This window comes from Flavobacterium calami (assembly GCF_038290035.1).
GTDB classification, from domain to species: Bacteria; Bacteroidota; Bacteroidia; order Flavobacteriales; family Flavobacteriaceae; genus Flavobacterium; species Flavobacterium calami.
In genome coordinates this window covers 57,672-173,014 of record NZ_JBBYHS010000010.1, presented here as the reverse complement: position 1 = coordinate 173,014, position 115,343 = coordinate 57,672, and the positions used below count along the sequence as shown (strand labels likewise).

93 protein-coding genes (2 of these 93 cut by a window edge) are annotated in these 115,343 nt (G+C 34.8%); 39 read left to right on the top strand and 54 right to left on the bottom strand.

Going from position 1 to position 115,343, the window contains the following annotated elements; genetic code table 11:
* The 3 genes in view from rimO to AAEO57_RS11020 are tightly spaced (at most 33 nt apart) and all read left to right on the top strand, a layout consistent with a single transcriptional unit that may run on beyond the window.
* A protein-coding gene (gene rimO / locus AAEO57_RS11030) for a 30S ribosomal protein S12 methylthiotransferase RimO (RefSeq protein ID WP_341692520.1) crosses the window boundary here: on the top strand, nucleotides 1–1,237 show its 3' portion. The gene continues 77 nt to the left of window position 1, outside the view; the window shows 1,237 of its 1,314 coding nt (coding positions 78–1,314); its start codon lies beyond the left edge, outside the window; its stop codon occupies nucleotides 1,235–1,237.
* Between the two features lie 33 nt (nucleotides 1,238–1,270).
* Nucleotides 1,271–1,816: a hypothetical protein gene (locus AAEO57_RS11025; protein WP_341692518.1), complete on the top strand. Its 546-nt coding sequence runs from the start codon at nucleotides 1,271–1,273 to the stop codon at nucleotides 1,814–1,816.
* Between the two features lie 33 nt (nucleotides 1,817–1,849).
* Nucleotides 1,850–2,761 (top strand): N-acetylmuramoyl-L-alanine amidase, encoded by a 912-nt coding sequence (locus AAEO57_RS11020; protein ID WP_341692516.1) that lies wholly within the window; start codon nucleotides 1,850–1,852, stop codon nucleotides 2,759–2,761.
* 515 nt (nucleotides 2,762–3,276) lie between these two features.
* Here the strand turns inward: AAEO57_RS11020 and AAEO57_RS11015 are convergent.
* The 7 genes from AAEO57_RS11015 to AAEO57_RS10985 all read right to left on the bottom strand — a co-directional run bounded on the left by AAEO57_RS11015 (nucleotide 3,277) and on the right by AAEO57_RS10985 (nucleotide 14,248).
* Nucleotides 3,277–4,302 carry a porin gene (locus tag AAEO57_RS11015; protein ID WP_341692514.1) on the bottom strand — a complete coding sequence of 342 codons (1,026 nt, stop codon included), beginning with the start codon at nucleotides 4,300–4,302 and terminating at the stop codon, nucleotides 3,277–3,279.
* Between the two features lie 582 nt (nucleotides 4,303–4,884).
* A complete protein-coding gene (locus AAEO57_RS11010; RefSeq protein ID WP_341692512.1) occupies nucleotides 4,885–5,847 on the bottom strand; it encodes a glycoside hydrolase family 5 protein in 963 nt (320 codons plus the stop codon).
* A gap of 10 nt (nucleotides 5,848–5,857) precedes the next feature.
* Nucleotides 5,858–7,090 carry a glycoside hydrolase family 27 protein gene (locus AAEO57_RS11005; protein ID WP_341692511.1) on the bottom strand — a complete coding sequence of 411 codons (1,233 nt, stop codon included), beginning with the start codon at nucleotides 7,088–7,090 and terminating at the stop codon, nucleotides 5,858–5,860.
* Nucleotides 7,091–7,180: 90 nt separating this feature from the next.
* Nucleotides 7,181–8,230, bottom strand: coding sequence for an IPT/TIG domain-containing protein (locus tag AAEO57_RS11000; RefSeq protein WP_341692509.1), 1,050 nt, complete (start codon nucleotides 8,228–8,230; stop codon nucleotides 7,181–7,183).
* A 16-nt stretch (nucleotides 8,231–8,246) separates the two neighbouring features.
* Nucleotides 8,247–9,845 (bottom strand): RagB/SusD family nutrient uptake outer membrane protein, encoded by a 1,599-nt coding sequence (locus AAEO57_RS10995; protein ID WP_341692507.1) that lies wholly within the window; start codon nucleotides 9,843–9,845, stop codon nucleotides 8,247–8,249.
* 11 nt (nucleotides 9,846–9,856) lie between these two features.
* Nucleotides 9,857–13,054: a SusC/RagA family TonB-linked outer membrane protein gene (locus AAEO57_RS10990; RefSeq protein WP_341692505.1), complete on the bottom strand. Its 3,198-nt coding sequence runs from the start codon at nucleotides 13,052–13,054 to the stop codon at nucleotides 9,857–9,859.
* Between the two features lie 315 nt (nucleotides 13,055–13,369).
* Nucleotides 13,370–14,248 carry an AraC family transcriptional regulator gene (locus AAEO57_RS10985; protein WP_341692503.1) on the bottom strand — a complete coding sequence of 293 codons (879 nt, stop codon included), beginning with the start codon at nucleotides 14,246–14,248 and terminating at the stop codon, nucleotides 13,370–13,372.
* 304 nt (nucleotides 14,249–14,552) lie between these two features.
* Between AAEO57_RS10985 and AAEO57_RS10980 the strand changes: the two genes are divergently transcribed.
* From AAEO57_RS10980 to AAEO57_RS10945, 8 genes are all read left to right on the top strand, one after another.
* On the top strand, nucleotides 14,553–15,692 hold the full coding sequence (locus AAEO57_RS10980; RefSeq protein WP_341692501.1) for a glycoside hydrolase family 26 protein: 1,140 nt from the start codon (nucleotides 14,553–14,555) through the stop codon (nucleotides 15,690–15,692).
* 24 nt (nucleotides 15,693–15,716) lie between these two features.
* A complete protein-coding gene (locus AAEO57_RS10975) occupies nucleotides 15,717–17,108 on the top strand; it encodes an MFS transporter (protein ID WP_341692499.1) in 1,392 nt (463 codons plus the stop codon).
* Between the two features lie 26 nt (nucleotides 17,109–17,134).
* Nucleotides 17,135–18,322, top strand: a complete 1,188-nt coding sequence (locus tag AAEO57_RS10970) for a glycoside hydrolase family 130 protein (protein WP_341692498.1) — start codon at nucleotides 17,135–17,137, stop codon at nucleotides 18,320–18,322.
* Nucleotides 18,323–18,328: 6 nt separating this feature from the next.
* Nucleotides 18,329–19,510 (top strand): AGE family epimerase/isomerase, encoded by a 1,182-nt coding sequence (locus AAEO57_RS10965; protein ID WP_341692496.1) that lies wholly within the window; start codon nucleotides 18,329–18,331, stop codon nucleotides 19,508–19,510.
* A 25-nt stretch (nucleotides 19,511–19,535) separates the two neighbouring features.
* Nucleotides 19,536–20,558, top strand: a complete 1,023-nt coding sequence (locus AAEO57_RS10960) for a carbohydrate binding domain-containing protein (RefSeq protein WP_341692494.1) — start codon at nucleotides 19,536–19,538, stop codon at nucleotides 20,556–20,558.
* An 8-nt stretch (nucleotides 20,559–20,566) separates the two neighbouring features.
* Nucleotides 20,567–21,814, top strand: a complete 1,248-nt coding sequence (locus AAEO57_RS10955) for a glycoside hydrolase family 26 protein (RefSeq protein WP_341692492.1) — start codon at nucleotides 20,567–20,569, stop codon at nucleotides 21,812–21,814.
* Nucleotides 21,815–21,924: 110 nt separating this feature from the next.
* Nucleotides 21,925–23,214 (top strand): glycoside hydrolase 5 family protein, encoded by a 1,290-nt coding sequence (locus AAEO57_RS10950; protein ID WP_341692490.1) that lies wholly within the window; start codon nucleotides 21,925–21,927, stop codon nucleotides 23,212–23,214.
* A 97-nt stretch (nucleotides 23,215–23,311) separates the two neighbouring features.
* On the top strand, nucleotides 23,312–25,291 hold the full coding sequence (locus AAEO57_RS10945) for a retaining alpha-galactosidase (protein ID WP_341692488.1): 1,980 nt from the start codon (nucleotides 23,312–23,314) through the stop codon (nucleotides 25,289–25,291).
* A gap of 190 nt (nucleotides 25,292–25,481) precedes the next feature.
* Here the strand turns inward: AAEO57_RS10945 and bglX are convergent, their stop codons facing one another.
* The 3 genes from bglX to AAEO57_RS10930 form a co-directional block, all read right to left on the bottom strand.
* A complete protein-coding gene (gene bglX / locus AAEO57_RS10940) occupies nucleotides 25,482–27,776 on the bottom strand; it encodes a beta-glucosidase BglX (RefSeq protein ID WP_341692485.1) in 2,295 nt (764 codons plus the stop codon).
* A 251-nt stretch (nucleotides 27,777–28,027) separates the two neighbouring features.
* Nucleotides 28,028–29,404 (bottom strand): sialate O-acetylesterase, encoded by a 1,377-nt coding sequence (locus tag AAEO57_RS10935; protein ID WP_341692483.1) that lies wholly within the window; start codon nucleotides 29,402–29,404, stop codon nucleotides 28,028–28,030.
* Complete coding sequence (locus AAEO57_RS10930; RefSeq protein WP_341692481.1) at nucleotides 29,394–30,488, bottom strand: SGNH/GDSL hydrolase family protein; 1,095 nt, start codon at nucleotides 30,486–30,488, stop codon at nucleotides 29,394–29,396. The genes AAEO57_RS10935 and AAEO57_RS10930 overlap by 11 nt, the downstream gene beginning before the upstream one ends.
* Before the next feature lie 179 nt (nucleotides 30,489–30,667).
* Between AAEO57_RS10930 and AAEO57_RS10925 the strand changes: the two genes are divergently transcribed.
* Nucleotides 30,668–31,183 (top strand): C40 family peptidase, encoded by a 516-nt coding sequence (locus AAEO57_RS10925; protein ID WP_341692479.1) that lies wholly within the window; start codon nucleotides 30,668–30,670, stop codon nucleotides 31,181–31,183.
* Nucleotides 31,184–31,481: 298 nt separating this feature from the next.
* Here AAEO57_RS10925 and AAEO57_RS10920 read toward each other — a convergent pair whose 3' ends face one another.
* Nucleotides 31,482–33,059, bottom strand: coding sequence for a L,D-transpeptidase family protein (locus AAEO57_RS10920; RefSeq protein ID WP_341692477.1), 1,578 nt, complete (start codon nucleotides 33,057–33,059; stop codon nucleotides 31,482–31,484).
* Nucleotides 33,060–33,190: 131 nt separating this feature from the next.
* Nucleotides 33,191–33,604, bottom strand: a complete 414-nt coding sequence (locus tag AAEO57_RS10915) for a DUF1573 domain-containing protein (protein WP_341692475.1) — start codon at nucleotides 33,602–33,604, stop codon at nucleotides 33,191–33,193.
* A 166-nt stretch (nucleotides 33,605–33,770) separates the two neighbouring features.
* On the opposite strand from AAEO57_RS10915, the gene AAEO57_RS10910 reads away from it, so the two are divergent.
* From AAEO57_RS10910 to AAEO57_RS10895, 4 genes are all read left to right on the top strand, one after another.
* Nucleotides 33,771–35,036: a sensor histidine kinase gene (locus tag AAEO57_RS10910; protein ID WP_341692473.1), complete on the top strand. Its 1,266-nt coding sequence runs from the start codon at nucleotides 33,771–33,773 to the stop codon at nucleotides 35,034–35,036.
* Nucleotides 35,029–35,715: a response regulator transcription factor gene (locus AAEO57_RS10905; protein ID WP_341692471.1), complete on the top strand. Its 687-nt coding sequence runs from the start codon at nucleotides 35,029–35,031 to the stop codon at nucleotides 35,713–35,715. The genes AAEO57_RS10910 and AAEO57_RS10905 overlap by 8 nt, the downstream gene beginning before the upstream one ends.
* Nucleotides 35,716–35,829: 114 nt before the next feature.
* On the top strand, nucleotides 35,830–36,594 hold the full coding sequence (locus tag AAEO57_RS10900; protein WP_341692469.1) for an MBL fold metallo-hydrolase: 765 nt from the start codon (nucleotides 35,830–35,832) through the stop codon (nucleotides 36,592–36,594).
* 99 nt (nucleotides 36,595–36,693) lie between these two features.
* Complete coding sequence (locus AAEO57_RS10895; RefSeq protein WP_341692467.1) at nucleotides 36,694–37,224, top strand: hypothetical protein; 531 nt, start codon at nucleotides 36,694–36,696, stop codon at nucleotides 37,222–37,224.
* A 9-nt stretch (nucleotides 37,225–37,233) separates the two neighbouring features.
* Here AAEO57_RS10895 and AAEO57_RS10890 read toward each other — a convergent pair whose 3' ends face one another.
* The gene (locus AAEO57_RS10890; protein ID WP_341692465.1) at nucleotides 37,234–39,438 is read right to left on the bottom strand and encodes a B12-binding domain-containing radical SAM protein; all 2,205 of its coding nucleotides are present in this window, start codon (nucleotides 39,436–39,438) and stop codon (nucleotides 37,234–37,236) included.
* Between the two features lie 165 nt (nucleotides 39,439–39,603).
* Between AAEO57_RS10890 and AAEO57_RS10885 the strand changes: the two genes are divergently transcribed.
* Complete coding sequence (locus tag AAEO57_RS10885) at nucleotides 39,604–46,836, top strand: Ig-like domain-containing protein (protein WP_341692463.1); 7,233 nt, start codon at nucleotides 39,604–39,606, stop codon at nucleotides 46,834–46,836.
* Between the two features lie 46 nt (nucleotides 46,837–46,882).
* Here AAEO57_RS10885 and AAEO57_RS10880 read toward each other — a convergent pair whose 3' ends face one another.
* The 4 genes from AAEO57_RS10880 to AAEO57_RS10865 all read right to left on the bottom strand — a co-directional run bounded on the left by AAEO57_RS10880 (nucleotide 46,883) and on the right by AAEO57_RS10865 (nucleotide 51,394).
* Complete coding sequence (locus AAEO57_RS10880) at nucleotides 46,883–47,407, bottom strand: tetratricopeptide repeat protein (protein WP_341692460.1); 525 nt, start codon at nucleotides 47,405–47,407, stop codon at nucleotides 46,883–46,885.
* Nucleotides 47,408–47,440: 33 nt separating this feature from the next.
* On the bottom strand, nucleotides 47,441–48,130 hold the full coding sequence (gene prfH, locus AAEO57_RS10875; protein WP_341692458.1) for a peptide chain release factor H: 690 nt from the start codon (nucleotides 48,128–48,130) through the stop codon (nucleotides 47,441–47,443).
* A 2-nt stretch (nucleotides 48,131–48,132) separates the two neighbouring features.
* A complete protein-coding gene (locus AAEO57_RS10870; protein WP_341692456.1) occupies nucleotides 48,133–49,524 on the bottom strand; it encodes an RtcB family protein in 1,392 nt (463 codons plus the stop codon).
* A gap of 592 nt (nucleotides 49,525–50,116) precedes the next feature.
* Complete coding sequence (locus AAEO57_RS10865; RefSeq protein ID WP_341692454.1) at nucleotides 50,117–51,394, bottom strand: MFS transporter; 1,278 nt, start codon at nucleotides 51,392–51,394, stop codon at nucleotides 50,117–50,119.
* 264 nt (nucleotides 51,395–51,658) lie between these two features.
* On the opposite strand from AAEO57_RS10865, the gene bshC reads away from it, so the two are divergent.
* The 3 genes from bshC (at nucleotide 51,659) to AAEO57_RS10850 (ending at nucleotide 55,328) form a co-directional block, all read left to right on the top strand.
* Nucleotides 51,659–53,248, top strand: coding sequence for a bacillithiol biosynthesis cysteine-adding enzyme BshC (bshC, locus tag AAEO57_RS10860; protein ID WP_341692452.1), 1,590 nt, complete (start codon nucleotides 51,659–51,661; stop codon nucleotides 53,246–53,248).
* A gap of 169 nt (nucleotides 53,249–53,417) precedes the next feature.
* On the top strand, nucleotides 53,418–54,689 hold the full coding sequence (locus AAEO57_RS10855) for an acyltransferase family protein (protein ID WP_341692450.1): 1,272 nt from the start codon (nucleotides 53,418–53,420) through the stop codon (nucleotides 54,687–54,689).
* A 219-nt stretch (nucleotides 54,690–54,908) separates the two neighbouring features.
* Complete coding sequence (locus AAEO57_RS10850; protein ID WP_012026941.1) at nucleotides 54,909–55,328, top strand: nucleoside-diphosphate kinase; 420 nt, start codon at nucleotides 54,909–54,911, stop codon at nucleotides 55,326–55,328.
* A gap of 133 nt (nucleotides 55,329–55,461) precedes the next feature.
* Here the strand turns inward: AAEO57_RS10850 and AAEO57_RS10845 are convergent, their stop codons facing one another.
* A complete protein-coding gene (locus AAEO57_RS10845; RefSeq protein WP_341692448.1) occupies nucleotides 55,462–55,758 on the bottom strand; it encodes a DciA family protein in 297 nt (98 codons plus the stop codon).
* Complete coding sequence (locus AAEO57_RS10840; protein ID WP_341692445.1) at nucleotides 55,739–56,179, bottom strand: hypothetical protein; 441 nt, start codon at nucleotides 56,177–56,179, stop codon at nucleotides 55,739–55,741. Before AAEO57_RS10840 ends, AAEO57_RS10845 begins: the two co-directional genes overlap by 20 nt.
* 227 nt (nucleotides 56,180–56,406) lie before the next feature.
* Here AAEO57_RS10840 and AAEO57_RS10835 point away from each other — a divergent pair, with 227 nt between their 5' ends.
* Nucleotides 56,407–57,471, top strand: a complete 1,065-nt coding sequence (locus tag AAEO57_RS10835; RefSeq protein WP_341692443.1) for a serine hydrolase domain-containing protein — start codon at nucleotides 56,407–56,409, stop codon at nucleotides 57,469–57,471.
* A gap of 17 nt (nucleotides 57,472–57,488) precedes the next feature.
* Here the strand turns inward: AAEO57_RS10835 and AAEO57_RS10830 are convergent, their stop codons facing one another.
* From AAEO57_RS10830 to AAEO57_RS10775, 12 genes are all read right to left on the bottom strand, one after another.
* Nucleotides 57,489–58,100, bottom strand: a complete 612-nt coding sequence (locus tag AAEO57_RS10830) for a Zn-dependent protease (protein ID WP_341692441.1) — start codon at nucleotides 58,098–58,100, stop codon at nucleotides 57,489–57,491.
* Nucleotides 58,101–58,324: 224 nt separating this feature from the next.
* On the bottom strand, nucleotides 58,325–59,278 hold the full coding sequence (ftsY, locus tag AAEO57_RS10825) for a signal recognition particle-docking protein FtsY (protein ID WP_341692439.1): 954 nt from the start codon (nucleotides 59,276–59,278) through the stop codon (nucleotides 58,325–58,327).
* A gap of 315 nt (nucleotides 59,279–59,593) precedes the next feature.
* The gene (locus AAEO57_RS10820; RefSeq protein WP_070261881.1) at nucleotides 59,594–59,746 is read right to left on the bottom strand and encodes a DUF4295 domain-containing protein; all 153 of its coding nucleotides are present in this window, start codon (nucleotides 59,744–59,746) and stop codon (nucleotides 59,594–59,596) included.
* 63 nt (nucleotides 59,747–59,809) lie between these two features.
* On the bottom strand, nucleotides 59,810–59,992 hold the full coding sequence (rpmG, locus tag AAEO57_RS10815) for a 50S ribosomal protein L33 (protein ID WP_017495179.1): 183 nt from the start codon (nucleotides 59,990–59,992) through the stop codon (nucleotides 59,810–59,812).
* Between the two features lie 27 nt (nucleotides 59,993–60,019).
* Entirely contained in the window at nucleotides 60,020–60,256 is a 237-nt protein-coding gene (gene rpmB / locus AAEO57_RS10810; RefSeq protein WP_008468080.1) for a 50S ribosomal protein L28, read from the bottom strand.
* A 74-nt stretch (nucleotides 60,257–60,330) separates the two neighbouring features.
* The gene (locus AAEO57_RS10805; protein WP_341692433.1) at nucleotides 60,331–61,581 is read right to left on the bottom strand and encodes a competence/damage-inducible protein A; all 1,251 of its coding nucleotides are present in this window, start codon (nucleotides 61,579–61,581) and stop codon (nucleotides 60,331–60,333) included.
* A 143-nt stretch (nucleotides 61,582–61,724) separates the two neighbouring features.
* Entirely contained in the window at nucleotides 61,725–62,066 is a 342-nt protein-coding gene (locus AAEO57_RS10800; RefSeq protein WP_341692431.1) for an Hpt domain-containing protein, read from the bottom strand.
* Nucleotides 62,066–62,677 (bottom strand): fumarylacetoacetate hydrolase family protein, encoded by a 612-nt coding sequence (locus AAEO57_RS10795; RefSeq protein ID WP_341692429.1) that lies wholly within the window; start codon nucleotides 62,675–62,677, stop codon nucleotides 62,066–62,068. The genes AAEO57_RS10800 and AAEO57_RS10795 overlap by 1 nt, the downstream gene beginning before the upstream one ends.
* A gap of 79 nt (nucleotides 62,678–62,756) precedes the next feature.
* Nucleotides 62,757–63,527, bottom strand: a complete 771-nt coding sequence (locus AAEO57_RS10790; RefSeq protein WP_341692599.1) for an exonuclease domain-containing protein — start codon at nucleotides 63,525–63,527, stop codon at nucleotides 62,757–62,759.
* Between the two features lie 163 nt (nucleotides 63,528–63,690).
* The gene (locus AAEO57_RS10785; RefSeq protein ID WP_341692427.1) at nucleotides 63,691–65,013 is read right to left on the bottom strand and encodes a dihydrolipoamide acetyltransferase family protein; all 1,323 of its coding nucleotides are present in this window, start codon (nucleotides 65,011–65,013) and stop codon (nucleotides 63,691–63,693) included.
* 83 nt (nucleotides 65,014–65,096) lie between these two features.
* Nucleotides 65,097–66,260 carry a glycosyltransferase family 2 protein gene (locus AAEO57_RS10780; protein WP_341692425.1) on the bottom strand — a complete coding sequence of 388 codons (1,164 nt, stop codon included), beginning with the start codon at nucleotides 66,258–66,260 and terminating at the stop codon, nucleotides 65,097–65,099.
* Between the two features lie 30 nt (nucleotides 66,261–66,290).
* The gene (locus AAEO57_RS10775; protein WP_341692423.1) at nucleotides 66,291–67,475 is read right to left on the bottom strand and encodes a BamA/TamA family outer membrane protein; all 1,185 of its coding nucleotides are present in this window, start codon (nucleotides 67,473–67,475) and stop codon (nucleotides 66,291–66,293) included.
* 123 nt (nucleotides 67,476–67,598) lie between these two features.
* Here AAEO57_RS10775 and AAEO57_RS10770 point away from each other — a divergent pair, with 123 nt between their 5' ends.
* On the top strand, nucleotides 67,599–68,336 hold the full coding sequence (locus AAEO57_RS10770) for a tyrosine-protein phosphatase (protein ID WP_341692421.1): 738 nt from the start codon (nucleotides 67,599–67,601) through the stop codon (nucleotides 68,334–68,336).
* A gap of 75 nt (nucleotides 68,337–68,411) precedes the next feature.
* Here the strand turns inward: AAEO57_RS10770 and AAEO57_RS10765 are convergent, their stop codons facing one another.
* The 17 genes from AAEO57_RS10765 to AAEO57_RS10685 form a co-directional block, all read right to left on the bottom strand.
* Nucleotides 68,412–70,802, bottom strand: coding sequence for a GumC family protein (locus AAEO57_RS10765; protein WP_341692419.1), 2,391 nt, complete (start codon nucleotides 70,800–70,802; stop codon nucleotides 68,412–68,414).
* A 19-nt stretch (nucleotides 70,803–70,821) separates the two neighbouring features.
* Nucleotides 70,822–71,613, bottom strand: a complete 792-nt coding sequence (locus AAEO57_RS10760; protein WP_341692417.1) for a polysaccharide biosynthesis/export family protein — start codon at nucleotides 71,611–71,613, stop codon at nucleotides 70,822–70,824.
* Between the two features lie 129 nt (nucleotides 71,614–71,742).
* Entirely contained in the window at nucleotides 71,743–73,161 is a 1,419-nt protein-coding gene (locus AAEO57_RS10755; RefSeq protein ID WP_341692415.1) for an undecaprenyl-phosphate glucose phosphotransferase, read from the bottom strand.
* 41 nt (nucleotides 73,162–73,202) lie between these two features.
* Nucleotides 73,203–73,949: a glycosyltransferase family 2 protein gene (locus AAEO57_RS10750; protein WP_341692413.1), complete on the bottom strand. Its 747-nt coding sequence runs from the start codon at nucleotides 73,947–73,949 to the stop codon at nucleotides 73,203–73,205.
* A gap of 22 nt (nucleotides 73,950–73,971) precedes the next feature.
* Nucleotides 73,972–74,805, bottom strand: a complete 834-nt coding sequence (locus tag AAEO57_RS10745) for a glycosyltransferase family 2 protein (RefSeq protein ID WP_341692411.1) — start codon at nucleotides 74,803–74,805, stop codon at nucleotides 73,972–73,974.
* An 18-nt stretch (nucleotides 74,806–74,823) separates the two neighbouring features.
* Nucleotides 74,824–75,363 (bottom strand): LbetaH domain-containing protein, encoded by a 540-nt coding sequence (locus tag AAEO57_RS10740; RefSeq protein ID WP_341692409.1) that lies wholly within the window; start codon nucleotides 75,361–75,363, stop codon nucleotides 74,824–74,826.
* Nucleotides 75,363–76,532 carry a glycosyltransferase gene (locus AAEO57_RS10735; protein ID WP_341692407.1) on the bottom strand — a complete coding sequence of 390 codons (1,170 nt, stop codon included), beginning with the start codon at nucleotides 76,530–76,532 and terminating at the stop codon, nucleotides 75,363–75,365. Before AAEO57_RS10735 ends, AAEO57_RS10740 begins: the two co-directional genes overlap by 1 nt.
* Nucleotides 76,529–77,731 (bottom strand): glycosyltransferase, encoded by a 1,203-nt coding sequence (locus AAEO57_RS10730; RefSeq protein ID WP_341692405.1) that lies wholly within the window; start codon nucleotides 77,729–77,731, stop codon nucleotides 76,529–76,531. The genes AAEO57_RS10735 and AAEO57_RS10730 overlap by 4 nt, the downstream gene beginning before the upstream one ends.
* 1 nt (nucleotide 77,732) lies before the next feature.
* The gene (locus tag AAEO57_RS10725; RefSeq protein WP_341692403.1) at nucleotides 77,733–78,908 is read right to left on the bottom strand and encodes a glycosyltransferase; all 1,176 of its coding nucleotides are present in this window, start codon (nucleotides 78,906–78,908) and stop codon (nucleotides 77,733–77,735) included.
* Complete coding sequence (gene wzy / locus AAEO57_RS10720; RefSeq protein ID WP_341692401.1) at nucleotides 78,908–80,161, bottom strand: O-antigen polysaccharide polymerase Wzy; 1,254 nt, start codon at nucleotides 80,159–80,161, stop codon at nucleotides 78,908–78,910. Before wzy ends, AAEO57_RS10725 begins: the two co-directional genes overlap by 1 nt.
* 5 nt (nucleotides 80,162–80,166) lie before the next feature.
* Nucleotides 80,167–80,760 carry an acyltransferase gene (locus AAEO57_RS10715; protein WP_341692398.1) on the bottom strand — a complete coding sequence of 198 codons (594 nt, stop codon included), beginning with the start codon at nucleotides 80,758–80,760 and terminating at the stop codon, nucleotides 80,167–80,169.
* Nucleotides 80,753–81,373 carry a xenobiotic acyltransferase family protein gene (locus tag AAEO57_RS10710; protein ID WP_341692396.1) on the bottom strand — a complete coding sequence of 207 codons (621 nt, stop codon included), beginning with the start codon at nucleotides 81,371–81,373 and terminating at the stop codon, nucleotides 80,753–80,755. Before AAEO57_RS10710 ends, AAEO57_RS10715 begins: the two co-directional genes overlap by 8 nt.
* A 49-nt stretch (nucleotides 81,374–81,422) precedes the next feature.
* Nucleotides 81,423–82,787 (bottom strand): lipopolysaccharide biosynthesis protein, encoded by a 1,365-nt coding sequence (locus AAEO57_RS10705; protein ID WP_341692394.1) that lies wholly within the window; start codon nucleotides 82,785–82,787, stop codon nucleotides 81,423–81,425.
* Nucleotides 82,788–82,887: 100 nt separating this feature from the next.
* Nucleotides 82,888–83,970, bottom strand: a complete 1,083-nt coding sequence (gene gmd / locus AAEO57_RS10700) for a GDP-mannose 4,6-dehydratase (RefSeq protein WP_341692392.1) — start codon at nucleotides 83,968–83,970, stop codon at nucleotides 82,888–82,890.
* Nucleotides 83,971–84,213: 243 nt separating this feature from the next.
* Nucleotides 84,214–85,164: a GDP-L-fucose synthase family protein gene (locus AAEO57_RS10695; RefSeq protein WP_341692389.1), complete on the bottom strand. Its 951-nt coding sequence runs from the start codon at nucleotides 85,162–85,164 to the stop codon at nucleotides 84,214–84,216.
* 5 nt (nucleotides 85,165–85,169) lie between these two features.
* Nucleotides 85,170–85,595 carry an adenylyltransferase/cytidyltransferase family protein gene (locus AAEO57_RS10690; protein ID WP_341692387.1) on the bottom strand — a complete coding sequence of 142 codons (426 nt, stop codon included), beginning with the start codon at nucleotides 85,593–85,595 and terminating at the stop codon, nucleotides 85,170–85,172.
* A 38-nt stretch (nucleotides 85,596–85,633) separates the two neighbouring features.
* Nucleotides 85,634–86,251, bottom strand: coding sequence for a hypothetical protein (locus AAEO57_RS10685; protein ID WP_341692385.1), 618 nt, complete (start codon nucleotides 86,249–86,251; stop codon nucleotides 85,634–85,636).
* Between the two features lie 563 nt (nucleotides 86,252–86,814).
* On the opposite strand from AAEO57_RS10685, the gene AAEO57_RS10680 reads away from it, so the two are divergent.
* The gene (locus AAEO57_RS10680; RefSeq protein ID WP_341692383.1) at nucleotides 86,815–87,780 is read left to right on the top strand and encodes a T9SS C-terminal target domain-containing protein; all 966 of its coding nucleotides are present in this window, start codon (nucleotides 86,815–86,817) and stop codon (nucleotides 87,778–87,780) included.
* 1,958 nt (nucleotides 87,781–89,738) lie between these two features.
* Nucleotides 89,739–90,254 (top strand): alpha/beta hydrolase family protein, encoded by a 516-nt coding sequence (locus AAEO57_RS10675; RefSeq protein WP_341692381.1) that lies wholly within the window; start codon nucleotides 89,739–89,741, stop codon nucleotides 90,252–90,254.
* Between the two features lie 528 nt (nucleotides 90,255–90,782).
* Here AAEO57_RS10675 and AAEO57_RS10670 read toward each other — a convergent pair.
* The 3 genes from AAEO57_RS10670 to AAEO57_RS10660 all read right to left on the bottom strand — a co-directional run bounded on the left by AAEO57_RS10670 (nucleotide 90,783) and on the right by AAEO57_RS10660 (nucleotide 94,326).
* Complete coding sequence (locus AAEO57_RS10670) at nucleotides 90,783–91,061, bottom strand: DUF6520 family protein (RefSeq protein WP_341692379.1); 279 nt, start codon at nucleotides 91,059–91,061, stop codon at nucleotides 90,783–90,785.
* Between the two features lie 39 nt (nucleotides 91,062–91,100).
* Entirely contained in the window at nucleotides 91,101–92,669 is a 1,569-nt protein-coding gene (locus tag AAEO57_RS10665; protein WP_341692377.1) for a MauE/DoxX family redox-associated membrane protein, read from the bottom strand.
* A gap of 571 nt (nucleotides 92,670–93,240) precedes the next feature.
* Complete coding sequence (locus AAEO57_RS10660; RefSeq protein ID WP_341692375.1) at nucleotides 93,241–94,326, bottom strand: PAS domain-containing sensor histidine kinase; 1,086 nt, start codon at nucleotides 94,324–94,326, stop codon at nucleotides 93,241–93,243.
* A gap of 670 nt (nucleotides 94,327–94,996) precedes the next feature.
* On the opposite strand from AAEO57_RS10660, the gene AAEO57_RS10655 reads away from it, so the two are divergent.
* From AAEO57_RS10655 to AAEO57_RS10640, 4 genes are all read left to right on the top strand, one after another.
* Complete coding sequence (locus AAEO57_RS10655; RefSeq protein WP_341692373.1) at nucleotides 94,997–96,859, top strand: ABC-F family ATP-binding cassette domain-containing protein; 1,863 nt, start codon at nucleotides 94,997–94,999, stop codon at nucleotides 96,857–96,859.
* 80 nt (nucleotides 96,860–96,939) lie between these two features.
* Nucleotides 96,940–97,305, top strand: a complete 366-nt coding sequence (locus AAEO57_RS10650; protein WP_341692371.1) for a four helix bundle protein — start codon at nucleotides 96,940–96,942, stop codon at nucleotides 97,303–97,305.
* Nucleotides 97,306–97,418: 113 nt separating this feature from the next.
* Nucleotides 97,419–97,889 carry an FKBP-type peptidyl-prolyl cis-trans isomerase gene (locus AAEO57_RS10645; protein WP_341692369.1) on the top strand — a complete coding sequence of 157 codons (471 nt, stop codon included), beginning with the start codon at nucleotides 97,419–97,421 and terminating at the stop codon, nucleotides 97,887–97,889.
* A 9-nt stretch (nucleotides 97,890–97,898) separates the two neighbouring features.
* Nucleotides 97,899–98,690 (top strand): O-methyltransferase, encoded by a 792-nt coding sequence (locus AAEO57_RS10640; protein WP_341692367.1) that lies wholly within the window; start codon nucleotides 97,899–97,901, stop codon nucleotides 98,688–98,690.
* Nucleotides 98,691–98,748: 58 nt separating this feature from the next.
* On the opposite strand, the gene AAEO57_RS10635 is transcribed toward AAEO57_RS10640, so the two are convergent.
* The gene (locus AAEO57_RS10635) at nucleotides 98,749–99,405 is read right to left on the bottom strand and encodes a DUF6565 domain-containing protein (RefSeq protein ID WP_341692365.1); all 657 of its coding nucleotides are present in this window, start codon (nucleotides 99,403–99,405) and stop codon (nucleotides 98,749–98,751) included.
* Nucleotides 99,406–99,692: 287 nt separating this feature from the next.
* Here AAEO57_RS10635 and AAEO57_RS10630 point away from each other — a divergent pair, with 287 nt between their 5' ends.
* From AAEO57_RS10630 to AAEO57_RS10600, 7 genes are all read left to right on the top strand, one after another.
* A complete protein-coding gene (locus AAEO57_RS10630; protein ID WP_341692363.1) occupies nucleotides 99,693–100,385 on the top strand; it encodes an ABC transporter ATP-binding protein in 693 nt (230 codons plus the stop codon).
* An 80-nt stretch (nucleotides 100,386–100,465) separates the two neighbouring features.
* The gene (locus AAEO57_RS10625) at nucleotides 100,466–101,035 is read left to right on the top strand and encodes a cob(I)yrinic acid a,c-diamide adenosyltransferase (RefSeq protein WP_341692361.1); all 570 of its coding nucleotides are present in this window, start codon (nucleotides 100,466–100,468) and stop codon (nucleotides 101,033–101,035) included.
* A 216-nt stretch (nucleotides 101,036–101,251) separates the two neighbouring features.
* A complete protein-coding gene (locus AAEO57_RS10620; RefSeq protein WP_007138072.1) occupies nucleotides 101,252–101,473 on the top strand; it encodes a DUF2795 domain-containing protein in 222 nt (73 codons plus the stop codon).
* An 88-nt stretch (nucleotides 101,474–101,561) separates the two neighbouring features.
* Entirely contained in the window at nucleotides 101,562–104,903 is a 3,342-nt protein-coding gene (gene secA / locus AAEO57_RS10615) for a preprotein translocase subunit SecA (protein WP_341692358.1), read from the top strand.
* A 244-nt stretch (nucleotides 104,904–105,147) separates the two neighbouring features.
* On the top strand, nucleotides 105,148–105,525 hold the full coding sequence (locus AAEO57_RS10610) for a hypothetical protein (RefSeq protein ID WP_341692356.1): 378 nt from the start codon (nucleotides 105,148–105,150) through the stop codon (nucleotides 105,523–105,525).
* 87 nt (nucleotides 105,526–105,612) lie between these two features.
* The gene (locus AAEO57_RS10605) at nucleotides 105,613–107,772 is read left to right on the top strand and encodes a TonB-dependent receptor (RefSeq protein ID WP_341692354.1); all 2,160 of its coding nucleotides are present in this window, start codon (nucleotides 105,613–105,615) and stop codon (nucleotides 107,770–107,772) included.
* A gap of 93 nt (nucleotides 107,773–107,865) precedes the next feature.
* Nucleotides 107,866–109,464, top strand: coding sequence for a PepSY domain-containing protein (locus AAEO57_RS10600; protein WP_341692352.1), 1,599 nt, complete (start codon nucleotides 107,866–107,868; stop codon nucleotides 109,462–109,464).
* A 108-nt stretch (nucleotides 109,465–109,572) separates the two neighbouring features.
* On the opposite strand, the gene AAEO57_RS10595 is transcribed toward AAEO57_RS10600, so the two are convergent.
* Both AAEO57_RS10595 and AAEO57_RS10590 read right to left on the bottom strand, forming a co-directional pair.
* Nucleotides 109,573–110,235: a TrmH family RNA methyltransferase gene (locus AAEO57_RS10595; protein WP_341692350.1), complete on the bottom strand. Its 663-nt coding sequence runs from the start codon at nucleotides 110,233–110,235 to the stop codon at nucleotides 109,573–109,575.
* A gap of 86 nt (nucleotides 110,236–110,321) precedes the next feature.
* Nucleotides 110,322–110,768, bottom strand: a complete 447-nt coding sequence (locus AAEO57_RS10590) for a hypothetical protein (RefSeq protein WP_341692348.1) — start codon at nucleotides 110,766–110,768, stop codon at nucleotides 110,322–110,324.
* Nucleotides 110,769–110,929: 161 nt separating this feature from the next.
* Here AAEO57_RS10590 and AAEO57_RS10585 point away from each other — a divergent pair, with 161 nt between their 5' ends.
* The 4 genes from AAEO57_RS10585 to AAEO57_RS10570 form a co-directional block, all read left to right on the top strand.
* Nucleotides 110,930–112,240: a BNR repeat-containing protein gene (locus AAEO57_RS10585; RefSeq protein ID WP_341692346.1), complete on the top strand. Its 1,311-nt coding sequence runs from the start codon at nucleotides 110,930–110,932 to the stop codon at nucleotides 112,238–112,240.
* Nucleotides 112,241–112,253: 13 nt separating this feature from the next.
* Nucleotides 112,254–112,943, top strand: a complete 690-nt coding sequence (locus AAEO57_RS10580) for an SIR2 family NAD-dependent protein deacylase (protein ID WP_341692344.1) — start codon at nucleotides 112,254–112,256, stop codon at nucleotides 112,941–112,943.
* Nucleotides 112,944–113,022: 79 nt separating this feature from the next.
* Complete coding sequence (gene purB / locus AAEO57_RS10575) at nucleotides 113,023–114,369, top strand: adenylosuccinate lyase (RefSeq protein WP_341692342.1); 1,347 nt, start codon at nucleotides 113,023–113,025, stop codon at nucleotides 114,367–114,369.
* 175 nt (nucleotides 114,370–114,544) lie between these two features.
* Nucleotides 114,545–115,343: the 5' portion of a cation:proton antiporter domain-containing protein gene (locus tag AAEO57_RS10570; protein WP_341692340.1), read on the top strand. 1,439 nt of this gene lie beyond the right edge of the window; the window shows 799 of its 2,238 coding nt (coding positions 1–799); the start codon lies at nucleotides 114,545–114,547; its stop codon lies beyond the right edge, outside the window.

Below are 115,343 nucleotides of genomic sequence, written 5' to 3'. Positions count from 1 at the left end.
AGTGCTTATGGGGCAGCTTCGTGCAAATGGAAAAGAAGTTACTCACGAAGCGACTGCAAAAGAAGAAGGAAACATTATCGTAATCAATACTTGCGGTTTTATTGACAATGCGAAAGCGGAATCGGTAAACATGATTTTGGAATATGCTGATAAAAAAGACAAAGGTTTAGTCGACAAGGTTTTTGTAACAGGATGTTTATCTGAACGCTACAGGCCTGATCTGGAAAAAGAAATTCCGAATGTGGATCAATATTTTGGAACTACAGAACTGCCTCAGCTATTGAAAGCACTGGGCGCAGATTATAAACATGAATTATTAGGAGAGCGTTTAACCACTACTCCAAAAAATTATGCGTACTTAAAAATTGCCGAAGGCTGCGACAGACCCTGTAGTTTCTGTGCAATTCCGTTAATGCGTGGTTCACATGTTTCTCAGCCAATTGAAAAATTAGTTAAAGAAGCACAAGGTTTAGCTAAAAACGGCGTTAAAGAATTAATATTGATTGCTCAGGATTTAACTTATTATGGATTAGACCTGTATAAAAAAAGAAATCTTGCAGAATTATTGGAAGCATTGGCAGCAGTTGAAGGCATTGAATGGATTCGTTTACATTACGCCTACCCTACAGGTTTCCCGATGGATGTTCTGGAATTAATGAAACGCGAGCCTAAAATTTGCAACTATATTGATATTCCGTTACAGCATATTTCAGACAATATTTTGAAATCGATGCGTCGTGGTACTACTCAGGCAAAAACGACTCAGTTGTTGAAAGATTTTCGTGCTGCAGTTCCGGGAATGGCTATCAGAACTACTTTGATTGTTGGTTATCCGGGAGAGACACAGGAAGATTTTGAAATTTTGAAAGATTTTGTTCAGGAAATGAAATTTGACAGAATGGGCTGTTTTGCCTATTCTCATGAAGAAAATACACACGCATATTTATTGGAAGATGATGTTCCTGCCGATGTAAAACAAGCCAGAGCCAATGAAATTATGGAATTGCAATCGCAAATTTCATGGGATTTGAATCAGGAAAAAGTGGGTCAGGTTTACAAATGTATCATTGACAGAAAAGAAGGTGCCCATTTTGTTGGAAGAACAGAATTTGACAGCCCTGATGTGGATAATGAAGTTTTAATAGACGCATCAAAACATTATGTAAAAACCGGCGAATTTGTTAATATCAGGATAATTGAAGCAACAGAATTTGATTTATACGGAGAACCTGCTTAAATTTACGATAACCAATCATCAATTTTAAAAATTATGAAACCTATTCAATCCATTTTTCTTTTTGCTTTCGCTCTATTAAGTTACAATTCTGTTTCAGCACAATATGGTAACGGATACAATAATGGCTATGGAAATGGTTACGGAAGAGGCGGTGGAATGGGAATGGACAGAAGCATGATGCAGGGTCCACAAAGCAGCCCAAGCAAACCAAAAGAAGTTCCCGTAGAAGAAACAGCTGCCAAACTTGTTGAACAAATGAAACCTGAAGTAAACCTTGACGAATTACAGGCAATTGCTATTACAAATGTTTTAGCAGACAGTATGAGAGAGCAAGGTGTCCTTTTGAAAAACGAAAGCAGTAGTCAGGATCAGAAAATTGAGCAGATAAACGCTTTGAGAGAAGTTACAACTAAAAAAATAACTGCTTTTTTAAATCCTGGACAAGTTGAAAAATACACCACTTTTATGGCTAACTTTAAGGAAATAAAAAAATCAAAAGATAAAAAGAAAAAAGGTAAAGATTCAAAAGAAAACAAAGAAGAAAAAAAAGATACTGAAGCAATAAAACCTGCAGAATAATTATCCTGATTTAACCTAAAACTGTAATTAAACATGTTAAAAAAACATTTTTTTTATCTGATTTCAGCAATTATCATCACCTCCTGCGGAACAAAAAATCCGTATAAGACTACCGAAAAAGTCTACGACCAGCAGCTTAAAAATTTAGAAAACCAAATTACAAGCAAAGAAGTCCAGCCTATACCTCCAGTAGTTCCTCCTGTGGTCATTGATACTACTTATGCTTCGCAATTGGGAATTGTAAAAGATACTCTTTCTAAAACAGGATCTACAGCTTTATTAAATGGCATTACCACAGAATGGATTGGAACTGTCAATTTCAATTTAAGAAAACCAAGTTTTATCATTATACACCATACTGCACAAGACTCTCTCCAACAAACCGTTAGTACATTTACAAAAACCAGAACACAGGTAAGTGCACACTACATTATTTCTGAAAATGGAAAAGTGGTTCAAATGCTAAATGATTATTTGAGAGCGTGGCATGCCGGTTCCTCTACATGGGGAAAAAACACCGATTTAAATTCCTCATCCATAGGTATCGAGCTTGACAACAATGGTTTCAAACCTTTTACAGAAGCCCAAATCAGCAGTTTAGTAGCTCTTTTAACAAAATTAAAAAAAGATTACAACATCCCGACACAAAATATATTAGGTCATGCTGATATTGCTCCGGGTAGAAAACAAGACCCGAGTGCTTTATTTCCATGGAAAACATTAGCAGAAAAAGGTTTTGGCATCTGGCCTGATGAAATTTTAGAAGAAGCTCCTTTTGATTTTAAAATAGAACCTGCGTTGCGAATTATTGGTTACAATACCAAAAATCTTTCGGCAGCGATCCAGGCTTTTAAACTGCATTATATACAAACTGACACTAGTTCTGTTCTAGACCGCAAAACAATTGATACTATTTATTCTATTTATAAAAAACAGATTCAATAAAATTCAATAAAAGAGTACTCTATTAAAAAATAACAAAAAACGCATTCCTGAGAATATTTCACAGAGAATGCGTTTTTTATGTCCTTAAATCTCATGAATTACTATTTGCCAAAATCTGCTTTAAAACTATATTTACTTGATGCAGAACCTAAATCAATCAAAAAATAAATCTAAATACAATCTTTACAGCTTGACAAAACATAACTTTTAGTAGTAATTAAGACATTTTATTTACAGTAAAGGCTTCGACTCCGCACAACCTGACACTAGTCTTCATATTACACTCAAAACACTAACTCATATAAAAAGTCATTTATATAAGCAACAGAGTTCTTTTCTTCTTACAACATATCTTATTCTCCATAGATCTAAATTATCTGTATAGGAAATTATAAATCTAAATTCAATTACCAATAAAAAAGCTGCCAAAAATTTTACAATTTTTGACAGCTTCCAAAAAAAAAAAAAAAAATATCAGTCTTTATCTCTATAAAGAGTATATTGTTGCTATTAGCTTAGAATCCGTAAACTAAAGCCAAAAGTACCTGAGAAGCAGATTTAGAAGGAGCTAAATCAGAATCTACGAACATAACTTCGTCTGAATTAGAATCAAGTCTAAACTCCGGAATAATAGTCAAACCGTGTATTTTGTAATTTCCTGACAAAGTAAAAGCTGTAACATCTGTATCTAAAGAACCTTCTTTTGATTTAAAATACTCACCACGTAGTCCTAAAGAAAAAGCATCACTGATGGCATAAGAAGGATATAAAGCCGCTCCTGTATACCCAACATCACCTTCATTTGAAAAATCAGCAGCATTTAAACCTAATTTAAATTTATCAGTTAATTGAAATGTTGCAGTCAAATCAATAATCGTTCCGCTTACAGAACCATCCATAAAATTCAAATATGCACTCGCTTTATCCGTTACATAAGACAATTGACCTCCTACGGCATTTAATCCTTTTTGTGAATCTGCTTTATATGTATTCCAAGAGTCATTAAACACTCCTAACATTGCTCCAAATTTCTCCGTTATGGCATAATTTGCTTTAATACCCGCATTCTGGAAAGGCCCGTTGGTAAATAAATAAGAAGTAGAGTAGTGAAAGTTACCTACAGGAGAGATTACCTCATACCCTATAAATGTACCCATATAGCCCGCAGTTAAGCTAAGTTTATCAGTAACTGCATAACTAGCGTACAAATTTTGGATATGGAATGAATTGTCCGCATTTGAAGCACTTCCATCACCATTTGGTATCGATTGGTATTGACCTCTTGGTCCAAAAGAAATTTCACCAACAAAAGAAATGTTTTTTATTTTTTTCTTCAAAGCAATGTCTAACATTCCTAAAGAAACAGAGTTCTGATCTGTTGCGAAACTTGTTGGGATATTAGGAACTTTGGCAAAATCGTATTTGTAATATATATCTCCCGAACCTGAGATTTCTAAAGGAGTAGTTTCTGGTGCTTCATCTTGTGCAAATGCAAAACTTGTTGTTAAGGCTAATGATAAAATACATAATACTTTTTTCATGTGTAAATTGGTTTTAGTTAATTAATTTGATTCTGGTTAGTTAAATTTTTATCTATTATTTATAATACGATTTCACTTTTTGAACTTCAAATCCCGTCTAAATCACCATCATTTTCTTCAGCGAATTTATTAACTTTTGTATGAGTAAAACAATCGAAATCTATTTTTTTACCGTTTTAAAAGCAGAATTACGGATTACAAAAATTAAATTCAAAATAATCGTTTTTTCATATTAATACGGGTGTGTTTTTAAAAATACAACAATACATTTTAAACAATTATCACTAAAAAAAATAGGGTTTCAAATAAAAATAAAAACCAAAATACGGTATTTCCCACTTTTATTCAAACAAAAAATAACTTACACCCATTTAAAACAAGGGGTACTTAAGAAATATTAAAAAATAAAACCTAAAAACACATTTAAGACACCTAATAATTCACAAAGAAAAAACACATACCTAATTCTTACAAAAAATATTCCCGAAAATCAATATGAATCTCAAAAACTTTAAACTCTAAAAACGAAAAAAGCCTGCTCAAAAACGAACAGGCTTTATCACTCAACAAACAAAAAAGTATTTATTCCTTAGTATTGTATTTTCTTAAAAAATTACGAATCTTAATCCCTGATTCTTTTAGATCTTTTTCTTTCCAGTTTCCTTGCGACTTAGCCGATGTATACAAAATAGAACATGTTTCGTCTTTATCAGACACTGACCATGTAATCCAGCTTAATTTTCGGGCTTCCATCCAGTCAATATATTCCTGCCAGGCTTTCATATTCAAAGCTCCGTCTCCAGAAGCTTCCATACCGGCAGATTCAGACACAAAAACCGGCAAACCGCTTTTAATAGCTTCGTCAGTCCTGTCTCTTAATTCTTTTCCGTGAGTAGCTGCATAAAAATGCATCGTATACATTATATTATTGTATCCTGAAATCGGATCAGCCGCCGGAAGATTTAAATCCTGATCCCAATGCGGAGAACCAACCAAAATAATATTATTAGAATCATTCTCTCTTATCACCTTAATTACTTCTTCGGCATACGCCTTAATTTCTGGCCATGTTTCGTTATCAGGCTCATTAAATATTTCATATATTATATTAGGATACTTTGCATACTTTTTAGACATCTCTGCAAAAAAGACCTTTGCTTCTTTTAGATTCACATTATGGCTATGCCAATCGATAATTACATATATATCTGACTTTATCGCACCTTTTATGACCGCCTCTATTTTTTCTTTTGAAAATCGAGGATCATTTATATAAGCCTTCTCTCCTAACTCGATTCCCATTGCCGCACGGACCACATTGCATTTAAAATCTTTTTTAAGCCAATCAACCGCTTTTTCATTGTAAAATCTTGGCCACATACTATGCCAGCCAAAACTCATTCCGCGCAGAACTACCGGATTATTACTCTTATCTGTTAATTGAGTCCCCTGTACACTTAATTGCCCATGCTTTTTTACAAATTGAGCATTGGCTGAAGACATTAATAACAGTAAAACGATCAAAAATTTATTGATTGAGCTCATAATAATCATTTTACGGAATTAATCTCAATGTAATTACATCATGAGAAGCCAGGTCTGCTGTAAAGTTCTTTTTTGTATTGCCTGCTTCTTTGTTTTTCCAAAGGTCTTTTAACTTGAAAACTGTTTTGCTAAAATCGGCTTCATAACCAAAATCTTTATCTTTTATCACGTGCTTTTTCCAGTCGAAATTAATTTTTTTGGCTGCTTCGCTTCTGTTTAAAAAAGTAACAGCCCAATTCCCATCAGATAATGGTTTTACCCAAACTTCCAAACCATCTTCAGCAAGATATTTAAAACCCTGAACACCTAATTTATCCTGATTAACCGCTATTAATTCTTTATTAGTCAAAATAGCCAGTGTTTCTTTAGACATTTTTCTGTAGTCATTTCCGCTAAATAGTGGTGACGCCAGTATACACCATAAACTAAAATGTGCTTTGTCTTCGGTATCATTCATTTCATTTCCGACTTCCATCATATCAAAATCGTTCCAATGGTCCGGACCAGAATATTTACGAATATCTTTTCGCATATCTGCAATTTTCATGAATCCCCAGGACGACCAGTTTTCAGGATGTTTAAATTCACAGTCAAAGCACGGGTAAATATCGCCTGAAATCCTCCAAAGATTCCCAACAGGTTTTCCCCACTCCCAAGGCTGGTTATCCCCCCATTCACAAAGACTAAACATAATTGGTCTTCCGGCCGTTTTTAATGCATTACTCATTGTTGTATATGCTTCCGGAGCAGTAATGCCTTTTGTATTACACCAATCGTATTTAAGAAAATCAATTCCGAGTTTGGCATAAAAACGGGCATCCTGATATTCATAACCGCGTGTACCTGGATAACCGGCACAAGTGTGAGTTCCTGCACAATTATATAAACCAAACTTCAGACCTTTACTATGCACATAATCTACTACAGCTTTCATACCGTTTGGAAATTTAACTGGATCCGGTACTAAATCTCCATTTGCGTCACGCTCTTTTGCCATCCAGCCATCGTCTAATACAATATAATTGTAACCTGCTGCTGCCAAACCTGAAGAAACCATAATATCTGCTGTTTCTTTTACCAGCTTTTCATCAATATTGGTTGCAAAAGTATTCCATGAGTTCCAACCCATTGGCGGTGTCATGGCTAAACCTTCAAATTTCCCTCCCGTTTGATTGTGTGTATTCCCCTGACCGAAACCTAATGTTAAAACACATAAACTTAATACTAAAATTATTTTTTTCATTCTTTCAATTTTTAAACTACTTTATAAAAAATGTTCCCTAATTTTTCAACCAGGGAACATTTTTAACTAACTCAAATTAAACCGAAATATTTATTTTAAAACAAATCCCATATCATCTAAATAAATAGTATTTCCTCCAAAATTACCAGATTCCTGTAAAGTCAGCTGATCGAAAGTTGTTGGATTACCTATTTCAGAAAAAGGAATTTCAATATAAGTCCAAACTGGACTCAGGGATCTTTTAATCTGATATGCCCATCCGCCAAACACAAATGTCAAACTTGCATTTGTATTTGATGAAGCACTCTTAACCCTTACCCTAAAGGCCTTATACTTAGAAACATCTCTAGAATTAAATTTCATATCAGCTCCATCCCATCCATTAAAAACAATTTTCAAAGAAGCATTACCCTGAGCTTTATCAGTAACATAATTTGTATTAAACTCATTACCACTCCATGTCCAGTGTCCGATATCTCCCTGCAAAACATCATCATATAATGCAGACCCTACTGTTACACCAGAAGGTGTTGTACCTGAGATATTTGAAACAGTAATATATTTGCCATTCCCATTGGCAGGCATTTTAAATGAAATTTCAGTTAATGTAGAAGATAAAACAGTTGCATTCTCAGTCCCTACCTTTACTATAGGATTTAAAAAATAATTACCATTAATTGTAACAACATCTCCTTCAGCAGGATTTTCAGAATTAAACCAATTGAAAGTTGGCACAGGCGGCGCTACCATTATATCAAACTCAGCTGTACCATTCTCGGTAACAACCTTAACTTTATTTGACGAATTTGCGTAAGGTGTTTTTTCATCAACCAATATAATTATATCAGTATCCGTAACGAATTCCGGACCAAAATAAGTATCATAATCATTAAAATAAACTTTTTTAGTAGATAATAATCCTTTTCCGTGAATAACATAATAGTTTTTAGGATCAACCACACTTACTGGTTCCAGGGGCTTAATAGTCCCGTCTTCATAGTAACCGGAAGGCATAATCGACTCGATTACCGGACCTCCTGAAACTGAATCATTATCATCATTTGAGCAGGAAGTAAAAAACATCAGTAATAACAACCATGTCGCACAAGCTGTTAACGAAATAATTTTTAAATTTTTCATATTTTATATTTTAAAATTATTTAAAAGTATATGGTACTACTTCTTTCAATTTAGGGTTTTTAGTCAAGTCATCTGCCGGATATGGCAACAACAGGTTTGTTGCAGAAATAACAATATGTTTTTCCGTCAATCTGTTTCCTCTGTTTTGAGCTTCAAGAATCGCTTTAGCTTTATCAAATGGCAAGCGTCCTAAATCAAAATAATAATCTCCTTCACAAGCTAATTCTGCACGTCTTTCTTTAAAAATATCATCAAATGTAATTACAGATTTTGGAGCCAGACCAGCTCTTTTTCGAACTGCATTATAAGATTTAAGTGCGTTTGCATCTGTAGTACTTCCTGATTGTCCGCCAAGAATTGCTTCTGCATGAATCAATAACAATTCAGCATAACGCATCATATAGCTATTCATACTGCTTTCTCCGTTAAAAGCAGGGTTAAAAGCACCGGTTATTGGAAGATTTTCCTTTCCGATTACGTATTTCTTTAATCCGGCTCCTGAGTTCTGAGCTTCATACTGTATATCAAAAGTATAACCTAAGATTTTTGGTGCACCCAAATCAAGTGTTTGTGCATAAGTTAAATTTGGATAATAGTCTCCCGGAAGCATAAAAGTTTCTATTCTTCTTTTATCTCCGCTTTCAAATCCATTTTTAATCAAATCCTGAGAAGGTGCAATCTGTCCTGAATAAGAAGTTTCAACAAGTCTGTTTTCAGGAGCAAATAATGTATTGGAAAAATTACCATCAAAATATCCACCGGTTCCTGTCCATTGCCATGCAAAAATAGATTCTTCATTATTATTGTTTTTTTGTAAAAACAAATCTGCAAAAGATTTTTCAGGCAATTCGTCACCACCTAGTAATTTAAATTCACCGCTATTAATTACCTCCTGAGCCATTTGTCTTGCCAGATCATATTTCTTTTGATACAAATACACCTTAGCCAGCATAGCTTTTGCAGAACCACTAGAAACGTGAGCATTTGCAGCATAGTCTGAACCTCTGTTTTTAGTTCTTAAATTTTCTATTGCAAATTTTAAATCATTTTCTATGAATTTATAAACATCTTCAGTCGGATTACTTGGAATAACGTAATTTTTAGAATAATCAGCATTGTTTTCAATAATAGGCACATTTCCCCATAATCTTACTAAAAAGAAATAAGAAAAAGCTCTGATAAAATGACATTCACCTAAAGCATTATTCAACGATTCTCTACTTACATTAGGCCCAACACTTTGAGGCAAATTACTGATATAAGCATTTGAATTTGCTATTGCTCCGAAACAAGATCTCCATGAGTCAGAAATATAACTTGATGTATTGGTAAAACTAAGATCGGTAAACTTACCAAAGTCATTATATATATCCGCATACATATTTCCTGAAATAACATCAGTAATACCATAAAACCCAGCTTTATTCATATTAAACCACACCAAACCATAAAGTCCATTGGTAGCATTGTCTACTTTTAGATCCGAATCATAATAGTTTCCGATTGTAGGATTTCCTTCTGCAGGAACATCTATAAAGTCCTGAGAGCAAGAAGAAGAGAAAAGCATCAATAACGCCATAAAGCCAACTGTTCCTTTTTTATATATATTTTTCATAATTTTTTTTATTAAAATTCTACATTAAAACCAAAAGAAATTTGTCTTGGGATCGGATAACGTCCATTATCAATACCTGACATTAAAGCATCCTGATTGTAAGAACCAACCTCCGGATCATATCCTGTATATTTTGTAAAAGTAAACAGATTTTGTCCTGAAGCATAAAACCTTAATCTTGACAATTTAATCTTTGAAATCATGTCTATTGGCAACGAATAACCCAAAGTTACATTCTGAATTCTTAAATAAGACCCATCTTCAATCATGCGCGTTGAAACTGAATTATTAATATGATCATAAGCTGAAGGTGTTGGCATAGAACCGTCTAAGTTTGTTGATGAATAAAAATCTGCAGCTTCTGTTAAATAATTTGTTCCCAAATTACTATTCATTGTTCCTGATGCACGTGTTAAATTCAGAAGCTTATTACCTACAGTCCCCTGAACAAAAACTGACAGGTCTACATTTTTATACTTAAAATTATTAGTAAAACCATAAGAGAATTTTGGATTTGGATTACCAATATTTGTTAAGTCACTTTGATCTATTTTTCCATCATTATTCAAATCTTCATAAATGACATCTCCTTTTACAAAATCAGGCAATAAAGAGTTTGTTCCGTTTTTCAGTACAACTCTGTTTCCCGCACCGTCTACATGCCCGTATTTCAGTAAATCATCATCAGTTCTGTAGATACCTAATGCTTTATAACCTAAAAATGAACCAATTGGCAAACCTTCCTGAGTTCTTGTAACACTTACTGTGTTATAAGCAAGAGTTCCTGTTGTCTTCACAATATTCAAACCTGCCATATCTGTAACCTCGTTTACATATCTTGTGAAATTTAAGCTAGAATCCCATGAGAAATTTTCTGTAAATTTATTATGATATCCCAAAGTAATCTCGATACCTTTATTCTGCATGCTTCCAAGATTAAAGTAAGGAGGATTAACCCCACCCTCATAATCTCCACCTCCAGAAAGGTAATTTGGCAACGGAACCTGATACAGGAAGTTTTTAGAAACTTTTTTGTATAAATCTAATGAAGCAGTCAGTTTAGAATCAAACATTGTAAAATCTAAACCTACATTTGTCTGCTCCTGCGTTTCCCATTTCAAATTTGTATTAGGAGTATTAGAAGGTAGATAAGATGTTCCCATAGAACTAATTACCACATGTAAATTAGAATCGTACAAATTATTTGGAATTTGATTATTTCCTGTTTGTCCCCAACCAACTCTCAGTTTAATATTGTCTACATATTTTCTGGTAGATTCCATAAAAGATTCGTTTGAAATTTTCCACGAACCACTGCCTGAAAAGAAAGTGCCCCATTTTTTTCCAACGAAAAATTTTGAAGAACCATCTGTTCTTACGGCTGCCGTAACACCATACTTATCTCCATAGTCATAAACTACCCTTCCTAAATAAGAAGCCAAAGTTTGTGTACCCGAATACGTGCTTTTAAGTTCCGCCTGAGCCAAATCAGAACCTGCCAGCGAATGATCGTTATTGTCTTTATAACCGTTTCCTACCATAGAATAGCCTTCCCAATGTGATCTGTTCGACTCCTGAGCAGCAAGAATTGTAAAATTATGCTTATCGAATGTTTTTCTGTAAGTTAGCATGTTTTTTAAATTCCATGAATTACCTGAAGAAGGATTATAATAAAGATTCGCAAAATCTTTTACAGCATTACCCAAAGTATACATAGGATCAAATCGCTGACCTAAGTTGTCATAGATATAACCACCAGCTTCAAAACGATATTCCAGACCTTTAAACAAATCAATTTGTGTATAAAAATTACCAGAATAGTTTTTTCTAACCAATGTATTAGAACCTAATAAAGAAGTCGCAACCGGATTGACAAATGAAGTCACACCCCCGGTCGGTGGACCTGCAAAAGCACCTGAAAGTTCTCTTACAGCAACATCAGGAGTAGCCAATAAAGAAGTCGCAACCACCCCATTAAACTGTCCGTTAAGAGTAAGATTTTCGTCAGTTATTGCTCCACTCATATTAACACCTACTTTAATAAAGCTGTTTACTTTGGCATCAATGTTTGCTCTTACATTATATCTTTTGAAACCTGATTCAATTACAATACCATCCTGATTCAGGACACCCCCGGAAATATAGTAATTAATCCCTTCTTTACCTCCTGAAAAAGACAACTGATTTGACATCATTATACCTGTCTGATAAATTTCATCCTGCCAGTCAGTACCTTTACCTAAAAGTTCAGGATGTGCAAATTCAGGACGTTTTGTAGAAGGATCGTAAACATCAGACAAAGCGTTTTGATGTCTTGCATATTGCTGTAAATTCATCGAATTAAGCTTCTTAGGCAAATTACTGATGGTATAAGAGTTTTCAAAAGTTAATTTACCAGTACCTTTTTTTCCTGATTTGGTCGTTACAATTACAACCCCATTTGCTCCTCTAGAACCATAGATTGCTGTTGCAGAAGCATCTTTTAAAATATCAATAGACTCGATATCACTAGGATTTATAAGAGCTAACGGGCTCTGAGTAATATTCCCGTTATTAGAAAAATTAGAATCACCCTGAGCATTTCTTCCAGAAGTAGAAGAGTTTCTTGCATCTCCTGAAATTGGCACTCCGTCAATTACATATAAAGGCTCATTTGTACCTGTTAAGGACGACACCCCTCTAATACGAACAGATACATTACTCCCAGGCTCACCAGAGTTACTATTAACAACAACCCCCGCTGCCTTACCCTGCATCATTTGATCAAAAGAAACTACTTTTAAATTTTCAATATCTTTTGTATTAATAGTCGAAATGGCACTGTTTACATCTTTTCTTTTCTGTGTACCATAACCAATTACAACTACATCTTTTAGATCCTCAACAATTGATTTCATAACAACATTTATTGTAGATTTACCATCAGCAGCAATTTTCTGAGAATTAAATCCAATGAAAGAAAATACCAAAGTTGAGTTGGGCGGTACATCTATGCTGTATTTACCGTCAAAATCGGTTGACGTTGTCGCTTTTGAACCTGCAACAGAAATATTCGCTCCCGGAATAGAAAGCCCTTTTTCATCTGTAACCGTTCCCGAAATTTTTACCTGAGCTGTAATAAAATTACTCGTAAGTAACAAAAATAATATCAATGGAATCGCTCTGTGACCAGCGTTCCAATGAATAAAATTAGTCATTAGTTTTTTCATAATAATTGTTTGGTTAGTTTAAAGTTTAATACTTTATAAAGCAGTAAAAAGCAAGTTAAATTTTTAACTGATTTATTTTTAACAAATCTATAACAGAAGTTGATGTAATGTTAATAGTATTATATCATTTGATGATAATATTTTTACTCAACCGATTTAAAAAAACATATACCAAAATAAAACAGCATATTTTTTACATATTTCACAACTTAACCCCTCAAAAACACCGTTTTCAATAAACAATAATTAATGAATCTATAAAATTTAAAACGATTTCGTTAAAAATAATATTTGTTTATGCAAAAAAAGTATCAACTACAATATACGCTTCAAACCTGAAAAATCCTCGCGATACTGACTTGGTGTACAGTTTTTAATCGCTTTAAAACTACGATTGAAGTTTGCAATATTATTGAATCCGGACTTAAAAGCCACTTCCGAAACACTCATGTCTTTTTCAACGAGCCAACGGGCAGCGTATCCAATCCGAATATCATTTATATAATTCACAAAGGTTTTTCCTGTACGTTTTTTTATAAAACGATTAAACGAAATTATAGACATATTTGCTACACTGGCAACATCTTCCAAAGTAATTTTTTCCGCAAAATGTTTTTGAACATATTCGTAAACAGTTTTCATTTTATCATAATCATCAAACGTATCATAATCTACTGTGTAAGTCGAAAGCAAACGCTGATTTCTGGAATTTGCCAAGTCATATAATAATGATGTAATTTCCAAAAAATAATCCATACCATCTAGTTTTGAAAGCCTTACAAGTCTTGGAGTTAACTCTTCTGCTACTTTTTTTGAAAATAAAATACCATGAATCGACCGATTAAACATATCCCGAATCGGATTCATAATACGCCTTGAGAGCAGTGATTCATGAAACAAATCATTATGAAACTGAATAGTAATTTCATGAATTTTTTTACTTGTACACTTATTCAATTCCCAACCATGATATAAATTCGGACCAATCAAAACCAATTCGACATTGTCAATTTCTTCAATATTATCTCCCACCACACGCTTCACTCCTTTTCCGTTTAAAATGAAATTAATTTCAAATTCCGGATGGTAATGCACCGGAAAATCAAAGCTGTCCTTAATCCTGTCAAAGACCAAAAAACTATCTCCGCTTGACAGAGGCGCAATCTCTCTGTAAAAATTTTTAGCTGTACTCATCTTTATTCTATATTTAAAAGATCATGAAACAATAAAATCATTTGCAATAATATGATATATAATTGATAAAATAATATTAATTATACGACAAACATACTTTTATCTTTGAAAAATATAATTATCATTTATTTAAAAATAACAAAAACAATAAATGGTAATGATTTTTAATCTACATTATTTTTACAGTTTTAATAATACAACAGTTAAAAATCCAAATGCAGATTTTTTAAAAAACTATTTCATTTTTCAAAATGTACTTTTATATTTTTAGCTTTAATGCTTAAATCATTTTTAAAAATAAATTATGCAAAAAACGCCCTTATTCCTTATTATAATTGCCTTTATTGGGATTTCATGCTCAACAAAAGCAACAACCATTGATACAAATTTGTCACTTTCGGATAAAAAAGCTACAAAAGAAACGACTGTTCTTTACAAAAAACTGCAACAATTGACCACTAAAGGCTATATGTTTGGGCATCAGGACGATTTGGCTTATGGTGTAAACTGGAAATATCAACCACTCCGCAGTGACATAAAAGATGTTGTTGGAGACTATCCTGCAGTCTATGGATGGGATATTGCAGGTCTTGAAAAAGATGATGCTAATAATATTGACGGAATTCCTTTTACTAAAATGAAACAATATATAAAAGAAGCAAATGAGCGAGGCGGTATTTCAACGATTAGCTGGCATTTTGATAATCCTGAAACCGGAAAAAATGCATGGGACAACACTCCAAATTCCCTAAAAACCATTTTACCGGGCGAAAAAAATCATATAAAATTCACATTATGGCTCGATAAGGCAGCCAGTTTCTTTTTGTCATTAAAAGATAAAAAAGGAAAAAACATCCCTGTTCTTTTCAGGCCTTACCATGAATTGACCGGTGGCTGGTTCTGGTGGGGAAAAGGAAATTGTACGCCTGAAGAATTTAAAACCATCTGGAAATTTACTTTCGAATACCTCCAAAAAAAAGGGGTTCATAATTTAATTTATGTCTACAACACCAGTAGTTTTAATTCGAAAGAAGCTTTTTTAGAAAACTATCCAGGCGATGATTATGCCGATATTTTAAGTTTTGACACTTACCAAAACAATGATGACAAAAACGGAGAAAAGTTTATAGCCGAAGTACAGAGTCAGCTTAAAATCATAGATAAAATTGCTCAAAAAAACCATAAATTAATTGCCTTGGCAGAAGCCGGATATGAAGCAATTCCTGACCCAAAATGGTGGACAGGAACTTTCTCCAAAGCTATTGGCGATTATAAAATTTCCTATGCTTTGCTGTGGAGAAATCATGGCTGGCAGGAGAAAGAACAAAAAATGCATTATTATGCACCCTATTCGGGTCAGGTAAGTGAAAAAGATTTTGTCGAATTTTACAATCTTGATAAAACTTTATTTGAAAAAGACATTAAAAAAACAACTAACAACTAAACTACAACCTTAAAAAAAAACTAAATGCACGACAAAATCAGCTTAAAAGAAAAAATAGGTTACGGACTTGGTGACGCCGCTTCTTCTATGTTCTGGAAAATCTTCAGTATGTACCTTCTGTTTTTCTATACCGATGTTTTCGGATTGGCGCCAGCTGTAGTAGGAACCATGTTTTTAATTACCCGGATCTGGGACTCCTGTTTTGATCCAATTGTGGGTATTATAGCTGACCGTACCAAAAGCAAGTGGGGAAAATTCAGACCTTATTTACTTTGGATCGCTATACCATTTGCCGTTATCGGTGTTCTGACATTTTACACTCCTGATTTTGACGAAAAAGGAAAAATAATCTACGCCTACGTAACATACTCTTTAATGATGATGATTTATTCATTGATTAATGTTCCGTACGCTTCACTATTAGGTGTAATGTCTTCTGACCGAAAAGACAGAAATACTTTATCCTCTTACCGAATGGTTTTTGCCTTTGGAGGAAGTCTTCTGGCTCTGTGGTTAATTGAACCATTAGTAAATTATTTTGGAGGAAACCTTAATTCCAAAACTGGCTGGCTGGCTACTATTGCCGTATTCGGAATTATAACAACAGCATTTTTCTGGGCTTGTTTTTTCTGGACAAAAGAAAGAATAAAACCAATAGATGACGAACAATCAAATTTAAAAGAAGATTTAAATGATTTATTAAAAAACAGACCGTGGTGGATTTTGCTGGGAGCAGGAATTGGAGCTTTAGTATTCAATTCGATCAGGGACGGAGCAGCTGTTTATTATTTTAAATATTATGTAAGCAGTAGTGTGAATTTTGATTTTTCTCTTTTCGGAACAGACTTTCACATGACCCCAACTTCTATCTATTTGGTACTAGGGCAAGCAGCCAATATAATCGGGGTTATTGTTGCAACGCCTATCGCCAATAAAATTGGTAAAAAGAAAACTTTTTTTGGCGCTATGGCCTTAGCTGCCATTTTAAGCCTAATATTCTACCTTTTCGGGAAAGAAGATATTTTCCTAATCATGAGTTTTCAGGTGTTAATTAGTATTTGTGCCGGCTGTATCTTCCCTCTGATCTGGTCGATGTATGCTGACAGTGCTGATTATTCAGAATGGAAACAGGGACGCAGAGCAACAGGCCTGGTTTTTTCAGCATCTTCAATGTCGCAAAAATTTGGATGGACCATTGGTGGTGCCGGAGCAGGATGGCTTTTGGGCTATTACGGTTTTCAGGCGAATGTCGAACAAACAGCAACTGCTCAAAACGGAATTCAGTTAATGTTAAGCATACTCCCGGCAATAGCAGCAGCAGTATCAGTAGCCTTTATTGCATTCTATCCATTATCTGAAGAAAAACTGCAAATCATAGAACAGGATTTAAACGAAAAAAGAGACCATATAAATTAAAAACACAGATATAGAAATCAATTGATATGACAACAATAACAACCACTACATTTCAGGATAGAAAAGTAGCATTAGAAAAAGAACATCAAACGCTTATTGAACAAAAAAATGAGCCCCAAAACACAATAGGAAACGGTATTTATCAGCGTTATAAAAATCCTGTCGTTACAGCTTCTCATGTACCTTTGAACTGGCGTTTTGATTTTAACGAAGATACAAACCCTTTTTTACAGGAGCGTATCGGAATGAATGCTGCGTTTAATGCCGGGGCAATCAAATGGAAAGGGAAATATTTACTGGCTGTCCGTGTTGAAGGAATTGACAGAAAATCTTTTTTTGCCATAGCAGAAAGCCCAAACGGCATTGATAATTTCAGATTTTGGGAGAAACCATGCGTGATTCCGCAAACTGAAGAACCGGATACCAACGTTTACGATATGCGTTTAATCAGCCATGAAGACGGTTGGATTTACGGTATTTTTTGTACCGAAAGAAAAGATCCAAAAGCTCCAAAAGGAGATACCAGTTCAGCTGTAGCCAATGCCGGAATCGTACGCACGAAAGATTTGGTAAACTGGGAAAGACTTCCTGATTTGATTTCAAATACAGGACAGCAGCGTAATGTGGTTTTACACCCTGAATTCGTTAACGGAAAATACGCTTTATACACACGACCGCAGGATGGTTTTATTGATGTTGGAGCCGGTGGCGGAATTGGCTTAGGCTATGTTGACGACATGAAAAACCCGATTGTAAGAAATGAGACAATTATTTTCGGAAAACAATATCACACCGTTTACGAATTGAAAAATGGTCTTGGCCCTGCTCCTATCAAAACCGAAAAAGGATGGCTGCATCTGGCACATGGAGTTCGTAATACTGCTGCTGGTTTGCGCTACACATTATATATGTTTATGACCGATTTAAATGATATTTCTAAAGTAACTCATGTCCCTGGCGGTCATTTTATGGGGCCTGAAGGTATTGAAAGAGTAGGAGACGTATCGAATGTATTATTTTCTAACGGATGGATTGAAGATACCGACGGGACTGTTTACATTTATTACGCGTCATCAGATACGAGGATGCATGTTGCTGTTTCTTCTGTAGAAAAATTAGTCGATTATGTAACTAATACTCCTGCTGATACTTTTATTTCTGCGGGTTCAGTAGAAACAATTATTAATCAAATCGAAAAAAATAACGCAATATAATTTATCGTGTCATTAAACTTATTAAAAACCGAATTACACGAAGAACTTAATAGTATCCTTGACTATTGGGAAAACAATACCATTGATTATAAAAACGGAGGTTTTGTCGGTCAAATTGATTACAAAAACGAAATCATACTTAATACAGAAAAAGGTTCTGTTTTAAATGCCCGGATTCTCTGGACATTTTCTGCCAGTTATCCGGTTACTCAAAATGAAAATCATAAAAAAATTGCCGAAAGAGCTTTTGAATATCTTTCGGCACATTTTTACGATACAAAATTTGGCGGTTTATTTTGGAGTATCAATGCTGACACCACTCCAAAAGACACTAAAAATCAAATATACGCCTTAGCTTTTGCTATTTATGGCTTATCGGAATTCTATGCTATTTCTCAAAACAAAAAAGCTTTAGAATTAGCCATTTCATTATACCAACAAATTGAAAAACACAGCTTTGACAAAATAAACAATGGTTATCTGGAAGCTTTTACCCAAGATTGGCAACCTATTGATGATTTACGCTTAAGCGAAAAAGACGCCAACGAAAAGAAAACCATGAATACGCATTTGCATATCGTAGAAGGTTATGCAAATTTGTACAAGGTCTGGAAAAATGAACAGCTAAAAGAGGTTATCGAAAATTTACTGCTTACCATCGAAAAACATTTTATCAATATCGAAACCGGACATTTACATTTGTTTTTTGATGAAAACTGGAATGAAAATGCAGACGTTATATCCTACGGTCACGATATCGAAGCGGCCTGGTTATTATTGCAATGTGCTGAAATTATTGAGAACAAAGAAATTATTGACAGGTTTCAAAAATATGCTGTTCAAATTGCCGATGCAACCACAGAAGGAATCGATACCGATGGCGGTTTATGGTATGAATTAGAACTAAAAAACAATCATCTAATCAAAGAAAAACACTGGTGGCCACAATCAGAGTTGCAAATTGGATTTTATACCGCTTATCAACTAACCGGTGATCAAAAATATCTGGATGTAGTCACTAAAAACTGGGAATTCACGAAAAAACACCTTATCGATCACGAAAACGGAGAATGGTTTTGGGGAATTTATCACGATTATACCGTGATGAAAAAAGACAAAGCGGGTTTTTGGAAATGTCCTTATCATAACGGTAGAGCCTGTTTAGAACTAATCAGTAGAATTCCGTAAAAAAATAACGCTAACAATACTGACTATGAAACCACTTTTTATCTTTAGTTTTTTTTTAATTTCTATATCAAACTTTGCACAAACCAATCTGATAAAAAACGGAGGATTTGAATCTGAAACGCTAAACTGGCGTGGTGATGTAGCTACTATTTCTCCTTATGATAAAAAAACAGGTAAAAACAGTGCAGTCATCAATCAGTTTACAGGTGCCGAATGGAAAGCTATCGATCAGATTGTAAACATTCCCAAAAAAACGTATGCGATCGAGTTTAGCGGCTGGGTCAAAGCCGATGGGATTGAAGGCGGCAAAGAAGCCTACAATGCAGGGTTAATCATTGCCGAATTTACTACCGGAAACGAAAAAAAAATAAGCTCTGAAAACATTGCTCAGGTAAAAGGAACGCTAGCCTGGACCAATTATACCAAAACGATTTTAGTTCCTGAAAAAGCACAAAATATCAGGATAATGCTGGCTTTGGCTCAAATAAACGGTTCTGCTTTTTTTGATGATATAAAAGCTATTGCACTTTCTGAAGAAGAATATTTTAGACTTCATCCGATTACCACTATTCCTGAAGGACAAAAAACAATTACACCTTTAAAACAATTTTCTAACGGCAATTTCGAAGACAATCTAAATTCATGGAATGGAAACGGAACAATTTCAACATCAGATAAAAAAGATGGAATTGCTGCGGTAGAAATCACTTCAAAAACTGCTGAATGGAAAGCAATTGATCAAGTAGCTGACATCAATGAAGGCGACAAAACCATCGAAATTTCGGGCTGGCTGAAAGCAAAAGATATTCAACAAGGTAAAGATCCTTGGAATAACGGCATGTTTATCATTGAATTCAAAAAAAACGAAACGACCAAGGCTGGCGATGACCAGGCAATAGGAATGATTACCGGAACTACAGACTGGACGTCTTTCAAAAAAACATTTCAAATTCCGGAAGGCGCAAAACAATACCGAATTATGGTTGCCATGAGTGTTTGCACCGGAACTCTATTAGCTGACAATATTGAAGTTAAGCTATCTAAATAAAATTTAAAATGAAAAACACATTTCTAAAAATAGTCTTTTTAAGTTGCTTATTTGTTGCTGCGATTGGCTGTTCATCTGATAACGAATCAAAAGATAAGGAAACTGAAGAGCCCGTTTTAGGCACAGATGGCTTAACAACAAAAAATGTGACCAATTATATCGTTGATAAAAAAGCCACAATAGAAACTGTAGCTTTATTTTACAACCTTAAAAAACTAGGCAAAACCAAAGTAGCCATTGGTCAGCAGGATGCTTTTAATAGTTTTTATCAGGATGCGGGAGGCGACTCAGACATTAAAAAAAATACGGGTTATGATCCTGCGCTTTTGGGTTCGGATTTCATGTTTATTACCGATAAAAACAATAATAATCAATCTAATAACTGGTTTTATCAGCAAGAACAAAAAATTATCAGCGATACAAAAGCTGCTTATGCCAAAGGAATGATTAATACTTTTTCCTGGCATTTGAGAGAACCTTATAATGAAGATACTTTTTATACGGACGAAATGACAACCGACCAAAAAAGTAAGGCCTTTAAAAGTATTTTGCCAGGAGGAGCCAACCACGAATGGTACAAGAAAAAACTGGATAAGTTAGCAAGCGTATTTCTAAATTTAAAAGGCTCTAAAGGCGAATTGATTCCCGTAATCTTCAGACCTTTTCACGAATTTGACGGAAGCTGGTTTTGGTGGGGTGCTAATTTTTGTACTCCCGAAGAATATAAAACCAACTATAAATTTACCGTTGAATACCTCAGAGATACCAAGGGCGTACACAATCTTTTATACGCTTTCTCTCCTGACAATTCATACACAACAGCCGAAGGTTATTTAAGCCGTTATCCGGGTGATGCGTATGTAGATGTTTTAGGAATGGATAACTATGGCGATTTTAATAATCAGGGAAGTTTAGGAGTTAATAAAGCCAACGCAAAACTGAAAATGTTATCTAATATGGTTTTAACGAATAAAAAAATTGTGGCTTTGACCGAAACCGGTTATCGGGTTACATCAACCACACCACCTATTACAGATTGGTTTTCAGGTTATTTATATTCGGCACTTAATGATAATCCAATATTTGATGCTAACATTATTGAGGTAAATTATGTAATGTTTTGGTATAATGATGCAAACGGCTATTATGTACCTGTTAACTCTGTTTCGAATGCAGCTGATTTTAAAACATTTGCCTCAAAGCCTAAATCGGCATTATTGAATTCGTTGCCGAAAATGTATGAATTGCCAAAATAGTTTCTTAAAAACGTAAGCCCTAGCCCTGATAGAAGTGAAAATTCTTTTGTGCCGGGGTTCGGCACAAAAGATTGAAACGGATAGCAGGATTAGCTTCTAAAAATATACCTATGAAAAACAAACTTTTAAAAACCCTAGGATTAGCATTACTTTTTTCTACAATGGCGTGCCAATCGCAGGAAAGAATTACTGTAAAAGGAACGCAATTTTACAAAGGAGATAAACCGTATAGCTACATAGGCACGAATTACTGGTACGGAAGTATGCTTGCCTCTAAAAAAATAGGTGACCGAAAAAGACTCCTTCGCGAATTGGATTTGATGCAAAAAAACGGAATCGACAACTTACGTATTTTAGTAGGTGCCGATGGCGGGAAATATGATTTTACGGTACGTCCGGCGTTGCAATACGAGCAGGGAAAATATGATGAAGACTTGCTTGACGGCTTGGATTTCCTGATGAATGAAATGCGAAAACGCAAAATGTATGCGGTTTTGTATTTGACCAATAACTGGGAATGGTCCGGCGGAATGTCGCAATATCTGGAATGGAATGGCAAAGGTGCGATTCCGATTCCGAATATCGCTCCGAATACATGGCCTCAGTTTATGTCGTACACAGAGCAATTTCACAGCTGCGATCCTTGCATGAAAGCGTTAGAGGATCATGTGAAATTTATTATGGGAAGAACTAATAAATATTCTAAAAAGAAATATACCGAAGACAATACAATTATGGCCTGGCAGGTTGGTAACGAACCAAGACTTTTTACGGTTGAAAATGAAGCTAAATTTACAACCTGGCTGAACAATATTGTCAATTTAATGGATAGTTTAGATAAAAACCATCTGATTTCGACAGGCTCTGAAGGTTTAAACAGTTCGAATGATAGTATTGATATTTTTGAGAGAACTCACAAAAACCCAAATATCGATTATCTGACCATGCACATCTGGCCTAAAAACTGGAACTGGTTTAAAGCCGATAATGCTGAAGCTACTATTCCTGCCACTATTGCAAATGCCGGAAAATATATTGATGCCCATGTTAAAGTTGCTAATAATTTACAGAGGCCAATTATTATAGAAGAGTTTGGATTACCAAGGGAAAACGAAAATTTGAATGCGGGAGCGCCTTCAGTTTACCGCGATAAGTTTTATAATTATATTTTTGGAAGGGTTGCAGAAAGTGTTGCCAATAAAGGTCCGTTACAGGCAGCCAATTTCTGGGGATTTGGCGGTGAAGGAAAAGCAGTTAACGAAACCGGAAAATGGAACCCGGGAGAACCTTTGACAACCGATCCTCCGCAGGAACCTCAGGGATTAAACTCGGTTTTTAATGATGATAAATCAACATTAGAAATTGTAAAAAAATACAATCTGGAGTTGAAGAAAAAATAAATTTCTTTACCATATAAGTGATTATAAGTTCATTTAACAAACTAAGCGTAAAGTTTGATTGAACTTACAATCACTTATATGTTTTAAAACATACAACATGAAAAAACTATTTAGTGTCTTTTTGATTTTACTTTTTAATCCTTCTTTTTCACAAAAGATTCAGGATTTTACTTTGGAATCTCCAAATGGAAAAATAAAAATCAGTATTGTAATTAACGACAAAATAACCTGGTCAGTTTCGCACGAAAAAGATTTAATTCTGGCACCATCTCCTGTTTCTATGACATTCGATCAAAATGAAATTTTAGGAAAAAATGCTACGCTTTTGAATTCAAAAAGAGAAAAAGTAAATCAGACTTTTGAATCTCCGTTTTACAAAAAGAGCTCTATAAAAAACCAATACAATCTTTTGATACTAAATTTTAAAAATGATTTCAGTATCGAATATCGGGCTTTTGATGATGGTGTTGCTTACAGATTCATTACTAAAAAGAAAAAAGACATTACCGTAAAAACTGAAGAAGTTTCTTTGAATTTTGATCAGGATTACAATACTCTGATGCCTTATGTCCGTGATTTAAGAAATCCAAAAGACCCTTATATTTCTTCGTTTGAAGCACATTACGAAAACAAAAAAATCAGTGACTTTGCAAAAGATACTTTGGCATTTTTACCCTTTTTAATTGATTATAAAAACCATAAAAAAGCCGTTTTTCTAGAAGCTAATCTCGAAGATTATCCGGGATTGTTTGTAACAAATAACAAATCGAAATCGGGTTTTGAAGCTCGTTTTTCTAAATATCCTTTGCAGGAAACTAATGGCGGATTCAATAACATCAACCGCCTTATTACTGAAAGGGCTGATTATATCGTGAAAACAAAAGGAACCCGAACTTTTCCGTGGAGGGCGATTGTAATTTCTGAAAATGATGCGGAATTAGCCAATAATGACATGGTTCAAAAATTATCTGAGCCTTCAAAAATCAAAGACATTTCGTGGATTAAACCCGGAAAAGTAGCCTGGGACTGGTGGAACGACTGGAATATTTACAATATCAATTTTAAAGCCGGAATCAACACGCAGACGTATCAATATTATATTGACTTTGCCTCAAAAAACAAAGTCGAATATGTGGTTTTGGATGAAGGCTGGAGTCTTGAGGATGATATCATGAAGCACAATCCGAATGTTGATCTGGAAGCTTTAATCGCTTACGGAAAAGAACGAAACGTTGGAATTATTTTATGGAGCTCCTGGATGGCTTTGACAAAAAACACTGTCGGAATTTTTAATAATTATGCCGATTTGGGAATCAAAGGTTTTAAAGTTGACTTTCTGGATCGTGACGATGCCAAGATGGTAAATTCAGTTTATGATATTGCGCAAAAAGCTGCTGATTATAAATTACTATTGGATTTTCATGGCATGTACAAACCAACTGGAATTCAGCGTACTTTTCCAAACATTCTAAATTTTGAAGGTGTAAAGGGATTAGAAAACAATAAATGGACACCAAATGATGATGTCCCTTTATACGATACCACAATTCCGTTTATCCGTATGATGGCTGGACCAATGGATTATACTCCTGGCGCTATGCGAAACGCTTCGAAAAGTGAATTTAAGCCTAGCCACTCAACCCCAATGAGTCAGGGAACCAGAAGTCACCAGCTGGCTCTTTACACTATTTTTGAAGCGCCTTTGCAAATGATGGCTGACAGTCCAACGGCATATATGAAAGAACAGGAAAGCACTGATTTTATAGCTAAAATTCCAACCGTTTTTGACGAAACTGTAGCTTTAGATGGCGAAGTTGGAAAATTCGTTTCAATTGCCCGTAAAAAAGCCAATATTTGGTATTTAGGAGCCATCACAAGCTGGGATTCCAGAGACATTACAATTGATTTTTCATTCCTTGAAAAAGGTAAAAAATTTGAAGCTGAAATTTTCTCTGATGGATTGAATGCTGATAAGGCTGCTCAGGATTACAAAAGAGAAATTATAACCGTTGATTCTACAAGCAAATTAACATACCGATTAGCAAGCGGTGGTGGATTGGCGATGATTATAAAATAATTAATAATCATATTTTTTACCCTAAGACACACTGCAGTGCGTCTTTTTTTTACATAAAAGCCTAATCAATTCCCTCATAATCTAGATTCTCCTATTAACAATAAAAAATTACGCAGATTTCACAGATTAAGGAGATAAAAAATCTGCTGAATCTGCAAAATCTGCGTGAAAAAATATTTTAAGAATCTTTTTACTTCAATTCAAATCCACTTTCCAAACCTGAATCAGAACTTCCTCCTACCTTAAGTTTAAAAGTTCCAGGTTCAACCAGATAATTTCCATTGTTATCGTAAAAACCAAGTTCTGCATCCGTCAAAGTAAAGTTTACTGTCTTCGTTTCGCCTTTCTTTAAATTTACCAATTCAAAACCTTTCAATTCCTCAACTGGTCTTGCAATGCTGGCAAAATCATCGTGAATATATAACTGAACAACTTCTTTTCCATCATAATTACCTGAATTGGTTACCTCAACACTCACCTGAACTGATTCTCCTTTAGCGAAAGCTGTTTTATTTACTTTCAGATTTTTATAATCGAATTTAGTATAACTCAATCCGAACCCAAAAGGAAACTGAGGCGTTTTTTCCACATCTGAGAAATGTGACCAAAACACATTTTTATCAGCATTTACAGGCCTGCCTGTACTGTAATTGTTGTAATAAATAGGAACCTGTCCCACATTTCTCGGGAAAGAAATCGGCAGTTTTCCGCTCGGATTGTAATCTCCGTATAAAACCTGCGCCACTGCATTACCGGTTTGTGTTCCCAAATGCCAGGCTTCAACAATTGTCGGAATATGTGCTGCTGCCCACGGAATAGTCAATGGACGACCGTTATTTAAAACCAAAACAATGTTTGGATTCACTTTATAAATTTCTTCTAATAATTCCTGTTGTAATCCAGGTAAATCAAGGTTTGTTCTGCTGCGTCCTTCTCCACTCTGAAAACCATGTTCACCCAAAACCATCACCACAACATCAGCATTTTTAGCTGCGGTTTTTGCTGATTCAAATCCGCTTTTGTCTGTAGTATTAAAAACTACCTCATCTAGAAAAGTTGCTTTTCCAACAATCAAATCGGCTCCTTTTTCAAAAACCAGCTGATTGTCTTTATATTGCTGCATTCCTTCTAAAACCGAAACAGCCGTATTATCATCCGAAGCAATTCTCCAGCTTCCCAACGGACTGTTTTTATCATTTGCCAAAGCGCCTATCAAAGCAATTTTTTGTCCGGATTTTTTTAGCGGAAGCAAATTTTTATCGTTTTTCAATAATACAATTGACTTTTTCGCCATGTCCAGGACTCCGTCATTGTTTGCCTTATTTCCGATAGTTGCTTTTTCACGTTTTTCGTCACAGTATTTGTATGGATCGTCAAATAATCCTAACTCAAATTTTACACGCAAAATCCTTCTCACGGCATCATCTATCAGAGCTTCTTTTACTTTTCCGTCCTTAACTAATTTCGCCAGTTCAGCAACATACAAATGAGATTCCATATCCATATCTGAACCTGCTGTAACGGCTTTTAATGAAGCATCTGCCCCATCTTTTGCATAGCCATGCGGAATCATTTCACGAACCGAAGCCCAGTCTGAAACCACAAAACCATCAAACTTCCATTTTCCTTTCAAAATATCTCTTTGCAGAAAAACATTTCCCGTTGCCGGGATTCCGTTTACCAGATTAAACGAGTTCATAAAGGTTCTCACGCCTGCTTTGGTAGCAGCTTCAAACGGAGGCAAAACGGTATTGAATAATTTAGAATTACTAATATCAACCAGATTGTAATCACGTCCCGATTCTACATACCCATACGCCGCAAAGTGTTTCGCACAGGCAGCAATGGTGTTTACTTTTGCCAGATCAGCAGTCGTTTCTCCCTGAAATCCTTTTACTCTGGCAACCGCAATTTTGCTTCCAAGGTACGGATCTTCCCCTGCTCCTTCCATTACACGTCCCCAGCGGGCATCGTTTGTAATATCTACATTGGGTCCAAAAGTCCAGTTAATTCCGGATGCCGAAGCTTCATCTGCTGCAATCGCTGCTGACTTTTTTATCGCTTCCAAATCCCAGCTTGCCGCTTCCGCCAACGGAATCGGGCTTAACGTTTTATAACCGTGAATTACGTCAAAACCAATAATCAACGGAATCCCCAATCGGGTTTCCTCAACGGCAATTTTCTGTACAGCACGAACTTCTTTCACACCGCGCACTGTCAGCATGCTTCCCACCCATCCTTTTCGTAAATGTTCGTACTTTAATTCGGCATTTCCACCTTTTGGAGCAGGGCCGGTTACATCCCAAAAACCATTATACTGATTCATTTGTCCCACTTTTTCCTCCAAAGTCATCAATGGCAAAAGCAGGTCAATTCGTTGTTCGATCGTTTTACTTTTATCCAGATACGGTTTCTTCTGTGCATTCATATTTCCAGCAGTAAACAGGGCAAAAACCCCAATAATTAGTATTCTTTTATTTTTCATGATAGTTAGTTTCATATTTTGGGCGTGTCCCTACGGGTCGGGCTATCCGTTTCAAGTCCTCGCCCTTCCTCCGTCAGGGCTGTGGGCTTTCCTCTCCTATCCCTCACGCAACGGGTAATCCAGAGCTTTTAAAGTCTTGATTAAAGTTTGTATTTCACTTTGCGGGACTTCGACTCCGCTCAGTATGACAAAAAAATGCAAAAAACTTAAAGTCTAAAATCTTTACTCTTTGTTCTTTCTTCTATATTCTCTCACTCCGAAATAAAACAGGAAGCCGGCAAATTCGCTTTATTAAACAAATCCGACTGAATTGTATTTCCCCATGCAAATCTCACTTTTGCAGGATTCGGTACTTTTTTACTCGTTACGATTACCTGATTATTTTTTATCGAAGCTTCCGCAGGATAAAAAGTTCCATCGGTTCCGGCAACTTCAAACTGTTTAGTCACTTTGTTTTTAAAATATAATCCGTCAGCATAATCAAAAGAGACAGTTACTTTGTGGTTCTCGATTTTGATGTCTTTAAAAAGTGGCCCGTTTACCAAATTTGAATTGGTTCTATAAGTATTTGCCAATGCTAAATTTGCTAAACGAATTCCAACAGATTTTTTATCCTTCGGGTGAATATCAATCGTATCCGAAACGTCACTTATCACGACCATTCCGGTATTATTGATTTCCTTTAAAAGTTTTCGCTGGGAATTTCGAAGGGTAACGTTTGAAAAGTTGTTACTGCCTGTTTTAAAAGGTGCTATTTGTACATAATAAAACGGAAATTCATCCTTCCATAATTTTCTCCATGACGTAATCAGAGCCGATAATGTTTTATCATAAACTTCTGAACCCACATTAGATTCTCCCTGATACCAAAGAGTTCCGGCAATTTTAAATCCAACGAATGGATAAATCATAGCATTGTAAGCACGTCCTGGCTGTCTTGGTCCGTATTCCTGCTCGTTTAGTTTTTTGGCATTTTCTAATAAAACAGCATCGTTCTGAACGACTTCTTCGGGCATCCAGATTTCTGCGGGAGTTCCGCCCCAGTTGGAGGAAATCAATCCGATGGGAACGTTTTTTAAATCTTCTCTTAAGCGTTTGGCGAAGAAGTAGCCAACCGCACTGAAGTATTTCATGGTTTCCGGAGTCGATTCTGTCCAGTTGCCTAATAAATTATTCTGTGGTGTTGTCGCCGTTAATTTCGGAACTGTAAAAAAACGAATATTAGGATTCGCAGCATTTTTAGCTTCTTCCTCTCCATTATCAATTCCCCAGCTTACAGACATTTCCATATTCGACTGACCGGAGCAAACCCAGACTTCGCCAATTAAAATATTCTTTAGTACAACCTCATTATAACCTTTTATTGAAATCGTATAAGGTCCTCCGGCTTCAGGCGTTTTGATCTTAAGTTCCCATTGCGCCTGATTGTTTGTCATAACTTTATATTCCTGATTGTTCCAGCTGGAAACCAGTTTAATTTCCTCTTTTGGATTTCCCCAGCCCCAAATTTTGACTTCGGAGTTGCGCTGCAATACCATATTATCACCAAATATATTCGGAAGGGAAACGTTTGCCATCATCGTACCGGAAATCAGAGAAAAAACAAACTTAAATATATTATTTTTCATTTAGCAGTTTTTTTAAAAATGGTCCGTATTCAGCAGCCATAATTTTGTGTTCTTCAATATTTGGGTGTCCTGAACATCCGCTTGGTGTCATAGGCTTAAATTTGAAAATCAGAATTGGTTTGTGTGATTTATCTGCATCAAATTCGGCTTTGATTTTGTTCAGGCAGTCTTCAAAAATTACTGCTTTTTCACCATTTACCATTGGGCTGTTAGTTAAAACTACTTGAGAATTTGGATTATGCTGGTACAACATTTTTATAAAATTGATATAATTCGAAACATATTTTTCAGGACTAAAAGCCGAACGTTCTTTTGTGCCGTCACCATTCGAAAAATCATTGGTTCCTAAAGCAATACTGATAATTTCAGGCTGAAAAGCAAAATCATATTTAGGTTTTGAAGCGTCTTTTGTTAAATACAAATTTTCGTAAACAGCCGGCATAATTGGCACTTCAGGTCCCTGATCGTTCCAGTTACGGTAAATACCGATTCCTGACACTGAACTCAACAAATAATCCGCATCAATAGTTCTGGAAAGAATTGGGCCGTAAGCGAAATAACCGTTATGATGATCAAAATATTCCCCTTTATCACAAGGAATTTCTGATGGGTCATTTGCTGCTCCACAAGTAATTGAGTCTCCGATAAACTCTATTTTCTTTTTCTTTTTGGCTGATATCGCAGTTAATTTAGCTGTAGTTCCCAAAAAAACTACATTCCCCATAGTAGCTTCTGTAGCTTTATAAATCTTTAGATTATGTACTTTTTTATCCGAAGTAACTTTTACAGGAAAAGACTGAGGAGCTCCTTTTTGAACAGTATATTTCCCAAGGTATTTTCCGTCAAGTTCCAGAACAATATAATTTTGATGTTCCCACGAATCAATACTTTGCAGGGAAACAGCACATTCATTACCTGTAAAATTAAATGATACTGAAGAAGCCGTTCCGATTAAAACGACTTTATTATCCTTTAAAATATCAACCCTGCCTGCATACAAAAATGTTTCTGCTTTGTTTTGAGAAACTGACACCGCAGAAATCAGTAAAAACAGAATTAAAAGTGGTATTTTTTTGATAAACATAATTTATTCGTTAAAATATAAATACATTTCACAAATATATCCGAATTACATTTTACAGAAAGATACTAAAATGTCAAAAAGCAATAAAAAAACACCAAAAAACGTGTATCAAATTCAGCTCCTTTTTGATATTCTAAACAAAGGCTTTACCTTTATAAACTAATATTTTACCCCCTCAAATGAAAACTACTGTTCCTGTCCTACTTCTTCTGCTTACTATTCTGTTTTCTTCTTTTACTTTAAAAAAAGAAAATCAAACGCAATCTGATTCGGTAAAAAAAATCCAGACTGGAATTGAACGGGATTCTGTTATTTCGTATGCAAAACAGCATCTGGGGACACGATATTTATATGCAAGCAGCAATCCAAATAAAGGTTTTGACTGCTCGGGGTTTGTCTATTATGTTTTCAAAAATTTTGGTTTAACCTTGCCAAGAAGTTCAGGTGGATATAAAAATATAGGCAGAGCCTTGAAACCCGAGGAATTTAAAGTGGGAGATGTATTAGTTTTTTATGGATACAAGGACAGAAGTGTTATAGGACATGTGGGCATCATCTGCGAAGCCAACGGAATGCAGTCCAAATTTATACACGCCTCCTCAGGAAAAGCACAAAAAGTGACGATCACGGGACTTGATGAAGAACATTATACCAAACGATTTTATAAATGTGTTGATGTTTTGTCCCTTGAATAAAAAACTGGCTCTTCGTCTAAATTAGTGGATTTCCGTAATAAAGAGGTTGCTCTTTTTGTCATTTCGACCGGAGGGAGAAATCACACTCGTATATCGACAAAGATTGGAGACATACTTTACGGAGTTTCTTGTGTGATTTCTCCCTCCGGTCGAAATGACAAAACAACTAAATAATTAATGAGAATCATTTATTCAATTCCACCAATTTAGGCGAAGAACCAAAAAAAACTTAGTTTTGAATAAGTTTATTAACTGTGGTATTTACTCAAAAGCACCGCAAATTGTAATTTCTAAAAGTTTACTCTTCCGTCAATAATTTAATCAGGCTTTCGTCTCTTTGGTAAATATCTTTATAGAAATTCAGCTGTCCTTCGCGATCTACCCAGGCGGTAAAATAGCCAATATAAACCGGAACTTTTTTCTTCAGAGTATACCAGCTTTCTTTTCCGGCATGCATGGCTTTGTCAATTCTTTCCGGAGTCCATTTTGGATCTACTTTTAATAATTCGATGGCAAGTTCACGCGGTTTTGCTACACGTACGCAGCCATGGCTAAAAGCCCTGCTTTCTCTTTCGAATAAACTTTTTGCAGGTGTATCATGCAGATAGATATTACTGGAATTTGGAAATAAAAACTTAACCAGCCCGAGTGAATTATTTTTCCCAGGAAGCTGTCTTACCGCTCCGTTGTTCCATTCCAGATTTTTCTTTGCCAGATAGTTTTTGTCTTTTGCCATTCCGGGTTTGATTTCGCTTTTGATGATACTTGGCGGAACATTCCAGTACGGACTAAAAACAATATTGTTCATCATTCCGCTGAAAACAACTGTTTTTGTCATTGTCCTGCCCACCACAACCGGTGATATAAAGGTAATTTTACCATCTTCGACTATATACAATCTAAACTCCGGAATATTAACTTCGATGTACTTTTGGCCTTTTTCCAATTCAGGATCAATCCAACGGCAGCGCTCCATGTTGGCAATAATCGTTTTGATTCGATCAGAAACCGGAATATTCAAATCATTGATATGCTCTAATAAAATAGTATTCTTTGGCACATAACCATGACGTAATTCGTAATTTTTGACTGCTTTCATCAAAACCGTATCGCAAACGGCACTTTTGTTATCCTCCTTAATATCTCCGGTTACAAAAAGCCTTTCTCTGATTTGACCAATTATTGTCGAAGAATCTCCTAATTTCAAACCTTTATAATCTTCGCCGATTTCAATTGTTTTCCAGCCTCCATTCTTTTCAATCTCCCTGTATTGATGAAGCGCATCCCGAAGCTTGTAATACTGGCTGAACATCTTGCTCTTTTTATCATCATTTATCGTTGATTTTTCAAAAAGAGAATCGGTTAAAACCTTATAATTCAGTTTTTTTCGCGGAAGCAGCCATTCTAATGAAATAGATGTTTTTTCGTCAAAACCTCTGTATACTTTTTCAGCATAATAGAAATACAGATTCGTAATCATCAAATCGGTATTCACTTTTGAAAGTTTGTTTACCGAATTGTTTTCAAAAATCGAATTGATTTCTTTGTACGGAAAATTGGCTTTCAAACCTTCATTTTCCAAACCTTTATATTTATCATACAACGTATTCCCGAACTCCACAACTCCTTTATTATCAAGCCACAATTGAGTTGATTGTTTTTTATTGTATAAAGAAAAAACCTCATCCTGAAAATTTTTCAGTTTTGGATAAGCTTCGTAAAATCCGGCAATCGCCAGACTATCTATTGAAAGTTTAAGTTCTGGAATTACAACCTTGTCTACTTTTTGGCTTTCCTCTTTTTTATCCCCTTTTGAATTGCATGAAACAGCAATAAAAACAAGCATAATAACAGCAAACCTGTACCAAATTTTCATAATGATTTTTTTAATAAAAATAGAAAAGTTTTGGTAAAAACAAATTCATTCCAAAAATAATTTTGCCATAAAAAAAACTCCGGACACATGACATGACCGGAGTTTTCCCCCTTTATATAATCAACTTTATTTTAAATAACAGTTCCTTTCAAAGTCAGGATTTTAGCCGTTTTTTCAGCACTTGTTGTAACAGTCACTGTTTTTGTAAAAGCCCCTTTGTTTGCTGCATTGTAAGTTGCCGTAACTTTTGCAGATTTCCCAGGAAGGATTGGCTCTTTGGTATAATCTGTAGCAGTACAACCGCATGAACCTTGCACATTTGTAATTACAACAGCCGTTTTTCCTGTATTTTTAAATTCAAAAACAATAGCTTTTGGTGTTCCCTGAGGAATCTGACCTACGTCAATACTTTCAGTTTTCCATACAATAGTTCCGTCAGCAGTTGCTGTAGCAGATTCTGAAATCAATGCCTTAACAGGTACAATTGCTGAGAATGACATTAATCCTAAAGCTAAGATCAGCATCAAAATTCTAATAATTTTCATAGTCTTTTTATTTAAGTTGGTGAATGGTTTAATTTTATATTTCAAAAGTACCTTACAAAAAAACATTTCGCTGTTAACCGGTTTCAAATGTTTGTTAATGACATGTTAACTGCACTTTTTAATTTAAAATTTGATTAATATTACACTTTCTAAAAGTTAATTTACTTTGAAAATAAACAGACTCAACAGCATCATCATCCTCGGGTTAATAGCCATTATCGGCATATTGATCGCTCAATTGCTTTGGACAAAAGAAGCTTTTACATTAGAACAGAAAAAGCTGAGCCAGAAAACACATATTGCTTTGTTGGAAGTTGCAAAAAAACTTTACGAAGGCACCAATCATGAATTACCGGCACAAAATCCGGTACAAAAAATTGCCAATGATTATTACATTGTAAATATTGACAACGATTTTGAACCCGATATTCTGGAGTTTTATCTGAAAACTGAGTTTAAAAAAATGAATATTACGACAGATTTTGAATACGCCATGTATAACTGTCAAAGTGACGAAATGATTTATGGAAATTACATTTCTTTGTCGGATAAAGGAAAAGTCAAACAATCTGTACATTTTCCGAAACACAAAAATCTGATTTATTATTTTGCCGTTCGTTTTCCACATGAAACTACCTACCTGTTCAGTTCCATGCGTTTTTGGTTTGTATTGTCTATCGTTTTAATTTTTATTTTACTGATTTATGTCTATTCTATTCTGACACTTCTTCAGCAAAAAAAATATTCAGAACTGCAGCGTGATTTCATTAATAATATGACGCATGAATTTAAAACGCCTTTGTCGTCAATTTTAATCGCCTCTAAATATTTAATCGGGCAGGACAAAATTAAAGAAGACAAAAAACTGCATACTTACACTGACATTATCATCAGCCAAAGTCACAAATTGAACAAGCATATTGAACAAATTTTAAACATTGCCAAATCTGATTATACACCACTGGAATTAAAAAAAGAAACCCTTTTCATTATCCCTGCAATTGAAGAAACAATAGAGAACATTCAGTTGAAATACCCTGAAGTTTCTATTCAAATTAAAACTAATTCAGAAAAATATAAAATAGAAACTGATACTTTTCATTTTACTAACCTGGTTTATAATTTATTAGACAATGCTGTAAAATACTGTAATGAAAATCCTGAAATTACAATTCGTATTTTTACAGAAAATCAACTTTTGAAGCTGGCTTTTGAAGATAATGGAATCGGGATTTCATCTAAAAATATTTCGTTTATTTTTGATAAATTTTACCGGATTCAAAACGAAAAAAGCAATGAAGTAAACGGTTTTGGACTAGGTTTGTATTATGTAAAAAAGATTTGCGACCTTCAGAACTGGAAAATTTCGGCAACTCAAAACGCCAAAAACGGTATCACCATAACTTTGTCAATCCCTTATAAAAATGAGTAACTTTAAAATTCTTTATACTGAAGATGATGAAACACTAGCTTTTTTGACCAAAGATAATCTGGAACAAAACAACTATGCTGTCACACATTGTGCTGATGGAAAATCAGGTTTAGAAAGTTTTAAAAACGAAGATTTCGACATTTGTATTTTTGATATTATGATGCCCAAAATGGATGGTTTTGAACTGGCAGAAGAAATTCGAAAACTCAATACTGATGTTCCAATTATTTTTCTTTCGGCAAAAACTTTAAAAGAAGACCGGATTAAAGGACTTCGTCTTGGTGCTGATGATTATCTGGTAAAACCTTTTAGTATTGAAGAATTAATGCTAAAGATTGAAGTTTTTCTAAAGCGCTCTCAGAAAAACAGCAAAGCCGAAAAATCAATCTACGAAATCGGTAAATATCAGTTTGATACTAAAAATTTTATTCTTTTTAATACAGATGAAAAAATTGGTCTTACACAGCGCGAAGCCGAATTATTAAAACTGTTTCTGGACAACAAAAACAGTGTTTTAAAAAGAGAACAGATATTAACCGCCCTTTGGGGAACAGACGATTATTTTATGGGACGAAGCCTGGATGTTTTTATTTCGCGTCTTCGTAAAATTTTAGCCAACGAAAAGGGGATCTCTATTGAAAACCTGCATGGAATTGGATTTCGGTTTACGACTGAATAATTAATCTCTCTGCTTGCACAACCCTAAATAATAACAATTACGTTAAAAACAAGGAAAATTCTGTAAATATAATTTGAAAAATCATTGTATTTTTAAGTTCTAATTTTGTCAGATATGAAACTGCATCATTTACGTAACGCTACTTTAGTTATTGAAACAGAAAAACATGTCATATTAGTTGACCCCATGTTAGGGAAAAGGAAAACTATTCCTCCTTTTACTCTTTTTCGTTATCCGCCAAAAAGAAATCCGCTGACTGCGCTTCCAAAAAACAGCAGGGAAATTTTGAGTAAAGTTACCCATTGCCTGATAACGCATTTGCATCCGGATCATCTTGATAAAGCCGGTGAAGTTTTTCTAAAAAGAAAATCAATTCCGGTAATTTGCAGCGTAAAAGATGAAAAAAAGATAACCCAAAGAGGTTTAACCGTCATACAAACCCTTGATTACTGGAAACCTCAAAATTTTCTGGACGGAAAAATTACAGGAATTCCTGCCGTTCACGGATATGGTTTTATCTCCAAACTGATGGGAAATGTGATGGGCTTTTTTATAGAACTTCTCAACGAAAAAACAATCTACATCAGCTCTGATACTATTTTTACTGATGATGTGCAAAAAGTATTAATAGAACTAAAACCCGACATCGCCACCGTAGCCTGTGGAACTGCAAGATTAGATTTTGGTCAGCCTTTATTAATGAGAATGAATGATATCCTGAAATTTGCCGCACTGGCACCCTGGAAAGTTTTTGCGAATCATTTAGAAGCTTTAAATCATTGCCCGACAAAGAGAGAAGAATTAAAAAAAGCACTGGCTGAAAATAATCTTTTATCCAAAACCGCTGTCCCTAATGATGGGGAATGTGTGGAATATTAGCTTAGAAATAATTCACAAATAAGAACATCATTTTGATATTGTTTATTTCGTCTTTCTCATATAAATATTATATTTGGTTCGCTAACCAAATCAATATAAATGAACGACTTTTTAAGAAAAATACAATTAGTTAAAGACATTAAGATACAGCTTCCGGTTTCAAAAATAGATTTTATTCAAAAATTTAGAAATAATGTCGATGAATCTGATTTGAGTTTCGTTCCTTTTGAAGTTTTTCAATCGAGCAGAAATGAATATAAAGGAAACATTACTAACCATGTTTTTCACTTAAGAAAAAGAAGAAAGTTATTTGACACTAATTATTCATTTGCAAAAGTAACTGGTGAATTTACAGAAGACCATAATCAATTAAATATAAATGCAGAGATTAATGGCTTTAGAAATAGAATGTTTTTATTTTTGGGGATAGCAATTTTGTTTTATTCTATATTTATTTTCGCTACTATTTTTTCACCAGCTGAGAATACTGTACCTTTTTTCCTTGTACCTTTTCTTTTATTCCACATGTCTTTAATGTTAGGAATTCCTTATTTCGTTATTAGAAGAAGTGTAAAAAGAATGATATACGATTTAGAAAGAGATCTTCATTATTGGGTAACCAAAAATTAAATTCAGATTTTAAAGCACAAGCAAACCAAATTCCCTCAAAGTATTTATTGGTTTGGAATACCAGAACAATTCAAAATCTTCTAATTTGGTCTCGAAATCAGTTTTTACTTCCTGAAAAGTGTAGTTTTTATTGTTTGAAACTGCGATTTTCGTTAGGATTTCAACAAGCCATTCTCCTTCTTCTTTATTTGTCTGAATCGTAAAACTTTCTTTTTTATCGTGAAAAGTCAGTGACATCATTTCCCAGCTTCTTCCTTTTTTTGATTTTGTAAAGTTTTCTGTTGAAGGTTTTCCGCCCAGCCAGACCACTTTTGCATTGGGTTTGGTATTGAAATCGTTTTGTTCTTCTAAAGCATTAAAAATAAAATCAGGGTGGATTTTTGTTTTCGGAATTTTAAAATCAAACCAATCCTGCAATTCGTAATCAAAACAGATTCCGTGCATGAAATTAAAAAGTGATTTCTTTAATCCGAAGCTGAATTTATCATGATTGATTCCAGTTGAATCGGTGTACTCAATGTCATTATTGGCAAAAGTTCCGATGGCTTCTGTTTTTTTGGTCACGCCAAATTGTTCCGGATACAATCCAACCGGACTGTGAGCCGTAAGCGCAAACTGATGCCAAAATCCGGATTGCAAAACTCCGGCTTCAAACAACTGGCGCACCATTTCGAGGCTGTCAACGGTTTCCTGAATCGTTTGTGTGGGGTAGCCGTACATTAAATAAGCATGAACCATGATTCCGGCCTCGGTAAAATTTCGGGTAACCTTTGCAACCTGCTCAACTGTTACTCCTTTATCGATCAATTTCAATAATCGGTCTGAAGCTACTTCCAGTCCTCCGGAAACAGCAATACAGCCGGAAGCCTTTAGCAATAAACATAAATCTTTTGAAAAGCTTTTTTCAAATCGAATATTGGTCCACCAGGTTACTGCCAGTTTTCTTTTCAAGATTTCGAGAGCCAAAGCACGCATCAAGGCTGGCGGAGCGGCTTCGTCAACAAAGTGAAAGCCGTTCTGCCCCGTTTTTTCAATTAATTCTTCTATTCGGTCGCAAAGTAAGTTTGCCGCAACAGGTTCATAAACTTTGATATAATCCAATGAAATATCACAGAAAGTACATTTTCCCCAATAACAACCGTGCGCCATGGTGAGTTTATTCCAGCGTCCGTCACTCCACATTCTGTGCATCGGATTTACGATTTCGATAACCGAAATATATTTATCCAAAGGCAGATCAGAATAATCCGGAGTTCCTACCTGTGATTGTTTGTAATCGTGTTTTAGAGAATTATTTTTATAGACAACTTCTCCGTTTTCCAGTAAAAAAGTTCTTTTGTATGAATTGTAATCCGGGTTTTCTAAATTGAAAATTAATTCTTCAATTGGCACTTCGCCGTCATCCAAAGTGATAAAATCGAAGAATTCGAAAACACGTTTGTCAGAAAGTGATCGTAATTCAGTATTTGGAAAACCACCACCCATTGAAATTTTAATTTCGGGATGATTTTGTTTGACCCATTGCGCGCATCGAAAAGCACTGTATAAATTCCCCGGAAAGGGTACAGAAATTAAAAACAATGTTGGTTTTACCACTTCAATCTTAGCTTTCAAAAGTGAAATTAAAATTGAATCTATATAAGTCGGTTCCTGCTCTAAAGCTTCGTATAATTCATCAAAAGAATTGGCACTTCGCCCTAAACGTTCTGCATACCGACTAAAACCAAAATTTTCATCGACACATTCGACAATAAAATCCGAAATATCTTCGAGATATAAAGTGGCCAAATGTTTTGCTTTGTCCTGAGTTCCCATCGTTCCGAAAGCCCAGTCGAGTTCTTCCAGCTGTGCAAAACGGGAAGCTTCAGGCAAAAAATCTTCCTGACAAATCTGCAGTGCCAAAGTTGGATTTTTCCCCTGTAAAAACTGAATAACAGCATCTATAGTTTTAATGTATTCGTCCTGTAAAGCAAAAATGCGTTTAGAATTATCTGAAACTTCTTGATTAGAAACTTCAAACCTGAAACTTGAAACCTGAAACAAATCAACCAATCCTTTTTTCGAAAACAATTCCAAAATCACATCAATACCCAAATCTGCCTGAACCGATTCTATATTTTTGGTATTGAGAAAACCTTTTATATAAGCAGTTGCCGGATACGGTGTATTCAGTTGGGTAAAAGGCGGTGTGATTACAAAAAGTTTTGTTTTCAAAAGGAGTTATTTTTCTGCAAAAATACGGGATATTTTAGTATTATTTAACAAAAAAAAGACGTGTATAAATTGTCCTCTTATTTTTTAATATAAAAACTTACAAAACACTATTTTTTTAATTTAGAATTTAGTTTTTTAGTTACATTTGCCTACAAAATTTTGTTAATGAATTATAAAATTACACTCTCATTTATTCTATTTCTTCAATGCTTTTTTGTTTTTTCACAAGAAATCAATCCCAATGCATCCAATGTTTTTTTATTAGAAGATAAACATGGGCATTTAATTCAGGATTTAGAACAGCAAAAAGAATTCTTGAAACTCAGGGAAGAAAAAAAGAAAGCAGAAACCCTGAATTTAAAAAAAGTAACGGATTCAAAAAATGGAAATTTAACTTCAAAAACAGCTGCAATACTTCAGGCTGTAGAAATGTGTACTAATGGAGGTTTTGAGCAATATGAAACTGTAAATGGTAATAGCTATCTAAAGAATTTTCTTTATACAATAGGAGATCCTCCTGGTCCAACACAATGCCGTTCCATCACCAATACTGCCGATTCATATATCAATCGTTATAACCCTGCTAATATGAACATTATGGCAACGGGGGTTTCGGCAAATCTGGTAGACCCTTACATAGGTGATATCAAAGCATTTGATCAATATGCTCTTAAAATTAATCATGAAAACTCCTCTACTTATGGCTCTATTGTTCAAAGTAAAAGGTTTAAAACAAACAATGAAAATTATTTAAAATTCAACTACAAAGCCGTATTGCAAAGTGTATACGACAATAGCCACACCGATAACCAGGCTTTTGTAAAAGCAAGGATATTAGACAAAAACAAAACAGTTGTAAATGAATTTTGTTTGGTGGGAGATGAAAAAAACTGCATTTTCTCCAAAGTTCCGAGTCAAGATTCTTATTATGTTACTTTATATACAACCAACTGGCAATCCGGATTTTTAGACATTTCATCAATTCCTAATAATGAAGAATTTACAGTTGAATTTATGGCTTCAAGATGCGGATTGGGCGGGCATTTTGGGTATATGTATGTTGATGATATTTGTTTAATACATTCTGCAGAGAATTTTCAGGGTTCAATAGAACTTGACCCTTTAAACAAAGTTTGTCCTGGTCTACCTGTTTCAGTTTGTGGCACTTATACTATCCCTAATTCCGGAGGAATTTCTGCATCAGTAAAAAATATCACTTTAACGGTTTATAACAGTAGTAACGTTTCTGTTTACAGTACATCAACTACGTCAAGTCATGACACTACAAATAAAAAGTTTTGTTTTACACTCAAGGCTGCCGATTTTCCTAATACTACCAGTGCAAATTATAATGTAGGAGTACAAATAGATTATGATATTTCCGGAACTTCATGTACAGGAACTTCATTTAATTCTGCCACCGATCCTGACGCCAATTCTGGCTGGGATATTTCTTTTTTGAATTGTACTTCAAGCTGTAATATTAATGTAACGAATGCCAAAATATCGCAGTGTGATACTAATCGGGATGGAAGCGAAAACTTTGATTTGTCAAAATTAAATTCATTAGTAGTATCATCTACTACAGGTTTAAATTTTAGTTATTTCAAAAATTATAATGACGCAGAAGCCAACCTTAATGGAATCACTAATTTCACAAGTTATTCAAGTTCAAGCGCTTCTATTTTTGTTAGGGTAAGTAAAGATGCCTCTTGTTACAAAATAATTTCAGCCAGTTTAGAGGTAAGAAATCCCACGGCAAATATTACAGGTATTTTAAATGTGTGCTCGGGAAGCACTGTATTGACAGCTTCTTCCGGATCTTCATATCTTTGGAATACAGGTGAAACCTCTCAAAGTATTACGGTAACTTCTATAGGTAATTATTCCGTTACAGTTACTGATTCTTTTGGATGCAGCAGTGATGCGAGTGTTAGTATTGAACCCAGCCAAACTGCGGTATCTCCTGTCTTGCAGATTACACAACCTTCTTGTTTTTCTACCACAGGAACTATAAAAGTAACTTCAGTGGCATCACAATACAGCTTTGATGATGGCGCAACCTGGAGTACAAACAACACCAGGAGCAATTTGTATCCCGGAAATTATTTAGTAAAAATAAAGACCGTAAATGGATGTACTTCGTATTCTCAAAGTGTAACAATTACAGCAGCTTCTACTTCGTATCCAAATTACACTTATACAAATCCTTTGTTTTGCGGAGATACTGGCAGCATTACCATTACAACTCCTGCCACATATTATAGTTTTGATGACGGTGTAACCTGGGTCAATAATTCGGTTGCTACAGGTCTTATGCCTGGAAATTATAAAATTCGTACCAAAGATTTACAAGGTTGTATTTCTTCAGCCAACAATGTACTCCTTAGTAGTAATACGTTAGAAGTTCCAAGCTTCACTACGACAAAGCCTGCCTGTACTGTAATGGGAAGTATTACTATCAATACTCTCGCAGATTTTTACACTTTTGACGGAGGAACCACTTGGGTTACAAACAGCACAAAGAGTAATTTAAATACAGGAAGCTATTCTGTCGGGATTAAAAACGCGTTGGGCTGTACTTCCAATTATACTTATGTTTATTTAAATAATTTTCAAAATGTATCTCCTGAATACACAACAGAGCAACCTGTTTGTGGAAGAGATGGAAGTATTACTATAACTACAATAGCTGATTCATACAGTTTTGATAATGGAGTAACGTGGACAAGTAATAATGTTAAAATTTTACCTTTTGGCAACTATCAAATAAAGGTAAAAAACAGTGCGGGATGTATTAGTCCTGCTAGCTATGTCTATTTGTATCAGCCATACCTGAGCTCTCCGGTTATTAGTGTGGAACAGCCAACTTGTGGTGGAAACGGAAAAATCACTGTCAACTCATTATCTGATTTTTATAGTTTTGATAATGGTGCAACCTGGACAACTCTTAACTCTAAATCCTTACCTCCAGGTTCTTATTCAGTAATTATAAAAAATAGTATTGGTTGTACCTCTTATTCAAATTATACTTATTTAAACAATCCAAATATAGATTCACCTACTTACACTGTTGTTCAGCCCACTTGTACTACTTCGGGTAGTATTACTATAAAAACAGTTGCCGATTTTTACAGCTTTGATGGAGGCTACACATGGGGAACCTCTCCTACCAAATCAAATCTGAATTCTTATAACTATTATAATATTGTAATTAAAAATAATTTGGGATGTATTTCTAACAGTGTAAACGTTTTAATTAACGAACCAAGACTTCCTGATCCGGACTATACCGTTACTAATCCAAGTTGTGGAAATATTGGCAATATTACATTCAATACTACTGCAGATTCTTACAGTATTGATTATGGGTCAACCTGGAGTACCAGCAATGTTTTTAATAATTTAAAACAAGGATATTATTATTTATTGATTAAAAAAGCTAATTGCATGTCCAATATGATCCCCATTTATATGGATTCCTCTAAGTTGGCACAGCCTAATTTGACGATAACTCAACCTACCTGTACAACAAAAGGCAGCATTAAAATCAATACAACTGCGGATTATTATAGTATTGACGGTATAAATTGGGTTACTAATCCTGTTTTTTCAAATCTTTCACCAGGATATTATTATTCCCCAATGATTAAAAATGCTCAAGGTTGTGTGTCTAACTCAAACTCATTATATCTTCAAACTTTTTATCTACCTGTGCCTACTTTTAAGACAACACAGCCCACTTGTGGAAATGGAGGAAGTATAACCTTTACTTCAACTGAAGCACAATACAGTATAGATGGAGGAAATACCTGGAGTACCAATCCGGTATTTACTAATCTAAACCCCAGCTATTATTCTTTGGTAGTAAAAAACACAGCAGGATGCACATCTAATCCTTATGGTACATCCACGAGTATACAACAGTATTATTTACCAAATCCAGATTTTACAGTAATGCAGCCAAGTTGTGGTGTCAATGGAAAAATTACAATTGCGACAGTTGCAGCTTCTTATAGCTTTGATAACGGTTATACCTGGACAACAAATCCTGTTCTTTCCGGACTCACTTCTGGTTATTACAACATTATGATAAAAAATGCAACTGGCTGTAAATCTAATAGTATACCGATATCTATCAATCCTTATTATCTTCCCAATCCAAATGTAAAAGTAGTGCAGCCTAGCTGTGGAAATGGAGGAAGCATCACCATCACTACTCCGGCCGACCAATATAGTTTTGATGGAGGAACAACCTGGACTACCAATCCAATTTTACTAAATCCTACATCATCAAATTATACTATACTCATTAAAAATGCAACGGGTTGTAAGTCAAATTCACAATATTTCTACATCAATAAATATTATTTGCCCTCGCCAAATATTACCAGCATTCCACCTACCTGCAGTACCCCTAGCGGAACTGTAATAATCAACTCTACTGCAGATCAATACAGTTTTGATGGAGGGACAACCTGGACTACTAATCCTGTAAAGAAAAATTTAGCTTCTGGCACTTATAATATATTAATAAAAAACACTTCAGGATGTACTTCATACAGCAGTTATGCCTATATCGGCATTCCTCCTGCAATTCCTGCAGCACCTGCTGTACAAAGAGTTCAGCCTTCTTCTTGCGGAGCCACAGATGGTAGTATCACCATTACAACACCAGCTATAAGTTATAGTTTTAATGATGGAAACAGCTGGACAACAAACCCTACAAAAATAAATGTAGGGGCTGGTACTTACATTATTAAAATTAAAACAAACTCTTATAGTTGTGAATCATTAACCACTACAGTCAATTTGAGTTCCGGCAGTACAATTGCAGCCCCTGCATTTACTACTACCCAACCCAACTGTAGTTCCTCAAAAGGTGCTATTACAATTACTACCAATGCTTCGACTTATAGTTATGACAACGGATTAACTTACGTTTTTTCTAATACAAAAACAGATCTTTCTCCGGGGATTTATTTCATAAAAATTAAAAATGCAGCGGGTTGTGTTTCAGATGCAGCTTCAGTAACTATTTCAGCTTTATCACCGCTTCAGGCTCCTGCTTATACAGTTACTCAGCCAAATTGCACCAATTTTACAGGGTCAATTTCCATTGATACCGTAGCCGATTTTTACAGTTTTGATAACGGAATCACATTTGGGACATCCAATACAAAATCTAATTTATCGGCAGGAACCTACAATATAATGATTAAATATAATACCGGTTGTGTTTCTCTAAGTACACCGGTTACTATTGACACTGCACCAACCATTCCTGAAGCTCCACAAGTTGTAGTAACCGACCCAACAGGTTGTAATTCAGCCAAGGGCAGTATTATGGTTTCTACTGTTGCTAATTTATATAGTTTTGATGATGGTGCTACCTGGGATACCAGCAATACTGCTAGTTTATCGCCAGGAAATTATTTCATCCGAATAAAATATACAAATGGGTGTGCTTCTCTTGCGTATAAAGCAACTATCAAAACACCGCCGAATGCTCCTTCTGCACCAGCTTTAAATATTTCTCAGCCTATTAGCTGCTCCAGCCCTTTTGGCTCAATTTCAATTACAAGTACAGCTTCTCAATATAGTTTTGATAATGGGACAAATTATTCAACCAATCCAAATTCAGGAAATTTAACTCCTGGAATATATCTTGTTCGTGTTAAAAACAGTATCGGTTGCGAATCTGCTCCATCATCTGTAACCATTAATCCACCAACAGATTATCCTGCTAATCCTGCATTCACAACAATTCAGCCTGATTGTAATAATCTTAAAGGTACTATAACCATTACCAGTACAGCATCCGAATATAGTTTCGATGATGGTGTTAGCTGGAGTACCAACGCAAGTCGATCAAATTTAGATCCTAAAACATATTTTATTAAGATAAAAAACAATAAAGGATGCGTTTCAAATGCGACCACAGTTGTCATAACTCCTTTTACAAATTTTACTCCAAAACCTACTTTGACAACCCCTCAGACTTTCTGTTTTGAACAAAATGCTGTTTTAAATTCAGTTGCCACCACAGGTCAAAACATAAAATGGTACGATTCTCAAATTGCAGGAGTACTTTTAACAAATACAACAGTACTTCAGAACAATACTGTTTATTATGCCTCACAAACAATCAATGGTTGTGAAAGCGAAAGAACTCCGGTAACCATTAATATTCAAAAAACCTTAGCTCCAACTGGAAATGCAAATCAGTCCTTTTGTTCGAAACAAAACTCAACAATCAACAACATTCAAATTACAGGAAATCAGATAAAATGGTATAATGCATTAAATAATGGTTCTTTATTAGCCGAAACTACAAATCTTCAAAATGGTCAAACGTATTATGCATCGCAAACTGTAAATAGCTGTGAAAGCCCAAGATTCGGAATTACAGTTTCAATTGTAAATACACCTTCTGCACCAACAGGAAATCCAAATCAATATTTCTGTAAAAAAGAAATTGCAACATTGAGCAATGTTCAAATATCAGGTCAAAACATAAAATGGTACGACACAAACTCGGCTACAGCTGTCTTACCCAATACAACTTTATTAGAAAACAACAAAACCTATTATGCTTCTCAAACTATAGGGTGCGAAAGTGACAGAACAGCGATTTTGGTTAAAGTTTATGACACAGCATTACCATCCGGCAATCGTAACCAACAATTTTGTATTGACCAAAATGCAACCATTGCTAATCTAAACATCACAGGAACAACTATAAAATGGTATGATTCGGCAACGAATGGAAATATTTTAGCACAAACAACTTTACTTCAAAATGGTATATATTATGTTACCCAAACATTAAACAACTGCGAAAGTGAAAGATTGGCCGTTACTGTAAAAATACAGGATACTCAGGTTCCAATTGCTGATTCCCCACAAACATTCTGCATCCAAAAAAATGCAAAAATTAAGGACATTGATATAGCTGGACAAAATATTCAATGGTTTGAAAGTGCTTCATCATCTGTTTCTTTATCCGAATCAACTTTACTCGAAAACGGAATTACTTATTACGCCTCCCAAACTATAAATAATTGTGAAAGCGACAGAATTCCTGTAACCATCACTATCCTTGATGCGACGATTGGTGAATGCATTAATTATGTTGAAGAACTTCCTTTTCCTAAATTTTTCACTCCCAACAATGATGGCTATAATGACAGCTGGACAATTGATTTTGCTTATTTAAAACCTAATACCGGAATTCGAATTTTCGACAGATATGGTAAATTCATCAAAGAATTAACTGTAAACACCTCTTGGGACGGGACTTATCTCGGACAGGATGAACCCGCTTCGGATTATTGGTTTACGCTCACTCGATACAACGGGACAGAATATAGAGGACATTTTAGTCTTAAACGATAATATTTAAAAAGCAAGAAAGGATGCCATAATTGACATCCTTTCTTTTTTACTTATTCTTCTTTTTCTTCTTGGCCGACTTGTCTTTTTTCGAATCACCATTCAGTTTTTTGTTCAGCCTTTTTTCAGTTTCTTCAATCGTATAATCATAACAAGTATTGATTGTGGTAAGTTTTACTTTTTTAATCACTTTCAATGCTTTCTTAAATTCCTGCTGACACTCAAAAAGTATTACTTTCTTCAAAAGAATCTCCGTTTTATTGATTCCTTTAACTGTCAATGCAAAATCAATCAGCTTCATTGCTTCTTCATAATCTTCATTCAAAATCAGGGTATGAATGTAAAAAGGATACACTTCTAAAGCATGGATATTAATTGAAAGTGCTTTCTGAAAATACTCTTTGGCTTCTTCATATTTGAACAACTGATCTGAAAAAACCTGCCCGTATAAACATAACGCCATGGTATTTTTATCATCGTAAGACAAAGCGTAATCCAATGATTCGATGGTTTCTTCCAGTGAATACGGATAATTGTCTAATGCCTGAAAAAGATATTTATCTACTGTTTTCATAATTTTTCTATTCGGAATGCAAAGATTTTATTCTTACTCGCGGTCGAAATAATCTTCCCGTTTTAATCTTTGCCGTTCCTGTTTGTAATTTTTAACTTGTTTTTGTTTCTTAAAATCAGATCCCTCAAAAATCCGAATTGGATTCCCACGCTGAATCTGCAATTGGTTCATCCATTGCGCCTGAAATTCGGCTTTGAATTGTTTAACGGTTTCGTTCTTAAACTTCTGCAGCAATCTTTCGGTTGCCAATTTTTTATTCTGGTGCTGCGATCGCGAATCCATTGCAACTACACTAACTCCGGTTGGAACATGAGTTGCCCGTACTGCCGAACTTACTTTGTTTACATGTTGTCCTCCTGCACCAGAACTGCGCATTGCCTGATATTGAATATCTTTCTCCGAAATTTCGGTAGTTGTCGCTTTATCAACTTCAAAAATTCCGATAAACCAATTTTTGCGTTTGTGAAATTTTCTAAACTGACTTTGCCCAATCCACTGAATGGTTCCTGTACATGAGCTTATAAACGTATTCAGATTATCACTTTCCAGTAAAATTGTAGCTGTTTCGACAGTTCCGTTTTCGATTCCCTTTTCCCGCTGAAGCAAAGTCGTTTTTATCTTATTGTCATTTGCTTCTTCAAGGAAAGTTTTCAGCACCTGAGCCACAACCCAGCTGCATTCAGCCGGGCCGCGTCCTGATGTTATTTGAATTATTTTTTCCATAATTATCTGTCCATTCTAACGATTTTTGGTGTAAATGTGCCTAGTACATCTACCAATTCCGTCTGGTTAGCCATTACTTTATTAATATCTTTATAAGCCATTGGTGCTTCGTCAATATTACCACCAATTAAAGTCACATCATTTGCCTTCAAGACTTTTTTAATCTCACTTTGGGTAAAGGATTCTTTGCATTTTTTACGAGAAAACAATCGCCCCGCACCATGAGAAGCCGAATTTAAACTTTCCGAATTCCCTTTTCCCTGAACAATAAATCCAGGAGCGGTCATCGAACCCGGAATAATTCCCAGTTCACCAGCATTTGCAGGAGTTGCTCCTTTGCGATGCACAATAGCTTCTTTGCCATTTACGATTTCTTTCCATGCAAAATTGTGATGGTTTTCAATGGTCACAACCACTCGTTTACCAATTGCTTTTGCAATTCGGCGGTGAATATCATCATGACAGGCTTTGGCATAATCCCCAGCTAAATTCATAGCCAGCCAGTATTCCTGACCGTCGTGTGTATTCAAATCGAGCCAAGCCAGATGCTGCACATTTTTAGGCAGCGGGCATTGTTTGGTTGCCAGATAGGTGTAATGTTTTGCGATATTAGCGCCTAAACCTCTTGAACCACTATGCGAAAGCACTGCAAAATATTCTCCAACTCCAATCTTCCATTCGTTGAGCGGATTGGTGATTTTTGCAATTCCGAATTCTACAAAATGATTTCCTCCGCCCGAGGTTCCCAATTGCTTATACGCTTTATTTAAAAGGTTTTTCAAAAGCGGAATATCCTGAAATTCACTTCGGTTGAATACTTCGTGATCTGCCCGAATGGTGTGTGTTTCATACATTCCAAATTTGGTATTGTCTTTTAAAATAGCTTCCAGCTGATGCTCTTTTCCCTTAAAAAAAGAAGCCGGAATATCAAAAATTGACAAACTCATTCTACAGCCGATATCTACTCCAACTCCATACGGAATGACAGCGTTATCTGTGGCCAGAACTCCGCCAATTGGTAATCCATAACCGGAATGCGCATCGGGCATTAAAGCTCCGGCTACTGAAATTGGTAATTTTAAGGCGTCATACAATTGATATTTCGCCTGTTCATCAATCTCATTTTCTCCGAATATAGAGAAAGGCGCTCTCGTATTATTAAGCTGATGCATTCTCACCTGTACCGGATTTACCAATCCTTCCGCCACTTTTCCCCAGGTTCCGTGTCCGGTAAATTTTTCCGGAAACAGTAAAACTTCTTTGGCTTCGGTTAATATACTCTCTTTTTTTTCTCGTTTTCTGTATCGGTTGATTTGCCCCAAGGCAATATTGATACTATTATTTTTTGGAAAGCCTATTTTAATCAGGTCTTTTCCGGATAATTTATTTCCCATTTGTTTTTTACTATTGAAATTCTTCCAAATCAATATTGCCTGTTTTTTTTCGCAAGATGAAATGCTTTATCTTAAAACATTTAAGGCATAAGAATATGCTCAAAACATCATGCAAAATCTGAGCAAATAGATTTTGATAAACATTTTATCTGAAACAGATAAATTCAGTTCTGATATTCGGGAATTTTTGAAGTGTCTAGAATAAAAAAAAGCCCGAAAGTTATTTTCCTTCGGGCTTATTCATATCTCTAAAATTGATTTGCTATGATTGAGAAAAGCCACGAAGACACATGCCAACAGAATCTGATCCTGATGCGATGTTTTGAGAGGTAAGGTTTAATACAAACATTGTCTTCGCTTATTAATAGTTAATTACTTATTTTCTGATGCAAATTTTGTGAATTATTTTTTTAATAAACAAATTAAATCACAAAATTTTCTTAAAAAAATTTTCAAAACATTAAAATACAAACACTTAAGGCGTAAATAAAATTTCATAAAACATAAATTAATCAACTATTTTAAGATTTTTCCAAAAAAAAAGAGGTAACGAATGACTCGTTACCTCCCTATAAATTAGTTTTTAGTAATATTAAAACTGGTGTACTTTTTTAGAAATAACTAAAAAGGAAACTAAAGAAATAATAGCTGCAATGGTCAGATAAAAACCAACATAATTCAAACCATACGTACTTGCCAGCCAAATGGCAATCATGGGCGCAAATGCTGCTCCTAAAATTCCAGCCAGATTAAACGTTAAGGATGCACCTGAATAACGAACAGTGGTAGGAAACAACTCTGATAAAAATGTTCCCAGAGGCCCATAAGTAAATCCCATCAAAGACATTCCGATACAGACAAAAGCGGTTACCAAAAACGGACTTCCGGAATTAAGGAATAATGAAAAGAAAAATCCAAAAGCAGCAATGGCAATTGTAGTGTAAATTAATATTTTTCGACGCCCGATTTTATCCGCAACCAAAGCTGAAATTGGAATAAAAAGAGCGAAAAACAATACCGAAAACAATTGAATCAACAAAGCATCTCTTTTTACATAACCTAAATCTGAGGTAACCCAGCTCAGGGTAAATACAGTCATTAAATAAAATACCAGAAAGGTTGTTACAGCTCCTAATGTTCCAAAAATCAATTGATTTTTATAGGATTTCACCAAAGTTAAAAACGGGACTTTTACTTCTTCGTGTGCATTTTTAGAATTTTCAAAAGATGGTGTTTCAGAGATTTTGGTTCGGATATAAAAACCAACTATAACCAAAAGTGAACTGGCTATAAAAGGAATTCTCCAGCCGTAATTCATAAAATCTTCATTGCTCATTGAATCCGTCAATACTAAAAAAGTTCCTCCTGAAAGCAGCAATCCAATTGGTGCTCCCAATTGCGGAAACATTCCGTACCAGGCACGTTTATGGGGTGGTGCATTTTCAATCGCAAGTAAAACAGCTCCTCCCCATTCTCCTCCTAAACCAACACCTTGCCCGAATCGGCATAGCATCAATAATAACGGAGCGGCAACACCAATGCTGGCATACCCAGGCAAAAATCCGATGGTAACTGTCGAAATCCCCATAGTTAATAAGGCTGCAACTAAGGTAAATTTACGTCCAATCTTATCTCCGTAATGTCCAAAAAAAGCAGAACCCAACGGACGGGATAAAAAGGCAATTGAAAAAGTCGCCAGAGATTCCAGGGTCGCCATGGTGGCATCTGAACCAGGGAAAAATAATTGTGGAAAAACCAATACGGCTGCATTGGCATAAATATAAAAATCAAAAAATTCGATTGTGGTACCAATAAGGCTTCCAAAAAGAACATGTTTTAAAGAGTTCTTTTGATTAGGATTATTTTTCATGTGAAAACTGATATAACTTTTTTTGATTACAAAAGTATAGTTTCATTGTGAATAATTTAGTTTTAGAACAATTAGTTTCGCAACACCTATTCTTTTTAACAAATTTTATAAATTTTCAATGTTACACAACTTTTAAAAAACTAAAAACCTGATTACAAAGTTTTTAAACAAAAAAACAAAAATCAAATCATAAGCAATCGTTAAAACCATTTTTAACTGCATATTTTCATTAAATTTACAGCTGTCAAAAATAAATTCAAAATTATGCCAACCGACTGTATCAGCTATCAAAACTCAGGGTATTTCTCTAAATTGATGCAAGACTATTTAGATCAGAAACCAGAATTAAAACCGCTGTACAATCGCTTTCCAACACTTGAAAATTTCGAAAAACAAATCATAGAAAAGCAATCAAATTTCGATAATGACAATCGAATTCCGCTAGTTTCAGTCTTAAAAAAACAACATGCCGGAATAGAAATTTCAGACTTGACTAAGCAAAACATTGAACTTCTGGCACTTCAAAATACCTTTACAATCACTACCGGCCATCAGTTAAATTTGTTTAGCGGTCCTTTGTATTTTTTATATAAAATTATTTCGACAATTAATCTGACCAAAGAATTAAAGTCAAAATATCCTACTTATAATTTTGTCCCGGTCTATTGGATGGCAACGGAAGACCATGATTTTGAAGAGATCAATTATTTTAATTTCAAGGGGAAAAAATTCAGATGGAACAAAGAAAGCACCGGTCCTGTTGGCAGACTTTCAACTGAAGGCCTAACTGATTTTTTTGAAATTTACTCTAAAGAGTTAGGTTCAAGTACCAATGCAAATGTGCTTAAAAAACTATTTGAAGAAGCTTATTTAAAACATGAAAAACTGGCTGATGCAACCCGCTTTTTGGCAAACAGTTTATTTTCCAGTTATGGTTTGGTCATTATAGATGCTGACGAGACAGATTTAAAACGTGCTTTTATCCCTTTTGTAAAAGAAGAATTAGAAAAGCAGACTTCTTTCAAAACGGTTCAAAAAACCATTGAACAGCTTCAGGATTACAGTGTTCAGGTAAATCCGCGCGAGATAAATTTGTTTTATATCGAAGATAAGCTGCGCGAAAGAATCATTTTTGAAAAAGATCAATATTACGTAAATAATACCCGAATTTCATTTTCAAAAGACGAAATCCTGAAATTACTGGAAAGCAATCCTGAAAAATTCAGCCCAAACGTAATCATGCGTCCACTTTATCAGGAGATTATTTTACCCAATCTGTGTTATATTGGTGGAGGCGGAGAAATCGCTTACTGGCTGGAATTGAAATCATTTTTTGATGCTGTAAATATTACTTTCCCAATTCTTTTAGTTCGAAACTCTGTCCTTTTAGCCACTGAAAAACAAGCCAAAAAAGCCGATAATTTAAATTTAAGCTGGGCTGATTTGTTTACTAAACCTGCTAATTTGGTCAATACAATCACACATAAATTATCTGCGTTTCCAATTGATTTGTCTGATCAAAAAGAAACATTAGAGAAACAATTTAAATATCTTTACGAGTTAGCAGATCAAACGGATAAATCATTTTCGGGAGCTGTAAAAGCACAGGAAATCAAACAAAAAAAAGGGCTGGAAAATCTGGAAAAACGTTTACTAAAAGCCCAAAAAAGAAAATTAGATGACGAATTACAGCGCATAACCGATTTACAATTTGAGTTATTCCCAAATAATAGCTTACAGGAACGTCAGGCAAATTTTTCTGAATTTTATTTAGAAAAAGGAGAACAACTGATTCCGCTTTTGATTCAGAAACTAAAACCTTTGGAACATAATTTTGATATTATTACCATATAAACAAAAACATATATTACTGAATTACAAATCCAAAAAAATATTAATTTGCAGCAAAAATAATTTTGTAATAATTCTGAGAAACAAATAACCACTCTCTTCTCAAAATTATTATTCCCTAAACCAAATAGCGATTTTTAAAATTATTAATTAATCCATTTACCCAAAACCAATGGTAAAAGAACGCTTAATTTCGCTAGATGTCTTTCGAGGACTCACTATTTTGTTAATGACAATTGTAAACAATCCCGGAGACTGGGGCAATGTTTATCCGCCATTATTGCACGCCAGCTGGCACGGCTGTACGCCAACCGATTTAGTTTTTCCTTTTTTTATTTTCATTATGGGAATTGCCGTTCCGCTTGCAATGCCTGATAAATTTTATGACAATACTACTTTTAGTAAAATCCTGATTCGTTCACTGCGAATGTTGTGTTTGGGGATTTTCTTCAACTTTTTCGAAAAAATCCAGTTGTTTGGTCTTGAAGGAATCCCGCTTCTCATTGTTCGTTTAGCCATAACTATTGCCGTAGGTTATGCCTTAATGGGAAGTTTTAGTTCTAAAGTAGAAAACATTTTAGCTTTTTCGATTCTGTTTATTTATCTGTATCTGGCTTACAGTGGTATCGAAGCCTATCATGATGTTCGTCTTCCGGGAGTTTTACAACGAATTGCCATTGTATATTTCGTGGTATCTCTTTTATATTTAAAAACAACTTTAAAAACACAAATTATAACCGGAGCAGTTTTATTATTAGGATATTGGGGTATAATGACACTGATTCCCGTTCCCGGAATTGGAGCCGCTAATCTTGAAAAAGGAACTAATCTGGCTTCATGGCTGGATAGTATTTTACTAAAAGATCACATGTACTCCGCAACCAAAACCTGGGATCCCGAAGGAATTTTAAGTACTATTCCGTCTATCGTAAACGGAATCATCGGATTGTTAATTGGACAGTTCTTGCAAAGTGAAAGTCCAAAAATAAAAAAAGCACTAAAAATGGGCCGAATCGGCGCCGGACTGATTGTTTTAGGATTAATTTGGGATTTGGTTTTTCCAATCAACAAATCCCTTTGGACAAGCAGTTATGTTTTATTTACAACAGGATTAGCAACCGTATTTTTTACCATATTGTATTATCTGATTGATATTGCCGATTACAAAAAAGGATTTAAACCATTTTTAATATGGGGAGTAAACCCAATGATTGTTTTCTTCTGTTCACAGATTATTCCGCAGGCTTTGGTCATGATTCAATTCCGGAATCCAAAAAATCCCGAAGTGCAGACTAATCTTTTAGAATTTTTATATCGCTTCTGGATTGCGCCATTTTTCAGTAATCCAATGACAGCTTCATTAGCCGGAGCGTTAGTTTATGTTGGAATCTGGACCTTTATTCTATGGATTTTCTACAGAAACAAATTAATATTCAAGGTTTAAAATTTTCACCATATAAGTAATATAAGTTCATTTTAGAAGCATGGCTTAATTGCAATCGATATTCCGCACAGGTATTTAAATGAACTTATATTACTTATATGCTTTAAAAAAAAGTTTTTCTTGGTTAAAACATCATTCTGCAGTGCTTTAATTATGAATTTATTAAAATCAATTCGCAAAAAAGTTCTATTTTTGCACCAAATTTAAAAAACACAAAAAATGGCTACAAATAGAACTTTTACAATGATTAAACCGGATGCTGTTGCAAACGGACATATCGGGAATATCCTTGCAATGATTACTAACGGAGGTTTCAAAATCGTTTCATTAAAATTAACGCAATTAACTGTAGCTGATGCAAAAGCATTTTACGCAGTTCACGCAGAAAGACCTTTCTACGGAGAATTGGTAGAATTCATGTCACGTGGACCAATCGTTGCAGCTATTTTAGAAAAAGACAACGCTGTAGAAGATTTCAGAACTTTAATCGGAGCTACAAACCCTGCTGAAGCTGCTGAAGGAACTATCCGTAAAGCATACGCAACTTCTATCGGAGAAAATGCCGTTCACGGATCTGACAGCGATGAAAATGCTGCTATCGAAAGTGCGTTTCATTTTGCTGGCAGAGAGCAATTCTAATAATTAGTTTTCCAGTCGCAGTCACAGTATTCAGTGATTGTAATTCATAAAAAAATCCTGTTTGCACAAACAGGATTTTTTATTTTCTAGAGAGTCCAACACTGAAAACTGTGACTGAAAACTGTGACAAAACTCAACGCAAAACCACATCCTTCACAACCTCACGGCCTAATTCTTCATTAATCATTTTAACGATTTTAGATTTTCCATGGCTTAATTCTTCACGCAAAACAGCCGATCCAAGTTCTACGTAAAGCGTACTCCCTTTCAAAACAACATTTTTGGTGTACGTTTTCACCCCATTACCCATCAAATTGGCCCATGCCTCTTTTACATCAATCTGATCCATACCGGGTTGCAGTTTATTCACCTGAATAATCTGCTGCAAAACAGCTCCAATCGTACTTTCGTTATTTAGTCTTTTTGCCATCGTTTAATAAATTTACTGGTCCTGATTTTTTATAATGGTATTCTTTATTCTGGTCGTTTTTTACTACAAAAGTTTCATCCGAAATCGAAATCAACTCTTCACTCCATTTCGCATACTCCGTTTTATAGTCCAAAAAAGTTCCTTTATCTGTAAACCGAACCGAAACATTTTCAAAAGTATTCGTTGTCAAAAAAGTTCCGCCAAGCTGCGCCATCACTTTGGTTCGGGTACCTTTATCACCTTTAATCAAAAAATAATCAAAATTCTCATTCATTCCGTAAGCCTTCTCCTCACCCTTATCAAAAACCACTTTTTCAATTTCCCAATAGCCATTCAGTTTTGCAATATCTGCCGGTTTAATATCCTGTTTGCAGCCCACAAACAAAAGCGACAAAACCAAAATCATAAAAGTTTTTTTCATACTATACATTTTAATAAGAAGCTGTTTCCTGCTGTCCGCTGTATCTTTTATGGCAAACCCTGCCATAAAAGGATGCCGCTTCCATCAGGGCTAGGGCTCCCGTTTTCAAAAGATTTTTAGAGAACTACAAAGTTAACTTTATAAAGTTGAAAAGAGATAAAAATCTGCTAAACACATTAAACTATTTTACATATTTTTGGTCAAACCCCAAACCAAAAACATAAACCATGACTAAAACAATTTGTAAAATCCTGATTTTATTATTCTTCGTCAATTGTAGTAAAGAAGACAGCACTACTGACACATCCACCACTCAAAGCATGTATTTTCCACCTCTGACAGGAAATACCTGGGAAACCCAATCTATTTCGGACCTAAAATGGAATCAGAACGCGGTTCAGCCACTATTAGATTATTTAGAACTCAAAAACTCCAAATCATTTATTCTATTAGTCAATGGAAGAATCGTTTTAGAAAATTACTTCGGTGATCATTCTGCAACTAAACCCTGGTATTGGGCAAGTGCCGGAAAAACACTAACGGCTACTGTTACAGGAATTGCCCAGCAGGAAGGCTTGTTAAACATCAATAACAAAGTTTCACAATATCTGGGCAACGGCTGGACAAGCGAAACACTTGCTAAAGAAAATCTAATTACCTGCAAACATCTGTTAACGATGACCTCAGGCCTTGATGACAGCACAGATGATGTTGAACCTGCCGATTTAGTCTACAAAGCCGATGCAGGAACACGCTGGGCATATCATAATGTTTACGTAAAACTTCAGGACGTTGTTGCAGCCGCAAGCGGGCAAAACTGGTCAACCTATTTCAATACTAAATTAAGGGATAAAATTGGTATGAATGGCAGTTGGGTTCAAATAGATGTAAACAGCGTTTACACGAGCAACACAAGAAGTATGGCACGTTTTGGGTTATTGATGCTGAACAAAGGAAAATGGGACAATACTACTATTCTAAATGAAGCTTATTTCAATGAAGCTACGACTACATCTCAAAACATTAATTTAGGATATGGCTACTTGTGGTGGTTGAACGGAAAAGCGAATTATCACTTACCTCAGTCACAGCTTACTTTTCAAGGAAGTATAATTCCAACGGCACCAAACGATATGTTTATGGCTTTAGGAAAAAACGACCAAAAAATCTACGTTATTCCAAGCAAGAAAATGGTCGTTATCAGAATGGGAGATGCTGCAGATGATGTCAATCTGGCTCTTTCTGATTTTGATAAAGTTTTATGGGAGAAAATTAATGCTTTGTATCAATAAAATACCGAATCAGCATTTTAGATTAATTGCCATCCTTTACTTTTTAAAAAGCTTTTGCATTCTCTGCAAAAGCTTTTTTCCTGATCAAAAGGATTTCCGCCTTTAGCATCCCGCATTAAACAAGTTTTAATTTTACAATGAGGCAAACCTGCAGTATGCCCCAATTCATGCAGAACTAATTTATAAAATTGTTCGTTTTTATTTTTTACTGACAATCTGAAATCAGAAACGACACAGGCCTTTCCGGGTTTATAACCCAGGCCCATAACGCCCCAGTCCTTAATTCCGTTTTTAGTTGTACTGATATCAGCATGTGACAATCCCACAATTACTGAATCTACACCGATATTATTTTTAAGATTTCTAATAATACTGTCGGCGCGATACCTGTTTCTGGGTTTGTAAAATGAATTTTCAGGAAAAGGAATATTTTGTCTTAAAACCACATCCGAATTGACAGACTTGATTTGCCAGAAAATTTTTTCTGCCTGATTGAGTTTAAAATTACCCAAAGGCTGAATAACAATTACCTTTTGAGGTTCTCCTTGAAATTCTTTCTCATCCCTATCATTTTTCTTGTTCGTACAGGATAACAGAGCAAACAGTAAAATGAAGCAGTAATATTTCATAAAATCAAATAGAGAAATAATTACAAACTATCGTTTTGTACGGATTCTTTTCAGCATTCCAGCGAAAAAGAAAACAAGTCCCAAAACCAATAGAATATAATAAAAAGACAAACTTTTATCTTTTGAAACATTTGCCAAAACAAAACACAGAACACTTGCAAAATAAAATGCAACTGGAGATAGATTTTTAAAAGAAGAAAAACTCATTTTATTACTTAAGAAAATTATTTAAAGAAACTGTCTACAAATTCATATTTATTAAAGACTTGTAAATCTTCAATTCCTTCGCCAACACCAATGTATTTTACCGGAATCTGAAACTGATCCGAAATACCAATTACAACACCTCCTTTTGCAGTTCCGTCTAATTTTGTAACAGCCAAAGAAGTTACTTCAGTTGCAGCTGTAAATTGTTTAGCCTGTTCAAAAGCATTTTGACCTGTAGAACCATCCAAAACCAAAAGCACATCATGAGGTGCGTCCGCAACTACTTTCTGCATCACACGTTTTACTTTTGAAAGTTCGTTCATTAAGTTTATTTTGTTGTGCAAACGGCCTGCGGTATCAATAATAACCACATCGGCATTTTGAGCAACTGCAGACTGCAAAGTATCAAAAGCTACAGAAGCAGGATCACTTCCCATATTTTGTCTTACAATTGGCACATCCACACGGTCTGCCCAAATTTGCAATTGATCGATAGCAGCGGCACGAAATGTATCGGCAGCCCCTAACACTACTTTATAACCCGCTTTTTTAAACTGATAAGCTAACTTACCAATTGTAGTTGTTTTACCTACCCCATTTACTCCCACAACCATCAAAACATAAGGCTTTTTGTCTTTCGGAATTTCAAATTCTGTTGCTTCGCCTGTGTTGGTTTCAGACAACAAAGCACCGATTTCATCACGAAGAATCTGATTCAATTCGTCTGTTCCTAAATATTTATCTTCCGCAACACGTTTCTCGATTCTTTCGATGATTTTCAAAGTAGTGTTTACTCCAACATCAGAAGCTACCAGAATTTCTTCCAGATTATCCAAAACATCGTCATCGACTTTAGATTTTCCGGCTATAGCTTTACTTAACTTTGAAAAAAAAGTAGTTTTTGATTTTTCAAGACCTTTATCTAAGGTTTCTTTTTTATCAGTAGAAAATAATTTTTTAAAAAAACTCATTTTGTGTAGGTTATTTAGATTGTTTTAGACTTCTAGATTTTGATTATCTGAAATCCAAATCTTCAAAGAAGACCAATTGTTTTTAATTAGCCCCGATTACTTCACCTAATTTTCATTTCAATCAGAGTTCAGTGAACAACGTTTAAAGCGAAAATCCTTTTATTCCGGAGTTCAGAATAAAAGATTATAGCAAAAAGCGGGAATCCATTATTAAAAAAAGCCAATTTGTAATGCTTCTTTAAATTTTAAACAAATATAAAAATAAAAAAGCTACTTTCGGAGTGAAAGTAGCTTTTCTATATAATGTAATTGTAATTATTTCTTTTTCAAGAATTCATCAACTTCTTCAGGAGCCATAATAGATTCTACGAATGTATATGCACCAGTTTTAGGAGATTTTACCATTTTGATGGCTTTTGACAATCTCTTAGAAGCTGTTTGTAACGATGCTACGGTTTTCTTTGCCATGATTCAAATGTTATTTGAAATTAAACAAAATCTCTAATTGAGACTTCATAAAATCTCTAATTATTATTTAATTTCTTTATGAACAGTTACACGTTTCAAGATTGGATTAAATTTTTTAATCTCTAATCTATCCGGAGTATTTTTTTTGTTCTTAGTTGTAATATATCTAGAAGTTCCTGCAACACCAGACGTTTTGTGCTCAGTACATTCTAAAATTACCTGGATTCTATTACCTTTCTTTGCCATCTTGCTATATATTTATTTAGGAAAAGATTATTTGATAAATCCTTCTGACTGTGCTTTTTTCAAAACAGCAGTGATTCCATTTTTATTAATTGTTTTTATCGTAGATGCTGCTACTCTAAGAGTAATCCATCTATCTTCTTCTGGAAGATAAAAACGCTTTTTAACTAAGTTTACAGAAAACTTTCTCTTAGTTTTGTTCATAGCGTGAGAAACGTTATTTCCTACCATCGCTCTTTTACCTGTAAGGTCACAAACTCTTGACATTATACTTATCTTTTATCGTTATTCAAAATCAGGGTGCAAAGAAAAGAAAAATAAACCATTGTAGCAAAAAAATATTACACAATTTTTAAAATTTCTTTCTGCAATATTTCCAGACTCTTAACAGTAGCCCTATCTATCACTTTTTCACGAGGTTGTCCGAAGTTAAATTCTTCTGTAATTACTCCGTTTGGTGTTGCTAAAGCAATAAAAACAGTCCCGATTTCAGCATCAGAATCGCCTTTTGACGGCCCTGCATTGCCTGTGGTTGCTATGGCGTAGTCTGTTTTCAGTAAGCTTCTCACATTCAAAGCCATAGCTGATGCGACCTCAGCACTAACTACCGAAAACTGATCTATTAAATTTTGCGGAACACCCAGAACATTTGCTTTTACTTCAGTTGCATACGAAACAACACCGCCTTTAAAATAACCTGACGAACCGGGAACCGCAGAGAGAAGCGCAGCAATTCTTCCACCTGTACAACTTTCTGCTGTTGCAATGGCTTTATTTTGTTTTGAAAGCAGTTTACCAATTACCGTTTCGATTGTTTCATTTTCCTCGTAACCTACTATTATATCATGAATTATAGCATCCAGCGTCTGAACATTATCTTCAATTGCTTTTTCCAGTTCCTCTTTATCAGTTCCTCTTGCAGTTAAACGAAGACGAACCCGACCCGGATTTGGCAGATAGGCTAATTTTATAAAATCGGGAAGATTATTTTCCCATTGCTCGATACGCTCCGCCACTAAACTCTCCCCTTGCCCGTAAGTCAGAATGGTTTTATGAATAATATAGGGACGTTTGTATTCCCGAACTATTTTAGGAATTATTTCTTCCTCTACCAAATATTTCATTTCATAAGGCACTCCCGGAAGCGACACAAAAACCGTATTTTCTTTTTTCATCCACATACCTGGCGCTGTACCAACCTTATTATGAAGTATCGTACAAGTTGAAGGCACCAGAGCCTGATCTTTATTCATCTGAGTGATTGGCCGTTTAAAATACCCTTCTATCAACTGCGTCACATGCGCCAAAACTTCAGGATTAACAACTAATTCATCATTAAAATACTCGCAGAATGTTTTTTTGGTAACATCGTCTTTTGTCGGCCCTAATCCGCCGGTTACCATTACAATATCAACTTTATCCTGTAATGTCGAAAAAGTATCCAGAATTTGTTTTTTATCGTCACTGATAGAAATCATCTCCCTGATTTCAACTCCAATCCTGTCTAATGACTTGGCGATAAAAGCTGAGTTTGTGTCTACAATCTGACCAATTAGAATTTCGTCCCCGATGGTAATAATAGCTGCTTTCATTCTGATGGAATATTTTACCTGCATTATAAGTAATGACAAGTATTGAAGAAAATGTTTATAGGATTTTATAATAATATGAAGAAACGACTCAACAATTCAAAAAAAATACATTTCAGAATAAAAGAATTCAAAAAAACACAACATTAAAGATCAAAGTCTTTTTTTATTTCCTTAATCGCTTCTTTAACCTGCGTTCGAATGCTCTTAAAAGTTTCCACAATCTCTTTCTTTTTACCTTCAGACTTTGTCCAGGCTTCTACCTGCAAAATTTCTTCAAAAGCAACATTAAGACCCATTAAATCAAGGGTAGGTTTTATCTTGTGCGCATAAGCGTAGGCATGCTTATGATCCTTTTTTTTAATACCTTCTTTAATCTGCTTTAAATCTTCCGGTACTTCTGTAACAAACAATCTTAGAATTTCATCCACAAACTCCGAATCATCTGAAAGCGCGTATACTTTTGATAAATTGTATTTTAATGCCATTATTTTATTTGAATTCTAAATAATTTTTTACCCTCTAAAAAGCCTTCCAAAACATCATTTGGATGAACAGCCGCAACCCCAGCAGGTGTTCCTGTAAAAATAATGTCACCAATTTTTAACGTGAAATATTGCGACACATAAGCAATAAGTTCATCTATTTTCCAAAGCATTAATGACGTATTCCCTTTTTGAACCACTTCTCCTTTGTTGGTTAGTTCAAAATTAAGATTTTCAACAGAACTAAAAATGGTCTTAGGCAAAAAATCCCCCACCACTGCAGAACCGTCAAAAGCCTTTGCTTTTTCCCAGGGCAAACCTTTTTCTTTTAGTTTTGACTGTAAATCACGAGCTGTAAAATCAATCCCTACACTTATTTCATCGTAATATTTATGAGCAAATTTAGGCTCGATATATTTACCAACTTTATTAATTTTTACAATCACCTCAATTTCATGATGAATATCCTCTGAAAATTCAGGAATCACAAACGGATGCTGTTTTAATAAAACCGCCGAATCCGGTTTCATGAAAATAACAGGCTCTGTTGGCCTTTCATTTTTCAATTCTTCGATATGATTGGTATAATTTCTACCGATACAGATGATTTTCATTTCTTTTTAAGTTGGTAAGACACTGAGACGCTACGCCATTAAGAAACTTAAGAATCTCAATAGCCGACATCTTAGAAACTTATTTAGTGTTTAATTTTCTCAATTTAATTCCAGTCAGAACCTTTTTGGTATACAAAGGAAAATCTGCATTCTGAATCCAGTTGAAATAACCCGGTTCTGTTTCCAGTATTTTTTCCACTTTTGCCCCTTTATGTTTTCCGAAGGTAAAAATCTCTTCATTATCTTCATCAAAAGCAATCATTCCTGCAAAATCTGCTATTTTTTTACGGGTCGTAAATTCAGATAAAACTTTCATATCATTTTCCAATTCAGGATAACGATCTAACTGAGCTTTTAATATTTCATAGGTTGCCATAGTATCCGCCTCTGCCGAATGAGCATTTTCAAGGCTTTTTCCACAATAAAACTTTAATGCAGCACTCAACGTACGCTCCTCCATTTTATGAAAAATAGTCTGCACATCTACAGAAACCTTGTTTTTCATATCAAAATCTACTCCGGCACGAAGCAATTCTTCAGCCAGTAACGGGATATCAAACCGATCTGAATTAAATCCGCCCAGATCACTGTCTTTTATCATATTATGAATATGCGAAGCCAGTTCTGCAAAAGTGGGTTCGTTGGCTACTTTTTCATCCGTTATACCATGGACTGCCGTTGTTTGCGGAGGAATTGGAATTGTTGGATTAACCAGCCATGTTTTACTTTCTTTATTTCCATTGGGAAAAACTTTAAATATCGAAATCTCTACGATTCGATCCTTTCCGATATCAATTCCAGTTGTTTCAAGGTCAAAAAAGCAAATTGGTTTGTTCAGTTTTAATTCCATCTTCATTTTTTAAGTTTACAAATGTAATTTTTAAAGACGAAATATCACAAAATTATTAGCGCAAACGAATGTTAAAATTATTTTTTACGAATCATCATTTATGAAAACAAAAAACCGGCAGAATTTAAAATTCTGCCGGTTTTAATATCATAATTGTATCATTTTAGAAATCTCTGTCTGCATCAAAAGCTTCCAGATACTCCGCTACCCTCTTTACAAAACTACCTCCCAGAGCTCCGTCTACAACCCTGTGATCATAAGAATGCGATAAGAACATTTTCTGACGGATTCCTATAAAATCACCCTCAGGAGTTTCAATAACCGCAGGCACTTTACGAATTGCACCTAATGCCAGGATACCAACCTGTGGCTGATTGATAATTGGAGTACCAAAAACACTACCGAAAGTTCCTACGTTGGTTACTGTATAAGTTCCACCTTGCGTATCGTCTGGTTTTAATTTTCCTGCTTTTGCGCGATTCCCCAAATCATTAACCGCTTTTGCCATACCCACAAGATTTAACTGATCTGCATTTTTAATTACCGGAACAATTAAATTTCCGTTTGGCAAAGCAGCCGCCATTCCCAGGTTTATATTTTTTCTTTTGATAATATAATCTCCTTCAACCGAAATATTGATTCCCGGAAAATCCTTTATTGCTTTTGCAACCGCTTCCATAAAAATTGGAGTAAAAGTCAGTTTTTCCCCTTCTCTTTTTTCAAAAGCCGCTTTTACTTTATCCCTCCATTTTACGATGTTTGTTACGTCCACCTCTATAAACGACTGCACATGTGCTGATGTCTGCACAGAAGCCACCATGTATCCCGAGATCAGTTTTCGCATTCTGTCCATCTCAACAATTTCGTCTTCCCCGTTTACAGAAACCGGAACTGCCTGAGTACTTTTTTGAACTACTGGTTCTGCCTGTTTTGGAGAAGCCTCTGCTTTTGCTTCATTTCCAACAGCTTTACGATTTTCAATATACTTTAGGATATCATCTTTTGTAACACGTCCATCTTTTCCGGATCCTGAAATACTTTCCAACTCAGTAACAGAAACCCCTTCTTCTTTGGCTATATTTTTTACTAAAGGCGAAAAGAATTTATCTGAACCTGAAAAATCCTGAAGAAATGAAACAGTATCTTTTACCGCTTCAATTTCTTTTTCAATTTCAACAGCTTCAACAGGAACTACAACTTCATCTACAGATTTAACTTCAGATGAATTACTTTCAGATGAATCGCCTTCTGTTTCAATAATTGCTATAGTTTGTCCGACCTGAACCAAATCCTCTTTGCCAAATAATTGCTCAATCAAAATCCCTGATACCTCGCTAGGTACTTCACTATCAACTTTATCTGTTGCAATTTCAAGTACAGCTTCATCAGCTTCAATTTTGTCTCCAACTTCTTTCAACCAGTTTGTTATGGTTGCTTCAGCTACACTTTCTCCCATTTTCGGAAGTTTCAATTCAAATCTTGCCATATTATTAACCTAAAAGGTGATTTTGATTTTCAGATTGCGAAATTACTGAATATTTTAAATATAAATTACATAAAATATAATTTTTACTCAATTTTTATCATTTCACCCCGTTCATTTTTAGAATTACTTCCAATAATAAAATTGGCCTTTTTGGGTAAAATTTTAAAAGTAACACTCTTATGTTTAACAGTTTCTAAGATTTCAATACATTTTTTAAAAGAAATATACTGATTATCTAAAATAACTTCAACTCTTTTCCCCTCTGAAACGAGGCACGAATTTACCATTTTTTCCTTTTTGAAATCGAGAAAACTGATTTTATTTTTTAAAACCAAGGACAACTGATTGCACTTATTTTCATTAGAAGAATAGAAAATATAGTGTTCCGGCAGCAAAATTGGACGGGGTTTTCCCTGAAACATTTTCACAAACGAAAAAAAGAAAATTCCGATTTTGATAAAAACTGAAAAAAACAGGGATTTTCTGAAATGTTTCTGATAAAAAAACTCCATTGCTTCCTGAAATCTTTTCATGTATTTTTCATCTTTTACGGTACTTTCGCCTTTGTAATGCACAACGGCCGTCTCATGGTAATAATAATTCTTCCTTTGTTTCATCAGTACAGAATAAGACAAATCTATATCGTCGGCATACATAAAACAATCTTCATCAAAACCGCCTGTTTCTATATATAATTCGCGTTCCATTAGCATAAAGGCGCCTACTAAAATAGCCACTTCCCCTGTCTGGTTTTCGCAAAGATGCTGTGCATAATACTGATTAAAGAGCTTTTGCTTTGGGAAAATTTTATACAACCCGAAAATCTTTGTGAAAGCTACCCAGGGCGTCGGGATTCCGCGTTTACTTTCGGGCAGAAAATTACCCGTTCCGTCAATAAGTTTGCATCCCACAATGCCCAGATTTTTTTGTTTTTCAGCGAAAGCCAGCACTTTGACAAAGGTATCTTCTGCAACCACTGTATCCGGATTAAGAATACAAATGTATTTTCCTTTAGCCTGAGCTACTCCAATATTATTTCCTTTGGGGAATCCTGAATTTTCTTTGTTTTCAATTAAGCATACCTCCGGAAACCGGTTTTTCATCATGACGCAGCTATCGTCATCAGAATGATTGTCTACAACGATAATTTCACCGTCAATTCCTGAAAGTGCTTCCTGAACACTTAATACACACTGTTCCAGAAAATAACGTACATTATAATTAAGAATAATAACCGATAATTGCATGAAAAAATTTAGTTGAAATATTGGGGAAAGTTAAAAATTTTCAACCAGACCCAAACGTAAAGACCAGTCGTTTTTACTAATACCATAATCCAATGCCAGATTACTGTTGTTTTTTTTGTTCCATTTAACCCGAATACCAGTTCCTATAGCCGGGTTCCATTGATTAAACTGGTAAGTCTGAAACTTAGAAACCGATGAAATATTTGAAAAAAATACGGCGCCTAAAAAACCATTTTTAGAAATATCTGTTCTGTATTCTGTTTCAAAATAAATAAGGGCATTACTCCTGAATCTGTTTCTTGTAAAGCCTCTTCCAGTTCTTCCGTCACGATCCCAGCCGATACTTGGCAAATCCAGATAATGAGGTTTCCCTGAAAAAACTGACCAGTAAAAAGCCCTGTAGGCTAAAACTTTATGTCTGGTTTTACTAAATGAATGATATTTTCTGGCGTCAAAATAAACAGATTTCCACCTCTTATTTTCTACTCCAGTAGTATTTACCCTAAAATCAGCTTCTATATAAGCCCCCTGTTCCGGATTTATTATATTTTTTCTGGAATCATACAAAGCCTGAACTGCCAAACCAAAAGAACTGGCATCTGAAAAATCGCCATTCATATATTTTGAATAGTCGGTTTCTGTGTCAATATATGACTCCTCACTAATATTTTGGTAATCATCCAACAAAAAACCTAATCCCATTTGAAAATTTCCCTTTATTTTTCTTGTAATAAACTGATAGAAACGCCATTGTTCATAATTTAACGTTGACATTTCTTCTTCTCCGGAATTATTCCCAAGTCCGTATGTAGGCTGCGGATAAATCAAAAAACGATAATCGCCTATAAAACTCCATTCATTATTTTTAGTGTAGATGTAGGACTGAACCGGAAAAACGTACTGATTGGTAAAACTAAAGTAAGGCGCAAAAGAAACCTGTGACATTTTTGTCGTTTCTGAGTCACCCAAATAAAAAGTTGTTAAAAAAGAAACCACAAGTCCTGAACTGGAACTAACATCTACAGGAGCAGGCAATAAGGAGAAGGCAATTTTTTTATCCCTGTTTTTTTTGAGAGTGTCATTCTTATTGAAAATTTTATAAACTACATCAAGAATATCTTTTTGTTTATACGAAAGCGTATCTTTCTGGGCATGACAGACCGGAAATAAAAAGAATAAAATCCAGATTTTGTAAAATTTATAAATTGGCGTCATACTTTTCTAAAACTTCTTTTACAAATTTAAAACATTATTAATCACAGCACATTCATTCTCCGCTAATAAAATTAAATTAATAACTGACACAAGTCATATTTCATTTTTTGCTATTTTTGCCTTATGTTATCATTCTTCAAACAAAAACCTTATTTAAAGGACCTTTTATCAGACAATTATATCGATATCCACTCGCATTTACTGCCGGGAATTGACGATGGTGCAAAAATAATATCCGACACTGAAAGGTTAATAAAGTCATTAGAAAAGATCGGTGTTTCCCAATTTATTACTACTCCACACATCAGTCATTATATCTGGAATAATTCCCCTGAGGCTATTAAGGCAAACCATAATGAAACCAGCAAAAAACTAATTGAAAGTAATATTACAACCCCTTTTAGGGCGGCTGCAGAATATTTTATGGACGACTGGTTTGAGAAGCATTTTAAAGATGAAAAGCTTCTTACCTTAAAAGACAATTATGTATTGGTTGAAATGTCGTATATGAACGCTCCTGTGCAATTGTATAAAATTTTATTCGATTTGCAGGTAGCAGGATACATTCCGGTTTTAGCACATCCTGAACGTTACTTGTTTTATCACAAAAACATTTCCGAATACGACAAGTTAAAAAAGGCTGGCTGTTTGTTTCAACTAAATTTACTGGCTGCCGTAGGATACTATGGTGAAGAAGTCACTAAAATTGCCGAACAGTTATTAAAGAAAGGAATGTATAATTTTGTGGGTACCGATGTTCATCACGATAATCACATAAAAGCATTTGAACAAAGGATAAAATTAAAAGACTCCGAAGACTTAAAAAAAATCATATCCAACAATCAATTTTTCAAATTTTGAAATAAAATCCCAAACTAAATTTCATAAAAAAAGGTTCAAATTATTTTGAACCTTTTTTTACAATATATATCTTTCTTAACTTATGTCTTTGATTTTTTTATACCATTGCTTTTTCTCTTTTTTCACTCCGTACCCATAACCATAGCCATATCCTTTGGTTGAATCTGTGTCATTCAGAACAAGGCACATATTTGGTAATTTCTTTTCTTTATAAAAAGTATTTGCAATTGATATCATGCGTTTCTCCAGAACGTTGGCGCGCATTACATACACAAAAGTATCTGCTTTTTTAGCCACTAACAATGTATCTGCAACCAGGCTTACCGGAGCTGTATCTACAATAATATAGTCGTATTCTTTCTTTAATGTTTCAAAAAGCCTGTCTACATTCTTGCCCATTAACAATTCGGCAGGATTTGGCGGAATAACCCCTGAAGGCAATATAAAGAAGTTTTCATACTCATGATGCTTCACAATATATTTACTGATATCCGTGTCATTTGAAGACAAATAATTTGTCAACCCAAAATTTGGCACTGTGAAGTAATCTGAAAATTTTGGATTTCTAATATCCATCCCTATCAGCAACACTTTTCTTCCTGACAAGGCAAATGTAGCCGCCAGATTCACCGATACCAATGTTTTACCTTCTGCCGGGAATGTAGACGTTACAAAAATGGTTTTCGCAATACCCTCAGGAACATTGGTCAGCATAAACTCAAGATTGGTCCTCACAATCCGGATCGCCTCGGCAGAACTGGTTCTGCTTTCTGCTTTGATCAACTCATTACTATTATCTGAAGTCGGAATATCTCCAATAAAAGGAATCTGGGTTTTTCCTTCCAGATCCAGCCTGCTTTTGATTTTGGTATCCAGCAAATCATAACCGTATATGATCCCAAAAGGAATTAACAAACCTATTAAAAAGCCGGCAAGATAAATGACTTTTTTCTTTGGACTCACCGGAATTTTATTGGCTTTTGCTGCATCTATAATACGAGCATTAGGTTCAGTAGCTGCTAATGAAATGGCCGTTTCTTCCCGTTTCTGCAATAAATACAAATACAATTCTTCTTTTACTTTTTGCTGTCTGGCAATTACCCTGAACTGACGCTCCTGTACCGGTATTTTTCCTATTTTACTATTCAGAATATTCTCCTGACTTTTTAAATCACGGTTTTGGATTTGCAAATTAGACTGCATTCTTTTCAGACTTGTGGCCACATTTGCTTTTAATGCGGAAATTTGCTGATCTAATTTTACAACAGAAGGATTTTCGGTTGTAGCCGATTTTAAAATCCGGTTGCGGTCTAAAACCAGCTGGTTATACGAGGTAATTAATCCTCCCGCTTCTCCGGTTTCTGTTATAATATTGGTTGGCAACAAATCTGAATTGGTGCTTTTTTTAATAAAATCAAGCAATGACGAAACGACATTCAGTTGTATTTCAGTTTCTACCCCTTTTTTATCGTATTCATTTGACCCTTCAATAAACAGTTTCGCCTCTGATTCGATATCCGTCAGTCTGTTTGATTTTTTAAAACTTTCCACATCCTGCTCTACCCCGTCTAATTCCTGAGTTATTAATTGCAAACGTTCGGATATAAATTTGGATGTGTTTTCTGAAATAAAGTTTTTATCCTCTGCCGCATTTTCGTTATAAATCTGAATCATATTATCCAGAAATTCCTCCGCTCTTTTCTGAACGGGGTCAGTTATGGATACAGTGACTACACTGCTTGTTTTACTAACAGGTTCTACTTTTACTCTTTTCCTAAAATTTGCCGTAACATTTTCAAGGGGACTTATTATAATCCGTATCGACTTGCCTTTACCAATATTATTCTTATTATAAAATGCAGTTTTTCCAATAATCAACGTTCCAATAGAAGTAACTATTTTTTCATTGAACCTAAATTGCTTTTTAGAGGATAAAATAACATTTTCGCTCACTACTTTTTCAACTAATTCATTTTCTAAAGAGAAAGTCTCATTAGATAACAAATCCAATTTTAAAACTATATTGGACTCATCAAACAATTCTGTTTTGTTCAGAAAGTATACATCTATTGGAGAGCGACCATAAATATCCCGGTCTACCACATTACCTTCAACCTGCAAATTAATATTTAAATTAAGCTTTTTGACTGTCGATTCTACCAAGGTTCTTGACTTTAAAACCTCTATTTCATTATCCACATTACTGACAGAACCAACACCCAAGCCTAAATCTGAGAAAGCAGACAACTCCGAAAGCATCCCTCCTTTTTTCTCATCTTTTACCAATATAGAAGTACTGGCTTCATAACTGGGCGTGGTGTAACGCAAATACAAAACTGCCAACACCAAACAAAGAAAAACACTCAAAACAAACCACTTCCAGTGGATTACATATTTATCCAGCTGTTCCCGAAGATTTACATCATTAGTTTCATCTTCTATAACCTCATTATAAAAATCTTGCATCTATTCTTTTTTATATTTTTTATTTGAAGAGCAATACAGAAAGCGATACTAAAATAGAAATCGCCGAGATAATCACTGAAGTATTAGGCCCTACTGCAGCTGCATTTACTTTTGTATTATTAGGCTCTACATATATCACATCATTTTGAGCCAGGTAATAAAAAGGAGAATTGATAAAATCGGCTTTAGTAACATCTACTCTGTTATATGATTTCACACCATTGATTTCGCGGATAATTAAAATATTATCTCTCTTCCCATAAATAGTTAAATCCTTTGCCATAGACAAAGCTTCGATCAGGGTAATTCTTTCGGAAGCGACAGTATAGGTCCCAGGCAGATTGACTTCTCCCTGCAGAGAAACCTTAAAATTCATAATCCGCAGGTTGATAATTGGATTTTTTATGTAAACCGAAATTTTTTCTTTAAGCAGCTTTAAAACTTCTGTCCTTGTCAATCCCCCTACCTGTAATTTTCCTAAAACAGGAAATTCAATATTCCCGTATTTGTCAACTAAATAAGACTGCAGTGTTTGCTGACCCGTTACAGCCATTAAATTATTTGCATTTGGTATTGTAACCGACGTTAAATTGAAGGGCATCGCTATTTCCGGATCTTCAGCAGAAACGATAATCATCAGTAAATCATCCGGCTGAATTTTTACTTCATAAGAGGTTATATTTTGCGAAATATTGGTCCCGTCGATATTTTGATAATATACTATATCTTTTTTTGAGGCACAGGAAAAAAACAAAAACACAGTGAAGTAAAACAGACTGTTTTTTCTACATTTAAAAAAATTGAAATTCATTCGGATTTTGGTTTATACCGCAAATATAAGGAATCGCTTTTAGTTTCTTTCCAAATTTAATCTATTGGGTTAATCGACAAACTGATTTATCTGTTATACCAATTTTTATTTTAAAAAAGGAACTCAGGCCTAATACGCATTTTCTTCCCCTTTCACTACGTTAATGACAGTTTTGATTATAATTTTGATATCCAACAAGATACTCCAGTTTTCAATATACCAGATATCGTATTCTACTCTGTTTTCCATATCTATAAGCTCCCTGGTTTCTCCCCTGTAGCCATTCACCTGAGCCCAGCCGGTAATCCCCGGTTTTGTGTATTGCCGAACCAGATAATTTCCTATCAGATCCGTGTATTGTTTGGTGTGATTGACCATGTGAGGTCTTGGTCCTACTACAGACATGTCTCCTAAAAAAACATTAAAAAACTGCGGTAATTCATCAAGACTGGTTTTACGCATAAAGGCCCCAAACTTTGTAATACGCTGGTCTCCTTTAGCTGCCTGCAATTTGTCTGCCTGTTTGTTTACCCGCATACTTCTAAATTTCCAGCAAAAAAAAGATTCATTATCACGACCTGAACGTTCCTGCCTAAAAAAAACAGGTCCAGGTGATTCTATCTTAATGAGCAGCACAATTATTGGAAACAGCCATGGGAAAATCAATACGATAACCCCAAGAGAAAACACAATGTCAAATGCTTTCTTGGACAAACGATTTACAGTATACTCCAGTGGTTCGGTACGGAACATCAACACAGGGGTATTTTCATAAAATGAAATTTCCACCTTACTTGATTTTGTATACAACTGAAAATCAGGAATAAACTTAATACGCACCATGTGATGCTCGCATATTTTTATTAATTTATTGATCACATTTACATTATCGATATGCAATGCCACGTACATTTCATCTACCTGATGAGTGGTTATGTATTTTTCTACGTCTTCAAACCCCCCTAATATGGGTCCTGAAATAAAGGCAAAAGGATCTACTTTTTCGTCAAAAAAACCTAAGAAACGATACCCGTACGTCAAGTCTTTGGATAAGGTTTTACGTATTCGTTCGCCTGTATCATTGGCGCCGATAATAATGATACTTTTAAAATTATATCCTTTTGTCCTAATGTATTTTAAAAGCTCCATAGATAAAAATCTGGACAGCATCAGCAAGCAGAAGAAAAAAGAATAAAAATACAACAACCTAAGCCTTGAAATTTGTGAATACTTTAAAAAGAGCACAAAAAAAGCTATTAAGGCGATATGGAATATGAATTTTTTTGTGGTACGTTTTAAAATCGATTCTAAAGGCTCAATTCTGACTATCCTGTATGAATCATTGCGCAATAACAAGGCAATCCAGATCAGGTTAGACAAAAAGGAAACTGTTTGTACTTCTTTGATAAAAAGCTTGTCCAGATTACCAAACCGCACCCATGCAGACAGGACAATAGAAAAGTTTAAAAGTATCATGTCCCACACTACAAATAAAAGTTTAAAATAGCGGGAGAAACGGTAACGGGAAAGGATGTCTAATATTTTCATAAAACCGTAAACCTCTTTTTAGAATACATCATTAGCATAACTTATTTTTTTATATATTGCATCAAGGCCATTATCTTTTTTTGAAACACTACCTTTATTCCGGATATATTGTGGTATTTATATATTTGATAATCTTCTTTTAACACCTTAAATGCTCTTTTATAATCGGTACTCAAGCCTCCCATTCGCATTTTTACTACATAGTCATTGAGATAGCTCATTTTTATTTTATGCTTAAAAAGATAGCGCAATAAAAACTCGGTATCTGAAGCAATTTTAAATTTCAGGTCATAATTACCATAGCTGTCAATAATCGTTTTTTTGATGTACACTGTTGGATGCAAAGGCAGCCAGCCTGATTTCAGCTTTTTATAATCATATTCCCCTCCAATTCTGTTTCTTACCAGTTTCTGTTCTTCATCGTTGGTCACATAAATACCGTTTCCATACACTCCATCTGAATCCGGATTATTTTTAAACGTATCTACTATTTTAGCAATTACTTGCTGATCATAAAATACATCGTCCGAGTGCATCAATCCTATAATATCACCAGTAGCCATCGCTAATCCTTTATTGATTGCATCATACATTCCTTTATCCGGTTCTGAAATATACTGGGCAATTTTATCCGAATATTTTCTAATACTATCCTGAGTCCCATCTGATGAATTACCATCCACTACTATGTATTCAATATCCGGATAGTCCTGATCTAACACACTCTTTATTGATTGTTCAATAGTCGCTTTTCGATTGTAACAAACTGTAATAACGGAGACCTTCATAAATTATGATTAACTAAGGAAATTATTTTATTTCTTTTTTCTTGCTAAGTAATTCTTTGCTTTTTAAAACAATAAAATACTCATAAATAGATTGTAAAGTGGCATACGTCAGACCCGCACTCCCATCTAAGAATGCCCTTCTGCCAATGACCATATAAAGCCATTTTATTAAAGGACGTCCGGGCAATTTGTAAAACAATCCTTTCTGATGGTATCTTTTTTCTGTAAAGTCTTTACCAAACATAGCCTTTCTGAAAGAAAAAGTAACCCCCTGATCTAAATCTTTAACCCTTGTTAAAGCTTCCATATCTGCGTAACTTAAATGTCTCTGAATCCAGAATCTAAAACCTTTGCTAAATGGATAATGATCTAAGAACCCTTCGATTTTACCAGTCGGACCCTCCGGAATTGAAACCGGATTTACTAATCTTTCATAACGCATCTTGTCAGGACGAAATAATCTCAGGTAAAATGGGGACATTTGTGCATGTTTTAGCCATTTCCCGTTCCATGCAAAATCCCTTCTTCTCAATTCGTATGCAACTAATTCAGAGTTCGTATCTGGTTTGAGTGCTTTTATTGCATTTAATAATGACTCCGAAACCCTTTCATCAGCATCAATATAAAGTACCCACGGATATTTGAATTTTATGTTTGCCAATCCCCAATTCTGATGTGCTGACCAGTTGTCAAAAACCCGCTGCGTAATAGTGGCACCAGCGTTTTCTGCAATAGTGACTGTTTTGTCATCACTAAAAGAATCGAACACATGTATATCATCACTCCAGGCTACTGATGCCAGACAGCCCGGTAAATCCTGTTCTTCGTTTTTAGTGAGTATTAATATTGAAATCATAGTTATACATTAGCAAAATTAATCCGTTATTATTCTGTTTTTAATGACTTTAGCAGGATTTCCTGCTACTATCGTCCAAGGATCAACATCCTTAATTACCACAGCCCTTGCTCCAATTATCGCTCCTTCACCAATCAATGTATTGGTCATTATAAAAGCTTCAGCAGCAATCCAAGCAAAATCTTCAATTTTTATTTCTCCAATGGCCAAAGGAACATTTAATGAAGTGGTTTCATGCGTTGCACTGCATAAATAAGTTCTCTGAGACACTGTCACTTTGTTTCCTATAATAGTCTGGCCTAAATGTAATTGTACCTGAGGTCCTAATGTAGAATGGATGCCCATTGTTAAATTCTTTGGTGACGGAATATAAGCAGATGCATAGATGTTGCAATATTTACCAATTTTGGCTCCAAAAAGTTTCAATAAAAAAATTCTCCAGCCATTGAAAAAAGGCAAAGAAAAAGGTCTGAATAAAAATAATGATGTTAAACGCCAAAGCAATCGATAAGCTTTATCTGACTTCGGTATTGTATCAACATATTTAGGAATTTCCATTAAATATTCTTTAAGGTTTGAATATATTTATTCGCACAAGCATCGATGTCAAATTTGTTCAGATACGTTTCAAAAGCTTTTAATCCTTTCATTTCTAAATTTTCATCGGATTGTTCTATTATTTCTGAGAGCACATTTTTCAGCGCGTTATTTTCTTCGAGACTGACTACCCATCCACCGCCTCCTTCATGGATTTCTGTCCAAATATTTACATTTTTGGTTATTAAAACTGGTTTTTTGCAGGCCATTGCCTCCACAATAGCTATACCAAAATTTTCCTGATGGCTTGGTAAAAAATAGGCTTCGCAGTTATAAAATGCCCCCCATTTGCTTTTGCCTGATAACATCCCCGGGAAATGTATTTTTGGATTATTTACAGCCAGTTGTATCATTTCTTTTGCATAATCAGACTCCGTTGGACCAGCTATAACCAAATCCGGGAAATCTGAACCTTCTACACATAATTGATTGTATGCCTTAATCAGTAAGTCAACCCCTTTTTTTTCGTGGATACGACTCAAAAAAAGAAAGTATTTTTTCCCTTCAGCTGTTGGACAGTTTTTATAAAACTCTTCTTTAAGCGTAATATTGTTTTCCGGTGGCCTCTGAATGCCATACCCTACATTACATACTTTTTTAGGATTGTATTTTTTAAAAGTAGTAGCTGCTAATCGCATTTCCTCCTCACAAGTAAAAAAAACAGCATCTGTCTGATTAATACATTTTTTTTCTATGAATTCCCAGACCCATTGATTTCGCAAAGCTTTCCATTTTCTGTCTGCTGCTTTTTGAAAATAAGGATCCAGCATTCCGTGTGGCATAATTACAACCTTGGGAACATACTGTTGTTTCCTTAAAGACCTGATTGCTTTATACACTGCTAAATTATGATACTGCCAAAGTCCGTGAACAATTACAAAATCATATTTTTCAATATGTTGTTTTAACCATTTTAACAATTTTGGCTGATATTGGTAAGAGGTTTTACCATTGCCTACTTTAAAAATGGTAAAATTATCTGTTACAGGATAACTGGTATCCGGATCATCCATACAAACTACTTCTGTTGTAATTCCAGATTTATCAAAATAAGGCGTAGCATTGCGTATACCCTGGCAAGGCCCTCCATTACTTGGATGCATTGATGAAATGACACGAAGGATTTTCATATCTGTGAAAGTAAAACAAGTTCTTCTGCAAACTTTTTATAATTAGTACTAGCAGAATAATTCGCCAACCAATAATTTCTGACTTCCATTCTGTCTTTAGGATTATCGTACATTTTCTTTAAATAATTACAAATAACATTTTGATTTGTTTCTAAATCTATTAAAAATCCTGTTTTTTCATTAACAATTTCAGATACTCCTCCTACATCTGTTGCTAAAATAGGAATACCAAATGATATTGCTTCCATCATTGAAACTGGTATTCCTTCTGAGGAACTTAAATTTATTAATACATCTACAGCATTATTTGAATAAAATTCAAAAATTTTCTTATTACTTACTCTTCCATGAAAAATAGATTTCAAATTTTCTAAATTTTCATTATATATATCCTTTTTAATTTCTGGCAACATATCCCCATCTCCGAAATGATTCCAAACAATCTCAACACCTGGATTCTTTTTAGAAAATTTTTTTATTACACTCGCAATTAAACCAACATTTTTAACAGCAATAACATTCGATACAGAAACTATTGAAAACTTATTGGATGAAGAACTTTTAGCAATAAAATTATTATCTATAGCACCTAATTTTGACACACTTATATTATTCGTATTATATTTATTTTTTAAGTACGAATATCCATCGTCCGAAATTGAAAATACCCTATCTACCTTAGTAATACTACATTCTCTACCAGGAAAAAAACATAATTGAGAAATTTCCTCATATAAGTCTCCTCTGTGAACACGAGTAACAATTTTTCTACCAGCTTTATTATGCTCACAAAATGAATCTACAAAAGCGTTATACCAATAAGAATAAATTAAGTTATTATTGTTTTCAGAAATCAAAGTTGGAAGCTTATTACTATAAATAGTATAGGAAACCAAATATTTAAAAAGTTCTTTTGCCTTCTTCAAACTCAAAATCTTTGAAAAATTAGTGAAAATTATTTTATAAAAATGTAATGTCATAATCGCCTTCAAGCACCATTTAAATTTATTCTCATAATCTTTACAAATCAGATTATTTACAAATACATTTGAAGGCAGCTCCCTTACGTCAATTGAACTTGTTGAAGGATAAATCGTAATACTCTTAAAATATTTACTTAAAATTAGAATTTCAGATTCTAAAAAAGTTTCACTTTTTCCATAAGGAAATTGTCTAGTAACAATCACTAAGTTTAACATTTCAAAATAATGTATTAATAAAAGAGTCTATATTCTTGCATTGGACTTTGTAATTAAAATTTAAATCAGCAGTGATCTTCCCATTCATCCCAATATTTACATAATATTCTTTATTCTTAAGCACTTTAATAATATTTTCTCCTAAACATTCTGGAGTGCTTTCTTCAAGAATTATAGAATTAAAACCATCCTTTAAATAGTTCATATATTCTCCAACATTTGTAGCCAAAACAAGCTTACCAATAGACATATATTCTCCTAATTTTGTAGGGAAGCAAAAATTATTTTGTAGATTATCAGGCTTATTTATCAAGCCTAATAAAGCATTCTGTTGATATTCTAAAACTTCAGCATCACTTAAATACCCTAAAAACTTGATATTTTCCTGCAATTCTAATTTTTTAATTGTTTCCTCAATTATTACTCTATCAGCAGATGATTGCAAATATCCGGTAAAAAAAAGATCAATTTGTTCATTATGATTATGCTTGACATAATGAATGGCTTTTATTAAGCCAATAACACCTTCTTTTTTATCGCTTAACCCTCCTGTATGAATAATGTAGTTTTTTTGATTATTTACATCATAATCGGCTTTTTGAGATACCAACGTATTAGTAATTATGGGCACTTTTAATAAAACACAACTGCTCTTTTTAAATGTTTCTACTAAGTTTTTTAAATTTTCTGAAATAACTATATACCCATCAAATAATTTAAAAATAATTTTTCTTTCAAACCAATATTTAAATTTTGAAGAAAAGACCAAAGGATGCTCGTTTAATTCATAAATAACTTTAGCTCCTCTTAATTTTGAAAGAAAGTAAATCGGTATCCTCCAATTATCTCTTACATCTATTAAAAAAACTACATCGAAATTGTTTCTTTTATTAAGAATATATTGCATTAACTTTAAATAATCAAAAAAATCAAAAAATCTTCTTAAAAGGAAAGATTGTGATCTTTCAGTAGATTTAGATAAATATTTAAATGGGACACCTTCAAAATTACCGGTAATCGATTCGTTCCTCTTACTTCCATTTTTCTCTGTAGCTTGTGGAATTACAATCCTGACATCATTTTTTAATTCCTTCAAACCTTTTACATATAATTGAAGCCTTTTGGTCATTGCTAAACCATTAGGAAAGCCTCCTTTATAAATTACTAATATTTTCATCAAAAATTATTTTTTTTATGAGTCAATATATGCTTAGTTGGTTTAATAAACTCTAGTAATTTCTTTTCATTCATACTCAACATTTTCTTAGATAAACAAACGGAAATAGATATCCACACTAAGCAATATTTAATTGAAAAAGTAGGTTGACCATACACAAACATATCAAAAAAGTATATTAATAAATACGCTGCCAGACCTTTTAATAAAGAATTTTTAGATTTAAAAAAACCCATATACATAGCTCGCAAAAGAATTAATAAAAATGTAACAAGATATATTAATCCTCCCTTCATAATCATATATAAAAAGCCACTTTCTATATTGGTTCTATAATTAACTTCTCTGTAATCATCATTTGAAAAATTCCAGTATTTTATAGGATTATAGTATGCACCATCAATCCCTCTTCCAACCAAATAATCAGAAAAATCAAAATCTTTTATAAAAGCTTCAAATACATCCGATCGAGAATCTTCATCGAGGCGATTAAAAATTTCAAAATTATTTGCATTTACATTTCCTATAAAATAATTGATTAAATATACGATCGCTAAAATTCCAAATAACACAGAGAGTGCTTTAAATTCAAATCTAATTTTATCATTTCCTAAAACATTAATATTAAAGAAAAACAAAAAAAATAAGGAAGCATTTACAACTACACTTCTTCTGCCATAGACAAGACCAATTATCAAAATAGTCAATACGATCAAAAAAGATAAAAAAACGATTTTTTTATTTGTATAACGGGCTAATAACAAAATAATACCTACAGGTGCCAAGCTTGAAATTACAATTATATCTGTAAAATTATTTATAGGATACTGATAAATTAAGTAAAGATGTAATAAAATAAATATTAAAGAAAAAAGAAATAAATTTCTAAGAATTTCTTTAAGACTACTAAGTCTTACAGGCAAAAAAATCACAAAAGGTATTAAATATGAACAAAAATGGAGAGGGTCAAATAATATTACTCTAAGAGATTCCAAATTAATATTATTTATTCTAACAACAATGAAAAGCTGACAGACAATAAAAACGGTAAATAGTATCTTCTTAGAAGATTGTAGATATTGTTTTACAAAATAAATGGATACAATAATAAAACCAATTAAAGCGACGGTTTGTGGAATCCGAAAAAAATTAACACTATAGATTGAAAATAATAATCCAAATAAAGAGTAAAAGAAAATACTTAGAAATAAACTAACATTCAGAAAATGTGATTTATTTTGGAGATGATTCATTTATATTATTTAATTTTTTTTGCAGGATTTCCGGCCCACATTTCATCATTCCCAATGTCTTTTGTAACTACACTACCGGCTCCTATAATTGCACGGTCACCAATTGAAACACCTTTTAATATAATACTATTTGCACCAATAAAAACGTCATTACCAATAAAAATTGATTTTTTTTGCACACCTTCACTACCAATTCTTCTTTGTTCATAATCAATTGGATGAAAATCTGTGTCCCAAATTGAAACATTTCCACCACAGAATAAATATTTACCAATTACAATCTCTTTAGAACAGAAAATAGATACCCCTGAAAAGCCAGAAAAATCTCCTATACTCAAAACTGCTCCAGGCGAAACTTCAATTGTACATGGTTTATACAATCCGACAAAATTTGAGTAAATCGTACTATTAAATTTCAACTTTTTTCCAAAAAAACATTTACCACGATTAACAATTATTAGCTTTCCTTTGATTCTAGGAAAAGATTCAAAACTAACTCTGTTAACTTCAATAATAATAAAATTAATAAAGAAAAAATATATATACCTCAATACATTAACAGGATAAAGCACAAAAAATCTAATTATTTTTTTAAACATGATTTTTTTTTACATGATTAATAAAATTAGTAGGATTATGAAACAATTTAAAATTCTTTTTTAAAGTTTCACTATCCCAATTCCACCATTCCGATTGATTTATAATATCAATAATATTTTGATCAAATCTAAATTTAATATGCTTTGCAGGTATTCCACCGACAACTGAATAAGGTTCTACATCCTTTGTGACAACAGCTCTAGAAGTAATTATTGCTCCATTACCAATTTTAACTGTATTTGGAATAATAACACCTTCTGCGATCCAAACATCATGTCCAATTGTAACATGACCAAACTCTTCAAAATATAGTTTATCTGAAAACGTATGAAAAGGTTTATTATCTGCATAAAAAATTGGATGACTCGAAACAAATGTTGAAGGATGTTTTCCTAAAATTATTTTAACGTTTGGACCTATCGAACAAAATTTTCCAATCGAAGTATTTTTCACTTGAGACTCACTATTTATATATGAAAAATCACCTATTTCTGAATCAATTAGACAAACATTTTCTCCAAGAAAAACATGCCTCCCGAATTTAGAGTTCCTAATATCGCACCCAATAGAAATAATTGCGTTTACATTCTTAAAAGAACGCATATATTTCATTTTTTTAATTAAAAGAAAAATCCTATGTAAACTAAGATTCTTTATAATGTTACTTATTCCAAATCCCATGAGCATTTTTATTTATAATTTTCATGTATTGCAAAGGACATAGTATAACATGAGGAATTAAACATATTATTGTAGCAATTATAACTCCTTTGACACCCATTCCTAAATTTTTAGCAAAAAAAACTGACAATGGAATATTTATAAAAGCTGTAATTAAAATTGAATACATTTGCAGTTTAACTTTACCCGTCCCATTAATAAAATATGTATATGGAGCATAAAAAATCGTTAAAGCAAAAAACACCCCCATATAAAAAGTTAATGAAAATGGTATATTTACACTAGTCCCAATCCATAGTTTATAAACTAATGGAGAAAAGACAACCATAACAGCAATAATGAAAATTGCTGCTAATGAAATTTTACTTAAATTTTGCATAGACTTTTTAATCCAGTCATAATCATTATTTACATAAGCTTCTGTAATTGAAGACCAGTAGGGTGTCAATATAATTGAAATCACCATGTTTGAAATACTTAAATACTTAAAAGCAATATTAAAGGGAACTACCTTTTCTGGACCAAAAATCTGAGTAATAATAATATTGTCAGTCGAAAATAAAACTATCCCTGCAATTTGAATTATAAAAAAACTCATCCCTAATCCAAAAATATCTTTTAAATATTTTTTTTTCCATAAAATTAAACTTGGTTTATAAGGCTTATAAATACCTGAAAAAGCAAATAAATTCAACCATATAAGTATTATTACAGGTATAGCTGAGAATATGATTCCAAATAACAATAAAGAACTTTGCGCTATATTTATCAATATGTATACAACCATTAAAGAACCTATAGAAGTATAAAAATTAATTTTACCTTGCATTGAATGATGCTGATCCGCCGTATAAATAGTCGTTATTAATTTTAACAGCAACTGCAAACAAAAAAAAATAAATACAATCGGCATAAGCAAAGCTAATTCTTTTTGCAATTGAGGGCTAGTATTAAAAATTTTAGTCCAATCAATAAAAAAATTCAAACCCAAAAAGACAATCATTAAAAGCAAGCAAGCGCAACCAATTGTAAAATAAGCTGAACTTACATAAGCTTTTGCCAAGGTTAAGTCTCCCTTTGCCTTGGCTTCAGCAAATTTATTTCTTAAACCATTTCCCAAACCTATGTCAAAAAATGAAAACCAGGCGATGAAAGAATTTAGTGTCAACCATATTCCATAATTTTCAGTGTCTAAAAATTTAATGGTAAGTGGAACAATCATTAAGGAAGAAATTATACTCCCTCCTTTATAGAAAAATGAAATAACGACATGTTTGGTAATATTCTTTGTACGGTTACTCTTAATACCAGTTTTACTATAAATCTTTTTAATTATATTTTTCAATTTGATAATTTGTTTGTGTCAAAAAAATATTTCAAACAATTGAAATAGTAAACTTCAAAAATTTAATTCGTTAGTTAAAATTTCTATTTCAAAAATATTTCTAATACAATTTCAAATCACTCTCCACCATCTCTCTCACCAAAGCAGCTAAATCATATTGAGGTTTCCAACCTAGTTTGGTTTTCGATTTTGTAGGATCTCCAATTAAAAGATCTACTTCTGTAGGACGGTAATATTCCGGGTCTACACGAACCACTACTTTGCCAATTTCTAACTGGTATAATGGGTTATTACAAGATGCTACTTTAGCCACTTCACTTTCATTTTCTCCTTCAAAAGTCAGTGTTACTCCTATTTCGGCAAAAGCCATAATCACGAAATCCCTAATGTAAGTCGTAACTCCTGTTGCTATGACGTAATCCTCAGGTGTATCTTGCTGTAAAATTCTCCACATTGCTTCTACATAATCTTTGGCATGCCCCCAATCTCTTTGAGAATTAAGATTTCCTAAATACAAACAATCCTGTTTTCCTTTTGCAATTGCAGCCGTTGCCATCGTGATTTTACGGGTCACAAAAGTCTCTCCACGTCTTGGAGATTCGTGATTGAACAAAATACCGTTACAAGCAAACATATTATACGCTTCACGGTAGTTTTTTGTGATCCAGAAACCGTAGATCTTGGCAGCCCCATAAGGAGAGCGTGGATAAAACGGAGAGTTTTCGTCATAAAACCCTTTTTCGTTTTTGTTTTCTACCATACCCCCGTAAAGCTCGGAAGTAGAAGCCTGATACACTCTGGTTTTATCAGTCAACCCTAAAATTCTTACTGCTTCTAATATTCTTAGAGTCCCTATTCCGTCTACATTTGCTACATATTCAGGAGAGTCAAAAGATACTTTTACATGAGACATTGCTCCTAAATTATAAATTTCATCCGGCTGTACTTCCTGAATGATTCTGATAATATTAGTCGAATCTGTCAAATCACCATAATGCAATTTAAAGTTCACATGTACCTCATGCTGATCCTGGTAAATATGATCGATTCTCTGTGTGTTAAAAGAAGAGGCACGTCTTTTTACGCCGTGTACCTGATATCCTTTTTCTAATAATAATTCCGCTAAATAAGATCCGTCCTGACCTGTGATTCCTGTTATAAGGGCTACTTTTTGTGTGCTCATGGGTTTGAGTATATGAGTTGTGAATTGTGAATTGTGAATTGTGAGTTGTGAGTTGTGAGTTGTGAGTTGTGAGTTGTGAGTTTTGAGTTTTGAGTTGTGAGTTTTGAGTTGTGAATTGTGAGTTGTCTCTCGCTTTGCTCGATTTTTCTAAGCTTTGAATTCACTTTTATCTTCTCACTTTTCACTTCTTACTTCTTACTTTTCACTTCTTACTTTTCACTTCTTACTAATTAGATAAAAAAACTACATTTTTACTTGTTTGAATGCTTCGATATTATTTAAAAACCATTCGTAGGTTTTTTGGATTCCTTCTGTAAGTTCTATTTTATGTTTCCAGCCTAAATCATGCATTTTGGAAACGTCCATCAATTTTCTTGGAGTTCCGTCAGGCTTTGAGGCATCCCAGATAATTTCTCCTTTATGGCCTGTTATCTGCTGAATCGTTTCTGCAAGATGTCTGATTGTCAAATCTTCGCCTGTTCCTACATTATACAAATAATCAGGTAATTTGTTTTCTAAAGCAAACACTACTGCCTGAGCCATGTCGTCTACAAATAAGAACTCACGCATTGGTGTACCGCTACCCCATAGCGTTACTGGTGCATGATTGTTTTCTCTGGCTTCATGAAATTTTCGGATCATTGCGGGTAAAACATGAGAGGTATTCAAATCAAAATTATCGTGTGTGCCATACAAGTTTGTGGGCATCAAACTCACATAATCCTTTCCAAACTGATTTCTGATGGCCTGACAAGCTTTTACACCCGTAATTTTAGCAATAGCATACCACTCGTTTGTTGGCTCTAAAGTATCTGTCAATAAATAATCTTCTTTTAACGGCTGCGGAGCTAATTTTGGATAAATACAGGAACTTCCCAGAAAAATAAATTTTTCTACGTCATTTTGTAAAGCCGCATCAATCAGATTATTCTGGATTTGCATGTTCTCCATAATAAACTGATAGGGATAATCATTATTCGCCAAAATACCTCCTACACGTGCCGCTGCATCAATAATAACATCTGGTTTTTCACTGGCCATAAAATCAATTACTGCCTGCTGGTTACGAAGATCCAGCTCTTTGCTAGACTTGCCTATTAAATTTGTAAATCCTTTATCTGACAGTGTTCTCCAAATTGCGCTTCCCACCATGCCTTTGTGTCCTGCGATGTAAATTTTTGCTGTACTTTTCATATTATTTAGATTACTTTTAATGCTTCTTTTTCGGCTACTACTTTTCTTAATCCGCTGCTTGAAAAACGATGATCCCTTGCATTAAAATAGAGTTCAATTCCTTTAGATTCGCAATACTGACGCCCGGTGAAGTTTTTTTCACGGTATTCATCGCCTAAAATCCTAACATCAATTTTAAAAGATTTCAAAATATCTTCTAAATCCTGTTCTGTCGCATAGGGCACGATTTCGTCTACAAATTTGCAGCCTTTTAACTGAATATATCTTTCTACCACTGTTTGTGTAGGTCTGTTTTTTTCAGGACGGTCTAATGTAGGATCAGTCTGCAGCGCGCAAATTAAATAATCACACTGACGTTTGGCTTCTTCCAGCATGGTAATATGCCCTGCATGCAGTAAATCGAAGGCACTAAAGGTAATTCCTATCTTCATTGTTTTTTATGCGAAAAATAAATTAAATAATTCTTTGCTTAATAAGCCGAATCTGCGTGGAAACGGTTTTGTCCCAACGCTACCATAAAGCCAAAAGTGATACCCAGATTACTACCTGTCAGGTCTTTTCCAACCAAATCCCCATTATAATACAGTTTTTGCGATAATGTCGATTTGTAGGTCAGATCTGCAAAAAAGGAAACTTTTTCATTTATAAAAATATAAGGTCTTGCACCAATCATCAAAGCTCCAATCTTATCGCGATTGAAATATTGGCTTGACATTACACCAGCTCCGACACCACTATGTACCAGTAATCCAAATTGTCCTCCCGAATTTCTTGATATTTCAATAAGATTTCCCAGGTTATAACAAAGCTCTAAGCTCGCTACAATCTGATCGCTTTTTTTAATTCCCTGATTATACTGATCAAAACCAGCAGATCCCATCACTCCCACATTTTCATTGAACATATAACGCAAGCCTCCCTGGACATGTACCAAGGACAGCGGACCATTTTCTCCAGAAGGTGAAACCAAAGACAAAGGAACAGCCATACCAAATCCGGCTTCCATAAAAAGCTTATCATATCTTAACCTGTATTGAGCTTGTGAAACTGTTGCAATTAAAAATAAAGCAAGAAACATTTTTTTCATAAGAGGTATTTTTGGGGTTTTGTTAAATTTATATTAATAAAAAAATTAAGAAATTACATTTTTTCTACTTATACGAAGAATTGTTAATAATGTTAAATTATGTTTGCACTTTTTTGAAATCAATAACACTATTTTTCTTCGCAAATTTGTTAAAATAACCATGTCTCAACACAGCTACGCTTTTCTAACTCCCATTTGACAGGGGCATTAGAAAATAAAAACAGGTACAAATGTATTGACATTTTTTTAGATTATACGCTTAAAAGTACCTCTGTACAACGAATAATAGACACACAAAAATACATTAATCTCATTACCAATCATATACCCATATCAACAAATTACATCTATTATTAAAATTGTAATAAAAAAATAAACATAATTTAATTTAACTCAATTTAAATAAGAATAATCTTTTTTATAAACACTAAAATTCTTTCATTTCGTACAATCACACAAAAAAATATGCCTTGTTTTAGGCATTTTCTCTGTACATTCGCTAAAAATCTTCAGTCCAACATCTAAATATAACTGTTATTTTTTCTGTTTATTGCCTTATGATTATGAAGGAATGTTTATTATTTTTTCTTTTGTTTATTCATGCCGGTTACAGTCAGGTTTCCGGATGTACAGACCCGATTTCTAAACAATACAACCCTAACGCTGTTATCAACGACGGAAGCTGTGAGTATGAGCACCTTAAAACAAAACCGAAACATTCCTTAAGGCTTAGCGATTCCTTAAAAGAAACCTCGGGACTTATTTATTTCGATCAGCGCTTATGGACACATAACGACGATCATGACCAAACCCTTTACGGACTGGATTCTTTGGGAAAAATTAAAAAGAAAGTTATTCTTCCGGACGTTATCAATCATGATTGGGAAGAAATCTCACAGGACAGCACACATATTTATATTGGAGATTTTGGCAATAACTACTCCGGAAACAGAACTGACCTGAAAATTCTTAAAATTGAAAAAAAATCTTTTTTAGAGCATAACCCAAAAATTGAAACCATTTTGTTTTCGTATTCCGATCAGGCAGATTTTTCATCTTCAAAACCCAACAAAACCGATTTTGACTGCGAAGCTTTTATTGTTTCCAAAGACAGTATTTATTTGTTTACCAAGCAGTGGAAATCCTCTAAAACTGCTATTTATACACTTCCAAATCAATCAGGATCACAAATTGCCACATTAAAATCTGTACTAGACACCAAAGGTTTGGTTACCGGCGCAACTTATCTGGAGAATAAAAAATTAATTGCTTTATGCGGTTACACTAAAGTCGGAAGAGCGTTTTTATATCTGCTCTACGATTTTAAAGATCATGATTTTTTATCCGGAAATAAAAGACGTATCGATTTAAAACTTCCTTTTCATCAAACAGAAGGAATTGCAACCAAAGACGGGCTTCATTATTTTATTACCAATGAATCTTTGGTTCAAAAACCTGTCATTAATGTTCAACAACAGATTCATTATTTGGATTTGAGTGCTGTACTCGGACCGTATATTCAGCCATAACTTCGCTGATGCGGGCACCCTGTGAGCGTTCATCTGCCGCAATTTAAAACCACCAGACGACTTTAGTGTGTTTTATTATAAATTAAACAAATAAGAACCTTGGTTTGATTATTCCATAATTTATTATTAATCAGATATCCTGCAAGGTTTTTCAACCTAGCAGGTGCATATACTGATGAATAAGACACCTACAATGTCTCCCAAAAAAGACCTTGCAGGAGCATTCACTGATAATAATTAACCTGTTGGGTGAAATTAAAATAAGTGTCAGGCTGTGTCCATTCGGCTTCACACAGTATAAACTTAGCCGAAGCCCTTTTGAATCCTTAAGCCTTCGACTCCGCTCAGGATGACACCTGTTCCTTAGGTTCTAAATGATGTTTTACTTAGGCGAAGCTGTTTTGTATTTAAAAGCCTTCGACTCCGCTCAGGATGACACCTGTTCCTTAGGTTCTAAATGATGTTAAACTTAGACGAAGCCCTTTCGAATCCTTAAGTCTTCGGGTTCGCTCAGGATGACACCTGTACCTTAGGTTGTAAATGATTGTTTTACTTAGGCGAAGCTGTTTTGAGTCCTTAAGCCTTCGACTTCGCTCAGGATGACACCTGTTTCTTAGGTTGTAAATGATGTTAAACTTAAACGAAGCCCTTTCGAATCCTTAAGCCTTCGGGTTCGCTCAGGATGACACCTGTTCCTTAGGTTGTAAATGATGTTTTACTTAGGCGAAGCTGTTTTGTATTTAAAAGCCTTCGACTCCGCTCAGGATGACACCTGTTTCTTAGGTTGTAAATGATGTTAAACTTAAACGAAGCCCTTTCGAATCCTTAAGCCTTCGACTCCGCTCAGGATGACACCTGTTTCTTAGGTTGTAAATGATGTTAAACTTAGACGAAGCCTTTCGAATCCTTAAGCCTTCGACTCCGCTCAGGATGACACCTGTACCTTAGCTTCTAAATGATGTTAAACTTAAACGAAGCTCTTTTGAGTCCTTAAGCCTTCGACTCCGCTCAGGACGACACCCGTTTCTTAGGTTCTAAATGATGTTAAACTTAGACGAAGCTGTTTTGTATTTAAAAGCCTTCGACTCCGCTCAGGATGACACCCGTTTCTTAGGTTGTAAATGATGTTTTACTTAGGCGAAGCTGTTTTGTATTTAAAAGCCTTCGACTCCGCTCAGGATGACACCTGTTCCGTAGGTTGTAAATGATGTTTTACTTAGGCGAAACTGTTTTGTATTTAAAAGCCTTCGACTCCGCTCAGGATGACACCTGTTCCTTAGGTTGTAAATAATGTTTTACTTAGGCGAAGCTCTTTTGAGTCCTTAAGCCTTCGACTCCGCTCAGGATGACACCCGTTTCTTAGGTTCTAAATGATGTTAAACTTAGCCGAAGCTCTTTTGAGTCCTTAAGCCTTCGACTCCGCTCAGGATGACACCTGTTCCTTAGGTTCTAAATGATGTTAAACTTAGCCGAAGCTCTTTTGAGTCCTTAAGCCTTCGACTCCGCTCAGGATGACACCCGTTTCTTAGTCCGATAACTGCCACATTCACTACTATTTTTCCTGAATTTTTGTTCACCGGAATTGGGAAAACTTTTTTTTCTATCGCCCGGGTATTTCAAATCATTTATTGGGTTAATCTTACTACTACACTCGGCAGGCTGACAACTTACCATACCAATAATTGAACCCGCTCAAATTATTTCCAAAAATTTACCAGCCCTTTTGCTGTTTCATCATTACAATATGCAACGCACTACATGTTCTATCTTAAGTCCAGAATATTCGCAAAATTCTTCGATCGAGATTAATTGATGTGCTTCTTTGTTGAAATGCCTTTTGATTTTCTGCAAATATAATCTCGCCTGCGGATACTCTTTACCCAGTATGCATTGCACGTCTTTTGGATATATACATACCCTTGTGCCTTTTGGTATCAATTTTTAACTGTTATTTTCTAATGTTTTTTCATGCACTATCCGGAATTATGGGACATTCTTTTGGAGGGTACGAATCAGCCTTTATTATCACCCAGACACCGTTGTTTTCTGCTGCAATTGCCAGCGGGGTTATTAGCGATTTAAACAGTTACTATCACACTGTGAACCAGGACATCGGAAAGCCTGATGTATGGAGGTTTGAACGAGAAGAATGGAATATGCAGGGACCGCCTTCTGAGAACCAGTCCGGTTATCTTTTTAATTCGCCCATTGCGCATGTTCAGAACATAAAGACGCCCGTACTGCTGTGGACAGGAAAAAATGACTGGCAGGTAGACTCCCGCCAGAGTATGGAGTTTTATTCCGCTCTTCGCAGGCATAGCAAAAAAGGAATAATGGTGCTGTATCCTAATGAGGGACATCTTTTAATGAAAACGGAAAACCAAAAAGATGTTACACAAAAAACACTGGAGTGGTTTGATTATTTCCTGAAAGGAAAACAAGGTGTAGGATGGATTGAAAATGTTATTCAATAACGCTCAGGATACACTTCGTCGAAGGCTTTTGAACACGAAAGGGCTTCGACGCCGCTCAGCCTGACACTTATTTTCAATATCATTTAACAATTAAGGTATGGGTGTCATCCTGAATCTATTCGATACGTTCAGGATACACTTCATCGAAGGCTTTTGAACACGAAAGGGCTTCGACGCCGCTCAGCCTGACACTTATTTTCAATATCATTTAACAATTAAGGTATGGGTGTCATCCTGAATCTATTCGATACGCTCAGGATACACTTCGTCGAAGGCTTTTGAACACGAAAGGGCTTCGACTCCGCTCAGCCTGACACTTATTTTCAATATCATTTAACAATTAAGGTATGGGTGCCATCCTGAATCTATTCGATACGTTCAGGATACACTTCATCGAAGGCTTTTGAACACGAAAGGGCTTCGACTCCGCTCAGCCTGACACTTAGTTTTAATTTCGCCCAACGGGTTATTCAGTAGGTTTAAAACAATGCAGTTCCGAACGGAACTGCATTGCCTTTTACAAAAGAATCAATCCGGTTTGTATAGCGGCACAATACAATTGTTAGATTCATTGCGGTATGCCAATGGACCTGAGGTACCCGATACGTGACAAAACTCGTCTTTTGACGTATCATCACAATTTATCGGAACATCATCACACTGACCCTGTGCAGTGGCTGCATATCCCCATTCCTGTGCAAGAGCGCTTTTTGCAGTGCTCTGCATAGAAGTGGTTACAAAAGCTCCCGAAATCGCTAAAACTACTACTCCAAATGGCAGCATGTTTTTTAAAAATAACTTTTTCATGGTATTGATTTTTAAAATTATAATCCGATCTACTTTTTTCTACAGGTGTTCGATCTGCTTCCTGATACTGATCAGTATATTTTTAATGCTTTTTTGTCTTTGCTTTGTTTGAAATTCCTTTTGAATTACATCCCTGAACTTATACACAGCAAGGCTTTTTCCTATCAAAGCATACAATCTTGTTTGGGTAACGATAAAGGAATTTAGTTTTTCACCCGGATGATGATAAATTGGGAAACTTAACAGATAGCTTTTACTATTCAAATCGTACACATCGATTATAAAGGAACGTTCCCATAACACCTCATTTTCGGACTGTCCTTTTACTTTTGAATGCACAAAAAGAAGGTTGTTATAAACAGCAGCATGCGCATTGACCACAAACGAAGGGGAAGACATGGCACGTTCTGTTCCCTTTTTTAAAGACTTCACTTTTATCTTTGCGTGTTTAATCGTGTCGATCGTATTTCCTCTGTAATCCAGGCTTCCGTTTTTATTGGCTACAATAAACTCATTGCGATAGTAGTAGAGGTATATGATTTTCTGTAATTCTTCGCTGTACAACAATGTACCGTCTGTATCGAAAATTCCGTCGATCTGTTTTTGCAGCAAATTTCTTTTATAGCTAATTTTTGGAGTGGTGTCTGCATTGTAAATTCCCAGTACATTGGCAGAGTTCACCGCATTATTTGATCTGAATACCACATGGGTACTATCGATAGGAATGGCACGGGTAAAATAAGGCAATCCCTTAAGTTCTTTTGTTATTGTCCAGTTTTTGAGGTTACCGCTAAAAAGTGCGGGAACGCTTCCGTCCTGTAAAAAAAACTTTGAATTGCGTACCGCAAGGGTTATAGCCCTGAACGAAATGCCTTTTGGATTAAAGGATACTTCTATCGGCTCTCGGTCTTTTAAATCTGTATTCATTGCTAATACATGAGAAGGGCTGGTATAATTTCCCAGATATAGCCTTCCGGCATTGAAACCTGCAAAATAATAGGAATTGAATTTTAAATCTACACTACCGGAAAATTCGGCTGCATGAGTGGGATAGCGCCGGAGAAACGGATTGTTATGGTGCATGATATTTTCTGATGAAAGAAACAATACCACCACAACTGAAATGCTCATCACGATCGTGCCGGCAATCTGTTTTGCTACAGCATAACTACGATTGGATGTTTTGGCTTTCTGCCTGTTCAAAATGATGGCTATAACAGATAAAAGGACAAATACTATATTAAAAACAAGATGTATCTCCCAAGTCATTTTTTCTAATATTCCACCGCAGGAACACGGAATAAATGAGCTATAATTGAGTATAATAAAAATATAAACGCTGAACATGGTCATTAGTGCTAATGTCCCAAAAAGACCAATGCTTCGAAACTTTGCAATCATCAACGCTAGTGCAATTACCAGTTCGATAAGAGGAACTAACCATGCCACCCATACTGCAAAGGCACTTAGCAAAGGAGACTGCCCGAGCTGTACCTGAAAGTTTTCAAAATCTAATAGTTTGCTGACTGCTGCATAAACGAATAACAGGATGTACAGACAACAGATTATTTCTATCACAATACTTTTAAAACGTGCTTTTGACTCCATAACCTTGTGTTTGCTTTTTATACACTATTAATATCTAAACTCTAAACAAATTTAGACAGGCCGTTTTTTAAAAGTGTTTTGAAAAACAGGACAAAAGTTGTGAAAAACGTTCCAATTTAGTCTCTAAAAAATGTTTACAAGATTTTTTATTCGGAATTTACTATTAACCTGAGTTCGATTAATACAGCACAGAACTTGTTTACAAATAAATTATTTCTGTTTCTGAAAGTTTTTTAAGACCATGCCAGTATCTTATCATTAGTATGCTTACCTACAAGGCTGAAAAACCTTGCAGGATATCTAATCAATAACAAATTATGGAATAATCTCACTCAGATTATTACACTTGTTTCTTACTGTAGTTTCTAAAAGCCTACTAAATAAGGGCGTAAAAGAATTGTTCTATCAGGATTTTACCTGAATACGTTTTGCAGCAGAATGACGGCAAAAATATATTTTGAATAAGTAAAATTCAGCAAAATCAAAACATAAGAGACGTATATGAAAAATACCTCAGATTCCGGTGTAATGTAGCAGCAGGTTTTTTATACTGTAACTGTAAGCTCCCGGACTATTTTTTAAAAAAAATAATCCTGACACTTGTGCCTTCAGCTTCGGTACTTTGAATCTCCAGTCTGCAGTTGATTTTTTCGGCCAGATTAAAAACAAGCTGCAGCCCCAGTCCGCTTCCTTTTTCATTTTCTGTACCCCGGCTTGACAGACTGTTCCTGTTTCTTACCATCTCCAGCTTCTCAGCACTCATACCTACTCCGTTATCGGATATTATCACTTCATTTTGGGCAGAGGTTATGGAAATAACACCGTTTTTCGGGGTAAATTTTACCGCATTGGAAATGAGATTTCTCACAATAATGGTTAAAATCTCAAAATCATTTTCTATATTTTTTATTCTGTCCAGATCCGTGACAATAGTGATGTTTTTACGATCACAGGAGAGTTTCACTGACTGCAGCACCCCTTTTACCAAAATATTAAAATCTATAGGAACACTATGGACCTGCAGGCTGTTAAAATTAAATTTTGCCCAGTTAACAGTATTGTCCAGTAATTCTAAAACCCTTACAGACTCCTCCCTTATCTGCCTCATCATGGGAACAAGCTCCTCATGGGAAAAATCCAAATCCATCGCCAGGGAGGAAATTCCTATCAGGTTGGCAACAGGGCTGCGCAGATCATGTCCCAAGACAGACAGCATCATCTCATTATTTGCATTCGCTTTTTTTAAATTTTCCTGCAGCAGCACATCACTGTTAATATCAACATAGGCCGTAATGTATAGATTATTTAAAACCGAAGCTTTAATTTCGAACCATCGCCGCTCTCCTGACGAACAGGTCAGATGCACCTTCATTTTTATAAAATTCTGTTCTCCCCTTGCAATGGCCGCTGCCTGGTCTAACCAGCATCTTAAAATTTCATCACGGTAGATTTTATCGGGATACAGAAGCTCCAGCAGCAGGTTTCTTGAAGAGGCTTCCTTCAAGCTGTAGCCGATCTGTGCAATGAATTTTGCATTATAGAATAATTCCAGATCTTCATTCTGCCTCCTCTCCCAGATTATAATCGGATATGGCAGAAAATCAACGAGTTTGCGAAGTTCTGTTTTTGATATCTCTGATCCATTATAATTATACATGACTGTACACTATTGATTTTTTTGTATAACGTACAAAATAAATAATTTCGTGTTATGTACTCCAAACAAAATTTCATTGCCGGTGCTTCATGCGCAGCGCTGGATTGCATAACGGGGCGAACTGACCACTTAAACAAACTAATTGCTTTTCAATTCTTTGCAGGTTTCAAAACACATTGCAAAATATTTGAGAACAGCAGACAAACCGTTCGGAAGTCAAAAACAATATAGAACCTATCCTCTACACCAGTGTTATCAACACCGACAAAAATTCTTTTTTACCGGCACAACGCCTTTTTACAATATAGAAAGCTGATCAAGAAAGCCGGGATTCCCTGTGCATTTGTTAGAAACCTGTTTACTGAAATCAAAACCAGAATTGTAAGCCAATTTCTTTAAATACTCCATAAAAATATACTGAAATTTGTTCATTTAGCGTCACGACCAGGTACAAAAGAATAAAATATAATTTTTTGCCCGCTTTTTTTTCTATAGGCTATTCCCGATTAAAATGGAAAAGATAGACTAGCGCTATTTTTTTTTGTTACATTCAAAACGGTATCTTTGCCGCTTCAATAAAGAAAAACTGTCTCCGCAAATTGGAGACCAAATTAGAGACCCTGTATGTTTAAAAACATTACAACTATTTGATTTTAAACAAATTAAAAACATGAACTACCTATCTGTAGAAAATATATCAAAGTCATTTGGCGAAAGAGTCCTTTTTGACCACATTTCTTTTGGAATCAATAAAGATCAAAAAATCGCTTTTATTGCAAAAAATGGTTCCGGAAAAACCACCATTATGAGCATTATTAATGGTTTGGAAGAACCAGATACTGGTCAAGTTGTTTTAAGAAAAGGAATCCGAATGGCGTTTCTTTCGCAAGACAATAATCTTCAGGATGAACTTACGATCGAGGAGAGTATTTTCGCTTCAGACAATGAAACCCTTAAAGTGATTGAGGCTTATGAAAAAGCTTTAGAAAATCCTTCTGACGAAGAAGCCTACCAAAAAGCTTTTGACGCAATGGATCAGCACAATGCCTGGGATTTTGAAACGCAATACAAACAGATTTTATTCAAATTAAAGCTGGAAGATTTTAAACTTAAAGTAAAAAATCTTTCCGGGGGACAGAAAAAACGTCTTTCGTTAGCCATAATTCTAATCAACCGACCGGATTTACTGATTCTGGATGAGCCAACCAACCACTTAGACCTGGAAATGATCGAATGGCTGGAGAGTTATTTTGCCAAAGAAAACATCACTTTGTTTATGGTAACGCACGACCGTTTCTTTTTGGAGCGTGTTTGTAATGAAATTATTGAATTAGACAACGGAAAACTATACCAGTACAAAGGAAATTATTCGTATTATTTACAGAAAAAAGAAGAAAGAATTACTTCTGAAAACGCCAGTATTGACAAAGCCAAAAACCTGTTTGTAAAAGAATTAGAATGGATGCGCCGCCAGCCAAAAGCGAGAACAACCAAATCTAAATCACGTCAGGATGATTTTTATATTATTAAAGAAAAAGCACAAAGCCGACGCAAAGAAAACAAGGTCGAACTTGAAATTAATATGGAAAGAATGGGAAGCAAAATCATTGAGCTTCACAAACTTTCTAAAAAATTTAAAGACCGTGTTATTCTGGACAATTTCAGTTTTGATTTTCAGCGTGGAGAAAGAATCGGAATTATCGGCAAAAACGGAACCGGAAAATCAACTTTCTTAAATCTTCTGACAGGAACCATTCCGCCAGACAGCGGACGCGTTGTTACAGGAGATACTATAAAAATCGGGTATTATACGCAGTCCGGGATTAACCCAAAACCTGCTCAGCGTGTTATTGATATCATAAAAGAGTATGGCGAGTATATTCCGTTGACAAAGGGAAAAATTATTTCGGCTTCGCAATTATTGGAACGTTTTCTTTTTGATGCTAAAAAACAATATGACTACGTTGAGAAATTAAGCGGTGGAGAATTAAAGCGTTTATACTTGTGTACGGTTTTAATTCAGAATCCGAACTTTTTGATTCTCGATGAGCCTACAAACGATTTGGACATTGTAACGCTTAACGTTCTTGAAAGTTTTCTTTTGGATTATCCGGGATGTTTATTGGTGGTTTCGCACGACCGTTATTTTATGGATAAAATTGTCGATCATTTATTTGTTTTCAGAGGACAGGGTGAAATCGAAAACTTCCCTGGCAACTATTCTGATTTCAGAGCTTACGAAGACAGCGCCGATGTGGCTCAAAAAGAAGAAAACAAAGCCGAGAAAAAAGAATGGAAACAGAATAATCCAACCGGAAACCTGAGTTTTAACGAACAAAAAGAATATCAAAAAATCGAAAGAGAAATCAAAGATTTAGAAATTGAAAAGTCTAAAATCGAACAATTATTTTCTGACGGAAAAGTGGCTGATGCCGATATTGAGAAAAAAGCCAATGAGCTTCAGAATATCATCCAAAAAATCGACGCAAAAGAAGAACGCTGGTTCGAGCTTTCTGCTAAACTTGAAGGATAGGTTTTAAGTTTTCAGTCGCGGTCGCAGTTTTCAGTTTTGTACAAAAGAGAGAAAATTCTTTATTTTACAAAAACTAAAATATGGATTTTAAAGAACTATTAGCTTATAAAAAGTCATTTGAACTTGCAATGGAAATTTTTGAATTATCAAAAACATTTCCCAAAGAAGAAAGGTTTTCGTTAACCGATCAAATACGTCGATCTTCAAGAAGTGTTTCTGCTAATATTGCTGAATCATACAGGAAAAGAAGATATCCAAATCACTTTATTAGCAAATTGACCGATAGCGATGCTGAAAATTCAGAAACAAATACATGGCTTGAGTTTTCATTAAAATGCGAATATATTAGCAAAGAGACTTTTGACAAGTTAAACATTAAAAGTATTGAAATTGGAAGACTGATAAATTATATGATTAACAATCCGAATAAATTTGGATGTAATTAGAAAATAAAATATACGATTTAAAAAAACTGAAAACTGCGACTGTGACTACGATTACCACTGCGACTAAAAACTAATTTCCATATATTTACGCCCTTAAAAAAATTAGATACCACATGAAAAAATTATTAACCGTATTATTTACTTTAGCATTATTTGTTTCTTGTACAGGTGTAGAAAAAGATAATTCTGAACCGCCAAAAGATTACACAGAACAAAATGAACAAGAGATTAAAGATTATTTAACTAAAAATAATTTAACCGCAACAAGAACCGATTCTGGTCTTTATTACATCATTAATGAACCAGGTGAAGGTACTCAGCCAACAGCCACTTCGAATGTAACCGTTGCTTATAAAGGTTATTTTACAAACGAAAAAGTATTTGATCAAAGTAAAGACACTGGAATTTCATTTGGTTTAAACCAAGTAATCAAAGGATGGACAGAAGGTATTCCATATTTTAAAGAAGGTGGATCTGGAGTACTATTAATACCAGCCCGCTTAGGCTATGGTAGTTATGATTACATGACAATACCTGGAGGTTCTGTACTTATTTTCGACGTAAAACTGATTAAAGTAAACTAATATTTTTAGATGCTTTTTCAAATAAAATCTTTTTTGACATTTCTCTGGCATTCTAAAAACGAACATGCGGTACACTCGCCGTTTGTTTTTAGTTTGCTGACAAAATGTTTTTATGATAAAAAAGCAAAACCGGAATATGCAATTCTAAAAAAGTACAGAAAATCGCTTTTAGAGAATAAAAACTTCATTGAAGTAACCGATTTTGGAGCAGGTTCGAGAGTTTTTAAATCCAATCGAAGACAAATTTCTAAAATTGCAGAGACAGCTGGAATTTCGACAAAACGAGCAGAGTTATTATTTAGAGTTTCCAATTATTTCAAACCAAAAAGTGTTTTAGAAATTGGAACTTCTTTAGGTCTGGCGACTGCGGCTTTGGCTTTTGGAAATAAAAACGCAAAAATTATTACATTAGAAGGCTGTCCGAATACTGCAAATGTTGCTCAAAATCAATTTACAGCGTTTGATTGCCATAACGTAGATTCAGTTGTAACAGAATTTGAAAACTATCTTCAAGCCATTCAACTGAGGCTGAAAAGCGAGACTGAAAACTTCGATTTAATATATTTTGACGGAAATCATTCTAAAAAAGCAACTTTAGCCTATTTTGACCTTTTACTTCCAACTATAGATAATGATTCGGTTTGGATTTTCGATGATATTCATTGGTCAGAAGACATGGAAAGAGCCTGGGAAATTATTAAAAACCACCCCAAAGTAAAAGTTACGATAGATACTTTTCAGTGGGGATTTGTATTTTTCAGATACGAGCAGCCAAAAGAACATTTTGTAATCCGGGCATAAAAAAAATGACAACCATTTCTGATTGTCATTTTTCAAAATAATCTAAACCTAACTAACCTTATTCTTTTGCCTCTTTATTTTCTTCAGATTTCGCCCCCATTCTGTTTATTTTATACATTGGTGCAAATTTGATTTTCAATCCGGCAATTTTTCTGTTATCCTCCGCCGACAGTCCTTCTTTTTCAACTGTATTTTTACGGCTGTCAAGAGCTTCGTACATCAACTTGATTTCGTCCCAGTCTTCTCTTGAATATTTATCTTTATTGTCTTCTACTGTGTGCACAAACTGCTGATAAACACTGTGAATATTTTGAGCATTAACCCAGCTGAAATTCATATCATCACCCATTTTTCCCGCACCAAACAAAGCATCTCTTAATTGTTGTTTCGGACCTGGAGCCGGAACAAGCTGAGCAGTCAGTTCCTTTTTAAACTCCTCATATTTAATTTTGCTTTCATTTATTTTTTCAGTCGCAGCAGCATTATCTTTAATATCAGCCAGAGCTGCCTGAGCTTCCTGAGCTCTTCTGTCATATTCTGCTTCTACACTTTTCCAGTTGTCTTTTAAGTCTGCAACTGCTACATTTTTAACAGAGTCCACATATACTACATAGTTTTCTACTGTTTTTTGAGCTCTTTCCTGTTTTTCATCTTTACACGATGTCAACCCTAGTACTAATAATGTAATTCCTGCTGCTATTTTTAAATTTTTCATAATCTTGATTTTGTTTAATTAATATATATCCAAATTTACGAATCACCTCCCTCTATAAATTACATTATTATCATATTTTAAAAAATAAAAACATTTTAAAAATATAAAACACCAGAAATAATGATAATTATGCAAAATAAAATCAAAATGATATAACTGTTTTTTATATTAGAAGGACATATATTAAAGCATGCTTTAAAAAAGTCTATGTAACAAAATCCAATTCTACACTACTTATCATTTTATTGAAAAGTGTTTTGTACTTTTAAATCCAAAATGTAAGACAAATGGCTGAACCATTAATTAAAATAACCGACATCAGACGAAATTTTGTATTGGGCAACGAAATTGTATATGTGCTGAAGGGAATAAATCTTGAAATACAAAAAGGAGAATATGTAGCTTTAATGGGGCCTTCCGGATCCGGAAAATCTACTTTAATGAATTTATTGGGCTGCTTAGACACGCCAACTTCAGGAAGATATGTTTTAAACGGAAAAGATGTCAGCCAGATGAAAGATGATGAACTGGCAGAAATCAGGAATAAAGAGATTGGCTTTGTTTTTCAGACTTTCAATCTTTTACCCAGAACCACTGCACTCGACAACGTAGCGCTGCCAATGATTTATGCCGGGTATGGAAAATCTGAAAGAACTGCACGAGCCACAGAAGTTTTAAAACAAGTAAATCTTGCCGACAGAATGGATCACCAGCCGAACCAGCTCTCCGGAGGACAACGGCAGCGTGTAGCTGTTGCAAGAGCATTAGTAAACAAACCTTCAATTATATTAGCCGATGAACCAACAGGAAACTTAGACAGTAAAACGTCTGTAGAAATCATGAAGCTTTTTGGCGATATTCACGCTCAGGGAAATACCGTAATCCTGGTCACCCACGAAGAAGATATTGCGGCTTATGCACATCGTGTAATACGTTTACGTGACGGCTTAATTGAAAGTGATACACGTAAAGAAGTTTAACCGTTTATTTGGTTAATCGTTTAATCGTAACGAAGAGAAAACTTAGCATCTCAGCATCTTAGAACCTTAGCATCTTAAAAATGAAAGTATATACCAAAACAGGTGATAAAGGTACCACTGCTCTTTTTGGGGGAACCCGCGTACCGAAAGACCATATCCGAATTGACAGTTACGGAACTGTTGATGAACTGAATTCGTATATCGGGTTAATACGTGATCAGGAAATGGATTCGCATTATAAAACCATTTTAATCGAAATTCAGGATCGTCTTTTTACAGTTGGTGCCATTTTGGCAACCCCGCAGGAAAAAGAGGTATTAAAAAACGGAAAACTTCGTTTAGAAAATCTGGGGATCATAGATTCGGATATTGATTTACTGGAAAAAGAAATTGATTCTATGGATGAAAGTCTTCCGCCAATGACTCATTTTGTTTTGCCGGGTGGCCACCCAACCGTGTCACATTGTCATATAGCCCGCTGTATTTGTCGCCGGGCAGAGCGTTTAGCGGTACATTTGAGCCATAACGAACATGTCCCGGAAATTGCAATTACATACTTAAACCGACTTTCTGACTACCTTTTTGTCTTGGCACGGAAGTTGTCCTCAGACTTAAAAGCGGAGGAAGTAAAATGGATTCCCAGAAAGTAAACAGTCGCAGTTTTTAGTTTTCAGACTGCAAACCAGCTTGAAAACTGAATACAGAAAAGCACAGTAATTAGCAGCAAATTTCAGTTTTAAAACTGAGAACTGGCACGGAAAACTGAGTACTAGCGAAGACGTTCTTAAATTTTATTAAAATAAATCAATTTTTACTTGTCTTTTTCAGTAAAAAATTTATTTTTGCACAAACTAAATCGACAAAAGATGTATTGGACATTAGAATTAGCATCCTATTTAAGTGATGCACCGTGGCCTGCTAACAAAGACGAACTTATTGACTACGCCATTAGAGCAGGAGCTCCTTTGGAAGTAGTAGAAAACCTGCAGTCGATTGAAGACGAGGGAGAGATATACGAATCAATGGAAGAAATTTGGCCTGATTATCCAACAGACGAAGATTATCTTTGGAATGAGGATGAATATTAAAAAATAAACCAAATGAAAAAGTCTCATCACAGAGGCTTTTTTTTTGGTTCAAATACATATATTATAAATAAAAGAAATACAATAAATCATGAGTTTCATAAACAGTATTATTAAAGTCTTTGTGGGTGATAAATCACAGAAAGATGTCAAAGCTTTACAACCTTATTTAAATAAAATTAAAACATTCGAAGCTCCTTTAATGAGTCTGTCAAATGACGAATTAAGAGCAAGAACCGTTTATTTTAAAGACAGAATAAAAGAAGCCAGAGCTGACAAAGATGCTAAAATTGCTGCGCTTAAAGCGGAAGTAGAAAACATCGAAGACATCGATAAAAGAGAAGACCTTTATGATGCAATAGATGCTCTTGAAAAAGAAGCTTATGAAATCTCTGAAAAAACTTTATTGGAAATTCTTCCAGAAGCGTTCTCTGTAGTAAAAGAAACGGCTCGCCGTTTTAAAGAAAATTCTTTTATTGAAGTTACCGCAACTGCAAAAGACCGTGAATTCTCAGCTGCAAAATCTTATATTACTATCGAAGGCGATAAAGCTATCTGGGCTAACAAATGGAATGCTGCAGGTAAAGATATCACCTGGGATATGATTCACTATGATGTTCAGTTAATTGGCGGTATGGTATTGCACGAAGGTAAAGTTGCCGAAATGCAAACTGGAGAAGGTAAAACTTTGGTAGCTACACTTCCTCTTTACTTAAACGCTTTGACCGGAAATGGAGTTCACTTAGTAACGGTGAATGACTACTTAGCAAAACGTGATAGCACGTGGAAAGCTCCTTTATTCGAATTCCACGGTTTATCTGTAGACTGTATCGACAACCACCAGCCAAGTACAGAAGCACGAAAAAAAGCGTATGATGCCGATATCACTTACGGAACCAACAATGAGTTTGGTTTTGATTACTTAAGAGATAACATGGCGCATTCTCCAGCCGATTTAGTGCAGAGAAAACACAATTTTGCTATTGTCGATGAGGTCGATTCTGTATTAATTGATGATGCCAGAACACCTCTTATTATTTCAGGACCGGTTCCTCAGGGAGATCGTCATGAATTTAACGAACTGAAACCAAAAATCGAAAACTTAGTTGCGCAACAGCGTCAGCTTGCAAATGGTTTCTTAGCTGAAGCTAAAAAATTAATCAAAGAAGGAAACACTAAAGAAGGAGGTTTCTTATTATTAAGAGCTTACAGAAGTTTACCTAAAAACAAAGCTTTAATTAAATTTTTAAGTGAAGAAGGAGTTAAACAATTGCTTCAGAAAACTGAAAATCAATACATGCAGGATAACAATCGTGAAATGCACAAAGTGGATGAAGCTTTGTATTTTGTGATTGAAGAAAAAAACAATCAGGTAGAATTGACTGATAATGGTATCAAGTATCTTTCCGGAGATACCGATTCTGATTTCTTCGTTTTACCGGACATAGGAACAGAAATCGCTGCTATTGAAAAACAAAAATTAGACAAAGACGCTGAAGCGGAAGCCAAAGAAAGATTATTTCAGGATTTTGGTGTAAAAAGCGAGCGTATTCATACTTTGACTCAGCTTTTAAAAGCGTATGCTTTATTCGAAAAAGATGTTGAGTACGTTATCATGGACAACAAAATTATGATTGTCGATGAGCAGACAGGCCGTATCATGGATGGACGCCGCTATTCAGATGGTCTTCATCAGGCGATCGAAGCAAAAGAAAATGTGAAAATTGAAGCTGCTACTCAGACTTTTGCCACTATTACATTACAGAATTATTTCAGAATGTACAACAAATTAGGCGGTATGACTGGTACTGCTGTTACAGAAGCTGGCGAGTTATGGCAGATTTACAAACTGGATGTTGTTGAAATTCCAACTAACCGTCCTATTGCAAGACAAGACAAAGAAGATTATATCTACAAAACTACCCGTGAGAAATTCAACGCTGTTATTGAAGATGTAACTGAATTATCAAAAGCAGGAAGACCTGTATTGATCGGAACAACTTCTGTAGAGATTTCAGAATTATTAAGCCGAATGCTTAAAATGAGAGGAATCCCACACAACGTATTGAATGCTAAAATGCACAAGCAGGAAGCACAAATCGTTGAAGAAGCTGGTAAAGCCGGAGTGGTAACCATTGCCACAAACATGGCAGGTCGTGGTACCGATATTAAATTATCTCCAGAAGTAAAAGCTGCGGGAGGTTTAGCCATCGTGGGTACAGAGCGTCATGATTCACGCCGTGTAGACAGACAGTTACGTGGTCGTTCTGGTCGTCAGGGAGATCCGGGAAGTTCTCAGTTCTACGTTTCTCTTGAAGATAACTTAATGCGTTTATTCGGTTCTGAAAGAGTTGCAAAAGTAATGGACAGAATGGGATTGAAAGAAGGCGAAGTTATTCAGCATTCTATGATGACTAAGTCTATCGAACGTGCCCAGAAAAAAGTAGAAGAAAACAACTTTGGTGTTCGTAAACGTTTATTAGAATATGATGACGTAATGAACTCTCAGCGTGAAGTAGTTTACAAACGCCGTCGTCACGCCTTGTTCGGAGAGCGTCTAAAACTTGATATCGCAAACATGCTTTATGATACTTGCGAATTAATTGTAAATAATACTAAAGTTGCTAATGATTTCAAAGGATTTGAATTTGATTTAATTCGCTACTTCGGAATCACTTCTCCAATTTCAGAAACAGATTTTGCTAAATTATCAGAAATTGAAGTTACCGGAAAAGTATATAAAGCCGCTTTAGGTTTTTACACTGAAAAAACAGAAAGAAGTGCCAGAGAAGCTTTCCCAATTATCAAAGGCGTTTTTGAAGAGCCAAACAACCATTTTGAAAGAATTGTAGTTCCTTTTACAGACGGAATCAAAACGCTGAATGTGGTAACTGACCTGAAAAAAGCTTACGAAAGCGAAGGTGCTCAGTTGATTGCTGATTTTGAAAAAAACATCACACTTTCTATAGTTGATGAGGCATGGAAAAAACATTTACGCAAAATGGATGAATTGAAACAATCTGTTCAGTTGGCGGTACACGAACAAAAAGATCCATTGCTTATTTACAAATTAGAAGCTTTCAACCTGTTTAGAACAACTTTGGACAACGTTAACAAAGAGGTTATTTCATTCTTATTCAAAGGTGATTTACCTGCTCAGAACGTCCCTGAAATTCACGAAGCAAGAGAAGTTCGCCAAAAAGAAAATTTGCAATTAACAAAAGACGAAATTCCAAACAGTGAAAATATCAACCGTGAAGCTGGCGAAACACAACAGCGTCAGGTTACAGAAACTATCGTTAGAGATATGCCAAAAATCAACAGAAATGACACTGTAACAGTTCAGGAAGTTGCTACCGGTAAAACTGAAACGATGAAGTACAAAAAAGCTGAAAGTCTTTTAGCTGCCGGAACATGGGTTTTGGTTAACTAATATTTTTTTTAGTTTTCAGTCGCAGTCTCCGTTTTCAGGCTAGTACTCAAATTACATATCAAACCCGACAGGTTTTAAAATCTGTCGGGTTTTTAGTTTTCATCATTCAGTCGCAGTCTCAGTTTACATACAGACTAAAAACTGAGACTGCGACTGTAAACTGAATACTAAAAAAAATCCCGAAACACTTAGTAATAAATGCGAATTAAATGTATTTTTGCATTCGAAAACAACGAAACACATTTTGAAACGATTTTTCGTCATATTTCTTTCCTGCATGCTATTAGTTCCTTCTTTTGGCAGTTTCTTTGTTTATACTTCATTCAAATTAAATCAGGAAGAAATTTCAAAAACCATCTGTGTGCAGCGCAAAATGATTTTTAATTCATGTAACGGGCGATGTGAACTTCAGAAAAGCTTAAAAAAATACGCAGACAACGAAAAAAGAATGCAAAACAATCTGAAAGAAAAAGTAGAGATTGTTTACATTCAAAATACGCCTACCGCTAATTATAAATTAGTAACCCCTATTGAATCCGGAGTAACAATTTTCAGTTCTTCAGACGAGAAACCTATCGCTGTTTCCAATTCAACTTTTCATCCTCCATCCTGTTTTATATAAATTCTGATGGCATTTTGCCAAAACTGAAAACCTGCTCTCAGGCATAAGCCAAAGAGAACTGGTTACTGTTAATTTATATAATTTCAAATGAAAAAAATTTGCTTTACCCTGTTAATCATAGGGCAATGTGTCTTTGCACAAAACAAAACGAAGCAGGACACAACAAAATCTCAGGAGCTTGAAAACGTTTTTATAACTGCCAATCGCACCGCCACTTTACGAAAAGAAACCCCAGTTGCCATCAGCAAATTAACTGCTAAAACTATTAACGAAACCAAAGCAACAGCGGTTTACGAGATCATAAACAAAACACCCGGCGTTTTAATGGTGAATTTGGGAAACGAACAGCACATGATGTCGATTCGTCAGCCTATGACCACCAATGCATACTATTTATATCTGGAAGATGGCTTGCCAATTCGCCCAATGGGAATCTTCAACCACAATGCTTTATTAGAGATTAACCAATATAATTTACAAAGTATTGAAGTTGTCAAAGGTCCCGTTTCTTCTTTATACGGACCAGAAGCTGTAGGCGGAACTATCAATTTAATTTCAATAAAACCGCCTGTTGACCCTGAGTTTAAATTCGGAATTCAGGCCAATAATTACGGCTACAGAAGATTTCAGGCTGCTGGTGGTGCAACGATTGGAAAAGTTGGTTTTCATATTGCCGGAATATCCAGTTTACAGGAAAACGGCTGGATGACGTATTCTGATTACAATAAAGACAATCTGAATGCGAGAATCGATTACAACATTTCACCTTCTACCCGATTGATCAGTAACACCATGTACGGAAAATATTATTCTGACATGAGCGGGAGTGTGAATGAAGAAGCCTTTAACAACAGAACTTATAAAAGCACAACCGATTTTACGTATAGAAAATCAGACGCTTTAAGAACACGTTTAACGCTTGAACACGACTGGAACAGCAATTCAAGCAGTTATATTACAGTCTATCTGCGTGATAACAAATTAGGCCAAAATCCTTCATACGGAATAAAATGGAGCCCGACAGTAAATCCAACAACCGCAAAAGGTGAAGTTAATTCGAATAACTTTAAAAGTTACGGCGCAATTGGACAGCACACTCAAAATTTTAATTTTTTAAATGCAAAACTTGTTGCAGGTGCTTTATATGATTACTCTCCTGTAACCTACTGGTCTTATGTAATCGATTTGAAAGCCAATTTAAATCCGGGAGAACCAGGGAAACAAACCGTAGATTCATATGAAATTATTGCAGAACGTCCGGACTCAAAATTAGCAGATTATTCTGCTGATATTTTCAATTACGCAGAATATGCTCAATTGAGTTTTAATCTTTTTGAAAAGTTAATTTTGACATTTGGCAGTAGATATGACAACATGAAAGTCAAATACGAAAATGCTTTAGATAAATCTAGCGGAAGTAAAGTCTATGATAAAATAACTCATAAAGCAGGTGCAAATTACAATCCGTTTGAATTCGCAGGCTTTTATGGTAACTATTCACAAGGTTTTGCACCTCCTGGCATTACTTCAATTTTCAGGGCTAAATCTGGAACAGGCGGCTCAACAGGTGTTCCTGCTGAATTTTATTATAACCTGAAACCGGCAGATTTCGACAACTATGAGATTGGCGGATGGGTTTCCTTCTTTCAAAATAAATTAAACCTGGACTATGCATTCTATTATATGGAAGGAAAAAATGAATTATTGAGTATCAAACTGCCTGATAATTCAACCGATTATCGTTCGGCTGGAGAAACCCGTCATAAAGGAATTGAATTTGGAGCTTCATACAGACCGTCGCAGCAATTCAATTTTCGTCTTGGCGGAACTTATGCTCAGCACACTTACATCGATTTTAAACTTTCGGACAAGCCGTCAGATCCTGTTCAGAATCTGAACGGAAAAGAAATGCCGGCTGCTCCAAGATGGTCCGGAAATTCAGAGGTAAGCTATTACCCAAACTGGCTTCCTAATTTAAGAACTTCAATTGAATGGCAGCTTGTGGGCAGTTACTATCAGGATCAGATTAATAGCGTAAAATATGACGGTTACAACTTGTTCAATGCCCGAATTGGCTATCAATGGAAAAAAATTGAGATTTACGGAAATGTAATGAATCTTACCGATAAATTATACGCGTATAATGTTTCGAGAACGAATATCGCAAACGCTCAGCCCACCTATACCGCTGCAGCACCCAGAACTTTTGTGTTCGGAATACAATATAATTTTTCACTAAAAAAATAATGATAAGAAGCTAATCCCGCTCTCCGCTGTATCTTTTGTGGCGAACCCCGCCACAAAAGGATGCCGCTTCGATCGGGGCTAAAAAACGGAACAATGAGCAAAGAAATAACAGCCAAAAAATTCAAAAAGAAGGATTCTAAAATAGTAAAGAAAATCAAACAGCACATGTACAAATGGCATCGTGCGATTGGTTTAATTACGATTATTCCGGTAATCTTCTGGACATTATCCGGTTTGATGCATCCGTTTATGGCGCATTTTTTCAAACCCGAAATTGCCCATGATAAACTGGAACAACAAACTATTGATAAAAGCCAATTGCATTTTTCGATTCAGGAAGTACTGAAACAAAACTTCATCAATGATTTCAAAAACTTTAGAATCGTTCAATTCAATAATACTACTTATTATCAGGTAAAAATGATTCCCGGTGATTTACTGTACTTTGATGCATCAAATGCAAAAAAACTCGAAAACGGAGACCAGAAATATGCCGAATGGCTTTCGAGATATTTTTTGGATGACCAAAAAAGTACTGTAAAAAAGAGTGAAATTGTAACCGAATTTACTTCGCAATACAAATATATAAACCGTTATTTACCGGTTTACAAATTAACTTTCGACCGTCCTGACACAATGGAAATTTATGTCGAAACCTCATCAGGCAAACTCGCTACTTTTAATCCGGCTTCACGCCAATGGTTTATCTGGTTTTTCGATACTTTTCATAACTGGTCCTTTATAGATGCCATTTCAAACAACAGTATCCGAATTATTACCATGATTTTCCTGTTATCTATCATTGCATTTTCTGCTCTGAGCGGAATCTTGATTTACGGCTTACTTTGGAAACAATTCAAAAAAACAGATAGTTTACAACCTAAAAAAGGACTTCGAAAATACCATCGCCAAATCGGAATCTGGGTTTCGCTTTTTACCTTGACATTTGCTTTTAGCGGCGCTTATCATGCTACTACAAAATGGGCTCCATACACTTTATCCCAAATGGTTTTCGAACCTACTTTTGCAACCAAAGAAATTCAGATTGCGAATAATAACCTGAATTTAGACTGGAATCGTTTTCAAAATGCAAGTATCATTACTTTAAATGACACTATTTATTTCCGTTGTCAGTTATTAGAAAAAGAAAAGTTCAAAAAACCAAAAGCCGATTCAGGTTCAAAATGGAGTAAAAAAGACAATAAAAAATCTGAAGTCGTTTACATCAATGCAACCACAAATAAAATCGTTCCAAACATTGATCTTCAATACGCCGAATTTCTTGCCTATTATTTTACAGACGGCGCTCCAAAAGCATCCTGCTGTGAAATGATTGATACATCAGAAGAAGATTCACAACCCTCTTTTGAAAATATAAAATTGCTGGAATCAAAAGTTTTGAATGACTTTGAAAGCAGAGAATACGGCTTTGTCAATAAAAGACTTCCGGTAGTAAAACTGGCTTATGACACACCCGAGAAAACCACTTATTTTATTGAAACTTCAACATCAAGACTGGCGGCAGTTATCAATAATTCAGACCGTGTTGAAGGTTACTCGTTTGCCATTCTTCACAAATTTTTATTTATGGACTGGGCCGGAAAGAACATTCGTGACCTAAGCATGGTTTTGGCCGCATTGACGATATTAATTGTTAGTGTTCTTGGGTTTATTTTGTTTTTGAAGAAATAGTATCGTTTTATTCCTGCAAGGTCTTTTTTGACCTTGTAGGAATTTAAACCATCAATAAACAGACCTACAAGGTTTTAAAAACGTTGCAGGAAACGTAAATAAGTAAATTTATCGGGGATTCTCCTGATAATAACGTGCTTCAATACGTTTAATATCTTTTATGGAGTTTTTTGCCCAATCCAAACGCTTTACCAAAATTTCTTCATCAGACAGTTGCCATTTTATATCGGATCTTCTGAGTCTGTTGGTAAGATCCTGAATTATAATAGCAGCAGAAACCGAAATATTCAGACTTTCGGTAAAACCAACCATTGGAATTTTCAGGAAACCATCAGCATTGTCCATAATTTCTTTAGACAATCCTTCTTTTTCTGTCCCAAAAAATAATGCGCTTGGTTTTGATATGTCAAAATCTTCCAGCATACAGTCCTGTTCGTGAGGTGTTGTTGCGATGATTTGATAACCTTTGCTTTTTAAATCCGAAAGACATCCTGAAACCGAATCAAATCGATTGATGTCTACCCATTTCTGGGCACCAAGAGCAATTTCTTTATCAATTCGTTTCCCAAAACGCTGTTCGATAACATTTAATTCCTGAATTCCAAAAACCTCACAGCTGCGCATTACCGCACTTGTATTATGCATTTGGTACACATCTTCTACTGCAACTGTAAAATGTTTGGTACGGTTTTCCAGAACATGCAGAAATCTTTCTTTACGGTTGTCAGTTAGTATATTTTCAAGAAAAGCGAGGTAATCTAAATCAATCATTTTGGTTATGTTTGCGGCAAAAATAATAAAAAATTCAGGTAAGAAGATTATGCTTTTGAAGTTTAAGAATCAACTTAAAACCATAATCAGTGGTGAAAGTTTTTATCAAATAAAGGCAAAAAACCTTTTATCGATTCGTTACTCGTACAAAATGCTATTTCGGTAAGTTTCATTCGTGTATAATCCGCAAAAGTTTTTATTATCATTATGTTTTTCTTTTCATCATAATAACCCACAAGGTTCTCCCATTGTTTTACTTTAGTTGGCTCAAAATTTCCAATAAATTCGTTTTTCAATTCTTCAAATTGAGCATCAAGATATCCTTCTGTCTTAGTAAAACTTACATCTAATAATAAAGAATCTTTTTTTGAAAATGAAAAATATGCGGTCTCTGAATCACTGATTAATTTCTTTTGAACAAAAGTTTTATCTGTAATTGTTTTTCCAAATTTATTCTGAACTTTATAGTAATTGACTTTTAGCTGACCAAAAGAAAAATTACAAACTATTAGCAAAATATATACTATTTTCATTTTCTGATTTTAATATGAAGCTAAAATAACTATTTCATTTTAAAAATTTCTCATTTGATTATTTGTAAATCTTAAACCTAAAACTGGTATGTTTTGATTCGTACTATTCCTAAAATCGTTTATTTTTACTAATCACTAACTACCTCATAAAATTAGCCTTAATGATCAAGCATTTTTACAAAAGCATTTTGTGTGCTTTATGTCTTACTCTTTTTGCCTGTGCAACAAAACCTGCTAAAGAAATCCCTGTTGGATACGGATGGAGCAATAATTCTGTCAATACCGTTAAATTCAGAAAAAATGCTGTAACTACTTTCAAAGAATTTCAGTTTACTGCCTATTATGATGAAAATGGAACAGTAGTTTTAGGCAAAAGAAAGCTAAATACAGACATTTGGAAAATAGTAAAAACACCTTATTCCGGTAATTCAAAAGATGCTCATAACAGCATCAGTATTGCCGTAGACGGAGATGGTTTCCTACATGTAAGCTGGGATCATCACGACACAAAACTCCGATATGCTAAAAGCAAATCTCCGTTAAGTTTAGATTTAGACAAAGAAGAATCAATGACCGGAATTGCTGAACAAAAAGTAACGTATCCTGAATTTTATAATTTATCAAACGGAAATTTATTGTTTTTTTATCGTTCAGGTGCTTCCGGAAGAGGCAATATGATTATTAATTCCTATGCTGTGAAAGACAAAAAATGGTCACAAATTCAAAGCAATTTATTAAACGGCGAAGATAAAAGAAGTGCTTACTGGCAGGCAAAAGTAGATACAAAAGGCACCATACATCTTTCCTGGGTCTGGAGAGAAAGCTGGGATGTATCCACTAATCATGATATTTGTTATGCCCGCTCAAAAGATGGCGGTTTGACCTGGGAAAAATCAAACGGAGAAAAATACAATTTGCCCATAACGGTTGCATCGGCAGAAATTGCATGGAAAATCCCTGAAAAATCGAGTTTAATTAACCAAACTTCGATGACGGCTGACGAAAACGGAAACCCTTATATCGCTAATTATTGGAGCGAAAATGATATTCCGCAGTTTCAGATTGTTTATTTAGAAAATGGTAGCTGGAAAAAATCAAATACCGGTTTTCGAACAACTCCTTTTTCTCTTGGAGGAGGCGGTACCAAAAAAATCCCGATTTCCAGACCCGATTTATTAATTAAAGAAGAAGGAAAAAATCGCTATTTGTACCTTCTTTTTAGAGACCGCGAAAGAGAAAACAAAGTGTCAATGGCTTACACCAATTTAAGCAAGGACAGTAATTGGAAAGTAACCGATTTAACCTCAATCGCAATAGGAGAATGGGAACCTAATTATGATATTTCACTTTGGGAAAAGCAAAAAAAACTTCATATCTTTCTTCAAAATGTAAATCAGGTTGACGGAGAAGGTCTGGCAAAGTCAGAACCGACAATGGTACGGATATTAGAAGTGAATCAATTACCCAAATAATTGCAATACAATAATGAAAAAGAAATTAGTAGTGTTAACCGGAGCCGGAATAAGTGCCGAAAGCGGTATCAAAACTTTTCGCGACAGCGACGGATTATGGGAAGGCCATGACGTAATGGAAGTAGCAACTCCCGAAGGCTGGCATAAAAATCAGGAACTAGTTTTAGACTTTTACAATAAAAGACGGCAACAGCTTAAAGAAGTCGAGCCAAATTTAGGACACCAAATTTTAGCCGAGTTAGAGAAAGATTTTGATGTTTACATCATCACTCAAAATGTTGACGATTTACATGAAAGAGCCGGCAGTTCCAAAGTTTTACATTTACATGGAGAATTACTAAAAGTCAGAAGTACCAAAAATCGGGATTTGATTTTAGACTGGACTGATGATTTAATCACGGGAGATTTAGATGAAAACGGACATCAGCTGCGACCGCATATTGTCTGGTTTGGCGAAGATGTTCCGGCACTTGAAGAAGCCATAGCCATAACGGAGACCGCTGATTATTTTGCCGTTATCGGAACTTCTCTTCAGGTTTATCCTGCTGCAGGGCTAATTAGTTACACCTATAGGACTACGCCGGTTTTCTACATTGATCCAAAGCCAATTGCGATTCCGAATATTAAAAACAAGGTTGAAACAATCGCAAAATTTGCCTCGGAAGGAGTTGCAGATTTACGAGTCCGATTAAATTCATTTTGAATGCACAAATGCGCTTTATAATTACCTGTAATCACCAAATTCTGTTTATATTTGCACCTTTCGAAAAAACAACATAACGATGACTACTCTAAACGAATTGAATGCTATATCACCGATTGACGGAAGATATAGAAGTAAAACCCAAAATTTAGCACCTTTTTTCTCTGAAGAAGCTTTAATAAAATATCGTGTATTAGTTGAAGTGGAGTACTTTATTGCTTTATGCGAAATTCCTTTGCCACAGCTAAAAGACGTAGATTCAAATTTATTTGACAGTTTACGAAACATTTACAAAAATTTCTCTACTGAAGATGCCCTTTGGATTAAAGAAACGGAGAAAGTAACCAACCATGATGTAAAAGCGGTGGAATACTTTATCAAAGATGCTTTTGAAAAATTAGGTTTATCGCAATACAAAGAGTTCATTCACTTCGGATTAACCTCTCAGGACATTAACAATACTGCTATTCCGCTTTCTACAAAAGAAGCGTTTGAGCAAGTTTATATGCCTTCATTAATCACTTTAATTTCTAAATTGAAAGAATTAAGCGTTGAATGGAAGGATATTCCAATGCTGGCGCGTACACACGGTCAGCCGGCCTCTCCTACTCGTTTAGGGAAAGAAATTTTAGTTTTTGTAGAGCGTTTAGAAGAGCAGATGCGTTTGTTGTTCAATGTTCCGTTTGCTGCTAAATTTGGTGGCGCAACTGGAAACTTCAATGCACATCATGTTGCTTATCCACAAATCGACTGGAAGCAGTTCGGAACTAAATTTGTTGAAACTGATTTAGGCTTAAGCCATTCATTCCCGACTACTCAAATTGAACATTACGATCATTTTGCTGCTTTTTTTGACGGCTTAAAAAGAATCAACAATATCATTATCGACTTAGATCGTGACATCTGGACGTATGTCTCTATGGATTATTTCAAGCAAAAAATCAAAGCGGGAGAAATTGGTTCATCGGCAATGCCGCATAAAGTAAACCCGATTGACTTTGAAAATTCAGAAGGAAACTTAGGAATTGCAAATGCTATTTTTGAACATTTAGCTGCTAAATTGCCGATCTCAAGATTACAACGTGATTTGACTGACAGTACTGTTTTAAGAAATGTTGGAGTTCCGGTAGGACACACCATTATTGCTTTTGAAGCAACTTTGAAAGGATTGAACAAATTACTTTTGAACGAAGCTAAATTTGCTGAAGATTTAGAGAAAAACTGGGCAGTTGTGGCAGAAGCGATTCAGACTATTTTACGTCGTGAAGCCTATCCAAATCCGTATGAAGCTCTAAAAGGTCTGACCAGAACAAATGAAGCTATTGATAAAAATGCTATTCATAGTTTTATCGCAACTTTAGAAGTTTCTGATTCCGTTAGAGCAGAATTAATGGCAATAACTCCTGGCAATTACACTGGAATTTAAAGAAAACCTAAAATATTTTGTCAAAAAAAGCTATCTTTATCGGGATAGCTTTTTTTATTTAAACCCGAGAATTAGCCCAGATTAATTCACCTAACTTTTATTTCTATAGGAGTTGAGTGAATTTCATTTAAAATTGAAAACTGGGTTAAACTCCTGAAAAAAAATACCACCTTTTATGATTGCCTTAACCGCCGCTGCTGAAACTACACACCATTTACAACCTTTGATCAGTGATCTGGGATTAATCCTGATGACTGCCGGAATTGCTGTACTTATTTTTAAAAAAATGAAACAGCCTCTGGTCTTGGGATACCTGATTGCAGGTTTTTTAGCCGGAAACCATTTTGACTTTTTCCCTTCGATAACCGACATGAAAAGTGTCGAAGTCTGGGCTGAAATCGGGGTTATATTTCTCCTTTTTAGTTTAGGACTCGAATTCAGTTTTAAGAAACTAATGAAAGTTGGAGGAACCTCCTCTGTTACAGCCATAACCCAGATTGCATTCATGACACTCATTGGTTATTGTGTGGGACAATGGATGGGCTGGAGCAAAATGGATAGTATTTTTCTCGGGGCGACACTTTCGATTTCTTCTACAACCATTATTATCAGAGCGTTTGATGAATTGGGTGTTAAAGGAAAAAAATTCGTTGGAATTGTTTTCGGAGCTTTGATTGTTGAGGATATAGTCGCGATTTTAATGCTTGTTTTGTTGTCTACAATTGCTGTAAGTAATGAAGTTTCAGGAGGCGCTTTGCTGCAATCGGTTTTGAAATTGGTTTTCTTTTTAATTATTTGGTTTTTGGGCGGAATCTTTATTATTCCGACCATTCTGAAAAAGGCCAAACATCTTCTAACCGATGAAATGCTGCTTATCATTTCTCTTGCGATGTGCCTGATGATGGTAATTTTTGCTGCAAATGTTGGTTTTTCTCCTGCTCTTGGCGCTTTTATCATGGGTTCTATTATTGCTG

Excerpts from the sequence above, each read along its gene's own strand:
- AAEO57_RS11025 (WP_341692518.1), top strand. The coding sequence starts at position 1,271 with ATGAAACCTATTCAATCCATTTTTCTTTTTGCTTTCGCTCTATTAAGT.
- AAEO57_RS11020 (WP_341692516.1), top strand. The coding sequence starts at position 1,850 with ATGTTAAAAAAACATTTTTTTTATCTGATTTCAGCAATTATCATCACC.
- AAEO57_RS11015 (WP_341692514.1), bottom strand. The coding sequence starts at position 4,302 with ATGAAAAAAGTATTATGTATTTTATCATTAGCCTTAACAACAAGTTTT.
- AAEO57_RS11010 (WP_341692512.1), bottom strand. The coding sequence starts at position 5,847 with ATGAGCTCAATCAATAAATTTTTGATCGTTTTACTGTTATTAATGTCT.
- AAEO57_RS11005 (WP_341692511.1), bottom strand. The coding sequence starts at position 7,090 with ATGAAAAAAATAATTTTAGTATTAAGTTTATGTGTTTTAACATTAGGT.
- AAEO57_RS11000 (WP_341692509.1), bottom strand. The coding sequence starts at position 8,230 with ATGAAAAATTTAAAAATTATTTCGTTAACAGCTTGTGCGACATGGTTG.
- AAEO57_RS10995 (WP_341692507.1), bottom strand. The coding sequence starts at position 9,845 with ATGAAAAATATATATAAAAAAGGAACAGTTGGCTTTATGGCGTTATTG.
- AAEO57_RS10990 (WP_341692505.1), bottom strand. The coding sequence starts at position 13,054 with ATGAAAAAACTAATGACTAATTTTATTCATTGGAACGCTGGTCACAGA.
- AAEO57_RS10985 (WP_341692503.1), bottom strand. The coding sequence starts at position 14,248 with ATGAGTACAGCTAAAAATTTTTACAGAGAGATTGCGCCTCTGTCAAGC.
- AAEO57_RS10980 (WP_341692501.1), top strand. The coding sequence starts at position 14,553 with ATGCAAAAAACGCCCTTATTCCTTATTATAATTGCCTTTATTGGGATT.
- AAEO57_RS10975 (WP_341692499.1), top strand. The coding sequence starts at position 15,717 with ATGCACGACAAAATCAGCTTAAAAGAAAAAATAGGTTACGGACTTGGT.
- AAEO57_RS10970 (WP_341692498.1), top strand. The coding sequence starts at position 17,135 with ATGACAACAATAACAACCACTACATTTCAGGATAGAAAAGTAGCATTA.
- AAEO57_RS10960 (WP_341692494.1), top strand. The coding sequence starts at position 19,536 with ATGAAACCACTTTTTATCTTTAGTTTTTTTTTAATTTCTATATCAAAC.
- AAEO57_RS10955 (WP_341692492.1), top strand. The coding sequence starts at position 20,567 with ATGAAAAACACATTTCTAAAAATAGTCTTTTTAAGTTGCTTATTTGTT.
- AAEO57_RS10950 (WP_341692490.1), top strand. The coding sequence starts at position 21,925 with ATGAAAAACAAACTTTTAAAAACCCTAGGATTAGCATTACTTTTTTCT.
- AAEO57_RS10945 (WP_341692488.1), top strand. The coding sequence starts at position 23,312 with ATGAAAAAACTATTTAGTGTCTTTTTGATTTTACTTTTTAATCCTTCT.
- bglX (WP_341692485.1), bottom strand. The coding sequence starts at position 27,776 with ATGAAAAATAAAAGAATACTAATTATTGGGGTTTTTGCCCTGTTTACT.
- AAEO57_RS10935 (WP_341692483.1), bottom strand. The coding sequence starts at position 29,404 with ATGAAAAATAATATATTTAAGTTTGTTTTTTCTCTGATTTCCGGTACG.
- AAEO57_RS10930 (WP_341692481.1), bottom strand. The coding sequence starts at position 30,488 with ATGTTTATCAAAAAAATACCACTTTTAATTCTGTTTTTACTGATTTCT.
- AAEO57_RS10925 (WP_341692479.1), top strand. The coding sequence starts at position 30,668 with ATGAAAACTACTGTTCCTGTCCTACTTCTTCTGCTTACTATTCTGTTT.
- AAEO57_RS10920 (WP_341692477.1), bottom strand. The coding sequence starts at position 33,059 with ATGAAAATTTGGTACAGGTTTGCTGTTATTATGCTTGTTTTTATTGCT.
- AAEO57_RS10915 (WP_341692475.1), bottom strand. The coding sequence starts at position 33,604 with ATGAAAATTATTAGAATTTTGATGCTGATCTTAGCTTTAGGATTAATG.
- AAEO57_RS10905 (WP_341692471.1), top strand. The coding sequence starts at position 35,029 with ATGAGTAACTTTAAAATTCTTTATACTGAAGATGATGAAACACTAGCT.
- AAEO57_RS10900 (WP_341692469.1), top strand. The coding sequence starts at position 35,830 with ATGAAACTGCATCATTTACGTAACGCTACTTTAGTTATTGAAACAGAA.
- AAEO57_RS10895 (WP_341692467.1), top strand. The coding sequence starts at position 36,694 with ATGAACGACTTTTTAAGAAAAATACAATTAGTTAAAGACATTAAGATA.
- AAEO57_RS10885 (WP_341692463.1), top strand. The coding sequence starts at position 39,604 with ATGAATTATAAAATTACACTCTCATTTATTCTATTTCTTCAATGCTTT.
- AAEO57_RS10880 (WP_341692460.1), bottom strand. The coding sequence starts at position 47,407 with ATGAAAACAGTAGATAAATATCTTTTTCAGGCATTAGACAATTATCCG.
- prfH (WP_341692458.1), bottom strand. The coding sequence starts at position 48,130 with ATGGAAAAAATAATTCAAATAACATCAGGACGCGGCCCGGCTGAATGC.
- AAEO57_RS10870 (WP_341692456.1), bottom strand. The coding sequence starts at position 49,524 with ATGGGAAATAAATTATCCGGAAAAGACCTGATTAAAATAGGCTTTCCA.
- AAEO57_RS10865 (WP_341692454.1), bottom strand. The coding sequence starts at position 51,394 with ATGAAAAATAATCCTAATCAAAAGAACTCTTTAAAACATGTTCTTTTT.
- bshC (WP_341692452.1), top strand. The coding sequence starts at position 51,659 with ATGCCAACCGACTGTATCAGCTATCAAAACTCAGGGTATTTCTCTAAA.
- AAEO57_RS10855 (WP_341692450.1), top strand. The coding sequence starts at position 53,418 with ATGGTAAAAGAACGCTTAATTTCGCTAGATGTCTTTCGAGGACTCACT.
- AAEO57_RS10850 (WP_012026941.1), top strand. The coding sequence starts at position 54,909 with ATGGCTACAAATAGAACTTTTACAATGATTAAACCGGATGCTGTTGCA.
- AAEO57_RS10845 (WP_341692448.1), bottom strand. The coding sequence starts at position 55,758 with ATGGCAAAAAGACTAAATAACGAAAGTACGATTGGAGCTGTTTTGCAG.
- AAEO57_RS10840 (WP_341692445.1), bottom strand. The coding sequence starts at position 56,179 with ATGAAAAAAACTTTTATGATTTTGGTTTTGTCGCTTTTGTTTGTGGGC.
- AAEO57_RS10835 (WP_341692443.1), top strand. The coding sequence starts at position 56,407 with ATGACTAAAACAATTTGTAAAATCCTGATTTTATTATTCTTCGTCAAT.
- AAEO57_RS10830 (WP_341692441.1), bottom strand. The coding sequence starts at position 58,100 with ATGAAATATTACTGCTTCATTTTACTGTTTGCTCTGTTATCCTGTACG.
- ftsY (WP_341692439.1), bottom strand. The coding sequence starts at position 59,278 with ATGAGTTTTTTTAAAAAATTATTTTCTACTGATAAAAAAGAAACCTTA.
- AAEO57_RS10820 (WP_070261881.1), bottom strand. The coding sequence starts at position 59,746 with ATGGCAAAGAAAACCGTAGCATCGTTACAAACAGCTTCTAAGAGATTG.
- rpmG (WP_017495179.1), bottom strand. The coding sequence starts at position 59,992 with ATGGCAAAGAAAGGTAATAGAATCCAGGTAATTTTAGAATGTACTGAG.
- rpmB (WP_008468080.1), bottom strand. The coding sequence starts at position 60,256 with ATGTCAAGAGTTTGTGACCTTACAGGTAAAAGAGCGATGGTAGGAAAT.
- AAEO57_RS10805 (WP_341692433.1), bottom strand. The coding sequence starts at position 61,581 with ATGAAAGCAGCTATTATTACCATCGGGGACGAAATTCTAATTGGTCAG.
- AAEO57_RS10800 (WP_341692431.1), bottom strand. The coding sequence starts at position 62,066 with ATGGCATTAAAATACAATTTATCAAAAGTATACGCGCTTTCAGATGAT.
- AAEO57_RS10795 (WP_341692429.1), bottom strand. The coding sequence starts at position 62,677 with ATGAAAATCATCTGTATCGGTAGAAATTATACCAATCATATCGAAGAA.
- AAEO57_RS10790 (WP_341692599.1), bottom strand. The coding sequence starts at position 63,527 with ATGGAATTAAAACTGAACAAACCAATTTGCTTTTTTGACCTTGAAACA.
- AAEO57_RS10785 (WP_341692427.1), bottom strand. The coding sequence starts at position 65,013 with ATGGCAAGATTTGAATTGAAACTTCCGAAAATGGGAGAAAGTGTAGCT.
- AAEO57_RS10780 (WP_341692425.1), bottom strand. The coding sequence starts at position 66,260 with ATGCAATTATCGGTTATTATTCTTAATTATAATGTACGTTATTTTCTG.
- AAEO57_RS10775 (WP_341692423.1), bottom strand. The coding sequence starts at position 67,475 with ATGACGCCAATTTATAAATTTTACAAAATCTGGATTTTATTCTTTTTA.
- AAEO57_RS10770 (WP_341692421.1), top strand. The coding sequence starts at position 67,599 with ATGTTATCATTCTTCAAACAAAAACCTTATTTAAAGGACCTTTTATCA.
- AAEO57_RS10765 (WP_341692419.1), bottom strand. The coding sequence starts at position 70,802 with ATGCAAGATTTTTATAATGAGGTTATAGAAGATGAAACTAATGATGTA.
- AAEO57_RS10760 (WP_341692417.1), bottom strand. The coding sequence starts at position 71,613 with ATGAATTTCAATTTTTTTAAATGTAGAAAAAACAGTCTGTTTTACTTC.
- AAEO57_RS10755 (WP_341692415.1), bottom strand. The coding sequence starts at position 73,161 with ATGAAAATATTAGACATCCTTTCCCGTTACCGTTTCTCCCGCTATTTT.
- AAEO57_RS10750 (WP_341692413.1), bottom strand. The coding sequence starts at position 73,949 with ATGAAGGTCTCCGTTATTACAGTTTGTTACAATCGAAAAGCGACTATT.
- AAEO57_RS10745 (WP_341692411.1), bottom strand. The coding sequence starts at position 74,805 with ATGATTTCAATATTAATACTCACTAAAAACGAAGAACAGGATTTACCG.
- AAEO57_RS10740 (WP_341692409.1), bottom strand. The coding sequence starts at position 75,363 with ATGGAAATTCCTAAATATGTTGATACAATACCGAAGTCAGATAAAGCT.
- AAEO57_RS10735 (WP_341692407.1), bottom strand. The coding sequence starts at position 76,532 with ATGAAAATCCTTCGTGTCATTTCATCAATGCATCCAAGTAATGGAGGG.
- AAEO57_RS10730 (WP_341692405.1), bottom strand. The coding sequence starts at position 77,731 with ATGTTAAACTTAGTGATTGTTACTAGACAATTTCCTTATGGAAAAAGT.
- AAEO57_RS10725 (WP_341692403.1), bottom strand. The coding sequence starts at position 78,908 with ATGAAAATATTAGTAATTTATAAAGGAGGCTTTCCTAATGGTTTAGCA.
- wzy (WP_341692401.1), bottom strand. The coding sequence starts at position 80,161 with ATGAATCATCTCCAAAATAAATCACATTTTCTGAATGTTAGTTTATTT.
- AAEO57_RS10715 (WP_341692398.1), bottom strand. The coding sequence starts at position 80,760 with ATGTTTAAAAAAATAATTAGATTTTTTGTGCTTTATCCTGTTAATGTA.
- AAEO57_RS10710 (WP_341692396.1), bottom strand. The coding sequence starts at position 81,373 with ATGAAATATATGCGTTCTTTTAAGAATGTAAACGCAATTATTTCTATT.
- gmd (WP_341692392.1), bottom strand. The coding sequence starts at position 83,970 with ATGAGCACACAAAAAGTAGCCCTTATAACAGGAATCACAGGTCAGGAC.
- AAEO57_RS10695 (WP_341692389.1), bottom strand. The coding sequence starts at position 85,164 with ATGAAAAGTACAGCAAAAATTTACATCGCAGGACACAAAGGCATGGTG.
- AAEO57_RS10690 (WP_341692387.1), bottom strand. The coding sequence starts at position 85,595 with ATGAAGATAGGAATTACCTTTAGTGCCTTCGATTTACTGCATGCAGGG.
- AAEO57_RS10685 (WP_341692385.1), bottom strand. The coding sequence starts at position 86,251 with ATGAAAAAAATGTTTCTTGCTTTATTTTTAATTGCAACAGTTTCACAA.
- AAEO57_RS10680 (WP_341692383.1), top strand. The coding sequence starts at position 86,815 with ATGAAGGAATGTTTATTATTTTTTCTTTTGTTTATTCATGCCGGTTAC.
- AAEO57_RS10675 (WP_341692381.1), top strand. The coding sequence starts at position 89,739 with ATGTTTTTTCATGCACTATCCGGAATTATGGGACATTCTTTTGGAGGG.
- AAEO57_RS10670 (WP_341692379.1), bottom strand. The coding sequence starts at position 91,061 with ATGAAAAAGTTATTTTTAAAAAACATGCTGCCATTTGGAGTAGTAGTT.
- AAEO57_RS10665 (WP_341692377.1), bottom strand. The coding sequence starts at position 92,669 with ATGGAGTCAAAAGCACGTTTTAAAAGTATTGTGATAGAAATAATCTGT.
- AAEO57_RS10660 (WP_341692375.1), bottom strand. The coding sequence starts at position 94,326 with ATGTATAATTATAATGGATCAGAGATATCAAAAACAGAACTTCGCAAA.
- AAEO57_RS10655 (WP_341692373.1), top strand. The coding sequence starts at position 94,997 with ATGAACTACCTATCTGTAGAAAATATATCAAAGTCATTTGGCGAAAGA.
- AAEO57_RS10650 (WP_341692371.1), top strand. The coding sequence starts at position 96,940 with ATGGATTTTAAAGAACTATTAGCTTATAAAAAGTCATTTGAACTTGCA.
- AAEO57_RS10645 (WP_341692369.1), top strand. The coding sequence starts at position 97,419 with ATGAAAAAATTATTAACCGTATTATTTACTTTAGCATTATTTGTTTCT.
- AAEO57_RS10640 (WP_341692367.1), top strand. The coding sequence starts at position 97,899 with ATGCTTTTTCAAATAAAATCTTTTTTGACATTTCTCTGGCATTCTAAA.
- AAEO57_RS10635 (WP_341692365.1), bottom strand. The coding sequence starts at position 99,405 with ATGAAAAATTTAAAAATAGCAGCAGGAATTACATTATTAGTACTAGGG.
- AAEO57_RS10630 (WP_341692363.1), top strand. The coding sequence starts at position 99,693 with ATGGCTGAACCATTAATTAAAATAACCGACATCAGACGAAATTTTGTA.
- AAEO57_RS10625 (WP_341692361.1), top strand. The coding sequence starts at position 100,466 with ATGAAAGTATATACCAAAACAGGTGATAAAGGTACCACTGCTCTTTTT.
- AAEO57_RS10620 (WP_007138072.1), top strand. The coding sequence starts at position 101,252 with ATGTATTGGACATTAGAATTAGCATCCTATTTAAGTGATGCACCGTGG.
- secA (WP_341692358.1), top strand. The coding sequence starts at position 101,562 with ATGAGTTTCATAAACAGTATTATTAAAGTCTTTGTGGGTGATAAATCA.
- AAEO57_RS10605 (WP_341692354.1), top strand. The coding sequence starts at position 105,613 with ATGAAAAAAATTTGCTTTACCCTGTTAATCATAGGGCAATGTGTCTTT.
- AAEO57_RS10600 (WP_341692352.1), top strand. The coding sequence starts at position 107,866 with ATGAGCAAAGAAATAACAGCCAAAAAATTCAAAAAGAAGGATTCTAAA.
- AAEO57_RS10595 (WP_341692350.1), bottom strand. The coding sequence starts at position 110,235 with ATGATTGATTTAGATTACCTCGCTTTTCTTGAAAATATACTAACTGAC.
- AAEO57_RS10590 (WP_341692348.1), bottom strand. The coding sequence starts at position 110,768 with ATGAAAATAGTATATATTTTGCTAATAGTTTGTAATTTTTCTTTTGGT.
- AAEO57_RS10585 (WP_341692346.1), top strand. The coding sequence starts at position 110,930 with ATGATCAAGCATTTTTACAAAAGCATTTTGTGTGCTTTATGTCTTACT.
- AAEO57_RS10580 (WP_341692344.1), top strand. The coding sequence starts at position 112,254 with ATGAAAAAGAAATTAGTAGTGTTAACCGGAGCCGGAATAAGTGCCGAA.
- purB (WP_341692342.1), top strand. The coding sequence starts at position 113,023 with ATGACTACTCTAAACGAATTGAATGCTATATCACCGATTGACGGAAGA.